102 protein-coding genes, 8 tRNA genes, 3 rRNA genes and 2 pseudogenes (2 of these 115 running past the window's edge) are annotated in these 115,343 nt (G+C 60.3%); 40 read left to right on the top strand and 75 right to left on the bottom strand.

The genetic code is table 11. The features are described 5' to 3' along the window. Both HWX44_RS04655 and HWX44_RS04650 read right to left on the bottom strand, forming a co-directional pair. On the bottom strand, positions 1-4,275 hold the beginning of the coding sequence (locus tag HWX44_RS04655) for a type I polyketide synthase (protein ID WP_175973396.1). The gene continues 4,686 nt to the left of window position 1, outside the view; the window shows 4,275 of its 8,961 coding nt (coding positions 1-4,275); it begins with the start codon at positions 4,273-4,275; its stop codon lies off the left edge, out of view. 5 nt (positions 4,276-4,280) lie between these two features. Continuing rightward, the gene (locus HWX44_RS04650) at positions 4,281-4,451 is read right to left on the bottom strand and encodes a hypothetical protein (protein WP_157844603.1); all 171 of its coding nucleotides are present in this window, start codon (positions 4,449-4,451) and stop codon (positions 4,281-4,283) included. A gap of 37 nt (positions 4,452-4,488) precedes the next feature. Here HWX44_RS04650 and HWX44_RS04645 point away from each other — a divergent pair, with 37 nt between their 5' ends. From HWX44_RS04645 to HWX44_RS04625, 5 genes are all read left to right on the top strand, one after another. Further along, positions 4,489-5,271, top strand: coding sequence for an HNH endonuclease family protein (locus tag HWX44_RS04645; protein ID WP_046647354.1), 783 nt, complete (start codon positions 4,489-4,491; stop codon positions 5,269-5,271). A 370-nt stretch (positions 5,272-5,641) separates the two neighbouring features. After that, the gene (locus HWX44_RS04640; protein ID WP_049155780.1) at positions 5,642-6,625 is read left to right on the top strand and encodes an ABC transporter permease; all 984 of its coding nucleotides are present in this window, start codon (positions 5,642-5,644) and stop codon (positions 6,623-6,625) included. Further along, on the top strand, positions 6,626-7,711 hold the full coding sequence (locus HWX44_RS04635; protein ID WP_046647355.1) for an ABC transporter permease: 1,086 nt from the start codon (positions 6,626-6,628) through the stop codon (positions 7,709-7,711). After that, positions 7,708-9,678 carry an ABC transporter ATP-binding protein gene (locus HWX44_RS04630; protein WP_175973395.1) on the top strand — a complete coding sequence of 657 codons (1,971 nt, stop codon included), beginning with the start codon at positions 7,708-7,710 and terminating at the stop codon, positions 9,676-9,678. The genes HWX44_RS04635 and HWX44_RS04630 overlap by 4 nt, the downstream gene beginning before the upstream one ends. Before the next feature lie 57 nt (positions 9,679-9,735). Further along, the gene (locus HWX44_RS04625) at positions 9,736-11,445 is read left to right on the top strand and encodes an ABC transporter family substrate-binding protein (RefSeq protein WP_049155772.1); all 1,710 of its coding nucleotides are present in this window, start codon (positions 9,736-9,738) and stop codon (positions 11,443-11,445) included. Between the two features lie 125 nt (positions 11,446-11,570). Here HWX44_RS04625 and HWX44_RS04620 read toward each other — a convergent pair whose 3' ends face one another. The 5 genes from HWX44_RS04620 to pflB form a co-directional block, all read right to left on the bottom strand. Next, a complete protein-coding gene (locus HWX44_RS04620) occupies positions 11,571-12,767 on the bottom strand; it encodes an SPFH domain-containing protein (RefSeq protein ID WP_049155768.1) in 1,197 nt (398 codons plus the stop codon). A 104-nt stretch (positions 12,768-12,871) separates the two neighbouring features. Next, positions 12,872-14,122, bottom strand: coding sequence for an alpha/beta fold hydrolase (locus HWX44_RS04615; protein ID WP_175973392.1), 1,251 nt, complete (start codon positions 14,120-14,122; stop codon positions 12,872-12,874). 4 nt (positions 14,123-14,126) lie between these two features. Further along, positions 14,127-14,996 (bottom strand): pyruvate formate-lyase-activating protein, encoded by an 870-nt coding sequence (gene pflA / locus HWX44_RS04610; RefSeq protein ID WP_175973391.1) that lies wholly within the window; start codon positions 14,994-14,996, stop codon positions 14,127-14,129. Continuing rightward, entirely contained in the window at positions 14,997-15,248 is a 252-nt protein-coding gene (grcA2, locus tag HWX44_RS04605; RefSeq protein WP_070509749.1) for an autonomous glycyl radical cofactor GrcA2, read from the bottom strand. A gap of 35 nt (positions 15,249-15,283) precedes the next feature. Continuing rightward, positions 15,284-17,395 carry a formate C-acetyltransferase gene (gene pflB / locus HWX44_RS04600; protein WP_175973593.1) on the bottom strand — a complete coding sequence of 704 codons (2,112 nt, stop codon included), beginning with the start codon at positions 17,393-17,395 and terminating at the stop codon, positions 15,284-15,286. A 310-nt stretch (positions 17,396-17,705) separates the two neighbouring features. Between pflB and HWX44_RS04595 the strand changes: the two genes are divergently transcribed. Further along, the gene (locus HWX44_RS04595; protein WP_444843281.1) at positions 17,706-19,673 is read left to right on the top strand and encodes a solute carrier family 23 protein; all 1,968 of its coding nucleotides are present in this window, start codon (positions 17,706-17,708) and stop codon (positions 19,671-19,673) included. Between the two features lie 79 nt (positions 19,674-19,752). On the opposite strand, the gene HWX44_RS04590 is transcribed toward HWX44_RS04595, so the two are convergent. Together HWX44_RS04590 and HWX44_RS04585 are read right to left on the bottom strand one after the other, a co-directional pair. Then, positions 19,753-20,358 (bottom strand): hypothetical protein, encoded by a 606-nt coding sequence (locus HWX44_RS04590; protein ID WP_175973387.1) that lies wholly within the window; start codon positions 20,356-20,358, stop codon positions 19,753-19,755. Between the two features lie 85 nt (positions 20,359-20,443). After that, positions 20,444-20,746 (bottom strand): hypothetical protein, encoded by a 303-nt coding sequence (locus HWX44_RS04585; RefSeq protein WP_230308861.1) that lies wholly within the window; start codon positions 20,744-20,746, stop codon positions 20,444-20,446. A 143-nt stretch (positions 20,747-20,889) separates the two neighbouring features. On the opposite strand from HWX44_RS04585, the gene HWX44_RS04580 reads away from it, so the two are divergent. Then, positions 20,890-21,660: a DeoR/GlpR family DNA-binding transcription regulator gene (locus tag HWX44_RS04580; protein ID WP_175973381.1), complete on the top strand. Its 771-nt coding sequence runs from the start codon at positions 20,890-20,892 to the stop codon at positions 21,658-21,660. Here HWX44_RS04580 and HWX44_RS04575 read toward each other — a convergent pair. Together HWX44_RS04575 and HWX44_RS04570 are read right to left on the bottom strand one after the other, a co-directional pair. Then, positions 21,657-22,013: a DUF3817 domain-containing protein gene (locus HWX44_RS04575; RefSeq protein WP_046647365.1), complete on the bottom strand. Its 357-nt coding sequence runs from the start codon at positions 22,011-22,013 to the stop codon at positions 21,657-21,659. The genes HWX44_RS04580 and HWX44_RS04575 overlap by 4 nt on opposite strands. After that, positions 22,010-22,408 (bottom strand): hypothetical protein, encoded by a 399-nt coding sequence (locus HWX44_RS04570; RefSeq protein WP_070509754.1) that lies wholly within the window; start codon positions 22,406-22,408, stop codon positions 22,010-22,012. The genes HWX44_RS04575 and HWX44_RS04570 overlap by 4 nt, the downstream gene beginning before the upstream one ends. A 143-nt stretch (positions 22,409-22,551) precedes the next feature. Here HWX44_RS04570 and HWX44_RS04565 point away from each other — a divergent pair. Then, positions 22,552-22,633, top strand: a tRNA-Leu gene (locus HWX44_RS04565). 336 nt (positions 22,634-22,969) lie between these two features. On the opposite strand, the gene rdgB is transcribed toward HWX44_RS04565, so the two are convergent. From rdgB to clpS, 8 genes and pseudogenes are all read right to left on the bottom strand, one after another. After that, positions 22,970-23,581: an RdgB/HAM1 family non-canonical purine NTP pyrophosphatase gene (gene rdgB, locus HWX44_RS04560; RefSeq protein ID WP_175973379.1), complete on the bottom strand. Its 612-nt coding sequence runs from the start codon at positions 23,579-23,581 to the stop codon at positions 22,970-22,972. After that, complete coding sequence (gene rph / locus HWX44_RS04555) at positions 23,575-24,303, bottom strand: ribonuclease PH (protein ID WP_175973377.1); 729 nt, start codon at positions 24,301-24,303, stop codon at positions 23,575-23,577. The genes rdgB and rph overlap by 7 nt, the downstream gene beginning before the upstream one ends. Positions 24,304-24,324: 21 nt before the next feature. Further along, entirely contained in the window at positions 24,325-25,092 is a 768-nt protein-coding gene (locus tag HWX44_RS04550) for an MBL fold metallo-hydrolase (RefSeq protein ID WP_175973376.1), read from the bottom strand. 67 nt (positions 25,093-25,159) lie between these two features. Then, positions 25,160-25,936: a glutamate racemase gene (gene murI, locus HWX44_RS04545; protein ID WP_175973374.1), complete on the bottom strand. Its 777-nt coding sequence runs from the start codon at positions 25,934-25,936 to the stop codon at positions 25,160-25,162. Beyond that, a pseudogene (locus HWX44_RS04540) lies at positions 25,936-26,570 on the bottom strand (rhomboid family intramembrane serine protease). Before HWX44_RS04540 ends, murI begins: the two are co-directional and overlap by 1 nt. Before the next feature lie 49 nt (positions 26,571-26,619). Then, the gene (locus tag HWX44_RS04535) at positions 26,620-27,549 is read right to left on the bottom strand and encodes a P1 family peptidase (protein ID WP_175973589.1); all 930 of its coding nucleotides are present in this window, start codon (positions 27,547-27,549) and stop codon (positions 26,620-26,622) included. Between the two features lie 22 nt (positions 27,550-27,571). Next, positions 27,572-28,108, bottom strand: a complete 537-nt coding sequence (locus HWX44_RS04530) for a DUF2017 domain-containing protein (protein WP_046647374.1) — start codon at positions 28,106-28,108, stop codon at positions 27,572-27,574. A 3-nt stretch (positions 28,109-28,111) separates the two neighbouring features. Further along, positions 28,112-28,447, bottom strand: coding sequence for an ATP-dependent Clp protease adapter ClpS (gene clpS / locus HWX44_RS04525; protein ID WP_049155733.1), 336 nt, complete (start codon positions 28,445-28,447; stop codon positions 28,112-28,114). A gap of 88 nt (positions 28,448-28,535) precedes the next feature. On the opposite strand from clpS, the gene HWX44_RS04520 reads away from it, so the two are divergent. Genes HWX44_RS04520 through HWX44_RS04510 form a run of 3 tightly spaced genes read left to right on the top strand, consistent with a single transcriptional unit; the run spans position 28,536 to position 32,506 of the window. Beyond that, positions 28,536-29,114, top strand: coding sequence for a hypothetical protein (locus HWX44_RS04520; protein ID WP_049155731.1), 579 nt, complete (start codon positions 28,536-28,538; stop codon positions 29,112-29,114). Positions 29,115-29,155: 41 nt separating this feature from the next. Further along, a complete protein-coding gene (locus HWX44_RS04515) occupies positions 29,156-30,508 on the top strand; it encodes a nicotinate phosphoribosyltransferase (protein ID WP_080975094.1) in 1,353 nt (450 codons plus the stop codon). 36 nt (positions 30,509-30,544) lie between these two features. Continuing rightward, on the top strand, positions 30,545-32,506 hold the full coding sequence (locus HWX44_RS04510) for an ATP-dependent DNA helicase (RefSeq protein ID WP_175973372.1): 1,962 nt from the start codon (positions 30,545-30,547) through the stop codon (positions 32,504-32,506). Here the strand turns inward: HWX44_RS04510 and HWX44_RS04505 are convergent. The 4 genes from HWX44_RS04505 to nrdF all read right to left on the bottom strand — a co-directional run bounded on the left by HWX44_RS04505 (position 32,503) and on the right by nrdF (position 37,550). After that, on the bottom strand, positions 32,503-33,228 hold the full coding sequence (locus HWX44_RS04505) for a peptidyl-tRNA hydrolase (protein ID WP_175973370.1): 726 nt from the start codon (positions 33,226-33,228) through the stop codon (positions 32,503-32,505). The two genes, HWX44_RS04510 and HWX44_RS04505, sit on opposite strands and share 4 nt — an antisense overlap. Then, complete coding sequence (serB, locus tag HWX44_RS04500) at positions 33,221-34,414, bottom strand: phosphoserine phosphatase SerB (RefSeq protein ID WP_175973368.1); 1,194 nt, start codon at positions 34,412-34,414, stop codon at positions 33,221-33,223. The genes HWX44_RS04505 and serB overlap by 8 nt, the downstream gene beginning before the upstream one ends. 103 nt (positions 34,415-34,517) lie before the next feature. Beyond that, positions 34,518-36,209, bottom strand: a complete 1,692-nt coding sequence (gene ctaD / locus HWX44_RS04495; protein WP_070509772.1) for an aa3-type cytochrome oxidase subunit I — start codon at positions 36,207-36,209, stop codon at positions 34,518-34,520. A 351-nt stretch (positions 36,210-36,560) separates the two neighbouring features. Beyond that, positions 36,561-37,550 (bottom strand): class 1b ribonucleoside-diphosphate reductase subunit beta, encoded by a 990-nt coding sequence (nrdF, locus tag HWX44_RS04490; protein WP_046647383.1) that lies wholly within the window; start codon positions 37,548-37,550, stop codon positions 36,561-36,563. A gap of 123 nt (positions 37,551-37,673) precedes the next feature. Here nrdF and HWX44_RS04485 point away from each other — a divergent pair, with 123 nt between their 5' ends. Beyond that, positions 37,674-38,363 carry a FadR/GntR family transcriptional regulator gene (locus HWX44_RS04485; RefSeq protein WP_070700736.1) on the top strand — a complete coding sequence of 230 codons (690 nt, stop codon included), beginning with the start codon at positions 37,674-37,676 and terminating at the stop codon, positions 38,361-38,363. Here the strand turns inward: HWX44_RS04485 and nrdE are convergent. The 5 genes from nrdE to HWX44_RS04460 form a co-directional block, all read right to left on the bottom strand. Next, positions 38,360-40,522 (bottom strand): class 1b ribonucleoside-diphosphate reductase subunit alpha, encoded by a 2,163-nt coding sequence (gene nrdE, locus HWX44_RS04480; protein WP_175973366.1) that lies wholly within the window; start codon positions 40,520-40,522, stop codon positions 38,360-38,362. The genes HWX44_RS04485 and nrdE overlap by 4 nt on opposite strands. Positions 40,523-40,585: 63 nt before the next feature. Next, on the bottom strand, positions 40,586-41,011 hold the full coding sequence (nrdI, locus tag HWX44_RS04475; RefSeq protein WP_175973364.1) for a class Ib ribonucleoside-diphosphate reductase assembly flavoprotein NrdI: 426 nt from the start codon (positions 41,009-41,011) through the stop codon (positions 40,586-40,588). A gap of 9 nt (positions 41,012-41,020) precedes the next feature. Next, positions 41,021-41,260, bottom strand: a complete 240-nt coding sequence (gene nrdH, locus HWX44_RS04470) for a glutaredoxin-like protein NrdH (protein WP_175973362.1) — start codon at positions 41,258-41,260, stop codon at positions 41,021-41,023. Positions 41,261-41,665: 405 nt separating this feature from the next. Further along, positions 41,666-41,788, bottom strand: coding sequence for a type B 50S ribosomal protein L36 (gene ykgO / locus HWX44_RS04465; protein ID WP_003847162.1), 123 nt, complete (start codon positions 41,786-41,788; stop codon positions 41,666-41,668). A 123-nt stretch (positions 41,789-41,911) separates the two neighbouring features. Beyond that, positions 41,912-43,240, bottom strand: coding sequence for a sugar porter family MFS transporter (locus HWX44_RS04460; protein ID WP_175973360.1), 1,329 nt, complete (start codon positions 43,238-43,240; stop codon positions 41,912-41,914). Positions 43,241-43,267: 27 nt separating this feature from the next. Here HWX44_RS04460 and nadE point away from each other — a divergent pair, with 27 nt between their 5' ends. Next, positions 43,268-44,092: an ammonia-dependent NAD(+) synthetase gene (gene nadE, locus HWX44_RS04455; RefSeq protein ID WP_175973358.1), complete on the top strand. Its 825-nt coding sequence runs from the start codon at positions 43,268-43,270 to the stop codon at positions 44,090-44,092. Between the two features lie 16 nt (positions 44,093-44,108). Here nadE and HWX44_RS04450 read toward each other — a convergent pair whose 3' ends face one another. The 6 genes from HWX44_RS04450 to HWX44_RS04425 form a co-directional block, all read right to left on the bottom strand. Next, positions 44,109-44,834: a fructosamine kinase family protein gene (locus tag HWX44_RS04450; RefSeq protein WP_175973587.1), complete on the bottom strand. Its 726-nt coding sequence runs from the start codon at positions 44,832-44,834 to the stop codon at positions 44,109-44,111. Between the two features lie 689 nt (positions 44,835-45,523). Beyond that, positions 45,524-45,889 (bottom strand): hypothetical protein, encoded by a 366-nt coding sequence (locus HWX44_RS13565; protein ID WP_246819876.1) that lies wholly within the window; start codon positions 45,887-45,889, stop codon positions 45,524-45,526. A gap of 48 nt (positions 45,890-45,937) precedes the next feature. Next, positions 45,938-46,741, bottom strand: a complete 804-nt coding sequence (locus HWX44_RS04440) for an ABC transporter ATP-binding protein (RefSeq protein WP_175973356.1) — start codon at positions 46,739-46,741, stop codon at positions 45,938-45,940. Next, complete coding sequence (locus HWX44_RS04435; RefSeq protein ID WP_046647392.1) at positions 46,738-47,817, bottom strand: FecCD family ABC transporter permease; 1,080 nt, start codon at positions 47,815-47,817, stop codon at positions 46,738-46,740. The genes HWX44_RS04440 and HWX44_RS04435 overlap by 4 nt, the downstream gene beginning before the upstream one ends. A gap of 5 nt (positions 47,818-47,822) precedes the next feature. Then, positions 47,823-48,833 carry a FecCD family ABC transporter permease gene (locus tag HWX44_RS04430; RefSeq protein WP_232751619.1) on the bottom strand — a complete coding sequence of 337 codons (1,011 nt, stop codon included), beginning with the start codon at positions 48,831-48,833 and terminating at the stop codon, positions 47,823-47,825. Between the two features lie 45 nt (positions 48,834-48,878). Continuing rightward, positions 48,879-49,844: an ABC transporter substrate-binding protein gene (locus tag HWX44_RS04425; RefSeq protein ID WP_049155214.1), complete on the bottom strand. Its 966-nt coding sequence runs from the start codon at positions 49,842-49,844 to the stop codon at positions 48,879-48,881. Between the two features lie 193 nt (positions 49,845-50,037). On the opposite strand from HWX44_RS04425, the gene HWX44_RS04420 reads away from it, so the two are divergent. Further along, positions 50,038-50,340, top strand: a complete 303-nt coding sequence (locus tag HWX44_RS04420) for a cupin (protein ID WP_254868105.1) — start codon at positions 50,038-50,040, stop codon at positions 50,338-50,340. Positions 50,341-50,422: 82 nt separating this feature from the next. Here HWX44_RS04420 and HWX44_RS04415 read toward each other — a convergent pair. From HWX44_RS04415 to pgm, 7 genes and pseudogenes are all read right to left on the bottom strand, one after another. After that, positions 50,423-51,218, bottom strand: a pseudogene (locus tag HWX44_RS04415) (methyltransferase domain-containing protein). 175 nt (positions 51,219-51,393) lie between these two features. Continuing rightward, positions 51,394-51,466: transfer RNA gene (locus tag HWX44_RS04410), tRNA-Ala, on the bottom strand. A 22-nt stretch (positions 51,467-51,488) separates the two neighbouring features. Next, positions 51,489-51,561, bottom strand: a tRNA-Ala gene (locus HWX44_RS04405). A gap of 85 nt (positions 51,562-51,646) precedes the next feature. After that, on the bottom strand, positions 51,647-52,399 hold the full coding sequence (locus HWX44_RS04400; protein ID WP_158395856.1) for a DsbA family protein: 753 nt from the start codon (positions 52,397-52,399) through the stop codon (positions 51,647-51,649). A 57-nt stretch (positions 52,400-52,456) separates the two neighbouring features. Continuing rightward, positions 52,457-52,924 carry a MauE/DoxX family redox-associated membrane protein gene (locus tag HWX44_RS04395; protein WP_070516121.1) on the bottom strand — a complete coding sequence of 156 codons (468 nt, stop codon included), beginning with the start codon at positions 52,922-52,924 and terminating at the stop codon, positions 52,457-52,459. 17 nt (positions 52,925-52,941) lie between these two features. Then, positions 52,942-53,403 (bottom strand): MauE/DoxX family redox-associated membrane protein, encoded by a 462-nt coding sequence (locus tag HWX44_RS04390; protein ID WP_070510600.1) that lies wholly within the window; start codon positions 53,401-53,403, stop codon positions 52,942-52,944. Between the two features lie 23 nt (positions 53,404-53,426). Next, positions 53,427-55,028: a phosphoglucomutase (alpha-D-glucose-1,6-bisphosphate-dependent) gene (gene pgm / locus HWX44_RS04385; RefSeq protein WP_175973354.1), complete on the bottom strand. Its 1,602-nt coding sequence runs from the start codon at positions 55,026-55,028 to the stop codon at positions 53,427-53,429. An 83-nt stretch (positions 55,029-55,111) separates the two neighbouring features. Between pgm and HWX44_RS04380 the strand changes: the two genes are divergently transcribed. Both HWX44_RS04380 and HWX44_RS04375 read left to right on the top strand, forming a co-directional pair. After that, positions 55,112-55,429, top strand: a complete 318-nt coding sequence (locus HWX44_RS04380; protein WP_070516125.1) for a fluoride efflux transporter family protein — start codon at positions 55,112-55,114, stop codon at positions 55,427-55,429. Next, entirely contained in the window at positions 55,426-55,785 is a 360-nt protein-coding gene (locus HWX44_RS04375) for a fluoride efflux transporter FluC (protein ID WP_175973352.1), read from the top strand. Before HWX44_RS04380 ends, HWX44_RS04375 begins: the two co-directional genes overlap by 4 nt. Before the next feature lie 37 nt (positions 55,786-55,822). Here HWX44_RS04375 and HWX44_RS04370 read toward each other — a convergent pair whose 3' ends face one another. Both HWX44_RS04370 and HWX44_RS04365 read right to left on the bottom strand, forming a co-directional pair. After that, positions 55,823-58,369, bottom strand: a complete 2,547-nt coding sequence (locus tag HWX44_RS04370) for an ABC transporter permease (RefSeq protein ID WP_175973351.1) — start codon at positions 58,367-58,369, stop codon at positions 55,823-55,825. Positions 58,370-58,372: 3 nt separating this feature from the next. Continuing rightward, positions 58,373-59,113 (bottom strand): ABC transporter ATP-binding protein, encoded by a 741-nt coding sequence (locus HWX44_RS04365; RefSeq protein WP_070510608.1) that lies wholly within the window; start codon positions 59,111-59,113, stop codon positions 58,373-58,375. Positions 59,114-59,206: 93 nt separating this feature from the next. Between HWX44_RS04365 and HWX44_RS04360 the strand changes: the two genes are divergently transcribed. From HWX44_RS04360 to HWX44_RS04345, 4 genes are all read left to right on the top strand, one after another. After that, positions 59,207-60,055: a phytoene/squalene synthase family protein gene (locus tag HWX44_RS04360; RefSeq protein ID WP_070547169.1), complete on the top strand. Its 849-nt coding sequence runs from the start codon at positions 59,207-59,209 to the stop codon at positions 60,053-60,055. Between the two features lie 2 nt (positions 60,056-60,057). Next, the gene (crtI, locus tag HWX44_RS04355; protein ID WP_046647406.1) at positions 60,058-61,572 is read left to right on the top strand and encodes a phytoene desaturase family protein; all 1,515 of its coding nucleotides are present in this window, start codon (positions 60,058-60,060) and stop codon (positions 61,570-61,572) included. Between the two features lie 169 nt (positions 61,573-61,741). Further along, the gene (mgtE, locus tag HWX44_RS04350) at positions 61,742-63,106 is read left to right on the top strand and encodes a magnesium transporter (RefSeq protein WP_175973349.1); all 1,365 of its coding nucleotides are present in this window, start codon (positions 61,742-61,744) and stop codon (positions 63,104-63,106) included. A 240-nt stretch (positions 63,107-63,346) separates the two neighbouring features. After that, positions 63,347-63,928: a hypothetical protein gene (locus HWX44_RS04345; RefSeq protein WP_175973347.1), complete on the top strand. Its 582-nt coding sequence runs from the start codon at positions 63,347-63,349 to the stop codon at positions 63,926-63,928. Between the two features lie 935 nt (positions 63,929-64,863). On the opposite strand, the gene HWX44_RS04340 is transcribed toward HWX44_RS04345, so the two are convergent. Next, positions 64,864-65,391, bottom strand: a complete 528-nt coding sequence (locus tag HWX44_RS04340; RefSeq protein WP_049157638.1) for a CPBP family intramembrane glutamic endopeptidase — start codon at positions 65,389-65,391, stop codon at positions 64,864-64,866. 181 nt (positions 65,392-65,572) lie between these two features. Here HWX44_RS04340 and HWX44_RS04335 point away from each other — a divergent pair, with 181 nt between their 5' ends. The 3 genes from HWX44_RS04335 to HWX44_RS04325 all read left to right on the top strand — a co-directional run bounded on the left by HWX44_RS04335 (position 65,573) and on the right by HWX44_RS04325 (position 67,545). Continuing rightward, a complete protein-coding gene (locus HWX44_RS04335; RefSeq protein WP_175973345.1) occupies positions 65,573-65,818 on the top strand; it encodes a hypothetical protein in 246 nt (81 codons plus the stop codon). Between the two features lie 293 nt (positions 65,819-66,111). Next, positions 66,112-66,648 (top strand): hypothetical protein, encoded by a 537-nt coding sequence (locus HWX44_RS04330; protein ID WP_141746464.1) that lies wholly within the window; start codon positions 66,112-66,114, stop codon positions 66,646-66,648. Between the two features lie 12 nt (positions 66,649-66,660). Next, positions 66,661-67,545 carry a hypothetical protein gene (locus tag HWX44_RS04325; protein WP_070529834.1) on the top strand — a complete coding sequence of 295 codons (885 nt, stop codon included), beginning with the start codon at positions 66,661-66,663 and terminating at the stop codon, positions 67,543-67,545. Between the two features lie 248 nt (positions 67,546-67,793). On the opposite strand, the gene HWX44_RS13185 is transcribed toward HWX44_RS04325, so the two are convergent. Next, positions 67,794-68,471: a TetR/AcrR family transcriptional regulator gene (locus HWX44_RS13185; protein WP_070462451.1), complete on the bottom strand. Its 678-nt coding sequence runs from the start codon at positions 68,469-68,471 to the stop codon at positions 67,794-67,796. A gap of 91 nt (positions 68,472-68,562) precedes the next feature. On the opposite strand from HWX44_RS13185, the gene HWX44_RS04315 reads away from it, so the two are divergent. Continuing rightward, entirely contained in the window at positions 68,563-69,792 is a 1,230-nt protein-coding gene (locus HWX44_RS04315) for an MFS transporter (protein ID WP_070495012.1), read from the top strand. Here HWX44_RS04315 and HWX44_RS04310 read toward each other — a convergent pair whose 3' ends face one another. Continuing rightward, entirely contained in the window at positions 69,793-69,933 is a 141-nt protein-coding gene (locus tag HWX44_RS04310) for a hypothetical protein (protein WP_232745367.1), read from the bottom strand. A 115-nt stretch (positions 69,934-70,048) separates the two neighbouring features. Then, a complete protein-coding gene (locus HWX44_RS04305) occupies positions 70,049-70,636 on the bottom strand; it encodes an ATP-binding protein (protein WP_083298964.1) in 588 nt (195 codons plus the stop codon). Between HWX44_RS04305 and HWX44_RS04300 the strand changes: the two genes are divergently transcribed. Then, positions 70,635-71,827, top strand: a protein-coding gene (locus HWX44_RS04300; protein WP_118779520.1) for an IS3 family transposase whose coding sequence is annotated in 2 segments (ribosomal slippage) — positions 70,635-70,923 and positions 70,923-71,827 — 1,194 coding nt in all. Because the reading frame shifts where the segments join, the coding sequence is not laid out codon by codon here. The genes HWX44_RS04305 and HWX44_RS04300 overlap by 2 nt on opposite strands. 227 nt (positions 71,828-72,054) lie before the next feature. On the opposite strand, the gene rrf is transcribed toward HWX44_RS04300, so the two are convergent. The 5 genes from rrf to ramA form a co-directional block, all read right to left on the bottom strand. After that, positions 72,055-72,172: ribosomal RNA gene (gene rrf, locus HWX44_RS04295) — 5S ribosomal RNA — on the bottom strand. Positions 72,173-72,296: 124 nt separating this feature from the next. Further along, a 23S ribosomal RNA gene (locus tag HWX44_RS04290) occupies positions 72,297-75,368 on the bottom strand. Positions 75,369-75,813: 445 nt separating this feature from the next. Beyond that, positions 75,814-77,330, bottom strand: a 16S ribosomal RNA gene (locus HWX44_RS04285). Together the 16S, 23S and 5S rRNA genes form the textbook arrangement of a ribosomal RNA operon. 565 nt (positions 77,331-77,895) lie before the next feature. Beyond that, positions 77,896-79,164, bottom strand: a complete 1,269-nt coding sequence (gene murA / locus HWX44_RS04280; protein ID WP_175973343.1) for a UDP-N-acetylglucosamine 1-carboxyvinyltransferase — start codon at positions 79,162-79,164, stop codon at positions 77,896-77,898. Between the two features lie 21 nt (positions 79,165-79,185). After that, a complete protein-coding gene (gene ramA / locus HWX44_RS04275; RefSeq protein ID WP_046649294.1) occupies positions 79,186-80,025 on the bottom strand; it encodes an acetate metabolism transcriptional regulator RamA in 840 nt (279 codons plus the stop codon). A gap of 253 nt (positions 80,026-80,278) precedes the next feature. Here ramA and cysK point away from each other — a divergent pair, with 253 nt between their 5' ends. Together cysK and epsC are read left to right on the top strand one after the other, a co-directional pair. Beyond that, positions 80,279-81,217 (top strand): cysteine synthase A, encoded by a 939-nt coding sequence (gene cysK / locus HWX44_RS04270; RefSeq protein ID WP_175973585.1) that lies wholly within the window; start codon positions 80,279-80,281, stop codon positions 81,215-81,217. 114 nt (positions 81,218-81,331) lie between these two features. Then, positions 81,332-81,895 (top strand): serine O-acetyltransferase EpsC, encoded by a 564-nt coding sequence (gene epsC, locus HWX44_RS04265; RefSeq protein ID WP_118779504.1) that lies wholly within the window; start codon positions 81,332-81,334, stop codon positions 81,893-81,895. Positions 81,896-81,913: 18 nt separating this feature from the next. Here the strand turns inward: epsC and HWX44_RS04260 are convergent, their stop codons facing one another. From HWX44_RS04260 to HWX44_RS04250, 3 genes are all read right to left on the bottom strand, one after another. Continuing rightward, complete coding sequence (locus HWX44_RS04260) at positions 81,914-82,216, bottom strand: GNAT family N-acetyltransferase (RefSeq protein WP_144013963.1); 303 nt, start codon at positions 82,214-82,216, stop codon at positions 81,914-81,916. Between the two features lie 87 nt (positions 82,217-82,303). Further along, a tRNA-Phe gene (locus HWX44_RS04255) sits at positions 82,304-82,376 on the bottom strand. Between the two features lie 20 nt (positions 82,377-82,396). Beyond that, a tRNA-Asp gene (locus HWX44_RS04250) sits at positions 82,397-82,470 on the bottom strand. Between the two features lie 331 nt (positions 82,471-82,801). Between HWX44_RS04250 and HWX44_RS04245 the strand changes: the two genes are divergently transcribed. Continuing rightward, entirely contained in the window at positions 82,802-84,013 is a 1,212-nt protein-coding gene (locus HWX44_RS04245) for an IS1249 family transposase (protein WP_065422035.1), read from the top strand. Between the two features lie 146 nt (positions 84,014-84,159). On the opposite strand, the gene HWX44_RS04240 is transcribed toward HWX44_RS04245, so the two are convergent. Continuing rightward, positions 84,160-84,236, bottom strand: a tRNA-Asp gene (locus tag HWX44_RS04240). Between the two features lie 34 nt (positions 84,237-84,270). Further along, positions 84,271-84,346 (bottom strand) — tRNA-Glu (locus HWX44_RS04235). A gap of 83 nt (positions 84,347-84,429) precedes the next feature. Between HWX44_RS04235 and HWX44_RS04230 the strand changes: the two genes are divergently transcribed. Continuing rightward, positions 84,430-84,762, top strand: a complete 333-nt coding sequence (locus tag HWX44_RS04230; RefSeq protein WP_175973341.1) for a metal-sensitive transcriptional regulator — start codon at positions 84,430-84,432, stop codon at positions 84,760-84,762. Between the two features lie 67 nt (positions 84,763-84,829). Here HWX44_RS04230 and HWX44_RS04225 read toward each other — a convergent pair. Together HWX44_RS04225 and HWX44_RS04220 are read right to left on the bottom strand one after the other, a co-directional pair. Next, positions 84,830-84,902: transfer RNA gene (locus HWX44_RS04225), tRNA-Lys, on the bottom strand. A 90-nt stretch (positions 84,903-84,992) separates the two neighbouring features. Beyond that, a complete protein-coding gene (locus HWX44_RS04220; protein ID WP_046649298.1) occupies positions 84,993-86,495 on the bottom strand; it encodes an acetyl-CoA hydrolase/transferase family protein in 1,503 nt (500 codons plus the stop codon). 176 nt (positions 86,496-86,671) lie between these two features. Between HWX44_RS04220 and dusB the strand changes: the two genes are divergently transcribed. Both dusB and phoU read left to right on the top strand, forming a co-directional pair. Next, entirely contained in the window at positions 86,672-87,817 is a 1,146-nt protein-coding gene (dusB, locus tag HWX44_RS04215; protein ID WP_070700861.1) for a tRNA dihydrouridine synthase DusB, read from the top strand. A 68-nt stretch (positions 87,818-87,885) separates the two neighbouring features. Beyond that, the gene (gene phoU, locus HWX44_RS04210) at positions 87,886-88,614 is read left to right on the top strand and encodes a phosphate signaling complex protein PhoU (protein ID WP_049157153.1); all 729 of its coding nucleotides are present in this window, start codon (positions 87,886-87,888) and stop codon (positions 88,612-88,614) included. A gap of 116 nt (positions 88,615-88,730) precedes the next feature. Here phoU and pstB read toward each other — a convergent pair whose 3' ends face one another. From pstB to mshD, 5 genes are all read right to left on the bottom strand, one after another. Next, positions 88,731-89,504 (bottom strand): phosphate ABC transporter ATP-binding protein PstB, encoded by a 774-nt coding sequence (pstB, locus tag HWX44_RS04205; protein ID WP_046649300.1) that lies wholly within the window; start codon positions 89,502-89,504, stop codon positions 88,731-88,733. 41 nt (positions 89,505-89,545) lie between these two features. After that, a complete protein-coding gene (gene pstA / locus HWX44_RS04200; protein ID WP_049157154.1) occupies positions 89,546-90,463 on the bottom strand; it encodes a phosphate ABC transporter permease PstA in 918 nt (305 codons plus the stop codon). Between the two features lie 13 nt (positions 90,464-90,476). Next, complete coding sequence (gene pstC, locus HWX44_RS04195) at positions 90,477-91,526, bottom strand: phosphate ABC transporter permease subunit PstC (RefSeq protein ID WP_158397730.1); 1,050 nt, start codon at positions 91,524-91,526, stop codon at positions 90,477-90,479. A gap of 141 nt (positions 91,527-91,667) precedes the next feature. Beyond that, positions 91,668-92,777, bottom strand: a complete 1,110-nt coding sequence (pstS, locus tag HWX44_RS04190; RefSeq protein ID WP_175973339.1) for a phosphate ABC transporter substrate-binding protein PstS — start codon at positions 92,775-92,777, stop codon at positions 91,668-91,670. Positions 92,778-92,950: 173 nt separating this feature from the next. Then, the gene (gene mshD, locus HWX44_RS04185) at positions 92,951-93,865 is read right to left on the bottom strand and encodes a mycothiol synthase (protein ID WP_175973336.1); all 915 of its coding nucleotides are present in this window, start codon (positions 93,863-93,865) and stop codon (positions 92,951-92,953) included. 33 nt (positions 93,866-93,898) lie between these two features. Between mshD and HWX44_RS04180 the strand changes: the two genes are divergently transcribed. Beyond that, positions 93,899-94,735, top strand: a complete 837-nt coding sequence (locus HWX44_RS04180) for an LmeA family phospholipid-binding protein (protein WP_175973334.1) — start codon at positions 93,899-93,901, stop codon at positions 94,733-94,735. Here the strand turns inward: HWX44_RS04180 and HWX44_RS04175 are convergent. Further along, positions 94,732-95,772, bottom strand: coding sequence for a diacylglycerol/lipid kinase family protein (locus HWX44_RS04175; protein WP_175973332.1), 1,041 nt, complete (start codon positions 95,770-95,772; stop codon positions 94,732-94,734). The genes HWX44_RS04180 and HWX44_RS04175 overlap by 4 nt on opposite strands. Before the next feature lie 63 nt (positions 95,773-95,835). Here HWX44_RS04175 and HWX44_RS04170 point away from each other — a divergent pair, with 63 nt between their 5' ends. Then, positions 95,836-96,510 carry an FABP family protein gene (locus HWX44_RS04170; protein WP_046649306.1) on the top strand — a complete coding sequence of 225 codons (675 nt, stop codon included), beginning with the start codon at positions 95,836-95,838 and terminating at the stop codon, positions 96,508-96,510. 30 nt (positions 96,511-96,540) lie between these two features. On the opposite strand, the gene HWX44_RS04165 is transcribed toward HWX44_RS04170, so the two are convergent. Beyond that, positions 96,541-97,428: an aminodeoxychorismate lyase gene (locus HWX44_RS04165; RefSeq protein ID WP_158381978.1), complete on the bottom strand. Its 888-nt coding sequence runs from the start codon at positions 97,426-97,428 to the stop codon at positions 96,541-96,543. Between the two features lie 30 nt (positions 97,429-97,458). Between HWX44_RS04165 and ygfZ the strand changes: the two genes are divergently transcribed. Together ygfZ and HWX44_RS04155 are read left to right on the top strand one after the other, a co-directional pair. Then, positions 97,459-98,520 (top strand): CAF17-like 4Fe-4S cluster assembly/insertion protein YgfZ, encoded by a 1,062-nt coding sequence (ygfZ, locus tag HWX44_RS04160; RefSeq protein WP_175973330.1) that lies wholly within the window; start codon positions 97,459-97,461, stop codon positions 98,518-98,520. Between the two features lie 188 nt (positions 98,521-98,708). Further along, positions 98,709-98,936, top strand: coding sequence for a DUF3073 domain-containing protein (locus HWX44_RS04155; protein ID WP_070511197.1), 228 nt, complete (start codon positions 98,709-98,711; stop codon positions 98,934-98,936). A gap of 110 nt (positions 98,937-99,046) precedes the next feature. Here HWX44_RS04155 and purM read toward each other — a convergent pair whose 3' ends face one another. The 3 genes from purM to HWX44_RS04140 are packed head-to-tail and all read right to left on the bottom strand — an operon-like array spanning position 99,047 to position 102,046. Next, positions 99,047-100,099, bottom strand: coding sequence for a phosphoribosylformylglycinamidine cyclo-ligase (gene purM / locus HWX44_RS04150; protein WP_046649308.1), 1,053 nt, complete (start codon positions 100,097-100,099; stop codon positions 99,047-99,049). A gap of 14 nt (positions 100,100-100,113) precedes the next feature. Further along, the gene (purF, locus tag HWX44_RS04145; RefSeq protein ID WP_175973328.1) at positions 100,114-101,607 is read right to left on the bottom strand and encodes an amidophosphoribosyltransferase; all 1,494 of its coding nucleotides are present in this window, start codon (positions 101,605-101,607) and stop codon (positions 100,114-100,116) included. Positions 101,608-101,641: 34 nt separating this feature from the next. Next, entirely contained in the window at positions 101,642-102,046 is a 405-nt protein-coding gene (locus HWX44_RS04140) for a sterol carrier family protein (RefSeq protein WP_046649310.1), read from the bottom strand. 33 nt (positions 102,047-102,079) lie between these two features. Here HWX44_RS04140 and HWX44_RS04135 point away from each other — a divergent pair, with 33 nt between their 5' ends. After that, complete coding sequence (locus HWX44_RS04135) at positions 102,080-103,114, top strand: acyl-CoA thioesterase (protein WP_158397736.1); 1,035 nt, start codon at positions 102,080-102,082, stop codon at positions 103,112-103,114. Between the two features lie 38 nt (positions 103,115-103,152). On the opposite strand, the gene HWX44_RS04130 is transcribed toward HWX44_RS04135, so the two are convergent. Further along, positions 103,153-104,112, bottom strand: a complete 960-nt coding sequence (locus tag HWX44_RS04130) for a MaoC/PaaZ C-terminal domain-containing protein (RefSeq protein WP_175973326.1) — start codon at positions 104,110-104,112, stop codon at positions 103,153-103,155. After that, on the bottom strand, positions 104,113-105,453 hold the full coding sequence (locus HWX44_RS04125) for a 3-oxoacyl-ACP reductase (RefSeq protein ID WP_175973324.1): 1,341 nt from the start codon (positions 105,451-105,453) through the stop codon (positions 104,113-104,115). A 185-nt stretch (positions 105,454-105,638) separates the two neighbouring features. Between HWX44_RS04125 and HWX44_RS04120 the strand changes: the two genes are divergently transcribed. The 3 genes from HWX44_RS04120 (at position 105,639) to HWX44_RS04110 (ending at position 109,783) form a co-directional block, all read left to right on the top strand. Beyond that, positions 105,639-106,937, top strand: a complete 1,299-nt coding sequence (locus tag HWX44_RS04120) for an acetyl-CoA C-acetyltransferase (protein ID WP_175973321.1) — start codon at positions 105,639-105,641, stop codon at positions 106,935-106,937. Positions 106,938-106,967: 30 nt separating this feature from the next. Next, positions 106,968-109,052 (top strand): acyl-CoA dehydrogenase family protein, encoded by a 2,085-nt coding sequence (locus HWX44_RS04115; protein WP_175973319.1) that lies wholly within the window; start codon positions 106,968-106,970, stop codon positions 109,050-109,052. A 95-nt stretch (positions 109,053-109,147) separates the two neighbouring features. Next, positions 109,148-109,783: a DUF6891 domain-containing protein gene (locus tag HWX44_RS04110; protein WP_049157184.1), complete on the top strand. Its 636-nt coding sequence runs from the start codon at positions 109,148-109,150 to the stop codon at positions 109,781-109,783. Between the two features lie 30 nt (positions 109,784-109,813). Here HWX44_RS04110 and trhA read toward each other — a convergent pair whose 3' ends face one another. Beyond that, on the bottom strand, positions 109,814-110,515 hold the full coding sequence (trhA, locus tag HWX44_RS04105) for a PAQR family membrane homeostasis protein TrhA (protein WP_175973317.1): 702 nt from the start codon (positions 110,513-110,515) through the stop codon (positions 109,814-109,816). A gap of 243 nt (positions 110,516-110,758) precedes the next feature. Between trhA and HWX44_RS04100 the strand changes: the two genes are divergently transcribed. Then, positions 110,759-111,796: an alpha/beta hydrolase gene (locus tag HWX44_RS04100; protein WP_175973315.1), complete on the top strand. Its 1,038-nt coding sequence runs from the start codon at positions 110,759-110,761 to the stop codon at positions 111,794-111,796. A 186-nt stretch (positions 111,797-111,982) separates the two neighbouring features. On the opposite strand, the gene HWX44_RS04095 is transcribed toward HWX44_RS04100, so the two are convergent. From HWX44_RS04095 to purQ, 3 genes are all read right to left on the bottom strand, one after another. Then, positions 111,983-112,669: a DUF3800 domain-containing protein gene (locus HWX44_RS04095; protein WP_070821324.1), complete on the bottom strand. Its 687-nt coding sequence runs from the start codon at positions 112,667-112,669 to the stop codon at positions 111,983-111,985. Between the two features lie 122 nt (positions 112,670-112,791). Then, entirely contained in the window at positions 112,792-115,089 is a 2,298-nt protein-coding gene (gene purL / locus HWX44_RS04090) for a phosphoribosylformylglycinamidine synthase subunit PurL (protein ID WP_175973313.1), read from the bottom strand. A gap of 28 nt (positions 115,090-115,117) precedes the next feature. Continuing rightward, positions 115,118-115,343: the 3' portion of a phosphoribosylformylglycinamidine synthase subunit PurQ gene (purQ, locus tag HWX44_RS04085; RefSeq protein WP_175973311.1), read on the bottom strand. 437 nt of this gene lie beyond the right edge of the window; the window shows 226 of its 663 coding nt (coding positions 438-663); its start codon lies beyond the right edge, outside the window; it ends in the stop codon at positions 115,118-115,120.

Genomic DNA, 115,343 nt, shown 5'->3' with positions numbered 1-115,343 from the left:
GTTGACCACCTCAAGGAACTCGCCGGTCTCTGCGGCCACACGGGCGACATGGGCGAAGGCCTCGCCCGCGCTCATCCCCATCTTGTGCGGGCGCAGCGCCGCCAAACCGTAGAGGGACTGACCCGCGGAATCGCGCTCGACCAGACGGTGCATGGTCAGCCCGCGAACATAAACGATGTCCAGGACCGCCTCCAAGGACAGGGCCTCGGCATAAGCGGCCAAGGCGTTGTACTCGCCCACCGAGTGGCCAGCGAAGAAGGCACAACTTTCAAGGACCTCGGATTCTTTAAGCGCTGCAATCTGTGCGCAGCCCAGCGTGGCCATGGCCACCTGCGTGAACTGCGTCAGATACAGCACGCCATCCGGGTGCGTGAAGGTCTCACCAGCCACCACCACGGTGTCGGGGTTGTGGCGGACGATCTCCAGGATGGAGAAGCCCAAGCTTTGCCGCGTGTGCTCATCCGCACGCTCCCACACGGCGCGCGCCGCTGCGGATTCTGCATAGTCCTTCATCCCCATCCCCGGGGATTGGATGCCCTGGCCGGGGAAGGCGTAAAAGGTGGTGGGGTTGCTCATCGTGGCCCGCGCGTCCAGCACGGGAACACCGTGGCTGGTGGCGGTCACGCTGCGGACCTCGCCGTAGCCGCTGCGCTTGTCGACACCCACCCGTTCCACCTCGAACTCCACCTCACTGCCGGGAAGCACGGGTGCAAGCCAGGTAACGGACCACTCGAGGACGCGAGCCCCGTCGAAAGCCACGGCTGCTTGCGCCAGCGCCGAGGTCCACATGCCGTGGACGATCGGGCCTTGACGATGCCCCGCCAGTGCCGCAGCGTTCGATGACAGGTGGATGGGGTTCCTATCCCCCGTTACAACGGCGAAGGGCCGCAGTGATTGCGGTGCCACCGCGGTGGTGCGGTGGCGGAAGGAACGCGGAGTCTCCCGGAAGGAGGACTTTACGCTGTCTTCTTGACCGCTTTCTTGTGCACCATTAGTTGTGGCGCGCGCGAGCTCGAGCGCAGCGCCACCGCGCCGCCCGGTAATCAGGAAGCGCTCGTGCATCTGCGCGAATGCATGTTCTTCGCCGTGCACGGCGACGTTGACAGCAACGCTCACCTCAATGAGGCGCCCCGAGGGCGTATCGCGAACGTCTTTCAGTTCTGCGGTGTAGCTCAGTGCCAAGGGCTCGGAGCCTGGGGCGGCGCTGCTGCGAAGCAGCTCCCAGGTGTCTGGCGTGAGGCTCAGCGAGTGCTCGAGGTGGACGAGGTCAAGGAAGCCTTCGACCAACGGCTCCCCAGACTCTGTGTGGGCACTGGCCAGGACAGCGAAGAGTGCCGGCCAGGCGCGGCCAACGAGGACATCGGGCGAGACAGCAGCGCTCATCTCTCCGCTCGTCACCGCCGCGTAGTGGGCGAGGTCGGTGGCGCTAAGGCTAGCGCTGACTGTTGCAGTCCCGGAAGCAACGCCTGGTAGGTCACCGCCGGCGGCTTGGCGCAGCAGCTCCCGCATGGCGGATTCGGCATCGTCGACAGTGACCAGTGGTGAGGCACCCGGAATGCGCGGCAGAGTGATGCGCACACGCAGCCCAGCTCCGGAGTGGAAAGGAACGGTCAACCACATGGCGTTGTCGCCGGCAGCTTCCAGCTCGGCCCCATCAAGGCCAAGGCGCAGGGGGTTGGGCTGCTCGCGCCCGGCCCAATTCAGCCCCGGGGCGCGGCGAATGAGCTCTTCAGTGCTGAAAGCGGGCTCGCCAGAGTCATCCTCGGTCTGGTCAAGAAGCGCAAGTGCCGCCTGTTCGAAGCGGCCAAGTATCTGCGCCACCGGCTCGGTAGCCTGCTCGATTCCCTCAACAGCCGCCGTGCCGGGGATGATGCAGACCTCATCGGCCTCGTAGTGCTCATCGTGCGCCTGCCACAGGGTGTCGCGGCGCCAGCGCCGGCGTACGTCAGAATCGATGACCGGCACAAAGTTTGCGGGTTTGCCCGGTCCATCCACAAGTTGAATGAACCACGCGGCGTCGGTCGGGTGCAGCGCGGCGTCACCGTAGATTTCGGTTAGCTGAGCAATTGTCTCAACTGGCTTTTCGCGGTCAACCTCAACGCACAGCGCAATCTCGCCGTGATCGGTCGGATGAAGGCGAGCTTCGGCGCGAGCCACCATGCGCGTGAATCGACTCAACCAGGATTCATCGACCCAGCCGTCCAGGTAGGACAGCTCGAGGTAGCGCTGCAGCCACTCGGAATAGGACATCTCATCGAGGTCCCCGAAGTAGGGCTTGCACGTGCGCCCGATGGCTTCAATGATCTCCGCGCGGCGGGCCTCCACGGCCGCGGCATCGCCGGCCACCTCATCCAAAAGCCGCCCGGCGCGGGCGAAAGAATTATCCAGCTCATGAATGTCCGCACCCAGGTCCGAGCGGCCCGACACAACATCCCTACTGTGCGCGGCAACGAGCGCCTGTTTTACCGGCTCGGATGCGGTGGATTCCTTCGCCGCCATGGCAGCGGTGCCCACCATGATGGCATCGACTGGCGCCGCGGGCAGACCGAAGCGCTGCGCCCACGTACCCATCAGGTACTCTGCACCACGCGCTGGGGTACCAATTCCCCCACCAACAGCGAGGAGAACATTGGAACGCTCGCGGATCCGCGCGTAAGTAGCAACGAGGACCTCATCGAGACCTTCTAAGGAGTGGTGGCCACCGGCCGCGCTACCTTCGAGCTGCATGATGACGGTGGTCTCAGTGAGAGCATCGGCGATACGGAGTACCTCCTCCACCTGCGCCGAAGTTCCCGGTTTGAAGGCAACCCACGGGATGTTCGCGGCGTGGAGCTTCTCCACCAGCTCCACGGCCTCCTCCACGGGCGGAATGCCAGCGGAAATCACCACTCCGTTGATGGGTGCTCCTGCTGCGCGTGCTCGCAGAATCGAGTTCGGCCCCTCGATCTGGCGACGCCACTGGGAAGCCGCGAGGTACAGCGCGTTGAACTGGGCATTCACCCCGGGCTGCAGCATCCGGCCCAGGGTATGCAGGTTCTCCTTCAGGATGTCATCGGTGTGCTGTCCCCCGCCGGCCAGCTCCGCCCAGTGCCCGGCATTGGCGGCTGCGGCTACGATGCCTGGGTCCACCGTGGTGGGGGTCATCCCGGGGAGCATAACCGGTGAGTAGCCGGTGGCCCGCGTAAAGGCAGTCGCCAGACGCCCGCTTTCAACGCGCGGTGTCCACTCGGACCACGCACGGGGCAGAGACGGTGCGCGGCCCGGTTCCACGAGCTGGGCCAGTCCCTCCGCTGCCCCTATGGCAAGCGTGCCCACGCCGCGCCCAGCAACGAGATCGCGTGTCAGCGGCTCCACCCCGCGGGTGGGCCCGACTTCAAGGATCCAGTGAGCCCCGGCTTCGAGCGCCGAGTCAACGCGCTCGGGCCAGTCCACGTAGTCCGTAAGCACGGCGCGCGCGAGCTGCACAGTGATTTCTGTCTCCAGGCCGATTCGCCCCGCCCAGCTTTCCACCTGCTCCACCGCAAACTGCATAGTGGGATGGTGGAACGCTGCTGAAACCTCAAGGTCGGTGACAGCGATGGCGGCTGACTCCCCTTCCCTCCCTTCCTTGAGGTCCGAGCTCTCCTGCAGCGTGGTCTTCACTCGGGCGAGCTCAGCCGGTGTTCCAACGATGACGAAGCGCCCACGGCCGTTGTCGAGCCCGATGTGTGCTCCGACTTCGCGCAGTTGCTGTCTCGTCGCGCCCGTCACCGCCGCCATGGGCGCGCCCTGCGGGGTGCGTATAAGCCCAGCGCTGCGCGCGGTAGTCGTCATGGCTGCACCGATGAGGTGTGCCAGCGCCAGGGCCTCCGCTGGTCTCATGCGCTTCTCCACCACCGCTGCGGCGAGTACGCCTTGGGAGTGACCAATGCTGGTGACGGCGTCGTCGAGTTCTACTCCGTGCGCGCGCAAGCATTCGAGTACGGCCAGCTGAGCGGTGAGAATGCCGGGGGTGGAGAGTGCGGCGTCGCCCAGCGCATGTGCCCTCCCTGACTCCTCGTCCGCCCACACCAGTGGCGCAAACCCGTGCGGAGTGGCAGCCAGGAGTTCCTCCTCCAGCGGGGCAAGGAGTCCCTCAGCTTCCGCGAGGTACTCCGTTATTTGTGGTCGGATGCCGGAAGCGAGGGCACTGCTCAGCGTCGGCAGCCAGGCATAGCCTTGCCCGGAGAAAGAGAGTGCGAAGGGCTCGGCGTCTAGGCGCGACGCCAAAGACTGGATGACGCGAAAATCAGACACCTGCGCTACTCCCCCAAAGTGCGCGCAACAAGCTGCACGGCCTCATCGAGGGAAGGATGCGATGTCGGCTTCGGCATACCGCAAAAGACCTGGCAGGCGTGATCCGGGATGACCTCCGCCGAGCGCGTAAGGCCGCGCTCGGCGAGGTAGTCGTCAAAGAACATATCGATACTCATACCGTGTGCCGATTCTACCCACTAGGATCAATTCGTCATGGCCTCTCGAACCCCGTTCTTCATCGCCGCGCTCCTCAACGCCGCGGTGGCTGTGCTCGTGGTGGTCGGCCTGCTCCTTCCCTCCCCGGCTGCTCCCCCAGCGGCGGGGCCGAGTGCTTCCACAACAACAGCGGCGCCCGCGCAAGAAGCCCCCACAGAAGAACACTCCGACGAAGCCACGCCCCCGCCAGACATTGCGCCAGACATCGCCGAAGCGCTCGCCGCCCTAGATTCTCTGGAGGTCAAGGGCCGCGCTCCCATGACCGGTTATGAGCGCGAGGAATTCGGCCAGGCCTGGTCCGATGATGTCACGGTGAAGTTTGGCCACAACGGCTGCGACACCCGCAACGATATCCTCCGCAGGGACCTGGATCCGGAAAGCCTAGTGCTCAAGGAAGGAACCCACGACTGCGTGGCGCTCGCCGGCACCTTGCATGATCCTTATTCGGGCCAGGACATTGAGTTTCAGCGCGGGGCGCAGACCTCGAGTGCGGTGCAGATCGATCACGTTGTGGCGCTGGCCGACGCCTGGCAGAAAGGCGCCCAGCAATGGTCACCCGAGAAGCGCCGCAACTTTGCCAATGATCCCCGCAACCTCCTCGCCGTCGATGGTCCTCTCAACCAGCAGAAAGGCGCCGGCGATGCCGCCACGTGGCTGCCGCCCAACAAAGGTTTTCGCTGTGAGTATGCGCGTCGCATCGTCGAGGTAAAAGCGGTCTATGAAATCTGGGTCACGGAGGCAGAAAAAGATGCGCTGAGCCGGCTCCTGCATGCTTGCTGAGCGTTCCTTACCCCTTATCTATTCAGCGCAATCCCCCTGCACACTACCCCCAAACTATGCGCATATTATTCACTGCCACCCAGGCAATCAGGCACGCTTTGTGAGCCCAAAGAAGCTTTCAGTCCCTGCACCGACACTCCCCTGCTTGCAAATTTCTATAGGCCAATTAATATGTAATTAATACAAAGTTTTCACACGCGGGGAGTACCCCCATGAAATAAAAACAATCATTATTCCTCTCCTGTCTCACATTTCTTTTAATATGTGACACAGCACCTAGCCTGAGGTCTAGGTCACATGAGTGCGGTTAACTCTTATCGGCCGCCATACTCACCGAATCTGCCGAGACAAACCCTGCGAAGGAATAGTGATGTTCAAGTACATCATCAAGAAGACCGCCAGCTGGCTGGTAGTCATCTTCCTCGCGACTAATATCGCGTATCTCCTGGCCGCAACCTTCCTTGATCCCCGATCAAATTATGTCGGCCGCAACCCACCGCTCGAGCCGGAAGAAATCGGCCGCATCCTCACTCCGCTCGGACTCAATCCTGAGACCCCGCTTATTGAGCGCTGGTGGGGCTGGCTCTCTAACATTCTCTTCCACTGGGACTGGGGTACCTCCCCTCTCGGCGACCCGGTCAGCGCACAAATCGCTCACCGCGCACTCGTCTCGGCGCAGCTGCTGCTCGTCGCCACAATCCTCTCCGTCATCATCGGCGTTGGCCTCGGTGTCTACACCGCTTCCCGCCAATACAAAGCGGCTGACCGCTTCTGGCAGGGCGTTTCCATCATCACGATGAACACCCACGTGGTCGTCGCCTCCATTCTGGTTGTTGCCGGTGGCCTGTGGATCAACCGCGTCACCGGCCACCGCGTGGTCTACGTGACGGGCGCGTCCAGCCTCGGTGTCGAGGGCTTCTTCCCCAAACTTCTGGATATGGCGCAGCACCTCATCCTGCCGTCCATTTCCCTCATCATCATCAGTTACGCCGGGTATCACATGATGCAGCGCACCTTGCTGCTGGATAACCTGAACGCCGATTATGTGCGCACCGCCCGCGCCAAGGGCCTGACCCGTGCGCAGGCTATTCGCAAGCACGCCCTGCGCACCTCCATCATCCCGGTTGCGACCTCCGTGGCCTTCTCCGTTCCCGGCATTTTCACCGGCGCCATCATGACGGAAACCATCTTCGCGTGGAAGGGAATGGGCCAGTACTTCATCGAAACCATCAGCCGCAACGACGTCAACGGCACCACCGCCGTCGCCGCCTTCGGTGCCGTCATGATTGCCTTCTCCGCAATCCTGGCTGACCTCGTCGTCGTAGCCCTCGATCCGCGAGTAAGGGTGAGCTAAATGTCTCCAGAAAAGAAATCCACGTCGCCGCGCTCAGAAGCACGCCACACCGAGCGCCACCGCCGCAACGATCTCGCCATCGACACCGCCGCGGACAACCTCGGGGTGCGCCCGCATACCGCCACTGCTGACTTTTCACCGCAGACCGAACCCAGCGCACAGTCCGCACTTGGTTCCGGCGTCGATGTCGATGACGCACAGCGCAAGCAGTTCTCCAGCAACGAGTTCCGCGGCACCTCAAAGCTCAAGCTGTACGTTCGCCGTTTCTTTCGCAACAAGTTCGCGGCCGTCGGCCTCGTCATCTTCGTGTTGCTCACCCTGCTGGCCATCTTTGGCAGCCTGCTGACCCCCTGGGGTTTCGATGAGCCGGACTTCTTCAACCTGTCCACCGGACCTTCCTCCGAGCACTGGTTCGGCACGACCGATTCCGGTAACGATCTCTTCGCACAAACCGTCCACGGCCTGGGCCGCTCGCTCATCATTGCGCTTATCGTGTCGATAGCATCCACGGTTTTGTCCGCTTTCATCGGCGCGGCCGCGGCCATTTACGGAGGCGCGGTGGAAAAGGTCATCCTGGCCGTCATCCACTTCCTGCTGGCTATTCCGACCTTCCTGCTCATCGCTCTGGTGGTCTCCGATTCCGGCGGTGACTGGAAGCTGCTCATCGTGGTGCTCATCGTCTTCGGCTGGATGTACCCGGCGCGTGTCATCTGGGCCATGGCGCTGAGTGTGCGCGAGAACGACTACGTCCGCGCCGCGGACTACATGGGTGTTTCGCGCCTGCGCACCATCTTCCGCCACGTAGTGCCCAACATCGGTTCGCTGCTCATCATCCAAGCGGCCCTGGGCGTGGTGTCCACCATCATGTCGGAGACCGCGCTGTCCTTCTTGGGCTTGGGCGTGAAGCTTCCCGACGTCTCCCTGGGCACCCTCCTGGCCGGCGGCGCCAACGCCGTCGAGGCTTCACCCTGGCTCTTCTACTTCCCTGCAGGCATCCTCACGCTGCTGACCGTCTCCATGGCGTTCATCGCCGACGGTCTGCGCGACGCCATTGACCCCAACTCGAACTCTGGAGGCCGAGCATGACCCCGCAGAATACTGCGCATAACGCCAACGCCGTCCCGGCCAGCCGCGCTACCGATCCCGCCGCGTCCGCCGACCCGGTTCTGTCCGTACGCAATCTGTCCGTCACCTTCCCCTCGGAGGCCGGCTCCGTCCACGCCGTACGTGGCGTTGACTTCGACCTTATGCCGGGCCGCACCCTGGCCATTGTGGGCGAGTCCGGCTCCGGTAAGTCCGTCACCTCAATGGCGGTTATGGGTCTGCTGCCGGATTACGCCAAGGTGGAAGGCTCCGTGGTCTATGCCGGCACCGAGCTCATCGGCAAGTCCGACAAGGAGATGTCGAAGATCCGCGGCAAGGACATCGCCATGATCTTCCAGGACCCGCTCTCCTCCCTGACCCCGGTGTTCTCCATCGGCGACCAGCTCATCGAAGCCATCCAGACCCACCGCGATGTCTCCACGAAGGAGGCGGAGAAGGAGGCCATTCGCCTGCTCGAACTCGTCGGCATTCCGGAGGCGGACAAGCGCGTGAAGTCCTTCCCGCACGAGTTCTCCGGTGGTATGCGTCAGCGCGTGGTCATCGCCATCGCCATGGCGAATAACCCGCGCGTCATCATCGCCGACGAGCCCACCACGGCCCTCGACGTCACCATCCAGGCTCAGATCCTGGAGGTCCTCAAGGTGGCGCAGCGCGAAACCGGCGCCGCGGTCATCATGATTACCCACGACATGGGTGTCGTGGCCGGCACAGCCGACGACGTCCTCGTCATGTACGCCGGTCGCCCGGTGGAGCTGGGCGATGTCGACACCATCTTCAACAACCCCAAGATGCCCTACACCGTGGGTCTTCTCGGGTCGACGCCGCGCGTCGACAAGGCCACCGATGAGCCGCTGACCCCCATAGCGGGTACCCCGCCGCGGCTGATTGAGGTCGCCGCCGAGTGCCCCTTCGCCGACCGTTGCCCAGTGGTGATGGACGAGTGCCGCACCATGGAGCCGGAGCTGCGTGAGCTTGGCGACGGCCCCGGCCACTACGCCTCCTGCCTACGCTCCGATGAAATTGAGGACGGCACGATTGGCGGCGAGCGCATGTACCCACTACCGAAGATTTCCGCCGATACCTTGGGCGATACGCCCTACGACCAGCGCCCCGTCACCTTGGAGGTCAAGAACCTGGTCAAGGACTTCCCGCTCATCAAGGGAGCGATTCTCAAGCGCCGCGTCGGCACCGTCCATGCGGTCAAGAACGTCAGCTTCGACGTACACCAGGGCGAGTGCTTCGCCATCGTGGGCGAGTCCGGCTCCGGCAAGACCACCACCCTGCTGGAAATCATGGACCTCAACCCACCAGAGGGCTCCACCATCGTGGTCAACGGCACCAACACCTCCGGCTTGAGTGCGTCGGCACGCCGCAAGCTGCGCAAGGACATCCAGATCGTCTTCCAGGACCCAATGAGCTCGCTCAACCCGCGCATGACCATCCGTGAGATCATCGCTGAGCCGCTGGAATCGCTGGGGTACGAGGGGGACGTCGGCCAGCGCGTGGCTGAGCTGATGAAACTCGTCGGCCTCGAATCCCACCAGGTGGACCGCTTCCCCGGACACTTCTCTGGCGGACAGCGCCAGCGCATCGGCCTGGCCCGTGCTCTGGCCACCAACCCCTCCATCGTGGTGCTCGACGAGCCCGTCTCCGCCCTCGACGTGTCCATCCAGGCTGGCATCATCAACCTGCTGCATGACCTGAAGAACCGCCTCGGTATTTCCCTGGTGTTCGTCGCCCACGACCTCTCCGTGGTGCGCCACCTTTCCGACAAGGTCGCCGTGATGTACAAGGGCGACTTCGTGGAATACGGCCCCACGGACGAGGTCTTCGACAACCCGCAACACGCCTATACCCGCGCGCTGCTCTCCGCCATCCCGGTGCCGGATCCAGCCGTGGAACGTGACCGGGTGCGCGAGATTTACCAGCCCGCCGAAACCCCGGCTTAGCAAGACTTATAACTAAATACTCCCCGTCTCCATGTTTCCTCTCGAAAGGACACAAAAATGAACATGAAGCTCCGCAGGACCGCCCTCGCAGTGGTCACCGCCTCTGCCCTCATTCTCACCGGCTGCGCCTCCGACGGCGGCTCCGGCAGCTCCGATGGCTCCAAGGACTCCAGCAACTCCGCAGCCGGCGAGAAGCTGGACGTCAAGCTGGACGGTTCCTACAACGCCAAGGACCGCTCCGAGCTCAAGCAGGGCGGCGAGCTGCGCCTGGCCATCACCGAGATCTCCCAGCAGCAGAACCCCTTCCAGGCCGACGGTACCCGCTACACCAGCGACGTCTGGAAGTTCTACAACCCGCAGATCGGTCTTTTCGACGGATCCGGCGAGTTCCACGTCAACAATGACTACATCACGGACGTCAAGGACGAGGAGAAGGACGGCAAGACCGTCGTCACCTACACCATCCACGAGAAGGCCCAGTACAACGACGGCACCCCGATTGACTGGAAGGCCTTCGAGAACACCTGGAAGTTCAACAACGGTGAGGACGAGGAGGCTAACGTCTCCTCCACCGATGGCTACGAGCTCATCGAGTCCGTCGAGCCAGGTGAGAACGACAAGCAGGCCGTCATCACCTTCAAGCAGGCATACCCCTGGTGGCAGGGTCTGTTCAACATCCTGCTCCCGCCGCAAATTGACTCCGCCAAGAAGTTCAACGAAGCCTACCTCGGTGAGGTCCACCCAGAGTGGGGCGCGGGCCCGTTCAAGGTTGAAAACGTTGACTTCCAGAGCGGCAGCGCTACCTTCGTCCCGAACGAGAAGTGGTGGGGCGATAAGCCTTTCCTGGACAAGGTGACCTACCGTCAGATGGAGGATCAGGCCTCCATCAACGCGTTCAAGGCCGGCGAGATTGACGCCACCGGCGTGGGCAACAAGGAGCGCCTGGCTGCAGTCAAGGACATGCAGGGCATTGAGATCCGCACCGCCATGGCCCCGTCCAACTCGCTCATCGTTCTCAACTCCAAGAACGAGATTCTTTCCGATGCCAAGGTCCGCGAGGCCATCATGACCGGTATCGACCGCTCCACGCTGTCCGGCATCCGCTTCAACGGCCTCAACGGCTACACCGAGGAGTTGCCGGGATCCTTCAACCTGTACCAGACCCAGGAGGGCTACGAGGACAACTTCGGGTCTGTGGTGAAGTTCGATGCCGAGAAGGCTAAGTCCCTGCTCGACGAGGCCGGCTGGAAGGAAGGCGGCGACGGCATCCGCGAGAAGGACGGCAAGAAGCTGTCCATGCGCTACACGCTGTTGGGTGATTCTTCCATCAGCAAGGCCCTGGCCACCGCCACCCAGAAGATGATGAAGGACATCGGCGTGGACCTGAAGGTGGAGGAGCGCCCGTCCGCGGACTTCTCCAAGATCACCTCCTCCTATGACTTTGATGTCTTCCCCATGGGCTTCTCCTCCGGCGATCCGTTCGGTGTGGCCTACTTCGGCCAGATTTACCGCTCCGGCTCCCAGCTCAACCGCTCCGGCACGGGTACCCCGGAGATGGACAAGAAGATCGACGAGCTCTCCCAGATCGCCGATCCAAACGAGCAGATCAAGGAAGCCAACAAGCTGGAGAAGGAAGCACTGGGTCAGTTCGGCATTATGCCGATTTACAACGGCCCGGCCATGGTGGCTACCAGCCCGGACATCGCGAACTTCGGCGCCAACTCCTTCGCCGTCATCGAGGTGGAGAACATCGGCTACACCAAGTAAGTAGCGCGCCAGGCACCGCGTCTCATTATTCGCAGTGCCTAGCCACTCCATACGCCGTGTAGGGGCAACGACAAGAGGGCCTTCCCAAACTGCGGGAAGGCCCTCTTCGTGTGTTTTAGCTGTCTTTAGTTGTCCTTGTTGAGCTGGTTGCGCAGCTGGTCAAAGTAGTCGCGCGCGCTCTGCGGCTGGTTGTTGCCCTGCGGCGGGGCCGGGAAGCCGGAGAACTGACCAAAGCCCTGGCCCTGCTGAGCGTTCTGCACCTGCTCCTGAGCCTGCTGCTGGGCGCGCTGTGCCTGCTCCATCAGCTCAGCATCGCGGCGGGCGCGCTCATCGCGCTCGCGGCGCTCCTGCTCCTCACGGCGGCGACGCTCAGCAGCGGCGTTCTCGCGGCTGTGCTTTGCTTCGCCGGCCGGCACCTTCGGCTTCGGTGCTTCATTAATAGCGTTAGTGGACAGCAACGTATCGCGCATACCGCCGAAGAGATCCTGCATGCCGCCCGGGTTAGACGGCATGTACAGCACATTGGTGTGGGCGCGGTCGGCTACGTCAACCATGGCGTCGAGGTACTGGGAAACCAGCATGAGGGTCTCGGGGTTCTCCTGCACGCCGGCAGCACGCAGCAGCTCATACTGCTGGGCAATACCTTCGACGATCTCCTTACGCTGGTCAGCCACACCGCGACCCTGCAGCTTCTTAGCCTCGGCCGCACCCTCGGCTTCCTTGACCACGCGGATCTTCTCGGCCTCCGCTTGGGCAACGGCTGCCTCGCGCTCACGCTGCGCCGCGTTAATGGAGTTCATGGACTCGCGCACGCGAGCATCCGGGCGAATATCGGTGACCAGAGTATTAACGAAGTTCCAGCCGTAGGCGGCCATGTTATCGCGCAGGGACATCGCTACGTTGCGGGCGATGGTGTCCTTGGAAGAGAAGGAATCATCCAGGTTCATGTTTGCTACGGAGGAACGGACGTTGTCCTGCACGTAGGCCACGATCTGCTGCTCGTGGTTGGACAGGGTGTAGAAGGCCTGGCGCTCGCTGCCCTGGACTACCTCATACTGCACGGCAACGGGGATCTGAACGAAGACGTTGTCCTTGGTCTTGGTTTCCACCATGACATCGAGCTGACGGATTTGCAGGCTGATCTTGGCGCGCACGCGGTCGACGTAGGGCAGCTTGAAGTGCAAGCCTGCGTGAGCAACGTTCACGAACTTACCCATGCGCTCAATGATGGCGGCTTCCTTCGTCCGGACGATGAAGAAACCGTCGAAGGCGGTGGCAATAATAAGTAGGAGAATCACGCCAATGACGATGAGACCGGCCATAGGCTTATCCTTTCTGCTCGATTTAGATTTTCCTAACCAGTGTGCCACACGGTGACCACCACCACATCTCGAGGGAGATCACTCCCCGAGGTCACTCGGAGCCATTAATGCTCGTCAGCTACCCGGAAGAGCTCGCCCAAAATCCCCGCGCCGTCCTCACTAATCCCATTGTGCTGGAAGCGGTTGGTCACCACTGGGCGCAAGTCGCGGTAGGTCTCCGCCGTGGCTAGGGAATCCTCGAAGGGCACGAAGATATCGTCGAGGTAGATGGCGGCGGAGGCGGTAACGGGGGCGTCGGCAAGCTTGGCGGCGTCATACGGAGAGCTTGCCCACTCGTGGGCGGCGAGCTCCTCGGCGGCCTGCTTGAAGGGGCGCAGCGCCGGGTCCTCATCGAACTGCCAAGGGAAAATGTGCTCACCGGTCAGATAGGTGCCGCCTTCGGCGAACTCGGGGAATTCCTCGCGTATGCGGTGCGCCGCCCAGCCGGTGACGGCTTGGCCGCCGACGCCACCGTAGATGGACTCATGAATCGCCGCGTACAGCGGGCCGGCCTGGAAGCTCACGCGGCTGCCGACGTCGTTGAGGAAGTCCGAACGCAAGCGCTTCTCACCGTTCACGGTGCGGAAAGGTTCCTCCAGCAGGTAGGCCAGAGAATCGAATCCGGTACCGCGGCCCAGTTCGATGCCGATGGTGCGGAAGCGGCGCGAAGACAGACGCTCCCCCGTCGGCAGCAGCTCCTCCGAGTTGTCCAGGTGGTGGATGAGCTCCTCGATGCGTGCTTGCGCCCACGGGAACTGGGCATAGAACCGCTCGTGGCGGACCTTGAGCTTGGCAAAGGTGGTGCGGTAGAGATCATCCGCGCCTTTGGTCAGGGTGGGCAGGCCGCCGGTAAGGAAGGCGCGCCCAATGGACTGCGGGAACATCGAAACATAGGCGGTGATGATGAAGCCGCCGAAGGATTGGCCGAAGAGATCCCAGGACTCCTCACCGAGGTGCTCGCGGAGGCGCTCGGCATCGCGCACGATATTCTCCTGCCGCAGCTGCGCCAGACGCGCAGCGCTGCGATCCTCAGCCGGGCTGAGCTCATCGATGCGGTGGCTGCGCCCGGTGCCGCGCTGGTCCATAAGTATCCAGCGGTAGCGCTCCAAGCCCTTTCCGATGAGCCCGGTGGCACCCGTCGGCCGCGGCGCCGGGAAACCCGGCCCGCCCTGGTTATAGAGCAGCGCCGGGTATTTCTCACCGCCGGGTGGGATGATCTCCCGGGCGTAGAGCTCGAACTCCCCTGCGGCGGGATTGACATAGTCCCAGGGGACGGTGATGATGTGTTCCTTGATGGTGTGGCCGAAGCGTTTCATGCTTCTAGTAGACCACGAAACCTTCCTTGCGGAACACCTCGCGGATTTCCTCCACGTCTTCTGGCTTCGGCGGCTTCGTATCCTCCAGGGTGTACGGGTAGCCCAGCTCGTGCCACTTGTCCGCGCCCATGTTGTGGAAGGGCAACACCTCGACGCGCTCGACGTTGCTCTTCCAGCGGGAGACAATTTTGGCTACGTTGGCGACGTTCTCGGGGCCGTCGGTAAGCCCCGGCACCACCACGAAGCGGATCCAGACCGGCTTGCCGATGGCGTTGAGGCGATCCCCAAAATCGATCGTCGGCTGCAGCTCGCGGCGGGTGACCTTCTTATAGGTCTCCTCGTCACCGGACTTGACGTCGAGCAGCACCAGGTCGATGTTGTCTAGATCCTCATCGCGCAGGCGCGCGCCGAGGTAACCCGAGGTATCGATCGTGGTGTGGATGCCTGCATCGTGGACTTCCTTGAGCAAGCGCCGTGCGAAGGCGATCTGGAAGAGCGGCTCACCGCCCGAGATGGTCAGGCCGCCCCCGGAGGCGTTGAAGATGGGCTTATAGCGTTTAATGCGCTTGACCACATCCTCGATGCGCTCCAAGGTGCCGACCTTCATCTCCATGGTGTCGGGATTGTGGCAATACTGGCAGCGCAACGGGCAACCCGACATGAACATGGTCATGCGGGTTCCAGGCCCATCCACGGCCGTCACCAGCTCCCAGGAGTGCACGAGCGCGACATCACCAGAGCGGCGGGCCTGCATCAACTCCGGGCGGGTGTAACCGTCGAGGTCGTTGTCCGTTCCTAAACCGGCGGCGGCGCCGCGCACCTTCTCCCCTTCTTCAGGAGAAAGACGCACGACGCCGGTAATGCCATCTGCCATTTAGGAGCCCTGGTGGAAGGTACGGGAGATGACGTCCAGCTGCTGCTCGCGGGTGAGCTTCACAAAGTTCACCGCGTAGCCGGAAACGCGGACCGTGAGGTTCGGGTACTTCTCCGGGTGCTCAACGGCGTCCTCCAGGGTGGACTTGTCCAGGACGTTGATGTTGGCGTGGTAGAGGCCCGAGTTCATGTTGTTGGCGGTGCGGTTGGCCTTCATGGAAGCGAGGCGCTCGTCGAAAGTTTTGGTTGCCATGATGTGTTCTCCTTGGGAAGTGGTGTGGACGTGGTCTATTCGGAATCCATGATGAAGCCGGCGTCGAGGACGCCCACCAGGTTGGTGATGCGCTCCTCCGGGGTGCGGCCCAATCCGGACGGGGTGATGGTGTTGGTCAGCGAGATGCCGTCGAGTGCATCCTTGTAGTCCAGCTTGCCTACCGACAGCATGGAGGCAACCATGCCGTGGCTATCCGCGCCGTTCTCCGGGTTTGCGCCCGGCGCGAACGGGGTACCTGCCTGGTGGCCGGACGGGAAGGAACCAGTTGCCTTGCCGTAGACAACGTTGGAGGTAATGGTCAGCACCGACTGGGTGGGGATGGCGTTGCGGTACATCGGGATGGCCTTAATCTTCTCCATCACGGTGTGAACGATGGTGGCGGCGATGTCATCGGCGCGGTCGTCATCGTTTCCGTAGAAGGGGAAGTCACCTTCCGTCTTGTAGTCCACGATCAGCCCGGAATCATCACGCACCGGGTAGACCTTGGCGTACTTGATGGCGGAAAGCGAGTCAGCCACGATGGACAGGCCGGCGATACCGCAGCCCATGGAGCGCACGATATCGGAATCGTGCAGCGCCATCTCGATCGACTCGTAAGCGTACTTGTCGTGGCAGTAGTGGATGATGTTGAGGGCCTCAACATAGGTGCCCACAACCCAATCCAGCATCTCCTCGTACTTCTGCCAGACCTCGTCGAAGTCGAGCGGTCCATCGCCCTGGATTGCTTCGTATCCGTCCACGACCTGCTTGCCGCTAACCTCGTCGCGGCCGCCGTTGATGGCGTAGAGCAGGGCCTTCGCAGCGTTGACGCGGGCACCGAAGAACTGCATTTGCTTGCCGACGGCCATCGGGGACACGCAGCACGCAATTGCGGCGTCGTCGCCCCACTGCTCACGAATCTGCTTATCGGACTCGTACTGGATGGAGGAGGTCTCAATCGAGATGTGGGCGCAGAATTCCTTGTAGCCCGCCGGCAGCTGCGGATCCCAGAAGATGGTGATGTTCGGCTCCGGCGACGGGCCCAGGTTGATCAGCGTCTGCAGCAGACGGAAAGAAGTCTTGGTCACCATGTGGCGGCCATCGTCGCCAAAGCCGGCATCGGACCAGGTTGCCCAGTACGGGTCACCGGAGAAGATCTGGTCATAGTCCTCGGTGCGCAGGAAGCGGACGATGCGCAGCTTGAGCACCAGCTGGTCGATGATCTCCTGGGCGTCTTCCTCGGTGATGATGCCCGCGTTCAGGTCGCGCTCGAAGTAGCAATCGAAGAATGCGGAGAGGCGGCCGATGGACATGGCGGCGCCGTCCTGGGACTTGATGGAGGCAAGGTATCCAAAGTAGGTCCACTGCACTGCCTCGTGGGCGGTCTTCGCGGGCTTCGAGATATCGAAGCCATAGGACTCAGCCATGACCTTGAGCTTCTTCAGAGCCTTGATCTGCTCGGCGTGCTCCTCGCGGTAGCGTGCCCAGTGCTCGGAGAAGCCGAGGTCCCCCACCGCATGCTTGGATGCTTCCTTCTCAGCAATGAGGAAGTCCACGCCGTAGAGGGCCACGCGGCGGTAGTCGCCGATGATGCGGCCGCGGCCATAGGCATCCGGCAGGCCGGTGATGATGTGGGAGGAACGCGCTGCGCGGATGCGCGGGGTGTAGATATCGAAGACTGCATCGTTGTGGGTCTTGCGGTAGCGCGTGAAGATCTTCTCGATCTCCGGGTCGGTTTCCTTACCGGCTTCCTTGATGGCCTGCTTGACCATGCGCCAACCACCATTGGGCATCATGGCGCGCTTGAGCGGCGTATCCGTCTGCAGGCCAACGATGACGTCATCGTCCTCGGAGATGTACCCAGCCGGGAAGGCGTCGATATCGCTTGGGGTGTGGGTGTCTACGTCGAAGATGCGCTTTTGGCGCTCGACGGACAGGTAATTCTTCTCCAAATGATCCCACACGCGCTGCGTCTTCTCGGTGGGCCCAGCGAGGAAGGAGGAGTCCCCGTCATAAGGGGTGTAGTTGCGCTGGATAAAATCACGAACGTCAATGTTTTCAGTCCACGGGCCGGGCTCAAAGCCCTTCCATGCCTCGAACTGCACAGACTGTTCCGTTGCGGTGGTCACTATTTTGACTCCCTTCATAGTTCGCACGACGCGTAACACTTAGTCGCAGAAGGGCTGTGGGTGACTTCGGCTCACGGGCAATTCGGTCAACGCGTATCGTCACCGAACCCCTCTCTGTAGCCAATAGTAGGGGTACGGACGCATAACCTCATATCGGCAAATGCGGGCCCCATGCCACCGAACGGGCTGGTTTTAGCACCACACTGGTCAGCTCTCTCATAGGTAACGACCGTACGGTTAGATGCGGGGGTAAATCACCCCCTGACGTGGCCTTTCCCACACCTTCCAGGCAAGTTCTTGGTGCCTGTCCGCGCCGCGCTCTATTGTTATGCGCAGTATCCTCGTCTCGCTTTTTAGCAAGGAGCCTCCCCGCGTGTCCGACACCGCCGCTACCGCTAGCCCTGCCACTCCCCCAACGCACCCCGTTGATGTTGTCCCGCCAGCGCCCAAGTTAGCTGCGCTCGGTCTGCAGCACGTCCTCGCTTTCTACGCTGGCGCGGTCATCGTCCCGCTGCTTATCGCGGGGTCGCTGGGGCTGGATGAGGCCACCACGATCCACCTCATCAACGCTGACTTGTTGACCTGTGGTCTGGCGACGTTGATCCAGGCGGTGGGCGTCGGCAAGCACATCGGCGTCCGGCTGCCCATCATCCAGGGCGTAACCACCACGGCGGTGAGCCCCATCATTGCCATCGGCATGAGCGCTGGTGACCAGCCACTGCCCACGATTTATGGCGCAATTATCGCTGCCGGTATCTTTACTTTCTTCGCCGCGCCGGTCTTTGGACGCGTGCTCAAGTACTTCCCGCCGATTGTTACCGGCACCGTGCTCTTGGTCATGGGTACGTCGCTGCTGGCGGTCTCAGCAAATGACTTTGTCAATTACGCTGACGGGGTCCCGGCCGCACGCGATCTGCTCTATGGTTTCGGCACGCTGGCCATCATCATTGTTGTGCAACGCTTCTTCCGCGGTTTCCTGGGCACGCTGTCGGTGTTGCTTGGTTTGGTCATTGGTACGGGCGTGGCCTTCGTGTTCGGCGATACTTCCTTTGACGGCGTGCGCGAGGCCGATGCCATAGGCATGACGACGCCTTTCTACTTCGGTATGCCGAAGTTCGACATCATGGCGATTCTCTCCCTCATCATCGTCATGATTATCACCATGGTGGAAACCACCGGCGATGTCTTCGCTACCGGTGAGATTGTGAAAAAGCGCATCAAGCGCGATGACGTTGTGCGCGCCATTCGCGCCGACGGTCTCTCCACCACCCTTGGTGGCGTGATGAACTCCTTCCCCTATACCTGCTTTGCGCAGAACGTCGGCCTCGTTCGTCTCACCGGTGTGAAGTCCCGCTGGGTCGCGGTGTCAGCAGCGGGCTTCATGATCATCCTGGGCCTGCTGCCCAAGGCCGCAGCGATCGTTGCGGCTATCCCCTCCCCAGTCCTCGGCGGCGCCTCCCTCGCTCTGTTCGCCAACGTTGCCTGGGCCGGCCTGCAGACCATCGCGAAGGAAGACATCACCGACGGCCGCAACGCCGCCATCGTTACCACCGCGTTGGGGCTGGCCATGCTCGTCACCTTCAAGCCGGACGTAGCGACCGCCTTCCCGGAGTGGGCGCAGATCTTCGTCTCCTCCGGAATGTCCATCGGCGCTATCACCGCAATCCTGCTCAACTTGCTCTTCTTCCACCTCGGCTCGCAGTCCGGCGATGATGTCAGCCGCCTCGACGGCGCCGGTGTCTCGCTCAAGGAGCTCAACGAGATGGACCGCGAGAGCTTCGTCAGCGCTCTGCGCCCGCTCTTCAACAACGAAACCTGGCCGCTCGAAGCCGCCTGGGAACTGCGCCCCTTCCAGGACGTCAGCCAGCTGCGCGAGGCTATCCAGGTCACGGTGCTCACCGCTCCGAGCGACCAGCGCCGTGCACTGATCCACGACTACCCCGCGATGGATGAGCTGCTGCTGGCCGATTCCGACACGGCCGCCACCATCTCCGCCGACCGCGGTTCCTTGGCCTTGGATGACCTCGATGACGTGCAAACGCAGCAGCTTATCGACGTCTCACAGGCCTACCGCGAGCGCTTCGACATGCCGTTCGTGGCATACCTGGACACCAACGACTCGGCCGACCGGGTTATCGATGCGGGCGTGCGCCGCTTGTCCAACTCGGATGAGCTGGAGCAGCGCGTGGTCTTGAGCGAAATCATCGAGATTGCCAATGACCGCTTCGATATCCTCCTTGCGGACGCTAACCCGGTACGGGCTTATTGGGACCGCAAGTTCACGGAGGTGGAATGAACATAGTTCATTCCACGTACGGGGGACACTCGACGTAGAAAAAGGATCATTCCACGCAAAAGGGCACTCGACGTGAGGTCTAGCTGAACTCCATGGTCACCTGGGCGTCAGGGTCTACTCCGTGAATGATGCCCTCATAGAAGTTGCGAGCTTGGTCCTGCAGGAGCTCGCGGTTGTCGTCGATGTCCTTGCGCTTCTTATCGGCGCTGAGGACATCCGACACTGTAGATGCGGCGTCGATCGGCTGGGTGGTCCAGCTGAGCACGCCGTTGTTTTCCACGGCGGTCTTAAACTCTTCATCGGAATGCCCAATGAAGATGAAGTCCGGGATGTGGACCGTGTAGGCATGCTCGCCGGTCTCAGTGACGCGAACGTCCTTGCCTTCGATACCGAGCTTGGCTTTATAGGAATACTGCACAAATTGTGTTCGGCTAGTCCACGGAACTTTCACGCCTAAGACCTGACCCACGGAAGATTTCTCCGCCAGCCCCTGGATACCCAGGCTGAGCAAGACCACCTGTTCTTCGCGCTGGACGGCCTTAACGACCTGCGTGTTGGTTGACTGCACCGGCGCGGTATAAACCTCGTGCGGCTGGCGCACGGCGTACACACCAAGCGCGGCGCAGGCCAACGACAGCAGCACCACAAGGGCGATGAGGGTCGTGCTGAGTTTGCGAGGAGACATAAAGCCCGTCCTTTGTGTGATTCAGAAAAAGATGCCTTCCAGACTAGCCCTTCAATCTGAACCCAGCCCCACACACACAATGCTTTTACCTTGCTCTGATGAGGGCCTGCTGATCCACGAAGGCGCCAAAGGCCATCAACAAGGTGTCAAGCTCCGTGCGCAAGTGGCGGTGCATAACCACCGCCCCAGAACGCCGAAGCCGCTCTTCGGCGACCCCGTTGACGTCGCCTAGCACCAGCACCACGTGGCCGGGGAGGACGCCATCGAATTCTGTGGCGTCGAGAACCACACCATCGCACGCGCGTGCTTCCTCTTCCGTACTGATCCACCGAACACGCACTCCGTGTGGTGCGTAGCGTGCCACATCCGCAGCCAAACGCTCGCTCATTAAAAGCCCAAGGGTTACTGTCCTACGCATTTCAATCACCTGTCCTGAAACCTTGTGACAAGGACTTTTACCTCGCCTAGCCACAGAATAAAGATCGAAACGTTCACTGCATATGGTCGTTTCAGTTCTATATAATCAGGGTCATGGACAAGGAAGAACGCCAGCGCAGAATCATCTGGGCGGTTGACTCGGGGAGCAAAACGGTCAGCCAATTACAAGAACTCACTGGGGCCTCCGCGATTACCATCCGCCGAGATCTCACTGAGCTGGAAGAAGCTGGAGCACTCACGCGCTTTCATGGCGGCGCTCGCCCCGCTGTGCGACGGGGTGCCCGCTATCCCCTAGAGGTACGCCGGAAAGAAGATCCCGCCGGCAAACGCGCTATTGCCGCAGAGGCGGCACGACTAGTCGAGCCCGGCTCCTGTGTTCTCATCGACTCGGGTACAACCCCCACAGCGGTCGCCCGCAACCTCGCCGGAATGGACATCACGGCCCTGGCGATGTCTCTGTACGCGGGCGCAGCATTAGCCAAGACGCCGGGCAGCGACGTCCTAATTCCAGGCGGAACCGTCAATAGCGACGATCTTGCGGTGTACGGGGCGGAAGCGGTTGACACAGTCATGTCCATGCGCTTCGACTTAGCAATCGTGGGTATCTGCGCGTGCACTCCGTCGGTGGGCCTTATGTCCCCGAACCTTACCGAGGCCACCATCAAACGGGCCTACTTTAAAGCGGCCCGACGTGCCATCGTTGTCACCACACCAGAGAAGTTCACCCGCATGTCGGCCCACCGAGTGGCCACCTTTGACCAGGTTGACACGGTCATCACAACAACTGACCTATCCCCGGACATAGCCCAGGACGTGGTCGATTTTGGCGCCAACCTCACGATGGTGCCGGTAGAAGACTCTTAAAGCTGGAACTGCTCAACAACTTCAGTGCGGCGCTTGTGCTCCATCCAGAAGGAAAGGAACGGAACAACACCGGCGAGCGCCGTGGTAAAGAGCTTGCCTACCGGCCACATTGCACGCGGACCGAGGACCAGGATGGATACGAGGTAGACCATGTAGGCCACGCCGTGCGCTTGGGCGATGAGCGTAGCCCACGATGGCATCTCCATGCCCACGCCGTATTGCAGGATCATGCGCGCGACGAGAATGAGAAGGAAAATACCGGTAATCGTGGCGGCAATGGAAAAGAACTTCAGCGGGCCACGGATACGCGCCTGACGGTCAGGATGGACAGCGTTGTTCACTGGGTTGCTCATAAATTCTCCTCTTCGGTGCCGCGACGGCGGCGCTGCTTGTTCATAGCGTTGAAGGTTTCCACATCAATCTGCGGACGGGGCGGTAGGAAATCTTCGTCGATTTTAGTCTCGGTGTGCTCCTTGGCCGCGCGCACGTCCTCTGCCTCATATTGGGCTGGCTCTTCTCCCCGCTGGAGGGCTTCGTTCTCGGCATCGATTCGCTCATTCTCGTAGCGCATGGCGGTGCGGTAAGCGTAAACAACAAATACCGCGAACAGCGGCCATTGGAAGGCGTATCCCAAGTTCTGGAAGGTCCCCGAACCGGAGCGGAACCGCGTCCATTGCCAGTAAGCAAGGAACAAAAAGAGCACGACGAAGAGCACGATGAGGACGATGTGCCACCATCGAACCTTCATCCGCTTTTTCGGTGCTGGGTTGGTGCTCACTCTGAACAGCCTACCCACCACGCCCAGAAAAGTGGATTTCCATCTATAGCCTGCCGCCCTGTAGGCTAGTGACCGTTGCGCAGAGCAAAGAGCGCTCCGCAGCAACGAAACCAGCGCCCGTGGCGGAATTGGCAGACGCGCTAGATTTAGGTTCTAGTGTCTTATGACGTGTGAGTTCAAGTCTCACCGGGCGCACATAGTCTGACCCCGCACGGTTTCCGTGTGGGGTCTTGTCGCCACAGCGCTCGGCGAGCCCACATGGTTCTCTTCAGGCGGTTCCCCCTCATCGGGTTCTTTTGGGGGCAAAGAAACCACCTAAAGCACTACAGAAGGTTCGTTTGGGGGCAGGCGAACCATATGAGTAGAACCATGTGCGGAGAGACCAAAGCCACAGGACCATCTGCGCGGCAGCTTCTGCGTTTCCCCAGGTGGTTTTCGCAGAATGTGCGCAGATGGTCCTCCTAGTTAGGTCCTTTACCCAACTATCCCAGCTGGTGGATGCTGGGACTCGTGGTGATGGCGGGCGGAGGCTTAGGCTTGGCCGGCAAGCGCCGCTAGGGGTTCGCGCAGTTGTGCAAGCGCGCGGCCGCGGTGCGAGACAGCGTTCTTCTCCTCCGGGGACATCTCCGCGGCGGAGCGGGATTCACCTTCGGGCTGGAAGAGGGGATCGTAACCAAAACCATTTTCTCCCTGTGGGGTGCTAAGCAAGGAGCCTGGCCAGCGGCCCTCCACCACGTGTTCCTGCCCATCCGGGGTCACCAGCGCGCAGACCGACACAAAGGCGGCCGCGCGGCGCTCGGCGGGCACGTGTGACATCTGCCCCAGCAGCAGGCGGTTATTGGCTTCATCGTCACCGTGGTCGCCCGACCACCGGGCAGAGAGCACGCCCGGCATACCGTTGAGTTCTTCCACCGCGAGGCCGGAATCATCCGCGATCGTTGCCAACCCGGTGTGCTGCACCCCAGCGCGCGCCTTAATCAACGCGTTGTCAGCAAAGGTGCGGCCATCCTCCACAGGCTCCGGGTAAGTCTCCACCGCGGAGAGGGGGAGCAGCTCGATGCCCTCAATGCCGGCATCAGCGAGAATCTTCTCCAGCTCCTTGAGCTTCTTGGCATTATTCGAAGCGACGAGGAGCTTTACCATCCGAGGGCCGCCTTTTGAGCGTCGATAAGCTGGGTGCAGCCGGCTTGGGCCACGTCCAACATGTCATTGAGCTCCGCGCGGCCGAACAGGCCGTGCTCACCGGTGCCCTGAATCTCGACGAAGTCCCCGCCCTCCTGCATCACCACGTTGAGATCAACCTCCGCGCGGGAGTCCTCCTCATAGGGCAGGTCGAGGCACACGTGACCATCGATGATGCCGACGGAGATAGCAGCGATCGGATCCAGCAGCGGCTCGCCCGGGACGACACCCTCCTCCTTGAGGTAGGCAATCGCATCAGCCAGCGCCACATACGCACCGGTAATCGACGCCGTGCGGGTACCGCCGTCGGCCTGCAGCACGTCGCAATCCAGCTGGATGGTATTCTCGCCCAGCTCGGACAGGTCCACGGCGGCGCGCAGGCTGCGGCCCACCAGGCGGGAGATCTCGTGGGTACGTCCCTTGACCTTGCCCTTCATCGACTCGCGCGGCATGCGGTCGTGGGTGGCCGCAGGCAACATGGCGTACTCGGCGGTCAACCAGCCCTCGCCGGAGTCCTTCTTGAAGCGCGGCACCCCGAATTCCACGGAAGCCGTGCACATGACTCGGGTATTGCCGAACTCCACCAGCACCGACCCAGCCGGGTTGGTGGTGAAATTGCGGGTAATGCGAACGCTACGGAGTTGGTCGAGCGCGCGACCATCAGCACGAGTGAAATCAGTCATGCCCCTACCCTACCGCGCGTGCTAAAAGTCGAGCTCCATCCCGGCGGCACCAACGACAATCTCACCGTCGAACTCACGGGCAGCGGCGGCATATGTTGCGGCGACATCGCCCCACGGCTGTAGGTGAACAAGCACGAGCTTCTTTACCCCTGCCTCACGCGCTAGGCGCCCAGCTTCTGCTCCCGACATGTGCATGTCTGGAGCCTTATCCTCCGAAGTCTCGCCCCATGCAGCCTCGCAGAGGAAAGCATCCACACCCTGTGCCGCCTCAACGAGCGCGGGCGTATAGGCCGAATCAGCTGAATAGCACAAGGTTGCACCCGATTTAGTGTGTTCGACCCGCAAGGCGTATGTCTCTACCGGGTGCACGGTGCGGAAGGGGGTGATATAGACATCGTCGACAAGCTGGCGTTCACGGTCCACCCAGGGACTAAACGCAAATGTATCGCTCATGTCATCCACCCCATCCGGAGCATCCGAGGACAGCCGTCCCAGGTGAGTCTCAGTGGCCGACGGGCCGAGGCAAAAATTGCGGGAAGCTGCCGGGGCCGTGGGGTGGAAGCGGCGCCACACCATCAAAGACGGAAAGTCCAGGCAGTGATCGGCATGGAGATGAGTTAACGCCACGTGTGCATCGCACGGATCCTGGAGTTCCTGCAGACGTGCAAGCGTACCCGGGCCCAAGTCCATGATGATGGACGGAGCAGAGGGGAAAGACAAGAGATAGCCAGAGGCCGGATTACCCACAGTGGGCACCGAGCCGGAACAGCCTAGGATGGTCAGCTTCATGCGTTCAATAGTTCCACGAAACAATGGGGGATGCGGGATTTGGGTCGATTGTACATCCTCACCCGCTCTAAATCTTGGGCCCTAGGAAGCGCGCGGCTAAACGCTCGAAGGTGGCGTGGTCGCCAGTGCACTCGAAACTACGTGTGGGTACCTGCCCTGCCGGGGCCAGCATGTCCGTGTTGGTGAGGATGCGCAACACATCCTTCGCAGTCTCCTCCGCCGAGGACACCAAGGTGACGTTATCCCCAATGGCGAGCTGGATGACGCCCGTCAGCAGCGGGTAGTGCGTGCAGCCAAGAACGAGCGTGTCGACGCCCGCCGACTGCAGCGGCGCGAGGTAGCCCTCGGCCACACCCAGGATCTGGCGCCCAGCGGTAATGCCGCGCTCGACAAAGTTCACGAAGTCCGGGCAGGCCACGGCCGTGCACTCAACATTCGGGTTGACGGCGAACAAATCCTGGTAGGCCCCGGAATTAATGGTTCCCTCAGTACCAATCACGCCAATCTTGCCGTTGCGGGTGGTGGCGATGGCGCGGCGCACGGCCGGGCGGATAACCTCCACGACCGGAATGGCATAGCGCTCGCGGGCATCGTGCAGGAAGGCGGCCGTGGCGGTGTTGCAGGCGATCACCAGCATCTTGCAGCCGCGCTCCACCAACTCGTCGGCGATGGCGGTGGAGAGCTCCCTCACCTCGGCGATGGGCCGCGGGCCGTAGGGGGTATGGGCGGTATCGCCGATGTAGATGATGGATTCGTCGGGAAGCTGCTCGATGATCGTGCGAGCGACGGTCAGGCCGCCCACGCCCGAATCAAAAATCCCGATCGGAGAGGTCGCGTCAGGCATTAACGCATCGCTCCCCGAGGCGCGGGCTTGACCTTCTTAATCGGGTCATCGGAGGTGATCACCATGCCCGCGACGATGCCACCGATGGCGCCGAAGAGGTGGCCCTGCCAGCTGACTCCCTCGTAGATCGGCAGCACGCCCCAAATGAGGCCGGAGTAGGCGAACCCTAGACCAACACCAATCAGGAACTGCCCCAGCGAGCGGTTAAAGATGCCGCGCACGATGAGATAGGCCAGCCAGCCATAGACCATGCCCGAAGCACCGATATGCGAGGTCCCCGGCCCGCCCAGCAGCCACGTGCCCACGCCGGCAATGAGCACCACGATGATGGTGACCTCCCACCATGCCTTGCGGCCTGACAAGCCGATCAGGAAACAAAAGATCGCACCAGGCAACGAGTTTCCGATGAGGTGCTCGAAGTTCGCGTGGAGCAGCGGCGCGGTGAAAATCCCCCAGATGCCGTTGAAGTCCAGCGGATGAATGCCGTACTGCCCCAGCTCGCTTCCAAAGAACAGGAAGTTAATGATGTGGATGATCCACTCGACGGCGAGAATCCACCGCGAGACGCGCTGTTTGAGCGGCCGGTGCGTGTTTTCGAATCGCCTGTATTAAGGAGGTTGTCTCCGCGCAGCAGGCGGGTTGAGGGTTAGGCAGCGAATGCGCTGGCCAAAGTCCACTCGTCGTCATAATGCCAACTCTAAAGCGCGCAGCGCGCCAAACAGCCTGGCTCGCAGCGGCGCAGTATACCTCCGGGCATCGGCAGCAGCTGCGCTTAACGACGCCAACTCCGCCGGGCCGATGCCCTTCTCCGCTGAGCGGACTCCCGAGGCGGCAGCAAACAGCGTATCCCCATCCAGCGGGGAATGCGCTGGGCGCACAGCGCGGGCGATGCCATCGTGGCCCGCGAGGGCCAGGCGCTTGGTCTGGGCCTTGCTTAAAGGAGCATCGGTCAACACCGCACCAATGGTGGTATTAAGCCGCGAGGATTCCGCGAATGACTCGGCCAAGCTGCGGGCCGCGGCAAACCGTTCAACGTCGACGGCTGGTGCACCTGGGGCGCCAAACAAACGCCCGGTCTCAGCATCGATCACCTGGCCCACCGGGTTGGCCACGACGACGGCGGCGACGGAGAAGGGGGAGACGTCGACAAGCGCGGTGCCCACCCCACCCCGCACCTTGCCGGCACAGGCTCCGGTGCCCGCACCCACGCTGCCACTCGTGGCGTCGTGTCCTGCCAACGCGGCGCGTAGAGCCGCCTCGCCGTCTGCCGCCGAGGGACGCTGCGGCCCGGCGAGCAGATCAAAGATGACCGCGCCCGGGACGATAGGAACGCGCGGGCCGGGGATCTCCTCCCCAAAGACGGGGAAACCAATCCCTGCTTCCTCCAGCCCGCGCATGACGCCATCCGCAGCGGCCAGCCCAAAGGCCGAGCCGCCCGCCAGAAGAAACGCATGAACGCGCTCGACCGTGTTGTGTGGCTCTAAAAGATCCGTCTCGCGCGTGCCTGGGCCGCCGCCCCGCACGTCGACGCCGGCCACGGCCCCCTGCTCGCCGCAGTAAATGACGGTGACGCCGGTATCCTCACGTGTGACGTGGCCGACGGAAAAGCCCATGTCGGGAAGTGTGCGCACGGTGCTAGTCCATGAGAACGTCGAGCAGCGAATCCTGGCAGAATGCCAGCCATTCCACGAGCGTATCGCGGTCCGCCCCAGGGGTATCCTCCGGCACGTCCCCGGCGGCGATATAGAGGCGCAGATCGTTAAGCCCCGCGAGGAAAGCATGCGCCTCTTCCTCACTAATGGCTACCTCTACCCCGCCAGTCGGCCCCAGCGCGGTGTTAATGACCTGTAGGTTCTCCAGCTTGGCGCGCGCAATGTCGTTCTCATGGAGCGAGCGCATGAGGGAATTGTCTCCATCGAATTCCTCATCCCCCGGCTTCTTGAAGTCCGGAAAGAGGCGGGCCAGCGACGGGTCTTCGGGGGCTTCGGTGTGGCCGGTGGGCATGTCGAGCATGTCCGCCAGCTCATCCTTCGGCGCCGACTGCGCGCGAGCGATGATGGCCTCGGACACCGTCGCGGTGAGGTCACCCAAGACTTCGCGCTCCATCGGCTCGAAAACAGCCGTGTACTTGGCGCCGCGCATGAAGGACTTTTTCTTCTTCCAAGCCTGCATAACCTACCCTGCCTGCTGCATTGTGGCCCAGAGGCCCGCGACCTGCAGCTTCTTCACGTCGGCTTCGACTTTGTCGCGTTCACCCGAGGACACGGCTGCCTTACCTTCGGTATGGACCTGCATCATCAGCTCGTTGGCTCGCTTCTTGTCATAGCCTAAAACGGTCTGGAACACGTAGGAGACGTAGCTCATCAGGTTGACTGGATCATCCCAGACAATGCACATCCACGGCAGGTTTTCGCTCGTGGCGACGTCGACGTCAATCGCCTCATCCAGCTCCGGGGTGGCCATGGGTGAACTCATCACCACGCCCGCGGACGTTTCGTTGTGCGCTTTCATGCCCTCTACACTAGCTAAAATTCTCCGCGTCGCGAGCAGTTATACTGTCAGCGACCCTTAACCTGATTATCGTTTCCAGGTGGCATCAATGAATTCTTTCTCCCTTCCCCCAGCCGTTGTTGACATTCTCACGGGACGCCAACCGGCGAAGGAGGATGTCGTCCTCCTCCTGCAACGAGTGCTGACCGTGCTCGTTCTCGGCGGCACGCTCGTGGCTGCCGTATTGAGCCTGACCAACCCGTCGAACGACGGCAGCTCGACGGATGCGGAACCCCCAATGTCGGAGGCGTGCGACTACGAGCTTCCCGACGTTTCCGTCCAACGTCAGCTCAACACCATCCAAGAGGAGCTGATAGGTGCGCTCAACACCTGGCGTAAGGAAGACGGCCAAGCCCCACTGGTGCCCTGGATCGACCGCCAAACCGCAGCCCGCGAAAAGGCAGAGTGCAACGCGGTGACCAAGACGCAGGAGCCATCGGAAGAAAATGTGCAGATGGTTCAGCACCACCTGCCCGTGGACAAGGCCAGCGCATATGAATTCGTCGAGGCCTTCCGGGCCTCCCCCGACCACGTGGCCGCCCTGCGGGATCGCCGGATGACCACCGCGGCCGTTGGCGTGGCTTATAACGACGGCGAGGTGTACGTCGTCATTCAGCTTGAGGAATAGAACAGCTGATTTTTTAGGACGCCCTGAGTAGCATCTTCGATGTGACTACTACCTCAGATAACGTCCGGGATGCCGGAAACGACCCTGCAGATCGTTCCACGGCCCTTCTTACCGATAAGTACGAGCTGACCATGCTGCAAGCGGCGCTGCGCGATGGCTCTGCGCACCGCCAGGTAGCCTGCGAAGTTTTTGCCCGCCGCCTTCCCAACGAACGGCGCTACGGCGTTGTTGCCGGCACCGAGCGCGTTCTCCGCGCTGTCCGGGACTTCCGTTTCACCGCCCAGCAACTGGCGGAGATGGACTTCCTGGATGCTCCAACACAGGAGTACCTGGCCAATTACCGTTTCTCCGGGCAGATCGATGGCTACCGGGAAGGCGAGCTGTACTTCCCCAACTCGCCACTGCTGACCGTGCGCGGCACCTTCGGTGAGTGTCTCATCCTGGAAACCGTGATCCTCTCCATCATGAATTCCGATTCCGCAGTGGCCTCCGCGGCCTCCCGTATGGTGGTTGCCGCGGACGGCCGTCCCATCATTGAGATGGGCTCGCGCCGCACGCACGAATACGCTGCGGTGACTGCTGCCCGCGCCGCCTATCTGGCAGGCTTCCAGGCCACCTCCAACTTGGAGGCCGGCTACCGCTATGACATTCCGGTCTCCGGCACCGCGGCGCACGCGTGGACGCTGGCACACGTCAACGAGGACGGCACCCCGAACGAGGAGGCCGCCTTCCGCGGGCAGATCGAAACTCTCGGCGTGGATACAACCCTGTTGGTGGATACCTATGACATCACCAAGGGCGTGGAAACCGCCGTCAAGGTGGCCGGACCCGAGCTGGGCGGCGTGCGGATCGATTCCGGCGATTTGGCCGCGGTCACCCGCCGTGTGCGCAAGCAGCTCGATGATTTGGGCAACCACAACACCAAGATCGTGGTCTCCTCCGACCTGGATGAGTTCGCCATCGCCGGTCTGCGCGGCGATCCCGTCGACGTCTATGGCGTGGGCACCTCGGTGGTCACCGGCTCGGGTGCCCCGACTGCTGGCATGGTCTACAAGGTCGTCGAGGTCGATGGCCATCCAGTGGCCAAGCGTTCCTCCTCGAAGAAGTCGCAGGGCGGGTCAAAGCGCGCCCTGCGCACCTACCGCTCCTCCGGGGTGGCCGTCGAGGAGCTCGTGCTCCCCTTCTCCTCCGAGAACCCAGAGACCGGGACGCTGCGCACCCGCGAGATGACGGTGCCGCTGATGCGCGACGGCGAGATCCTCGACAATCTGCCTACCCTCGAGGAATCCCGCGAGTACCTGGCCCAGGCCATCACCACCCTGCCGTGGGAGGGCCTCGCACTCACCCGCGATGAACCCGCGGTTCCCACGCGCTTTATCGGCTTCGACGCTTAGGAAGTACGCGGGAGAAGACCGACTACACTGGCACCAATGCAGGACACAACGGTTGACCTCCTTGACGCCGCAGTCTCCGCCCTCGGCGGCTCGCGGCGCCCCGGCCAGGTGCGCATGGCGACGGCCGTGACCACCGCGTTGGAGAAAGAGCGCCACCTCGCCGTGCAGGCAGGAACAGGCACAGGTAAGTCCTTGGCCTACCTTGTGCCTGCCTTCCGCCACGCACAGGAAACCGGTCACACCGTCATCGTCTCCACCGCCACGCTGGCGCTCCAACGCCAACTGGTGGAGCGGGACCTTCCACGTCTGGCCGAGGCCCTCGAGCCGCACCTAGAAAAGAAGCCGACCTTCGCCATCATGAAGGGCCGCTCCAACTACGTCTGCCTCAACAAAGTCTCCCGCGCCGCTGAGCTTGAGGACGAAGACGCCTTGCTCGACGAAGACGCTGTTTCCCACCTCGGCCGCCACGTCCAGCGCGTCTACGAGTGGGCGGACGACACCGAGACTGGTGACCGCGAGGAGTTGGAACCGGGCGTGCCAGACTTAGCGTGGCGGCAGGTATCCGTCACCTCGAACGAGTGCCTCGGTGCCACGCGCTGCCCGCACGGCGAAGACTGCTTCGCGGAGCTAGCACGACGCCGCGCGGCCGACGTCGATATCGTCGTCACCAACCACGCCCTGCTCGCCATCGACGCAGTAGCAGACATCAACATCCTGCCGGAACACGACGTCGTCATCATCGATGAGGCCCACGAGCTGGACGGCCGCATCACCTCGGTTTCTACCGCCGAAATCACCGGGCGCGCGCTGAAGATGGCGGCCAACCGCGCCAAGTCCCTCGGCGCCAACGGCAAGGACCAACGCCTCACTGAGCAGGCCAACGAACTGAGCCAACTCCTCGCGGATTTCGCACCGGGCCGCTGGACCGACTTGCCAGAGGAAGCCAAGCAGCAGCTCATGGGCCTCGCGGATACCCTGGCCGATTGCCGCGAAACCATCGCCCGCGCCCCCGAGGGTGAACAGGCCCAAGACCCGGAAAAATCTGCGGAGCGCCAAAACCTGGCCAACCACCTCGCTAGCCTCGTCGAAGCCATCGCCCGCATCCTCGATGTCTTCGCCACCGGTGACCCCGCCGCGCATGCCGACGTGGTGTGGCTGGAGCGCGATGAGCGCACGTTGAACGACACCCTTGCCGTGGCCCCTCTGTCCATCGCAGGCATGCTGCACGAAAAGCTCTTCGGCGAGCAGACCGTGGTGCTCACCTCCGCCACGCTGGCCCTAGGCGGGCGCTTCGACGCCATGGCCGCGCAGTGGGGCCTGCCGAAAGGCACGTGGGACAGCCTCGATGTGGGCTATCCCTTTGACCCCGCGCGCAGCGGCATCTTGTATACCGCGGCGCACCTGCCGCAGCCGGGCCGCGATGGGCTGAGCCCCCAGACCCTCCAAGAGATCCGCGAGCTCATCATGGCCGCCGGCGGGCGCACGCTCGGACTCTTCTCCTCGCGGCGGGCCGCGCAACAGGCAGCCGAAGAACTCAAGCCCACCATCCCCTTCGACATCTACCTCCAGGGCGAGGACTCCATCGGTGCGCTCGTGGACAAGTTCACGAAGAACGAAAACTCCTGTCTCTTCGGCACGCTCACACTCTGGCAGGGCGTCGACGTGCCGGGGCCCTCCTGTTCCCTGGTCCTCATCGATCGCATCCCCTTCCCTCGCCCGGATAACCCACTCATGCAAGCGCGGACCGAGGCCGCAAAGGCGGCAGGGCGCAACGGGTTCATGGAGGTTTCTGCGACTCACGCGGCGCTGCTCATGGCCCAAGGTGCGGGCCGCCTGCTGCGCTCCAGTGCGGACCGCGGAGTCGTCGCCGTGCTCGATAGCCGCCTAGAGACCAAGCGTTACGGCTCCTACCTGCGAGCCTCCATGCCGCAGATGTGGCCGACGAGCGACCCAGAGGTCGTGCGCGGGGCACTCAAGCGCCTAGTCGAAGCCCGCTAGGGGCGAGGCAGCGCGCAGACCGTGGCTGAGTCCGGGGCGACCTCGGTGAAACCTGCGTCATGCACCACCACCGCATCGGGGCGCGTGCACGCCGCGGCAAAATCCGCTGGGGCAATCTCGCGCACGGACAGCGCGAAATCCTGCGCCGCCCAGGTTTCCACTTGCTCAACGCTCATCGCCGCGGCCAGCAGCATCGAGCCGTGCCCCACCTGCGCGGCGGCCTTTCCGGCACTCATAGTGAGGGAGGCGTCGATATAGATCACGGGTGCGTCGGCAAGCGCGGGGCCCGGGTCATCCTGCGGGAGATCAGTATGGCCGATCTGCAGCTTGGCGACGAGCGGGTGCACATCCTGTACCGCCGAAGGAACGAACACCCGCGCGCGGTCAGCGACTGTCACCCCAGGCAGGGCCTGGACATCGCGCCACGCCTTGTTGCGCGCGCGGCGGGCCACCTTGCGGATGCGGTGGCCGTACCACTGCCCCAAGGCCTCGGCGAAGGCCCCATCCTGGCCGGCCCGATCGTCGAGGCAGAGCTTGACGACGCCCCTCGCCGCCGCTTCCAGCACCTCCGTGCGCGCCGGCGGGTCCTGCTTGGGCAGGTTGAGCGCTATCTGCATCGCCTGGATGGTCTCGGGCTTGTCGGGATCCTCGGGATCATCGCGCCAGTTGCGCTCACTGCACGCATCCACGAGGCGCCGATGGGCCTCGCGGAGGTTATTCACTAGCGACTTCCTCCATGGGGATGCCGAGAATCTGCAGGATTTCGTCCATGTAGGGGTGGTTAACAGAGGTATCTGCCACCTCGCGCAGGGCGGGCTTGGCGTTGAAGGCAATGCCCAGGCCGGCAGCGGAAATCATGTCGATATCGTTGGCACCATCGCCCACGGCAACGGTCTGCCGCATGCTCAGGCCCGAATCCGCAGCGAACTCTCGCAGGAACATCTCCTTGGCCTTGCGGTCCACCACGTCCCCGATGACCCGGCCGGTGAGCTTGCCGTCCTCGATTTCCAGGGTGTTGGCGCGCACGTAGTCAAGGTCGAGCTCCTTAGCTAGATCCTCGAGGACCTGGATGAATCCTCCCGACACCACCGCAACCCGGTAGCCCATGCGCTTGAGCGTGCGGATGGTGGTGCGCACGCCGGGCGTGAGGCGGATATCGGCGGCGGTTTCCTTGATGACGGATTCCGGCAGACCTGCCAAGGTGGCCACGCGCTCGCGGAGGGATTCTTCAAAGTCCAGCTCACCGCGCATTGCACGTTCCGTGACGGCGGCGACCTCCGCTTCCTTGCCCGCGTGGGCGGCCAGCATCTCGATGACCTCGCCTGTAATGAGGGTGGAGTCGCAGTCAAAGCAGATGAGGCGCTTCGAGCGGCGCTGCAATCCGGAGCGCTCGATGGCGATGTCCACACCCTGCTCGGTAGCCAGGCGTGCCAACATGGCGCGAACAGGGTCAGAGGAGCCATCGATCGTGATGTAGAGCTCCAGGCCGTTGAGCGGGTACGTGGACAGGCCGCGGATGCGGTCGATGTTGACATCGAGGTTGGCCAGCTCCTTGGCGATGGCCGACATGTGGCTCGCGTTGACCTGACGGCCCAGCACCACGACGACGTGTGTCGAGCGCGGGCGTGAGGTGGCTTCCTCCTCCCGAGGTTCCACGGAGATGGACTGCGCATAGATGCTCAACGTGTTGCGCAGCCCCTGCTCCATGGCCTCCAGACGCGAGGCGTTAACGCGGATGTACGCGGAAAGGGAGATACGCCCGGAGAAGATGGCCTGTTCGGCGTCGACAAGCTCTACATTGTGGGAGCTGAGAACGCGGAAGAAGGCGGCAGACACGCCTGGTTTGTCGGGACCTGAGGCGGTGACAACGGCGAAAACTTGTTCACTTTGTTTATCCACGGGGCTCATTATCGCACACCGCGATCCTGGAATCTCCACCAACGGCAAACGCCGCCACCCCATCGCTGTGATGGGGTGGCGGCGTTTTCAGGAGTACTCAGCTAGTGAGTGCTTAGTGCCCGACGTGTGCTTCCTCGCGCATGCGCTTAACCATGTGCGGGTAGTGCAGCTCGAAGGCCGGGCGCTCAGAACGGATGCGCGGCAGGGACACGAAGTTGTGGCGCGGCGGCGGGCAGGAGGTAGCCCACTCGAGGGAGTTGCCGTAGCCCCACGGATCGTCCACAGTGACGATCTCGCCGTAGCGCCAGGACTTGAACACGTTCCATACCAGCGGAATAACCGAGGCGCCGAGAACGAAGGAGAAGATGGTGGAAATCTGGTTGAAGACCGTGAAGCCATCAGACTCCAGGTAGTCGGCGTAACGACGCGGCATACCCATGTTGCCCACCCAGTGCTGAACCAGGAAGGTGCCGTGGAAGCCGATGAAGGTCAGCCAGAAGTGGATCTTGCCCAGACGCTCATCCAACATGCGGCCGGTCATCTTCGGGAACCAGAAGTACAGACCACCGAAGGCGGAGAAGACCACGGTACCGAACAGGGTGTAGTGGAAGTGAGCGATAAGGAAGTAGGACTCTGCGAGGTGGAAGTCCAGCGCCGGGGAGGCCAGCATAATACCGGTCATACCACCGAAGAGGAAGGTGGTCAGGAAGCCCATGGCGAAGATCATCGGGGTATCCCAGGTGATGTGGCCCTTCCACATGGTGCCGACCCAGTTGAAGAACTTCACGCCGGTCGGAACCGCAATCAGGAAGGTCATAAAGGAGAAGAACGGCAGCAGGATGGCGCCAGTCACGAACATGTGGTGTGCCCACACAGCCATGGACAGAGCACCAATGGCCAGCAGAGCGAAGACGAGGCCGATGTAGCCGAAGACCGGCTTACGGGAGAAGACCGGGACAATCTCAGAGATAATGCCGAAGAACGGCAGTGCGAGGACGTAGACCTCTGGGTGGCCGAAGAACCAGAAGAGGTGCTGCCACAGGATGGCGCCGCCGTTGGCAGAGTCATAGATGTGGCCGCCCAGCTTGCGGTCATACAGAACACCCAGAGCCGCAGCAGTCAGCAGCGGGAAGATCATCAGCACGATGATGGAAGCGGTAAAGATAGCCCAAGTGAAAACCGGCAGACGGAACATGGTCATGCCCGGCGCACGCAGGGTGAGAATCGTGGTGATCATGTTGATGGCGGAAGCAATGGTACCAACACCGGTAGCACCCACACCAACGATCCACATGTCCGCGCCGATGCCCGGGGTGTGGACGGAATCAGCCAGCGGCATGTACATGGTCCAGCCGAAGTCAGCAGCGCCGCCCGGGGTCAAGAAGCCCGCGAGCATAACAATGCCGCCGGTCAGGGTAATCCAGAAGCCGAAGGCGTTCAGACGCGGGAAGGCCACGTCCGGTGCGCCAATCTGCAGGGGCATAACGTAGTTACCGAATGCCCACACCACTGGTGTAGCAAACAGCAGCAGCATGACAGTGCCGTGCATGGTGAACAGCTGGTTGAACTGCTCGTTGGACAGGAACTGCAGTCCTGGGGTGAAAAGCTCAGCGCGAAGCAGCAGAGCCATGAATCCACCGAGGAAGAAGAAGCTGAAGGACATGATCATGTACATGATGCCCAGCTGCTTGTGGTCGGTGGTGGTTAGCATCATCCAAGCCTTGGAACCGGTCTTTGCGTTACCAGTCGGCTCTGGACGTGTAGGCGCGACGTAATCGTCGAGCCGTGGCGCCACAGCGGTCATAAAATCCTCCTGAAGAACAAGTGCTTAACCACATCGGCATCACGCGTTTTCTCGCGCCACACGCTCAGTGGCCAAACACCTAGGTTTACTCGCATTATATTAGGCCACCTCAGGGCCGAATTTCCAGCGCTCGGTTATTTTCCGCCAACTTTGCTAACCCCGTTTGGAGCAGATAACGCCATGTACGTGGCCAACTGCCCACACCACGCCCTAGCATACGGTGATCTAGAACACAGTAACGCGGGGGTGTCGTCCCCCAAAACCCGAAAACGCACCCCCTGAAAGAATCAACCTTTCGGATGATCCCTGCCAGAAGGTGCGGTACGGCGACAGGTAAATGCGAGGAACTAGCTAGAAGTCCCAGTCATCATCGGTCGTTTCCTCCGCCTTACCAATGACATAGGAGGAGCCGGAGCCGGAGAAGAAGTCGTGGTTCTCGTCCGCGTTCGGGGACAGCGAGGACAGGATGGCCGGAGACACGCGGGTCTCATCAGCCGGGAACAGCCCCTCGAAGCCGAGGTTATTCAGTGCCTTGTTGGCGTTGTAGCGCAGGAAGCGCTTCACATCCTCGGTCCAGCCCAGCTCGTCATACAGATCCTCTGTGTAGTCGATCTCGTTCTCATAGAGGTCGTAGAGCAGGTCGAAGGCGTAGCCCTTCATCTCTTCCTGCTCCGGCCCCGACAGCTTCTTGTACCCCTGCTGGAACTTGTAGCCGATGTAATAGCCGTGGACGGCCTCATCACGGATGATCAGGCGAATGATATCAGCGGTGTTCGTCAGCTTCGCGCGCGAAGAGAAGTGCATTGGCAGGAAGAAACCAGAGTAGAAGAGGAAGGACTCCAACAGCGTGGAGGCGACCTTCTTCTTCAGCGGATTGTCACCCTGGTAGTAGGACATAACAATCTTGGCCTTGCGCTGCAGGTTCTCATTTTCCTCAGACCAACGGAAAGCATCGTTGATCATCGGGGTCGACGCCAGTGTCATGAAGATATTGGAGTAGGACTTCGCGTGCACCGACTCCATGAAGGCGATGTTGGTGTAGACGGCCTCTTCGTGGGGCGTGACGGCGTCGGGAAGCAGCGATACCGCACCCACGGTGCCCTGGATAGTGTCAAGCAACGTCAGGCCAGCGAAGACGCGCATGGTGGTCTCCTGCTCCTTCTCCGTGAGCGTCTTCCAGCTCTGGATGTCGTTGGACACCGGGACCTTCTCTGGGAGCCAGAAGTTGCCGGTTAGACGATCCCACACCTCAAGATCCTTCTCATCTGGAATGGTGTTCCAGTTGATTGCCTTCACCGGAGCCTCGTGGCTGGCGATGTAATCGTCGTACTCGTGAGACACGCACGTCACCTCGTCTTACTAGTTTTTATAAGTCTGGTGCCATCGTACCCGGTAAAACTAGGGGCCAAAATTCCTGCATGTTTTATACTTAAGCCATACTCCCACGACCCCGATTTCGATGGAATGACTGAACCCTCCGCTCCCCTACTCAGCACTGTTTTGGACGCGCTGGGCACTGACATCGTCAGTGGCGCCCTCCCCGCCGGTGAACGTTTTACGCTCAACGACCTCTGCGAGCGCTTCGGTATTTCCCGAACCGTGGCGCGCGAAGCCATGCGCGCACTGGAGCAACTAGGAATGGTCTCTTCCTCGCGCCGCGTCGGCATTACAGTGCTCCCCATCAGCGAATGGGCGGTCTACGATCCCGCTATCATTTCGTGGCGCCTGGGCTCAGAGAAAGCGCGCGATAGCCAGCGCACCTCCCTTAATGATCTGCGCCTCGCCATCGAGCCTGTCGCCGCGGGCTTAGCCGCACAGCATGCCTCCCCTGAAGATAAGGAAGAGATTCTGGAGCTGGCCCAGCGTCTCCAGGTCACACCCACGCGGCGCGTCGGCGAGCACCTCGCCACAGATCTACGATTCCACGCCATGGTCCTCCACGCCTCAGGCAATGAGATGTTCTCAGCGCTGAGCCCCTATCTGCTGTCCATGGTGCGCGGGCGTTCACTCTATGGTTCCCGCAAGCGAAACCCGACGGCCGGTACCGCCCAGCTCCACCTCGATTTGGCGGAAGCCATCGTCCGAGGCGACTCACCTGGGGCAGAAAAAATCGCACGCGCCATCTTGCTTGAGGCGCGTGCGAATAAGGATTAGAGCATGCAGGAAACGCAGCCCTCAACCTCGGTTCCCTCCAGAGCCATCTGGCGCAGGCGGATGTAGTAGAGGGTCTTAATACCCTTGCGCCACGCGTAAATCTGGGCGCGGTTGATATCGCGGGTAGTGGCGGTGTCCTTGAAGAACAGCGTCAGCGACAGACCTTGATCAACGTACTTCGTAGCCTCGGCGTAGGTGTCGATGATCTTCTCGTAGCCGATCTCGTAGGAGTCCTTGAAGTACTCCAGGTTGTCGTTGTCCATGTGCGGCGCCGGATAGTAGACGCGGCCGATCTTGCCTTCCTTACGAATCTCGATCTTGGACGCGATCGGGTGGATCGAGGAGGTCGAGTTATTGATATAGGAAATCGAGCCCGTCGGCGGCACCGCCTGCAGGTTGCGGTTGTAAATGCCATGCTTGGCGACGTCCGCCTTCAGCTCCGCCCACTCCTCTACCGACGGGGTGTGGATCGACGACTTAGCGAAGAGCTCCTTGACCTTCTCCGTGCAGGGAGCAAAGTCGGCCGGGTCGTAGCGGTCGAAGAATTCGCCGCTCGCGTATTCAGACTCCGGGAACTCCGTGAAGTACTCGCCTCGTTCACGCGCCAGCTTGTTAGATGCGCGCAGCGCAGCGTACATGATCGCCGCAAAGTAGGAATTGGTGAAATCGAGGCCCTCTTCCGATCCGTACTCGATGTGCTCGCGACCGAGGTAGCCGTGAAGGTTCATCTGCCCAAGGCCAATGGCGTGGGAATCATCGTTGCCCTTGCGCACGGAGGGCACGGAGTTGATGGAAGTCTTGTCTGCCACAGCGGTCAATCCGCGGATGGCCGTTTCCACCGTGAGGGCGAAGTCCGGAGAATCCATGGTCGCGGCGATGTTGAGGGATCCAAGGTTGCAGGAAATGTCGCTGCCCAAGGTCTTGTAGGTGAGGTCCTCGTTGAGCTCCGACGGGGAGTTCACCTGCAGAATCTCCGAGCAGAGGTTCGACATGTTGATGCGCCCAGTCTTGACCGGGTTGGCACGGTTCACGGTGTCCTCGAACATGATGTACGGGTATCCGGACTCGAACTGTAGCTCCGCGACGGTCTGGAAGAAGTGGCGAGCGTTGATCTTCTTCTTGCGAATACGCGGATCCTCGACCATCTCTTCGTAGTGCTCAGTGACGGAAATATCGCCGAAGGCCTTACCGTAGACGCGCTCAACATCGTACGGGCTGAACAGGTACATGTCGTCGTTGTTCTTTGCCAACTCGAATGTAATATCCGGGATCACGATGCCGAGCGAGAGAGTCTTGATACGGATCTTCTCATCCGCGTTCTCACGCTTGGTGTCGAGGAAGTTCATGATGTCTGGGTGATGCGCGTTGAGGTAGACCGCACCAGCTCCCTGGCGAGCGCCCAGCTGGTTGGCGTAGGAGAAGGAATCCTCGAGCAGCTTCATTACGGGGATGACGCCGGAAGACTGGTTCTCGATGTGCTTGATGGGTGCACCAGACTCGCGGATATTGGACAGCAGCAGAGCGACGCCGCCACCGCGCTTGGACAGCTGCAGAGCAGAGTTAATGGAGCGGCCGATCGACTCCATGTTGTCCTCGATGCGCAACAGGAAACACGACACCAGCTCGCCGCGCTGTGCCTTGCCGGCGTTGAGGAACGTCGGGGTGGCCGGCTGGAAGCGGCCGGTCATGATCTCATCGACGAGGCGCTCCGCCAGCTTCGTGTCGCCGTCAGCCAGGAACAAGGCAGTCATGGATACACGGTCCTCAAAGCGCTCAAGGTAGCGGCGGCCGTCGAAAGTCTTCAGCGTGTAGGAGGTGTAGTACTTGTAGGCACCCAGGAAGGTCTTAAAGCGGAACTTAAAGGCGTAGGCGCGCTTAAACAGGGACTTGATGAACTCAAAGTCATACTGCTCGATCAGTTCCGGCTCGTAGTACTTGTTTTCTACCAGGTAGCGCATCTTTTCTTCCAAGTCATGGAAGTAGACGGTGTTCTGGTTGACGTGCTGGAGGAAGAACTGGTTCGCGGCCTCGCGGTCCTTGTCGAACTGAATCTTGCCGTTTTCGTCATACAGGTTCAGCAGGGCGTTGAGCGCATGGTAGTCCAGCTGCTCTTCCGGCTTCACAGGTTCAGCGACGGTCTTACCCAGTTGCGTGGTCACGACTTTCACGGGCCTTTCTTTGCTATGGCGAAATGGAGAGATGGGTTGGTAGGAATTAAGGCCTTAGGCGGCTAAACCTAAAGCGGCCGCGTTGGCCAAGAGGCCTTCACGGCAAATTGTGACATCTTCCTCGGTTCCGAGAAGTTCGAAGCGGTACACATAAGGAACCTTACACTTGGCGGCGATGACGTCGCCGGCCTTGCCAAAGTCACTGCCGAAGTTGCTGTTACCTCCGGCCACGACGGCACGAATGAAACTGCGGTTGTGTTCGTCATTCAGGAAACGAATGACTTGCTTGGGGACAGGCCGCGTGTTCCGCCCGCTCATCGATGCCCCTCCCCCATACGTCGGACAAATCAAGACGTAGGGCTCATTCACGGTGAGGGGCTCATCACTGAGGCGCAGCGGGATGCGGACGCTGGGAAGGCCGAGCTTCTCGACGAAGCGGTGGGTGCTTTCCGTAGCGGAAGAGAAATACACGACCAACATGGTTTTGCCCTAGGCGCTCGCCGCCATCGCAGAGAGTTCCTTGATGCGGTCAGGACGGAAGCCAGACCAGTGCTCACCGTGCGCCTCAACGACCGGTGCTTGGACGTAACCCAGAGCCATCACGTAGTCGCGGGCATCATCATCCAGGGAGATATCCACCGTCTCGTATTTGAGGCCAGCACGGTCGAGGGCCTTCTTGGTGGCGTTGCACTGGACACAAGCTGGCTTGGTGTAGAGGGTGATGCTCATGTGACGTTCCTTTAGCTTCCTTCGGCACTACACGCGGAGTGACTGTTGAATTCGATACGAGCAGAGCGTTCAGCGGCTCTGCATGCGAGCTCTGAGCGGTGATGTAGGGCCGCCGCCCGAGCAACATCAACGACACTATACTTTGTGCCCGCACCCCGCAACTAACACAAGATGTAGTAGTTACATGGCTGGTATTCCCAGGATGTAACCCGACCCATGTTGACCACCGCCGCGGCCGCGCAGATATTCCTGCACGTTACAAACGTTCACTCAGTTTGTGACAAAGTCCACAAAAGGGAGCAGGCCACTCTGCGACGCCTCCCCCGACCCCAGCCGACGAAGGGAGGCATAAAAAAATCCGCCGCCCCCACAACGCGGGGACGGCGGACCAAGGACACTTGTTTCTTAGCCCTGGCGAGCCTTGAAGCGCGGATCCTTCTTGTTGATCACGAAGACCTTACCGTGGCGGCGAATAACCTGGGCGCCCGGCTTCTTCTTCAGCGACCGAAGCGACTTGCGAACCTTCATCGGGCGCTCCTTTCGTTATGCGCAATCTTGATGCGATTGATTAGTTCAAAGCACAGCCGGGTAGACACCCAGCAATGACACGAGGAAAAATATTACCCCACGCGCGCGTCATAACCAAAACACTCAGCGTTCGGAGTAGCGGGAACGAAGTTGTTGGGCAACATCCTCGAGGCTCTCCCCCGCCGTTTCCGGAACGAGTGCGCGGGTATACCCCACCGCGACAAGTCCTAACACTGCGAAGATTCCAAAGGCCAGCGAGCCACCGAGCCACTCGACCACCGGCAAGAAGAACTGCGCCACCGCCCAGTTACTCACCCACAACGCCAGCCCGGCGATTCCCATGCCCAAGCCGCGAACTTCGGGCGGCACAATTTCTGACATGAGCAGCCACGTGGCCGGGGAGACCGCCGCCTGCTGGAAGGCAATGAACGCCGCCATACACGTCAGCGCCAGCATGGCCAGCGGCGTGGAATCATAGGCGAAGTGATAAGCCACAGCGAGGACCACGAGCGAAACGACGTTGCCGCTTAATCCTGCTAGCAACAACCGGCGGCGCCCCAGTCGGTCGATCACGCGCATGCCCACTAGGCAGGCCGCGACGGACACCACACCAATCACCATCGACGTATACACCGAGTTGGTGGTGGAGATACCCACCTGGTTCATCATCGTGGGTGCGAAGTACACGATGGCGTTAACACCCGTAATCTGCTGGGTCAGGCCCATGAGCATGGCAAGCGCGATAGCCCAGCGCATCCAGCGGTGGCGTCGCAAAGCCCGCCATTCACCCGTGTTCGGCCGCGCGCTATGTTCCAACTCCGCTCCCCTCGCGCCAACCCGAGCGCTGACTGCAGCAGCTTCGCGCGTTCGACCTCGTGACGCGAGCCAGGCCGGGGTATCGGGCAGGAAGACCATGCCGAGCGCCAGCGCCGCGCCCGGGACCGCCGCCAGCCCGAGCATCCAATGCCAGCTACCGCTTGCAGCCAACAGCGAGTTCACCCCGTACGCAAGCAGCTGCCCGACGACGATCATGAGTGTGTTGAGGGAGACCATCCGGCCCCGCACAGCCGCCGGGGTGATTTCGGAGATGTACATCGGGGAGACGATGGACACCGCGCCCACTGCCACGCCGAGGAATGTGCGGGCGGTAGCAAGTTCCGCAGCTGAGTTTGCAAGCGCACACCACACGGAACCAGCCACGAAGATGAGTCCGCCGACAATGAGGGTTCGACGCCGCCCGATTACGCTCGCCACACGCCCAGCTGCCAGCGCACCGACTGCCGCGCCAACCAACAGCATCGAGGTCACGAGCCCTTCCTCATGAGCAGACATACCGAATTCCGGCCCCACAAAGAGGAGGGCGCCAGACATCACTCCGGTGTCGTATCCAAAGAGCAGTCCTCCCAGGGCGGCTACGCCTGCGACCATCATGACGTAAGTATCTTTGTTCACGGGTTCCTATTGTCGCAGGCGGCTACCATGGTCGTCATGTCACATGAATCCACAGACCTCCAGCACGACATCATCAAGGCCCTCGGCGTAAAACCCCGTATCGATCCAGCAGAAGAGGTTGAGCGCCGCGTCGCTTTCTTGGTGGACTACCTACGCACCACCGGTGCTAAGGGCTTTGTCCTGGGCATCTCCGGCGGCCAGGACTCCACCCTGGCCGGACGCTTGGCGCAGTTGGCGGTGGACCGCGTCGACGGCGCGCATTTCTGGGCCGTACGCCTTCCCCACGGAGTGCAGGCCGACGAGGATGACGCACAGACCGCTCTGGACTTCATCGAGCCTGACTACTCCCTCACCGTCAACATTGCCGAGGCCACCGCAGCTCTCGACGGCGCCGTTGCTAGCGCCCTGCAACAGGACTCTCTGGGTGACTTCAATCGCGGCAACCTCAAGGCACGTTTGCGCATGGCCGCGCAGTACGCGCTGGCCGGCGAGGTCGGTGCGTTGGTCATCGGCACCGACCACGCTGCCGAAAACGTCACAGCTTTCTTTACCAAGTGGGGCGATGGCGCTGCCGACATCCTGCCTCTCGCCGGGATCAACAAGCGCCAGGGCGCTCAACTCCTGAAACATCTCGGCGCACCGGATTCCACGTGGAAGAAGGTACCAACTGCCGACTTGGAGGATAACCGCCCATTGCTCTCTGATGAAGAAGCGCTCGGCGTCACCTACACCCACATCGATGACTACCTCGAGGGCAAGAACGTGCCTGACGACGCCTGCGAGCGCATCGAAACCCTCTGGCGCCGCGGCGCCCATAAGCGCGCCATGCCGCTAGGCCCCACTAGTGCCTAACGCCTCACAAGGAAGACTATCCGCCCAACGCTTCGAGCGTGGCACGTGCGGCCCGCTCGAGCGGTACATAATACGCGGGACCATGCGTCATCGAATGAACCGCCAGCGGGTGTAGTTGATGCACCGGCACCCACTGGTGATACTCCTCCCCCACCCCATAACCACGCAGTATCTCGCCATAGTACGGCGTGCCAAATAGCTCCAGCATGGCCAAATCCGTCCACGGGTGTCCGCCGTGTGCGGCTGGGTCGATCATCACGGCCGACGAGGCAGTAAACAATACGTTTCCTGCCCACAGGTCGCCATGAATTCGCGCCGGTTTCACGTCCCACTCAACGGCTTTTATAGCCTCGCATGCTTGTCGAACTATCCCCTGTAGCTCTTGAGGCAGTCCTCCTATAAAAGGCGACACCCGCTGCTCGGCGTAGAACTCGCCCCAGGATTCGCATGGTTCGCAGCGTTGTTCCACGCGTCCAATGAAGTTCGCGCCCTCCCAGCCCGCCGGCGGCGCGCCGAAAGCGGGCGCTCCTGCTTCATGGACCGTACGGAGCGCAGCACCAAAAGCGCGGGCAGCGAGGGCACTCGGTCGCGACTGCTCAACCCGCCGAGTGCTAATAGATGTGGGAGTGACTTCGGCGACGTCCACGACGACGTCGCCATGCGCCTGCGCCAGCCATCTCAACCCAGCAGCCTCGGCACCAGCTTGATCAGGACGGGACACGGTCTTGGTGAAAACATCCATGTTCCCAGCATAGGAAAAGGCCGGCTCCATAACAGAGACGGCCACTGGTGGACCTAACGGGATTCCATCGGTTTCTAAATATTACCCCTTGCCTAGCTGGCATTATACCTAATTAACCTGCAGTTATATTAGGTAATTTCTAACATCATTACGTCATTATATGACACAAAACGGCGCTAGAGTTCCCCGAAGCTTCCCCAATATGCAGAACGAAAACGAAAAGAAAAAGGCCCGAAGTATAAGCCCCATCGTTCGTGGGAGCGAATTGAGCAACGCGGAAAAAATAGGTGGCGTGCCAGTTTCAAACACCAAGGCATTTTGCACAGAGCACCGATCACCTTTAAAGAAAAGAAGGACGCCGAAAGTTGGTTAAACACCAATAAGGCAGACATCGATAAGGCAGAGGCATCGGGGATTAAATGGATCTCCCCCGCTGAAAAAGAGAAGCTAGAGCTGACAAACAGCACAACCGTGGAACAGCTAATAGACCTTTGGCTAAACGAGAGCGACAGCATTACAAAAGAGAGCACTAGGCAATTCCATCGCCGCCGGATGACAGCCTTCTCCTTGAAATCAACGGAATACCTTCTAGGCATAGTTCAATCCTTCCTTAGCTGAGGAACTAAACCCAGGACGCTTCACACACTCGATTAAGCTGCCCTTGATCAAATAGGCGTTTCACCAGGTCTTCAAGCGTGGACTTCCGCTTGGATTGAATCGTCAATGAACTCGCGGATGCCGTGCACCTTTCCCCTTCCACTTGTATCCGACGAGTCCATGCACTGGAGGACGCTGGAATTATTCGGGGTTACGTTGCCCTGTTTGTTCCCACAAAGGTCGGCAAAGGATTTACCGCCTATGCCAGAGTTTGGCTCACCAGCCAGGACCTTGAGACTGTTGAGCGATTCATTCAAGAGAGTCAGCCACTTCCAGAAGCCGTGGAATGCCACCTCATGGCTGGTGAATGCGATGTCATGCTGTGAATAGTGGCGGCCGATCTCACCGCTTATCGTCAATTTCAGATCGACCATCTCACCCGCATCGATTGCGTCCACAACGCGAAAACTGAGGTGCACATGGAACAGGTAAAATTAACGTCAGAATTATCTGTTTGAACTTGATACTTGGTGGCTCCACGTTGGGATCATCAACGGTGCTCCAGACTCTGGGTCAGCGATGATCTTAGAATCCACACCAAATACGGTGCGCACGAGCTCTTCAGTAATAACGGTTGCAGGATCGCCGGTGGCTACAACTTCGCCGTCTTTCATGGCGATGATGTGATCGGCGTAGCGCGCTGCCTGGTTCAAGTCATGCAATACGGCGACCAGTGTGTAGTCCCGTTTCCGGTTGAGCATGCGGCAAAGTTCCAGCAGCTCAATCTGGTAGCTGACGTCTAAGAATGTGGTAGGTTCATCGAGAAGCAAGATTGGCGTCTGCTGCGCCAACGCCACCGCCATCCAGACGCGTTGGCGTTGACCGCCCGAGAGTTCATCGACAAGCCTGCCTGAAAGCTCCCTAATTCCGGTTGCCTCCATGGCCTCTTTCACCGCCTGCTCATCCTCGGGCGACCAAGGCTTGAACAAACTCTGGTGCGGGTAGCGTCCTCGTGAGACCAGATCGATGACGCGAATGCCGTCCGGGGCAACCGGGCCTTGCGGCAGAAGACCCACTTCACGCGCTACTTCTTTGGTGGGCTTTTTGTGCAAAGACTGCCCGTCTAAAAGAATCTTCCCCTCTTGCGGCGCAATCAAACGGGTCAAGCTCTTGAGCAAAGTGGACTTGCCGCAGGCATTGGGGCCAACGATGACCGTGAACTGGCTATCTGGAATCTGAAGATCCACGCCTGGGCAGATAACTTTGTCGCCGTATCCAAGCTGGGCGTTTTCTACTAGAAGTCGTGTCATTTGCGTCGGCCTTCTCTCATGAGCAACCACAGGAAGTACACGCCACCGATGGATACGGTGACAATACCTACTGGGAGCGGGGATTCAGGGTCAATTCTTTGGGCAACCGTATCGGCGAGTATTAACAGGAAAGACCCCACGGCTGCGGTGGGGGCCAGCGCCAGGCCATCAACGTGTACCAGGCGACGGGCAATCTGGGGCGAGGCCAGCGCGATGAAGGAAATCGGCCCGGCGGTGGCAGTTGCCAGCGCCGTTAATCCGATGCCGGCAACAACTGCCAATAGTTGCACCCTGCGGACGTTTTGCCCCAGCGCAACCGCGAAAGGAATACCAATCTGCATCAAACGCATCGGGCGCGCCAGCAGTGCTGCCATCAGGATGAACACGGCAGAACCACAAAATGCCAGCAGCAGCGAATTCCAGGAGGTGCCGGAGAGATTTCCCGCGCCCCACAAACTCGCCATGATGGCATCTTCCACCGTGGCAGTGAGCAAAATCCACACGTTGACCGAGGCCAGCATGGCGCTGACAGCAATGCCAACGATGATAAGACGCACGCCACCAGCGAATCCGCGCTTGGAGGCAAGGAAGAACACCACCATCGCGGTAGCGATACCTCCAGTGAGAGCCCCCAACAACGTAGCGGTGGTGCCACCGCCGAGAATCAACATGACGATGAGCGCGCCAGTGTAGGAACCGGTCTGAAAACCAATCACATCCGGTGAGCCCAATGGATTCGCGGTGAGGTTTTGAAAGATAGCTCCACTCATGGCCAGTGTTGCGCCCAGCAGGATTGCCAGAAGCGTGCGCGGTGCGCGCCATTCCACCACAATCATGTTGGTGTAGGAATCACCGTTGCCGGTCAACGCCTGGAACGCTTCACCAACGGTGATGGATGCAGAACCATCAACCAAGGAGTACACCGCAATCAGCGCAGTCGCCAATAAGAGTCCACCTGTGACGACAGCTGTGCGCACCCCGATAAGCATCACCGGGCGTTCTTTGGGACCGATGCGGAAAATCTTTCGCCCGAATTCAAGCTCTTGCTTCGTATCCGGATTCGTTGTGTGAACCATCGCGCTTAAACCTCCGGAATGCGGTACTTACGCACCATGTAAATCAACAGCGGTGCGCCAACGAATGCAGTTACTACTCCCACGGGCACTTCCCCAGCAGTAATCACGCGACCTATAACATCACTCACGCCCAAAACCGCTGGGGCCAAGACGATTGAATAGGCCATAATCCACCCTTGATGTGGGCCCACGATCATGCGGGATAGATGTGGTGCCAACAGCCCAATAAATCCGATGGGCCCCGCCGCCGCAGTAGCGCCACCGGCTAGCAGTGCAATTGCTACCAATACCACCAGCCTGGTTCTTTGCGGGTGCGCGCCCATAGCAACCGATGCCGCTTCACCCAGTGAAAGCACATCCAATGCGCGAGTGCTGGCCAGCGCAATAAGCAAGCCTACCAAGATAAATGGGGTGATGGACAAGGTAGCATCGAGAGGCTGCGATGCTGTGGTGCCCGCTGACCAGCCACGCATGCGTTCCAAAACTTCTGAATTGGTCAGCAACACCGCGGATGCAAAACCGCCCAGCACCGCCCCCAATGCCACACCGGACAAGGTCATGCGCACCGGACTGCCACGCAATGGACCACTGTTGCCAATGGCGAAGACCACCGCCGAGGTCACAATCGCACCAGCAAAAGACCACCACATGTACTGGGAGATATCTGTAACCCCAAAAAATGCCAGGCCAACAACCACCATGAGAGAAGCACCCGCATTAACGCCCAAAATCCCCGGGTCCGTCATTGGGTTTCTGGTCACAGCCTGCATCAAACCACCCGCGACCCCCAACGCACTACCGGCAACCAACACCAAGAAAGTACGTGGAACGCGAGACTGCCAGACCACCTGCGATACCGGATCCGCCGGATCCGGGTTAATCAGATAATGAAAAATATCCGACGGTGGAATGCTGCGTGAGCCCACCATCATGCTCAACACCAGCGCACCGGCACATAAGACCGCAATGATAATGAAACCAATGAGCCGGTTGGCCTGAGCAACTGGCCTTTCCACAGCCTTCGGGGCTGTGGAGGTGGTGGAACTTGCTGGCATAAAAGACTAGCTCACCTTGTCGTAGGTCTCTACCTTGTCTGCAAGATCCTGCAGCCAATCGGCATAGTTACGGCTGGTCAACGCACCCTTGGAAGACCACGTGGATACCTGGTCTGCCTGGACAGCTGGAAGGTTGTCCCACAGCTCCGCAGTAAATGGCGCCTCTGGGTCATAGTTTTCTACCAAGATGACATCAGCAGGGTAGGTCGAAGCATCTTCCCACGCCACTCGACCCCACGGGTTTCCTTCCGCTGGTGTGTCTGGGCCTGCGATGTTTGCGCCAAGTTCTTCCAGCATGTCCGCCTGCGGGAAGCCCACGCCGGTATAGAGCATTTCCTTGGTTGGGCTGGTCAGCAGGAAGTTGTAATCCTTGCCGTCTACTGCTGCGGTGAACGCTTCCTTGGCCGCTGCGAAGTCTCCATCTGCCGCCACGATGTTGTCAGCTTCTACGTCTGCGCCGAAGAACTCTGCAATCTCGCGGGTATCCGCAATCCTTTGATCAATAGAGCCTTCCGATGGCAGCGGCACGAAAGGCGCAACGCGCTGCAACTGAGCGTTGACGTCTTCATCGAACCAAGACCAACCCTTCGCGTTACCGTTGCCGATGATGGCATCCGGGCGCAGTTCAGCCAGCTTTTCCAGATCGATCTCAGCATCTTGGCCGATGGTCTCAATACCTTCGATGTCAGCATCACCCATCAACGCTGGGTTGTCACACTCAAAACCAAACAACGCATCCGGCTCAATGCCGTACTCGTGCAGAGAGCTATAGGCGTAGCAGTCCATAACGATGGTTTCTGGCTGGTTTTCGAAGTCGATGTTTAGCCCCTCAATACTGGGGTGGGACAGAGTCAGCTGCTCACCGTCGCCAGCCGCTGCATCTTCCCCCGAGGCTTCTTCCCCCGAGGTGGAGCACGCCGCAAGAACGAGGGCTGCAGCAGCACTTAAAGCCATCAATGCCGTCTTTTTCACTTGTTATTTCCTTTGCTGGGAATAGGGATCAATTAACCATGGCAAATATACACCACTTGAGTAGGGTTGCCTAACTTTCAATAGGTAGGACTATTCATTTTAAGGATTGATATACCAAAGGTATAGACTCGACACTAGACGGTCAACCTTTTACACCTGGCATCGCTTAGCGCAGTTCAATCCCCTCTAACATTTGGAAGAGATTTCGAAAATGGCAGAGACACCAAGCGTCAGCGTTAATTTAAAAGCGCTGGCTGAAGAACTGCTAAATAAGGCGGCTGGGACAGAAAGCGGGCGTGCAACCCACGTGTTCCGCGCAGTGCCTGGTGGTTCCCTTTTACAGGTCTTGCTTGTCCTGAACGACGGCAAGGAATTGTCTAAGCACGAGAACCCTGGCGAGGCACTCTTGCACGTATTGAGCGGAAAAGTTCGGCTTACCGCAGACGACGATTCACTAGAGTTGAGCGCCGATGAGCATGCTGTGGTGCCTCAGTAGCGTCATGGACTGCTCTCCTTGGAAGACTCAGCAATCCTGCTGACCGTAGTGCGCAATCGCGCCTAGATAGCGTTCCAGCTTCCTAACGCTCTGGCTTCGTTGCCACGATTGCCACGGCGTTGAGGTGCTCGCTGTGCGTGTTGAAGGTTTTTCGCATCTGCAGCACCCGCTTGCGGGCATCGGAGTTATTCCGAAGGTTCTTCACAAAGCACAGCGTGCCTAAGAATCCTTCATCGGAAAGAATTCGACGCGGCTGCAGCAAAGCCATCGGCGCGGTCTCAACCTTGGCGGCTTTAAAAAGCCATTAGCCTCAAACACTGCCGTCCATTCGCCCAAGGTCAGCGGACACGCGTTCACCCTAATTGCGCGCGCAAGGCTTTGGCGGATTTCATCCTTCACCCCATCTGCTAGTTCTTCAGGAACTAGCCCCAGTTCGTGAATGGCGTACCGCCCACCCGGACGTAGGATGCGCGCAGCCTCTGCAACGATTGCATTCTTAGCCTTCTCACCCTGCATGGTGAGCATCGCTTCCCAATCACAAGGTCAGCCGACTCATCGGCCAGTCCAGTTTCAGCGGCGTCGGCCTCAATTAGCTTTGCACGCAGGCCAAAGACGCGGCGCACTGCAGCCACAGCATCCGGATCACTATCCGCACCTGTATAACTCGAAGGCGTGAGCTCAAGAATCCTACCCGGCGTGCGCCCAAGACTAGGCGCTGGTTCAACTACATCAACGTTCGGAATTCCGGATAGTTCGAGCAATTCATCTGTTAGTCTGCGCCCGCCGAGGCAAAGGACTCACTTTCCCAATTTGGCCAAAAGCCAGTGGCCTTGCATGGATTCATCCGCACGTGATGTGCCGATCATTTGTTCACTCATGAGGACCTGATTGCCCTCCCCAATGAATCAGTCCGGTTTTACCAGTTCGTCGACCACGTCCCCGGCACTCAACCTTGGATTTCACCTGGCTTTAAACACAGTCATAACCAGACGTCAACAAAGAATTCCCCAGACAAAAATAAAACCCTCTGACCAGTGGAAAGAGGGTATAAAGTGGAGCTAACGGGATTCGAACCCGTGACCCCCACACTGCCAGTGTGGTGCGCTACCAACTGCGCCATAGCCCCAAGGCGGTATTGAATTATGAAGTGGAGCTAACGGGATTCGAACCCGTGACCCCCACACTGCCAGTGTGGTGCGCTACCAACTGCGCCATAGCCCCTCATACGAGGTGCAACCTTCACGATTGCAACTCGTATCAATATATCCGCTCCCCATTCACTCACCAAATCGCGAGTTGGGACGCCTTATTTAGTGACGATGTCGACCCATTCCATGATGGACGTGTTCTGGTCTTCCGGAATATCCTTGCCATCCTGGATGATTCGCGGCGAGGAAACCTGGCCGGTTTCGCTCTCCAGCTTTTCGTAGTTCGAGGTCACCAGCGGGTTTCCTTCACCAACCGGGGCTTCCTCAATGGCCTTCACCGTGGCATCATCTGCGCCCAGTTCCTTGGCAGCAGCAGCGAAGTCTTCCATCTCCCACTTGTTGTACACCTTGGACTGATTCTCCATGAGGTACTTACGCAGGTTCCAGTAGAGCTTGGCGTCACCGGTCTTTGCTACCTGCTCCATCGCAGCAGCGGCCTTGGAGGAGTGGCCCGTGTTGGACTTGATGCTCTCCAAGCCGTTCGGGCTGCCGTCGAGGAAGTTGAGGGTGCGCACGTGCACGACGAGCTCGCCCGCATCAATCGCATCCTTCATCTGCTCGTCGGTTTCCTTCGCCAGGTCACCACAGTGCGGGCAGGAGTAGTCCTCGTACAGGTCTACTTCGGTTGCGTCCTTTGCTGCATCCGCGGACTTGAGGGTTACCGCATTGTCCGCGTAGGAAATCTCCATGGAGACGTCCTCTGCGGCGTAGTCTCCCAGCGCATCGGTCTGTGCACCTCGCCCTTGGTAGACGATGTATCCGATGACCACGGCAATAATAACCAGCAGAACAGCGAGGCCCCAGACGAATCCACTATTGCCTTTGGAGTTGGGGTCTTTGACTGTACTCATTAAACAACCTTGCCTTTATGACTTAAGTTCGAACAGATGAAAGCCTACACACCAGTGTTAAGGGTGCAATGCAAACTTGGTGAAAGGACGCTTGATCGTCCACACCATTAAGACAGAATAGAAGACATCTCGCAGAAGTGTCATCATGTAATTCATCACTTGCGCGTCTTCATCAGGGCTCACGGAGAAGCAACCGCAATCAATTCCAAGTCCCCGCGCCCACGCCTGCGCGATGCCGATCATGAACAGCACCAGAACTATTTGCCCAACCCACGCCGATGGTCGCAAAAACAGCCCCAGCAATAGCAGCAGGCCGCCACAGATCTCCAGCGGTCCAATCAGGTAGGACAAGTAGTGCGACCACTCAGGGGTAAAGATTTCATATGCCTTGATGCTTTGCGACACCGCGAGCTGATCCGTTAGCTTCGACGCCCCCGCCTTGATCCATACATAAGCCATATAGAATCGCGCGAATGCACTAATGATGTCGAGCACGAGAGGTGCGCTGATTTTGGTTTTGGTCACGGAGTTAGCCTAACAATCTACGGGTGCAGGGCATAGCGGCGGTAGGGGCGGCGGATGGTCCAGACGGTGAGGGCGAGGAAGAAAGCGTCGCGAAGCAGCGTCAGTGCGTAGTTCATGCCCTGACTTACGTCGGCGGGGTCGTAGCCAAAACACCCGCAATCGATGACGAGCCCCCGCGCCCACGCCTGCGCGATGCCCACCATGAACAGGACCAAGACCACTGCAGCGACTGCCGACGCCTCCCTCAAGAACAGCCCCAACAACAGCAGCACCCCACCCATGAGTTCCAGGGGCCCGATGAGGTAGGCCAAGTATCCGGACCACTCCGGGGTAAAGATGCCATAGGCCTCAATGGCCTGGGTCATCTCCATCCGGGCATCCAGTTTCTGTATGCCGGCGATAATCCACACGGCGGCCATTCCCCAGCGCGCGAGCGCGCTGATGAGGTCAGGCACCGATATGGATTGTGGAGATGTCATAAACCACTAGCCTAGCCGCAGAACTAACCTCCGAGAACCTGTGACACCAGCGCCTGTGCTTCTTCCTGCACCTGCTTGAGGTGCTCTTCGCCACGGAAGCTCTCGGCGTAAATCTTGTACTTATCCTCCGTGCCGGACGGGCGCGCGGCAACCCACGCGTTCTCCGTCGTCACCTTGAGGCCGCCGATCGCCGCGCCGTTGCCCGGCGCCTCGGTGAGCTTGGCGACGATCTCCTCGCCCGCCAGCTCCGTAGCCGTCACCTGCTCCGGGGAGAGCTTCTTCAGGATGGCCTCGTTCACGGTAGTGCATCGGTCGCGCATACCGGCGCCCGTCTCCGCCAGTTCCGCGTAGCGCTGCGACGGGGTCTTACCCGTCACCGCCAGGATCTCCGCGGCCAACAAGTCCAAGATGATGCCGTCCTTGTCGGTGGACCACACCGTACCGTCGAAGCGCAGGAAGGAAGCACCGGCGGATTCTTCGCCGCCGAAGCCGAGGGAGCCGTCGACAAGCCCCGGCACAAACCACTTAAAGCCCACCGGCACCTCCACGAGCTCACGCCCCAGGCTGGCCACGACGCGGTCGATCATGGAAGAAGACACCAAGGTCTTGCCCACGCCGGCGTTACCCCACTGGGGGCGGTGGCTAAACAGGTACTCGATGGCCACCGCGAGGTAGTGGTTCGGGTTCATCAGGCCCGCGTCCGGCGTAACAATGCCGTGGCGGTCCGCGTCGGCGTCGTTGCCCGTGGCCAGGTCGTGCTTGGAACGGTTATCCACCAGTGACGCCATGGCATCCGGGGAGGAGCAGTCCATGCGGATCTTGCCGTCGGTATCCAACGTCATGAAGCGGAAGGTGCCGTCGACGTCGGGGTTCACCACGGTCATGTTCAGCTCGTAGTGCTCAGCAATTGCCGCCCAGTAGTCCACCGAGGCGCCGCCCATCGGGTCCGCTCCGATGCGCACGCCGGCGTCCTTGATGGCCGCCATGTCCACGACGTTGGCCAAATCGGACACATAGGAGTCGAGGTAATTGTGCTTGACGCAGCGCGCATCGAGCACGCCGTCAACCGGTACGCGCTTCACACCGTCGAGCCCGGCGCGCAGGTAGTCGTTAGCCTTTGCCGCAATCCAGTCGGTGGCATCGGTGTCCGTTGGACCGCCCGTTGGCGGGTTGTACTTGAATCCACCATCGCGCGGCGGGTTGTGGGAGGGGGTAATCACGATGCCGTCGGCGCCCGGGTTGGTCAGGATGGCGTGGGAGACGGCCGGGGTCGGGGTGTAGCGGCCGCGGTCATCCACCCGAACCTCCAGTTCATTGGCTAGGAGGACCTCGAGGGCGGAGACCATGGCGGGTTCGGACAGGGCGTGAGTATCACGGCCGATGAAGATGGCGCCCGTGGTGCCCTGCTCGGCGCGGTAGTCCACGATGGCCTGGGTGATGGCCAGGATGTGGGCCTCGTTGAAGGCGGTGTCCAAGGCGGAGCCGCGGTGCCCAGAGGTGCCGAAGGAAACCTGCTGGTCAGGGTTATCGGCGTCGGGGGTGCGGGTGTAATACGCGGTGACCAACTCCGCGATATCGATGAGATCCGAAGGCTGGGCTAGTTGGCCAGCGCGCTCGTGTGCCATGGTGGTTTCCTCCTTGGGGATGTGGATGTACCTTAAGCTTGCCTGCTTCACGACGTTTTCGCATCCCAACTAGGATGGTGCCTATGCCACAGATCCTTCTTGTGGGCTGCGGGACCGCGCTCGGGGCGCTGGCCCGCTTCGGCCTTTCTTCGCTTCTCGGGGGCGGCGCGCTGCCGCTGTTGCTCATCAACGTTGTTGGCAGCGCTGTGATGGGCTATGCCAAGCCGCCCGCATTCTGGGGCACGGGTTTCTTGGGTGGGTTCACCAGCTTTGCCGCGTTTGCGTATCTCACTTCAGGTTTCGGGCCGGCGCAGGCGGGGGCATATGTCCTGGCAACGGTCCTGGGCTGCACCGTGGCGTACCTGGTCGGTGACCGTCTCCAGGCTCGGAGGCGCGCATGATGCTCTCCATCTTGGCCGTGCTCGTCGGCGGTTTTGTGGGCGGTTGCGGGCGCTACCTGTTAACCCGCATCCTGCCCTCCCCCACGTGTACCTTCGCCGCCAACCTCATCGGCTCTGCGGTGGCCGGCGTGACCTATGGCTACGCCACGCACGCGCACACCCCCGAGTTCTTCCTCCCCTTGCTCGCGGCCGGCGTGGCGGGCGGGCTATCAACATGGTCCACGTTGGCCAAAGAGCTCGGCGACATGATTAAGGCCCAGCGCTGGTGGCGCTTGGCACGTTATCTCTTCTGGACCATCGGCCTCGGTATCGTCCTGGCGTGGCGCGGGGCGTGGGTCGGCTCGCTTTTGGCCTAGCCTGCTCACCGCACTCCACGCCCAAGCGCGCGGAGTGTTAGTCAGCGATGGCGTCCAACGGCGGAGTCTTCGCCGCGCGGTGGGCCGGCCACAGGGCGGCTAGCACACCGACGATGCCGGAGCCGACGAGCATGACGACGAGCATCATCCACGGCACCGTCGTGGAGTCGAGGCCCTCGTCCGCAAGCACGGAGATGAAGGACCACCCCATCCCCAGCCCCATGAGGATGCCCATGAGCGCACCGAAGAGAGCAATTTGTACCGATTCCACGGTGATCATCGTGCGAATCTGGCGGCGCTGGGTGCCCACCGCGCGCAGCATACCGATCTCTTGGCGTCGTTCAATCACGCCCAAGGTGAGGGTATTGACGATGCCCAGGATCGCGATGACCACAGCCAACGCCAGCAGCGCGTAAAGGATGGTGAGCATCTGGTCAATCATGCCGGCGGCTTCGCCTGCGTATTCCTCGCCGGTGCGCACCTGCACCACGACGAGGTCCTTGACGGCCTCCTCCAGGTTGGCGCGCAGCTTTTCCTTGTCATAGCCTTCCTCCGCGTTCACGGAGACCACCATGACGTTGAGGCTAGTCGGGTCGACGACCTCCGTTGCCGCGGAGGCGGAGACAGCTAAGCGCGGGAGCATCTGGAAGGGCTCATACGTGCCGAGGAGCTTCACCTGCGTGGTACGAGACGGATCCGGGCCCGCCAGCTCATAACTCTGGCCGACCTCCCAGCCCTGCTCTGCAGCTAGATCGGCTTCGGCGATGAAGCCCGGCTCCTCGCCCGTCTTCAGCGATCCTTCCACCAGGGTGAGGTTAAGGACGTCATCGGCGTTGCCGTCAACCACCTGGCTGATCGCCATCTCCGGGCTGTAGTTCATGGAGGCCTGACCATCGACCTGCAACGGCGCGGTACTCATCGCCACGACCTGCCCGGCGCCCTCGGTATCGCGGGCGCGCTGCGCCGTCTCATTCGGCGTTGGGAAGTTGCCCGATGTCGGACCCGACAGCAGAAAGTCCGCGCGGGCGTCCTGCTCCACGGCATCCGCGACCGAGGTTTTCATCGTCGCGCCAAGCATTCCGATCGAGGTCACCAGCGCCACGCCCAGCATGAGGGCGAAGGCGGTGGCGGCCGTACGGCGCGGGTTCCGCGCCGAGTTCGTCGACGCCAACTTGCCCACCGCACCAAACGGTGCACCAATCACGCGGCCAATCGCCGGAACGATGGGCAGGGAGATGGCCGGTCCAGCCAGGAAGAAGCCGAGGATGAGGTTGAGCGCGCCAAGACCCACGAGGGAGGCACGGATGCCCGTGGAGGCGTCGATAAGCACGCCGAGGACCGCGAAGATAATGCCCGCGACAAGCAACAGTCCACCCAGCACGCTGCGCACGAGGAGCGAAGAACCGGCAGCAGACTCGGTGGTGCGCATGGCTTCCACCGGCTTTACCGCACCCGCGCGGCGCGCCGGCGCCCACGCGGACACGATGGTGACCACCGCGCCCAAGAGCAGCGGCACGACTACTGCGCTGACGCTCAGGCCCAGACCGCCGCCCATGGGCATGTCCTTAGCTTCAAAGACTGCCTTGATGATCGCGACGAGACCCATACCTGCCACCACACCCACGGCAGAGCCGACGAGCCCCACGATGAAGGCCTCCGTCACCACCGAACGCGTGATCTGGCCACGGGAAGCACCGAGCGCACGCAGGAGCGCGAACTCCTTGGTGCGCTGGGCCACGATCATGGAGAAGGTATTCGCGATAATGAACGTGCCCACCAGCAACGCGATGAGGCCAAAGGCGATGAGGAAGTAGTTGACGAATTTCAGAGCAGAGGAAATCTGATCCGACAGCTCATCGGCCAGCTTCTGGCCGGATTCCGCCTCGACCTCGAAGGTGTTGTTGAGGTGCTCCACGAGTGCATCGGCATCGACGCCGTCGGCCGCAGCGACCTTCAGCTGGGAAGAGTCTCCATAGCGCTCAACGAAGGCCTCGTGCTCCATGAGCAACGTCAGACTGGGGCCCTGGTCCACCACAGGCTTGACGACGCCCACGACCTTCACCTCATCGCGCTGGTCCGGGTGCACGACGAGGAGGGTATCGCCGACGTGAATGCCGAACTTCTCGGCTGCGGAATCGTTGATGAGGACTTCGCCGGTCCCGTGGGGCTCGGAGCCGTCGACAAGCGTGGCGGGCCCACCGACGGGTTGATCCTCCGGGTAGTAGGGCTGCACGCTGGACGTGCCCCCGCCGGTCTGGAACGCCTCGGCGTCTTCGTTGGCCACCACGACCGTCTGGCTGCTTTGCATGTTTACCGCGCGAACGTCGGGGTCGGCGGCGATGTCATCGCGCATCTTCTGATCCAGCTTCGGGCCGTTTTCCTTCTGGCTCACGGCCGCATCCACGCCGGTAAATGCTGTCGAGACAGCGGAGTCGAACGTATTCGACAGCGAGTTGGTGAACATGAAGGAGCCCGAGATGAACGCGGTACCCAGCACCACCGCCAGCAGGGTCAGGGCAAGGCGCAGCTTATGCGCGAGAATATTGCGCACGGAGACCGTGCGCATGGTGTTCTTTGTGGCCATGCTCTAGCCCTCGATTTCTGCCATCACGGCGTGGATGGACTCCATGGTCGGATTCATGAGCTCATTAACCAGGCGGCCATCGGCGAGGAAGACCACGCGGTCAGCGTACGAAGCGGCCTTGGCGTCGTGCGTAACGATAACCACGGTCTGCCCATCCTTGTCCACGGCGGTACGCAAAATGTCGAGCACCTCGGCGGAGGAGTTCGAATCCAGGTTGCCGGTGGGCTCATCACCGAAGATGATCTCAGGACGGGAAACCAGGGCGCGCGCACACGCCACGCGCTGCTGCTGGCCGCCGGAGAGCTCGGCCGGGCGGTGGTTCAAGCGGTGGGACAGGCCAAGGCGCGTGGTGACCTCATCAAACCACGCCTTATCGACCTTGTTGCCAGCGATATCGGAAGGCAGCGTGATGTTCTCTGCCGCGGTCAACGTGGGCACCAGGTTGAAGGACTGGAAGATGAAACCCAGGCGGTCGCGGCGCAGGGCGGTAATGTCTTTATCGCTGAGCTGCGACATATCGGTGTCACCGATGAAAGCCGAGCCGGACGTCGCCGAATCGAGGCCCGCCATAGTGTGCATGAGGGTGGATTTGCCGGAGCCCGACGGGCCCATGATGGCGGTAAAGGTATTGCGCGCGAACTCAACGTCGACGTGGTCCAACGCGGTGACTGCGGTATCTCCCTGACCGTATTGTTTGAACAGGTCAACGGCGCGTGCCGCGGCAGTCGTCGTTGGGGTGGTCATGGACGTGTTCTCCTTATAGATGGGGAAAGTAACGTCACTACCCTATCTTGCCCTGGGTAAGTTATGTGACGCGTGTGGTCTAAAATATGCTCCATGCGCGCATCCCTTTCCGCTCTAGAGCATTACGACCGTTGTGCCGAAGCAGCCGCGGCTCAGGTCATGCGCCACTACTCCACCAGTTTTTCCCTGGCCACGCGGCTTCTCTCACCCAGGGTGCGCGTGGATATCCGTAACTTATACGCCATGGTGCGCACGGCCGATGAGATCGTCGACGCGGGGCTTGCTCCCCAGGACGCCGCCGTGCTTCTCGACGCCTACGAGGCCACCGTCCGCGCCGCCCCCTCCCAGCGTTTTCACGCCGACCCCGTGGTGCACGCGTATGCGCTCTCCGCGCGGCGCTGCGGGTTCCAGGACGAGCACATCGCAGAGTTCTTTGCTTCCATGCGCTGCGATCTGACCCAGAGCACGCACACACACGACTCCTTCGAGAACTACGTGTCCGGCTCCGCGGAAGTCATTGGGCTCTTGTGTTTGGATGCTTTCTACGCCGGTCAGGCGCGACCGGCCGGCATCGAGGAAGGCGCGCGGCGCTTGGGCGCGGCGTTTCAGAAGATCAACTTCTTGCGCGATCTGCGCGAGGACTCCGCAGACCTCGGCCGCTCGTATTTTCCAGCGCTGCCCGATCCCACTGGCTTGGACGAGGAGAGGAAGGCTGCCATCATCGCTGATATTCGCGAGGACCTGTCTGTAGCGCAGGGTGCCATCGAGTTGCTGCCGCGCGGCTCCCGCATGGGCGTGGCGGCGGCTACCGCCCTCTTTACTGAGCTCACCGACCAGCTCGAGGCAACCCCCGCCGTCGAGATCCTCACGACAAGGGTGTCGGTATCACCAGCGCGTAAGGCCTTCCTCGTGAGCCGGGCAGCTGCATCGGCGGTGAAATAAACATGGGCAAGCGGGTTGTCGTCATCGGCGCTGGCATCGCGGGGCTTGCCACCGCGGCGTTGATGCTGCGGGAGGGCTGGGACGTGGTCGTCGTCGAGAAGCAGCGTAGCGTCGGCGGGCGGGCGGGAGTCCTAGAAGTCGACGGCTTCCGTTTCGATACGGGGCCTTCGTGGTATCTCATGCCGGAGGCTTTTGATGAGTTTTTCCGGGCCTGTGGGACGAGCACCGAGCGTGAGCTGGACCTCGTCCCCCTCTCGCCTGCGTATCGCGTGTACAACGAGGACGGCGCGTTCCTGGATGTGGAGAGCGGCGTGGAGGAGGTCGCGCACCTATTCGAGTCTATTGAGCCGGGCGCGGGTGAGCGCGTACGGGCGTATTTGGCGCGCTCCTCCGACGTCTACGCGGTGGCGCTGAGCAGCTTTTTGTACACCACGTTTTCGCACCCTACTGAGCTGCTGACACGGGAGGTGCTCACGCGGCTGGGCACGCTCGCAATGCTGCTGACGCGTTCGCTGGACAAGCTGGTAGCGGCGCAGTTTCAGGACTATCGCCTGCGTCAGGTCCTGACCTATCCGGCAGTGTTTTTGTCGACCGAGCCTCAGGCCGCGCCGGCCCTGTATTCCTTGATGAGCCACACCGACCTGGTCGAAGGTGTGCGCTACCCGCAGGGTGGCTTCGCCGCGGTAGTCGCGGCGATTGCGCGCCAAGCAGAGGGTGCAACCTTCCTCATGGGTACCTCGGTGACGGCAATTGAGTGCACGGACGGGCGCACAACTGGCGTGCGGCTGGATGACGGCCGCTTCATTTCTGCAGAGGCCGTGGTGTCGGCGGCGGACCTGCGCCACACCGAAACCGCGTTACTGCCTGAGTCAGCGCGGACCTACCCGGAAAGCTACTTCGCACGGCGCGATCCGGGTTTGGGTACGGTTCTGGTGTTCCTCGGCGTCCGCGGCGAGCTGCCGCAGCTTGAGCACCACACTCTGTTGTTTAGCAAGGACTGGGAGCCCGATTTCCGCGCCGTCTACCACGGCCCGGAGGCCTCGCGTCCGCTCGGTGCTTCGGAGTCTATCTACGTATCCAAGACATCCGCGACGGATCCTGGCGTGGCGCCAGAGGGCTGCGAGAACCTCTTTGTGCTCGTCCCTGTGCCGGCGGAAGAAGCGTTTGGCCACGGAAGTGCCTACAACGACACAGAATCTGCCCGCGTCGCCGCGATTGCTGACGCCGCTATCCACCAGCTAGGCACATGGCTTGGCATTCCGGACTTTGCCGAGCGCATCGTCGTGCGCCGAACGGTGGGGCCCTCTGATTTTGCGCAGCGCTATAACGCGTGGGCAGGTGGAGCGGTGGGGCCTGCACATACGCTGCAGCAGTCCGCGTTCTTCCGTGGGCGCAACGTCTCGCGAAAACTGAAGAACCTGTTCTACGCGGGCGGAACGACCGTGCCGGGCGTGGGAGTGCCAATGTGCCTTATTTCTGCGCACAACGTCCTCACGCGGATGCGTGAACAGCGCTAAACGTTGGGCCCGAGTGCACTCTCAATTCGCGCTGAATTCCCCCAGTGCTGACCCCCGTGACAGAACTTGGTTCTCAGTCCCCACTCCACGGCATGGAATTCACGAAAAGGCCGTGCAGCGCTGCATAGCGTAGTCTGAGGAGGTTGACGTCGAGTGGAAAGGCGAAGCGATGGCAGAAACTACTGAGCAGGCCAGCGAGACCGTAGAGGCATGGCTGAAGCAAGACGACGCTATCGATCCTAAAAAGGCCCCTCGCCTCCAGGAACTCTTAGCCCGCGTTCCCCGTCAAGAGCTCATCGCGATTGTGGAGCGCCAGAACGCGCTCCGCGCAGCGCTAGCCCTCCGCCTGCTGCCGCGGGAAAAGTCCATCGCGGTCTTTGATGCGCTCGATGCAAAGCACCAGGCGGACATCATTGATGAGCTGGGCAACGCCGATGTCTACGAGTTTTTCGACGAGTTGGACCCCGAAGACCGAGTGGCGCTCTTGGATGAGCTGCCCGCGGAGATTGCGGATCGCCTCCTCCGTTCACTGACCCAGACTCAGCGCGACGTGACCGGAGTGATCCTTGGATACACGAAGGGCTCCGTCGGGCGTCGTATGTCGCCAGAGGTGCCCGACATTCACCCGGAAATGAGCATGGAAGATGCCCTGTACACGCTCCGGGATACGGCCGATGAACTGGAGACCATCTATACCGTTCCGGTGACGCGCAAGGACCGGCGTCTGGTCGGCGTCGTCAGCCTGCGCGAACTCTTCACGGCTGAGCGCGGTGTACTCATTGAGGACATCATGAACGAGCCGGTATATGCATACGCGACTGCCGACGCCGAGGAGACCGTGCGGTGGTTCTTGCCCCTCGATATGCTAGCTCTGCCAATTGTGGATGATTCACACCGCCTCGTCGGTCTTCTTACGTGGGACGATGCCACGGACATCATGGAAGAAGCGGACAGCGAGGACTCTGCTCGTTCCGGTGGTACGGAAGCGCTCCAGCAGCCTTACTTGTCGACGCCGTTGCTCAAGCTCGTTCGCTCCCGCATTCTCTGGCTGCTCGTGCTCGCTGTGTCAGCTCTGCTGACCGTGCGGGTTCTCGATTCCTTCGAGGACACCTTAGCCAAGGCGGTTGTACTGTCGCTGTTCATCCCTCTCCTCACCGGCACGGGCGGTAATACTGGAAACCAGGCAGCGACTACTGTGACCCGCGCGCTCGCGCTTGGCGACGTCCGAACGCGCGACCTCCTTTCTGTAATGTGGCGCGAGCTGCGCGTCGGAATGCTGCTCGGCGCCGTACTGGGACTGGCTGGTCTCGTCTTGGCGACGGTGATCTACGGCCTCGATATCGGTATCGTGATCGGCTCCACCCTGTTTCTTATCTGCTCAATGTCAGCGACAGTTGGCGGCCTCATGCCGATTGTGGCAAAGACGGTTGGCGCGGATCCCGCTGTCTTTTCTAACCCGTTCATTTCCACGTTTTGTGACGCGACGGGCTTGATTATCTACTTCTTCATCGCAAAGTCCGTGTTGGGCATCTAGCCCGATAGAAACTGCCGCGCTCCGTCGCGCAGCCCGCCGATATTCTTGTGCCCGCACTAGAGCCGCACTATCTTCGGCGCGCGGCTGAAAAGCTGTGCATACACCTGCATGACGCTTGCGCCACTTGCTGTCAGATGCGAGTTTTTGGTACCGGTGTTCTGGGGACTCGGTACTGCCGTGTTCCGGGTAGTTGGTACCGGGCCGAGGGGTGCGTCGGCCCGGACGGGCTACAGTTTCAGGGTGGAATCACAGCTAGTCGCCTACATCGATGAGTCCTCCGCCCTTAGACCCCCAGACCGGCAGGAGTACATGGTGTGTGCAACCATCATCGACACTCAAGACTTGGAAAAAATACGCGAGCAGCTGCGTCCACTACGACTTCCTGGCCAGGTCAAACTTCACTGGACCGACGAACGTAATAGCCGACGCCGAAAAATCGTGGACACCCTTTCTGAGATCGACTCCATGCAAGCGATCATCACCCACCAGAGTGAAGTGAGCAAGAAGACGGAGAGGCACCGCAGGAAATGCTTGGAGCAGATGTACTTCGAGCTCTCCGAGATGCACGTCCACAACGTCACTTTGGAAAGCCGGCAAGAAGCACAAAACAGGCGAGACGTCGCCCATATAGTTGCCCTGCAGGGCCAGGGACAAAGTGCTGGCATCCGACTGCGACACGTACGCGGTGGCGATGATCCCCTGCTCTGGATTCCAGATGCCGTTCTGGGAGCACTGAACTCCGTCCATCTAGGGGAAGAGCAGTACTGGGAGAAGCTGCACGAGAAAGTGGTCCTCAACCGTCCCACCCCGGATTCCCTCTAGAGGCAGGCGAAGACCCTGAGTCCAGTCGTCCGGCTGGGGTCCCAGGGTCTTCTTCCGATCCTGTCGTAACAGGTGGCAATAACTCTAGGGTAGCACCATTTGGCATCATTTGGCAATAAGGGATTTGGCACCGATAGGCCCCGTCCGTTTCCTTAGCTGGATCGGCGGCCTCATCCTGGTTTCCTGACCAAATCCACATCGACCAAGCCGAACGCAGCGGGCTAAATATCACTCTGCTCAATACCCCTAGACGTTGACACCGACATGCCCCGCCGAGATACAGCAGGTCATAGGACAAAGACCTCTTACTCCGGCCATCACTGAATCGATCATCAAACCACCCCGGCGGGAGCTGACGGAAAATCTCTGAAATCAAACCCTCATCAGAGATGACTTTCTTTGCACGGGATACTTCCCGTCGTGAACACCCCAATGCGTGTGTGATCTGCGCCTAGCTAGCACCATCAAGGCACATCGCAATGATCTGCTTGAAGTTGGCCACAAGGACCAGCTCCTTCCAAGTAGAAGTTGACGCAACACCAGCGGATTGTGGTGTCGCCAACATCAACTATGAAAGAAAACCCCTTGCAGTACCGGATACACGGAACACCGGTACCAACTACGCGGACTCGCGCTACCAACTACCCCAAATCGACAACTTGCTACACGGTTACCCCTCTCCTCTACCGGGCTGAACACCATCGATTTCTGCATCCAACTGTCCACCACAAAAAGTGTCGCTGCGACCTCTATTGCCGCCTTCACGAACAAACCCGAACCATAGGAGCACAAGGTGCGCTTTGCTTTCTGCAAGCGTCCTGAAGTCATCAGCGAAGCAGTTCCCGCCTGACGTACGAAGAAAATGCCTGCGGCACGCGGCTTTGTGCTCAGTGTCAACCAATAGTCGCGTTGAGCAGCCACACGCAATCCTTCACCTAACCCGCCAACAATCCGATACCTATGTTGAGGGCGGCATGTAAGACTGAGCACTCAATGACGCTACCGGAGCGAAATCTCACCGCCCCAAGTATCCACCCACCGAGGAATTGAACCGGAAGTACGGGCCACAGATGAGCATCAAAGCTCAACAACACCACATGGGGCAAAAGGAAAAGGGCCGCCTGAAAAGTGTTTCCGGCCCACAATCCCCAACGCCGAAGAAGTAAACCCCCGAGAAATCCTCGGAAGAAAAACTCTTCGCCTGCAGCCCTTAGAATCGCGGCAACGCTTACCCCTTGAACAAGAACGACGCCCGGCATGCCGAGACTATCCGTAGATACAAGACGGATACCAAGATAACCTATTCCAAGCAGCACAGGGAACAAGATGACACTTAAAGCTGCTGCCTGCAGGTTTCCCCAGCGCCAACCCACATTTGCCCGAGCTCGAGACACCCCGATTGACCCGCGTCGGACAAGGATATAGAGCACTGAAGGGGCAAGGAAGAAAAGAAATTCAACCATGTTCCTAGTCCTTTAACGTGAACCGGCGAAGCAACGCGACCCTAAAATACTCGCGCTTCTCATTCTACGATTCTGTGTGAGAACAGGACTGAGCAACATTGGTGGGGTAAGTAATGCCGCCCTGACAAATTGATGCGCACGGACGATTTGACACCTACGGATGAATTGTTAGGAGTAATTGGTGTTGATTAAGCATGTTGCAACCCGTGCTTACAGCATGGTTTGTTCGACGTATCCTGGCAAAGATTGGGACGTAGAGGTATGTGTACACCCAGACGGAACCGTTGCAGTGTTTCCAGGGGAGAACGCAGATGATGGGGATAGCGCCGCGCTGGTGAAGCCCGACGGCACGGTGGAGCTACTAGGAAGTTCCCCTGTTGATTTAACAGCTTTTGTTGAAGCTGGGGACTGGGTAACCACTCAATAAAACTGACCGCCAACCAATATGTCTCATACTCACCTCCGTTACCACCAAGGCGTGGAACACACCCAACACCCCACGGAGGAGACAAACCACATGTCGGATGAAAACACCACCCCCGCAGACCTCGCACAGCAGGCCGCTGACAAGGCGCAGCAGGCCCAGCACGACACCGAGCAGGGAACTACACCCAAGCCGGTGAACACCTAGGCGAGGCGCAGGCCAACGAGGCGGACGAAGCCGTAGACCTTGACGCGCTACGTAAGCAGCTCGCCCGATACGAAGCGGAAAACCGCAAGTTGAAGAACGAGAACGGCGACCGCCGAGTGAAGGCGAAGCAGGCGGAAGAACAGGCAGCGACGTTGAAGAAACTCGCGCAGGTACTCGGTTTTGAACCGTCCGACAAAGACACGGAGGAACAAATCAAGCAGGCCAAGGCCGCTGCGCAGGAACGAGAAGCCGAGCGTGACAAGCTCCAGGCCGAACTCGACCGAATGCGCGAGGACAACACCCTACGCAAGCTGGCGAAGGAAAACGGGGCAGACCCCGACATGCTTGTGCCGTATCTCCGTGGTGTAGGTGATCTCCCGAAGTGGGGCAGCGACGAGTGGGACAGTAAGGCTGGCGAACTCGTCACCAACACGCTCAACTCATTCCCACAGTTCAAGGCGGGTGGGGTAGCACCCCGCACCAGCGGAACCCCAGCCCCACGAACAACAACGATGGCCGAATCCTCACCGCCGATGACCTCGACCGCCTGTACGCACAGGGCAAGTTTGAGGAAATCAACAAGGCAGTGGAGGAAGGCCGTATCAGCCGCTAAAAGTTTCCACTAGGAGGAACGCACTATGGCAACTCCACAGTCCCACAAGAACTGGGATCCGGTAATCGGCCCGATTGTCGCGTCTGCGCTCATGCAGCCGCTCCGTCAGACCTGGGCATTCGCGCAGGAGGGTGTGACGAACTGCGACTTTGAGGGCGAAATCCGCGGTAAGGGTGACGAGGTTGTTGTCACCAACCTTAGCCGTCCCACCATCCGTAAGTACGACGAGTCCGAAGACATGATTGTTGAAGATGTCGAGTTCGGAGAGCGTAAGTTCAAGACCGACCAGGGCGACTACTTCAACTTCAAGATTCCGCTGGTATCTTCCGTCCAGTCTGCTCTAGACGTGAAGCCGGAGGCAGTCAGCGAGGCAGAGGAAGGCATGTCCGAGCAGGTCGATACCTACATCGGCAAGCTCATGAAGGACGGAGTGAAGAACTCCAACAAGGTGGGCACCCTCCCGCTCGACATTGAGAAGAAGGACGCGTACAAGACGCTGGTGGTGCTGCGTAAGAAACTCAACGCCACTTCGGTTCCGAAGACTGACCGTTTCGTGATGGTTGGCCCGGAGATGGAATCGGCGTTGCTGTACGACGAGCGCCTGGACAAGGCAGTGAACAACAGCAATCTCTTGAACGGTGAGATTGGTCGCCTGCTCGGGTTCCGCATCATTTCCGCGCCGACGGTGCCGACGGTGGCGGGCCGTGAGGTGGTCATTGCGGGCCACCCGATGGCTACCCCGTTCGGCTACCAGATCACGGAGGTGGCGGAATCGTCCATGCTGCCGTTCCGTTTCACCCGTGCGATTACGGGCCTCCAGGTGTACGGCGGTTCCGTGTTCCGCCCGGAGGTGCTGGCGACGGCTGAACAGGATGTGGTGGAGCCGACCACGGCGGGTGCTACCGAGTAGACGCTAGCCCGTAGCAGGCAGCGAAGGGGGTCAGGGTGTGTGCCTTGACCCCCTTTACCCATACCTGGATGAAGGGCACACCATGAATAATCCGTATCAGGAAGAACTACTTAACCGTCTCCGTGACCATGATAACGCGAGGGGTGAACGTGAACTGACCCGGCTTATCAACTGGGCTACATCCGCTGTGTTGAAGTACACAGCTGTGCGGGCGCTCACTAAGACGATGATTGAGAAGTGGGTCAGAGTTAAGGCAGCAGGGTGTGTTCGATGCCGTCTAGGATCACATCGATGACGAGGTCGTAGTATTCCTCGGACATCGCTTCTTCTTCATCAGGGTGTGAGAGAGGCTCCAGGTAAGAGTTGACAATACTGGTCAGTCCAACAGATTGAGCCATCATAGGCTCAAGCCTGACAAGCATTTCGTGCAGGTTGTGGCGAGGCTGGATTTGATTGGATGCGCGCAGGTTTCTCGCTCCGATCGTGTGGATGATCGAGTTCGCGATAATTGTGTAGGCCACAGGCGAATTGTCACCAAACCCAGCTTCTTGTAGTTTGGCCCAGGCTCCATCGATCATCGGCAAAAACTGTTCGGTGAACTTGCCCCGCGCGAACCTGTCGGTAATCCCCGGATATGCTAACAATGCGGGGCGTAGATTGTGAGCCATAGCTCGAAACCAGGCTTTCCATTCAAGGTCCGGGTCGGGAACTTCAATCCCGACACATACCCGGTCTACAACAGCATCACAAATGGCTTCCTTGTTTGGAAAATAATGATAAATCACTGAGGGAACCACGCCCAGTTCACGGGCAATGTCCCGTACTGACCATCCCTCAACGCCACTGATCGCGCTTAACTGTACAGCTTGTTTGACAATCAGCTCGCGTGATAGCCCAGCCCTTCGCCCCGTTAGCACAGTGTTCATAAGGTGACCCTAACTTATTCCTTGACCCTTACTAGAACACCATTCTACAATATCCCTAAGTGAAACAGTGTTCTAGTAATGGAGTGTAGTGATGCCCGACCCTCGTAGTAATAAGCCGACACAGAGCTCTATTGATCCAGGAGCGCAAGCGAACCTGGTAGTGGGAATCGTTTTTCTCGCCTTTATGGGGCAAATGATTCTCAATCCGATCATCGCGCCACTGTCACGACAGATGGGATTGCGGGAATGGCATATTGGCGCCACTATCTCTTTGGCAGCGATTGTACTAGCGAGCTTGAGTGCTTATTGGGGGCGAGCTTCCCAACGTGTCGGCGCTAAACGTGTACTCGCTGCTGGGCTTGTGATCGCGATCATCGCTTTGAGCGCCTTCGGTATTGTCTCCTACCTGGGGATGAACCAGGTAGTTGGCGGTGTCGGACTAGTTTTTGGTGTTGTGATCACTCGTGGTTTGCTCTATGGTGGAGGGATTTCAGCGATCGCCCCGACCGCGCAAGCCCACCTGGTCACGCATGCTGCCAGCGAGAACGGGCGGGTAAAAGCACTGGGCATGATTGGAGCGGCTCAAGGGATGGCCTCCATTGTTGGAGGTGTTACTGGAGGTGTGTTAGCCGCTGCTGGTGGCCTGCTCTTGCCCTTGGTGGTCATGCCCGTTGTGATGGTGATTGGTCTGGTTGTTCTCTTGGTGAGTTTCGCACCTCAAAGCCGAGGGCAACTTTTTGCAAAGCCTCAACGGATTCGCTTCACTGATCCGCGTGTAGCTCCCTGGCTAGCAACTGGTCTGGTGATGTTTCTTGTGTTTTCTTCTGTTGCTACGATTTTTGGATTCACTGTCCAAGACCGCTTCGCCCTGTCGGCAACTGCGACCGCAGGTATTTCCGCGATTTACCTGACCATCATGGGCGTGACCATGATCATTGCCCAAGCGGTGATTGCTCCAAAGACAGGGTGGGGAGCAGCGAAGCTTTTACGTACTGGTCTGGCCATTACACTAGTTGCAACTGTGCTCATTTGGCCTACCTCCTCGCACGCTTTACTGGTTGTCGGGTGTATCGTGCTGGGGGTAGGTATGGGACTGGCGATGCCCGGGTACAACACTGGCCCAACCTTGAAGATGAGTGCAGATGAGCAAGGCGCAGTGGCTGGCATCATCAACGCTAATAATGGGTTGGCGTACGCGATTGCCCCGCTGGCTTCGACCGCCCTTTACGGGTGGAACCCGCTGGCACCCTTCGCCGTCTGTATCGCCTTGATTGCAGTGGTCGTCATCTACGCCCACACTGCACCCGCACTACGCCAATAACTATGAGCGTGCCTGAAGTAGCCGTTCCATCACGTTATCCGCAGGAGTCGGCCCCGAGTAGTCCACCAGCGAGTTGGCTTTGACGACATCGAAAATCTCGTACCAGAGCGTATTCGCCTGCTTGCTAAACGACTGAGACATGGCCACGAATGGGGACGCGATAGCTGTTAGGACCACGGATTTAGTAACGCTGTGGTGAGTATTCAGTAACGCCCGGGTGAGTATCGGGTAACACCCGGGCGTTGACTATGAGCCGCTACTGCGTATTGGCTTCGAGGCGCATGTTTGGTCCTTCGAGTGTGATGATCTCAGCGCCAACGACAAGCCGATTCAGGATCGACTCGGCGATGACAGCATCCGGGATGGACTTGTACCACTCATCGGGTGTGAACTGGGAGGTGACAATGGTTGATCTCCGGTGTTCGCGCTCAGCAAGAATGTTGAGCAGCTGGTGTGCTGTGGCAGCATCAATCGGCGTTGTTAAGAAGTCATCAAGCACGAGTACGTCTGCCAGGTGTAAGTCTTGAAGAAACTCCATGCGTGCTGTGTCATCATGGCGTAGCACCATCAGCTGATTGGCCAGGGTGTCTGTGCGGAAGAAACGGGCAGAATAGTCGTTTCTGCACGCAGCGGTAAGGAGTGCTTGGGCCAGGTATGTTTTGCCGACGGATGATTTGCCGAGGATGACAATGCTTTGTGCTTTTTGACACCATTGGCAGTGAGCGAGTCTGGTGATTTGCTCTTTGTTGAGGTTGCGGCCGGGTGTGTAGGGGACCTGCCCCCTGTTTGGTAGACACCTCCGATTCCGACCGTGTTGGGTCGGGGAAAGGTAATCTACCTCCATGCCTAGGAAGGTTTATTCGGATCAGTTCAAGCGCGACGCAGTCGCGATGTACGAGAACGATCCACATCTCTCGCTCAAGGCCGCAGCCGAAGATTTAGGGATCTACCGCACCACGCTTCGCACGTGGGTCGATACGTACGGCACCGGTGCAAAGACCCAGAGGCCACCGGTTGCACGTGCTGATCATGCCAAGCAACTCACGGATGCAGAAAAGATACGCCAACTGCAGCAAGAAAACGCCAGGCTGAAAGAAGAACGCGATATCTTGCGCAAGGCGGCCAAATATTTCATGGAAGAGACACACTGGTGATCCGCTTCCAGTTTGTCGAGGACCACCGCACCGAGTACTCGGTCAAGCGGATGTGCACCGTCCTTGGGCTCAATCGCAGCTCTTACTACAAATGGAAAGCCAGCAGCGCCCAACGGCACCGCCGGCTAATTGACGATGCCATGCTAGGGGCGAAGATCAAGGCGGTCTTTAACGAGAAAGACCAGCTCTACGGTGCCAAACGCATCGCGGCAGAGCTGACCTATAACGACGCCTACAACGACAATGGGCCGGTCAACCATAAGCGCATCGCCCGGATCATGAAGAAGCTTCGCCTGCGTGGCTACACCAAAAAACGCAAGGTCACCACCACCAGGCGTGGGCCTGGCCGCGTGGTGTTTGCCGACCTGGTCAAGCGAGATTTCACGGCTCCGGCTGCAAATAGGGTGCTAGTTGGCGATATCACCTATCTGCCGATCGCGGACGGGTCGAATATGTATCTCGCTTCAGTAATTGACTGCTATTCACGGATGCTCGTCGGCTTTGCCATCGCCGACCACATGCGCACCGAACTCGTCGAGGAAGCGCTCGAGCACGCGCACCACACCCGCGGGAGTCTTGCCGGGGCGATCTTTCATTCGGACCACGGAAGTGTCTATGCCTCATCGCAGTTTCAGGCCACCTGCCGCAGGCTCAACGTCACCCAATCCATGGGCGCAGTTGGCACCAGTGCCGACAACTCGCTGGCAGAGTCGTTTAACGCCACCCTGAAACGAGAGGTCCTCAAAGACAAGAAAGTCTTTGCCAACCAGCTCGTCTGCCGACGAGACGTCTTCGCATGGTGCGTGCGCTACAACACCAGCCGAAGACACTCCTGGTGCAAGTACCTCACCCCCACAGAGTACGAAGCCCACGCAGCGTAACAATGCGCTAAAGTAAGCCCCACAATTTCACCACCCCATGGTGTCTACTTTCCGGGGGCCGGGCCCTAGCTCCAGGTATCGATATACGCAACGTCTCGGGTGGTTCGTGCGCAATCAGAAATGGACCCTTAAATTGCAACACACAATGGTTGTAAAACGAATTGAAGGACCAAGACTGAATAAGTCTTGGTCCTTCGACCTTGTATTTAGTTGTTTGTTTTGTTTGGTGTCGGCGGTTTCTTACTCTCCCACAACCTCCCGGTTGCAGTACCATCAGCGTTAGCAGGCTTAGCTTCCGGGTTCGGAATGGGACCGGGCGTTTCCCTGCTGCTATAGGCCACCGACAAACACACAGGGCAACGGCTGGTTGACGTGTGTTGTGTCAGATACTGTGTAGTGGACGCAAGCGACAGTGATTAATTGTTTGTCATGTCTTGTTGTTTACACACTCTCGATATTTCGAGGGTGTGTGTGTTTGTTTTGGTCTATTAGTACCAGTAGCCTCCACACTTTACAGTGCTTCCAGGTCTGGCCTATCAACCCCATCGTCTTTGGGGGACCTCAAGTGAAACCTCATCTTAAAACAGGCTTCCCGCTTAGATGCTTTCAGCGGTTATCCCTTCCGTACGTAGCCAACCAGCGATGCTCCTGGCGGAACAACTGGCACACTAGAGGTACGTCCGTCCCGGTCCTCTCGTACTAGGGACAGCCTTCTTCAAGTTTCAACGCGCGCGGCGGATAGAGACCGAACTGTCTCACGACGTTCTGAACCCAGCTCGCGTGCCGCTTTAATGGGCGAACAGCCCAACCCTTGGGACCTACTCCAGCCCCAGGATGCGACGAGCCGACATCGAGGTGCCAAACCATCCCGTCGATATGGACTCTTGGGGAAGATCAGCCTGTTATCCCCGGGGTACCTTTTATCCGTTGAGCGACACCACATCCACAAGTAGGTGCCGGATCACTAGTCCCGACTTTCGTCCCTGTTCGACATGTCTGTCTCACAGTCAAGCTCCCTTGTGCACTTACACTCACCACCTGATTGCCAACCAGGCTGAGGGAACCTTTGGGCGCCTCCGTTACATTTTGGGAGGCAACCGCCCCAGTTAAACTACCCACCAGGCACTGTCCCCAACCCAGATCATGGGCCAAGGTTAGACATCCAATCCGATCAGAGTGGTATTTCAACAACGACTCCACAACCACTAGCGTGGCCGCTTCATAGTCTCCCACCTATCCTACACAAACCGAACCGAACACCAATACCAAGCTATAGTGAAGGTCCCGGGGTCTTTTCGTCCTGCCGCGCGTAACGAGCATCTTTACTCGTAGTGCAATTTCACCGGGCCTGTGGTTGAGACAGCAGAGAAGTCGTTACGCCATTCGTGCAGGTCGGAACTTACCCGACAAGGAATTTCGCTACCTTAGGATGGTTATAGTTACCACCGCCGTTTACTGGGGCTTAAATTCTCAGCTTCGCCACCAAAGGTGACTAACCGGTCCTCTTAACCTTCCAGCACCGGGCAGGCGTCAGTCCATATACATCAACTTAACGTCTTCGCATGGACCTGTGTTTTTGATAAACAGTCGCTTCCCTCTATTCTCTGCGACCCCACAACCCACCACACTCGCAAGGAGTGTTTAAGTCGTGTGGTTCCCCTTCTCCCGAAGTTACGGGGGCATTTTGCCGAGTTCCTTAACCACAGTTCACCCGAACGCCTTAGTATTTTCAACCTGACCACCTGTGTCGGTTTAGGGTACGGGCCATACATCCACATCGCTAGAGGCTTTTCTCGACAGTACTAGATCACCAACTTCACCCCAACAAGGGCTACGCATCACGCCTCAGGCTTACACGGTGTGCGGATTTGCCTACACACCACCTCACACGCTTACACCAACAATCCACTAAGCGGCATGGCTACTACACTGTGTCACCCCATCACTTGAACCACACATCAGGCCCCACGACATCAACAAACCACACACTCAAAGAGTGCACAATTCGTATCCGCGGTGGTTAGTATCAGTGCTTTATCATGGGCGCGGATATACGGGTACCAGAATATCAACTGGTTGTCCATCGACTACGCCTGTCGGCCTCGCCTTAGGTCCCGACTCACCCTGGGAAGACGAACTTGACCCAGGAACCCTTAGTCATCCGGCGGGAAGGATTCTCACCTTCCAATTCGTTACTCATGCCTGCATTCTCACTCGCACACACTCCACGCCTCCTTACGGTAACGCTTCAACACATGCACGACGCTCCCCTACCCAAACAAAAAGTTTGCCGCGGCTTCGGCGGTGTGCTTGAGCCCCACTACATTGTCGGCGCAGGACCACTCGACCAGTGAGCTATTACGCACTCTTTCAAGGATGGCTGCTTCTAAGCCAACCTCCTGGCTGTCTTCGCGATCCCACATCCTTTTCCACTTAGCACACCCTTAGGGGCCTTAACCGGCGATCTGGGCTGTTTCCCTCTCGACTATGAAGCTTATCCCCCACAGTCTCACTGCCGCACAACACAATTGATGGCATTCGGAGTTTGGCTGACATTGCTAAGATTGTAGTCCCGCTCAACCAACCAGTAGCTCTACCTCCACCAAGCTAATGCGACGCTGCACCTAAATGCATTTCGGGGAGAACCAGCTATCACGGAGTTTGATTGGCCTTTCACCCCTACCCACAACTCATCCCCGCAGTTTTCAACCTACGTGGGTTCGCGCCTCCACAGCATCTTACTACTGCTTCACACTGGCCATGGGTAGATCACCCCGCTTCGGGTCCAGGACATGCCACTAAAACACCCCATTAGGATTCGGTTTCCCTACGGCTACCCCACACGGGTTAACCTCGCGACATGCCGCTGACTCGCAGGCTCATTCTTCAAAAGGCACGCCATCACACAATAAAAAGTGCTCTGACGGATTGTAAGCACATGGTTTCAGGAACTATTTCACTCCCCTCCCGGGGTACTTTTCACCATTCCCTCACGGTACTAATACACTATCGGTCACACTGAGTATTTAGGCTTACCGGGTGGTCCCGGCAGATTCACAGCAGATTCCACGAGCCCGCTGCTACTCGGGCAACCCAACAACTTGCACATTGAAGCCTTCAACTACGGGACTATCACCCTCTACGGTAGGCGTTTCCACACCACTTCACCTAACAACAACACACAAGCACGATGATGGTAGTCACCGCACGCTGGGGCCCACAACACCGCACACACAACCCCTACCAAGTATCACATGCACACGGTTTAGCCTCATCCACGTTCGTTCGCCACTACTAGCAGAATCATTATTTATTTTCTTCTCCTACGGGTACTGAGATGTTTCACTTCCCCGCGTAAACCCCCACAACAGCTATGAATTCACTGAAGGGTAACACCCCATAACAGGTGCCAGGTTTCCCCATTCGGACATCCTCGGATCAACGCTTTATTGACAACTCCCCGAGGCTTAACGCAGCCTTACACGTCCTTCATCGGCTCAGCATGCCAAGGCATCCACCATGCGCCCTAAATAACGAACACACAACCAACACAACAACCACCACCACAAACATGGCAGCAGCAAAATCATGCTGGTGTGAACACACAAAACACAAAAAGAACAAAGAAATCACACAAACCACACACATTGCCACCACACAAAAAGTGACAGTAACAAGCACATGGTTTAATGCTCGCGTCCACTATACAGTTCTCACACAACACCCCACACAACTTAAACAACCAAGAAGTCATCCAACCTGACTGCTGAAACTCGTGCGGGTTACAACCAGGGAACAATGCCCCAGACACCCAACAATGCACCAAGTACTCTTCAACGCGTTAGCTAATCCATCATCCCAGTTAAGATGTATCTCCACCCGATTATTATGCGGTGGCAGTAAAACGTTTGTTCACTCAACCACCAGCCACACAACAAAAGTGCGGCTAAAAGACACCAACTGGTGCCAAAAAATATGCTCCTTAGAAAGGAGGTGATCCACCCGCACCTTCCGGTACGGGTACCTTGTTACGACTTCGTCCCAATCGCCGATCCCACCTTCGACAGCTCCCTAACAAGTTTAGGCCACTGGCTTCGGGTGTTACCAACTTTCATGACGTGACGGGCGGTGTGTACAAGGCCCGGGAACGTATTCACCGCAGCGTTGCTGATCTGCGATTACTAGCGACTCCGACTTCATGGGGTCGAGTTGCAGACCCCAATCCGAACTAAGGCCGGCTTTCAGCGATTCGCTCCACCTCACAGTGTCGCTGCGCGTTGTACCGACCATTGTAGCATGTGTGAAGCCCTGGACATAAGGGGCATGATGATTTGACGTCATCCCCACCTTCCTCCGAGTTAACCCCGGCAGTCTCTCATGAGTCCCCAACCAAATGCTGGCAACATAAGACAAGGGTTGCGCTCGTTGCGGGACTTAACCCAACATCTCACGACACGAGCTGACGACAACCATGCACCACCTGTACACCAGCCACAAGGGACACTACATCTCTGCAGCAATCTAGTGTATGTCAAGCCCAGGTAAGGTTCTTCGCGTTGCATCGAATTAATCCACATGCTCCGCCGCTTGTGCGGGCCCCCGTCAATTCCTTTGAGTTTTAGCCTTGCGGCCGTACTCCCCAGGCGGGGCGCTTAATGCGTTAGCTACGGCACAGAAGACGTGGAAGCCCCCTACACCTAGCGCCCACCGTTTACGGCATGGACTACCAGGGTATCTAATCCTGTTTGCTACCCATGCTTTCGCTCCTCAGCGTCAGTAACTGCCCAGAGACCTGCCTTCGCCATCGGTGTTCCTCCTGATATCTGCGCATTTCACCGCTACACCAGGAATTCCAGTCTCCCCTACAGCACTCAAGTTATGCCCGTATCGCCTGCACGCCCGAAGTTAAGCCCCGGAATTTCACAGACGACGCGACAAACCACCTACGAGCTCTTTACGCCCAGTAATTCCGGACAACGCTCGCACCCTACGTATTACCGCGGCTGCTGGCACGTAGTTAGCCGGTGCTTCTTATACAGGTACCGTCACAAAAAGCTTCGTCCCTGTCGAAAGGAGTTTACAACCCGAAGGCCGTCATCCCCCACGCGGCGTCGCTGCATCAGGCTTCCGCCCATTGTGCAATATTCCCCACTGCTGCCTCCCGTAGGAGTCTGGGCCGTATCTCAGTCCCAATGTGGCCGTACACCCTCTCAGGCCGGCTACCCGTCGACGCCTTGGTAGGCCATTACCCCACCAACAAGCTGATAGGCCGCGAGCTCATCTTGCACCGAAAAACTTTCCAACCACCACACTAAAAGCGGCTCATATCCGGTATTAGACCCAGTTTCCCAAGCTTATCCCAGAGTGCAAGGCAGATCACCCACGTGTTACTCACCCGTTCGCCACTCGAGTACCAGTGCAAGCACTGGCCTTTCCGTTCGACTTGCATGTGTTAAGCACGCCGCCAGCGTTCGTCCTGAGCCAGGATCAAACTCTCCACAAAAAAGGCCGTGAAAAGCCCAAACCTAACAAACAGACAAACCAAACCGTGCACAGCACGGACTGGCTATCCAAAAATTACATAAAGAAAAAATCCAACCAACCCCCAACCCGACGGGGCAAAAAAGGGAGCTGGCCTAGTTAGAAGATTTAAATCAATATGCCCAAACAACTTAATATTATTTACAATGACGCCGCTTAAAGGAAAAGCGCCATCCGGCATACACCAACCGCGATACGCATACGGCGTATCGCAGCCAAAATGATAAAAATCAACCAACACAAAAAGTACATTGGCACACTATTGAGTTCTCAAACATCATCCGCACACCACAACAAAAATTAACCAAACGTTAACCCTCTTGCGGCGGCCCGAACAACCCTACCCAACAAGCTCAACCAAAGTCAAACCCGCCGAACAACCATTGCCCGAACATCTACCACCAGTTAACCAAACGGCTACCTCGCGGCGACCCCGATAAATATACGCACACCCCCAACAAACAACAAATCCCCAGGTAGTACACCGTTTCGTTGTACTACCTGGGGACGTCGCCAAGCACTGCTGCCTAGTAGAGCTCTTCCTCCTGAGTGCGCTCGATGGTCGCCCCCAGCGCTTGCAGGTTCTCTACAAAATTGGGATAGCCGCGATCGATGTGGAAGACATCGTGGACGGTAGTCGTCTCATCGGCACAGAGTGCAGAGAGCACCAACCCGGCGCCCGCGCGAATGTCGGAGCTCCAGACATGCGTTGAAGACAACCGCTCTTGGCCGCGAATGACAACATGGTGGCCATCCACCTGAGCGTCAGCGCCGAGGCGCAACATCTCATCGACGAATCGGAAACGGGACTCGAACACGTTCTCCGTAATGATGGAAGTACCTTCCGCAACCGCGGACAATCCAATAGCGATGGGCTGGAGATCCGTTGGAAAGCCCGGGTAAGGCAGCGTTTGGTAGTCCACGGCGGTGGGGCGCCCATCCATACGCACGCGGAAGCCGTTGACATAGTCCTCAATATCGGCACCGGCCGACTTGAGCTTTTCCAAAGGCAGGTGCAGGTGCTTGGGAGCGATGCCGCCCACCGTAATATCTCCGCGGGTCATGACTGCGGCATAGGCCCACGTCCCAGCCACGATTCGGTCACCGATGACCTCGTGTTCTGTCGGCTGGAGCTTGTCCACACCGCGAATCGTGATGGTGGACGTTCCTTCACCAGTGATGTCAGCACCCATCTCCTTAAGCATCAGGCACAGGTCGACGATTTCCGGTTCACGGGCGGCGTTGTGGAGTTGAGTTTCGCCGTCGGCAAGCACGGCAGCGGTAAGAATATTTTCTGTCGCGCCAACAGAGGGGAAGTCGAGCTTGATGTTTGCACCGCGGAGGTGATCAACCTCCGCTACCACGGCACCGTGCTCGATACGCGTGCTCGCCCCCATTTTTTCGAGTCCGGACTGGTGCATGTCCAAGGGGCGGGAGCCAATGGCATCGCCACCCGGCAAAGCCACCTTGGCATGACCGCACCGCGCCGTCAGCGGACCTAGCACGCACACGGACGCGCGGAACTGCCGCACGGCGTCGAAGTCCGCGTTGGAGTGCAGCTCGGCCGGAGTGGTGATGCGCACTGTGTGGCCATCGATCTCCACTGAGCAGCCAAGGCCCTCGAGGACCTTGCGCATCAGGGGAACGTCAAGAATTTCAGGACAGTTGGTCAGCGTGGTCGTGCCCTCCGCCAACAGTGCCGCAGCCATCAGCTTCAGCACACTGTTTTTGGCACCGTCCACCTTGACGGTGCCCTGCAGGCGCGCCCCACCGGAGACAATAAATTGGTCTTTCACGCCCACCCAACTTACCTACAATCAGGGCAGCGCGCCGATACGACGGGCTGCATTGACCGCTTCATAGCGGGTGTGGGCACCCAGTTTGCGCATGACAGAACGCAGATAAGACTTCACCGTTTCGGCTCCGATGCCCATTTCCTCTGCCGCCTCAACGTTGGTGTGCCCCAACGCCACGCAAGACAAAACATCGAGCTCGCGCGCAGACAACTTGGTGGTCTGCTTCACGCGCACCGGGGAGACCATCTGGTCGCAGAGGGCTTCCAATTCCTTGCGGAGGTCCTCATCGTTGACGCGGTTAGCCAGCATTCGCAGCTTGGAGTGCGTCGAGCGCACCTGCTCCCATTCGGCGCCGTTCATCACGTGCCCGCGAGCGGCGCCACCCTTGCCCCCATCGGCGCGGCGCAGTGCGGAATTAACCGCTAAATCCTGCTCGAGGCAGCGGGCGGTCATGGTGACCTCCTCGATGACCTTGTCACCCAAGCGGACCGGCGAATGAACACCAACATAAAGAACGCCGCGGATCTCACGCTGCACAGTCACCGGCACCGCCACGATGGAGTGCAGTCCCTCATCCTGGATGTAGCGGTCGTTCTCGTGGCTAATCGTCGTGGCGCGGGTGTAATCGGATACGCCTACAGCGCGGCGAGTGCTGACAACGCGCCCGCCGACGCCCACATTCGCGTCAATCACCAAGTTCTGCAAGGCCGGGGTGCGCAGACCTACCCAGTGGGTAATCTGCAAACGATTATCCGGCAGCAAGGTTCCGTACATCGTAACGGGAATTCCCGTTGCGGTCTTCAGCGACGATAGCGCTGCGCGTACGGCTTCGTCATCATCCTTGAGTCGGTGCGGCTCCATGAGGCTCTCTCTTACTCGGGGGTAACCAGCAGGTGCACCCACATTCCCCGCCTGAAACGGGGGTAGGTGGACACTATTTGCGAAGTATAACCGTCCGACGGGGGTAATTCTAAATCGCACCGCGCCCTACTCCGTCACCCCAAATCCCACATATCATGCCCGAATGCTCTGTTCAGAATTTATATACCACTTTGTCTAGTGGCGGGGTGTAAGGTGTCTGCTGTACATCGGAAGTTATTTACAAGGAGTCCACATCGTGGCTGTATACGACAACATTCTAGAAACCATCGGCGGAACCCCGCTGGTCCGCCTCAACCGTTTGACCGAGGGTCTCGGCGCCGAGGTGCTCGTGAAGGTTGAGTCCTTCAACCCCGCAAATTCCGTCAAGGACCGCATCGCCAAGGCGATTGTCGACACCGCCGTAGAAGCCGGCGAGCTGAAGCCGGGCGGCACCATCGTTGAAGCCACCTCCGGCAACACCGGTATTGGCTTGGCGCTTGTCGGCGCAGCCCAGGGTTACAAGGTCATCCTGACCATGCCGGAGACCATGTCTAACGAGCGCAAGGTGCTGCTGCGCGCTTATGGCGCTGAGATCGTGTTGACCCCGGGCGCTGCCGGAATGAAGGGTGCCGTAGAGAAGGCCAACGAAATTATTGCCGAAACCCCCAACGCGATCCTGGCTTCCCAGTTCGCTAATGAAGCAAACCCGAAGATCCACGAGGCAACCACCGGCCCCGAGATCTGGGAGGACGCCGAGGGCAAGGTTGATGCTTTCGTAGCCGGCGTCGGCACCGGCGGCACCGTCACCGGCGTTGGTCGCTACCTGCGCTCCCAGAACCCGGATACCTACTTGGTAGCTGTAGAGCCCTCCGACTCCCCCGTCCTGTCCGAGGGCAAGGCAGGCCCGCACAAGATCCAGGGCATCGGCGCTAACTTCGTCCCGGAGGTTCTGGACCGCGAGATCCTCAACGAGGTTCTCACCGCCACCACCGAGGAATCTGTCTCCACTGCCCGCAAGCTGGCCACCGAGGAGGGCCTGCTCGTCGGCATTTCCTCCGGCGCCAACGTCTCCGCTGCTCTCAAGCTGGCTGCACGCGAGGAGTTCAAGGGCAAGACCATCGTGGTCGTCGCCCCGGACTTTGGTGAGCGTTATGTCTCCACCATCCTCTTCGAGGACATCCGCGAGGCTTAGAGTTCCCAGCGTGGCTTTCCACGGGGCGTCGCAAAGCGCACTGCGGTGAGCACCCCGAATAAAAGCGCCCTCTGTGCTAGGGGGCGCTTTTTCTTTCTAGATAGGATGGTTTGCATGCACATCTTGAAGATGATTCGTGAAGACCTCGCCAACGCGCGCGAGCATGATCCGGCCGCGCGCGGCGACGTTGAGAACGCCGTGGTCTATTCCGGCCTCCACGCCATTTGGGCGCACCGCATTGCCCACCGCATGTGGAAGCGTGGCTGGCGCGGGCCGGCACGCATCTTGGCCCAGGTGAACCGTTTCTTCACCGGAATTGAGATCCACCCCGGCGCCACAATTGGTCGGCGCTTCTTCATTGACCACGGAATGGGAATCGTCATTGGTGAGACCGCCGAAATCGGTGATGGCGTTATGCTCTACCACGGTGTCACGCTCGGCGGCCAGGTTCTCACGCAGACAAAGCGCCACCCAACGATCGGGGACAACGTGACCATCGGCGCCGGCGCAAAGGTACTAGGCCCCATCACCATCGGTGAGGGCTCCGCGGTAGGCGCTAACGCCGTGGTGACGAAGGATGTACCCCCTCATCACACCGCCACGGGTATTCCCGCTAAGAACCGTCCCCGCAAGAAGGATGAGCGCATCAAACTGGTGGACCCAGACTTCTACATCTAAGGGCGGCCGACTCCGTATTTAGAGGTTGCCCTCACGGTTAGTCAGACGCTGGTATTCAGGGTTCTTCTCAATAAACCGCGCCACGGCGCTGCACGTTGGGATGACTTGGCGGCCTGCCGTCGAGTCATCATCCAACGCCGCCTTAATCAGAGGTTTGGACAGGCCTTGGCCTTGAAAAGACTCAAAAATTTCCGTGTGCGTAAATTCGCGCGTGGTGGCGGAGTCACTGTATTCAGCGAAGCCTGCTTCCTCGCCATCGACGGTGATGACGAAGCGGGATCGATCGGTTTGGTGCGCAACTGAAGTAGTCATGGTGCCCATTAAACCAAAAAGCAGCAGACCACTAGAGCAACTCCGGGGAACAAGGAAACAAAAGAGCCCCCTCCACTACTGGAGGGGGCTTTCTTGTGGCCAGAGCCAGGATCGAACTGGCGACCCCACACTTTTCAGGCGTGTGCTCTACCGACTGAGCTATCTGGCCAGAAGCCACAAGGACTTCGGCGACCCTGACGGGACTTGAACCCGCGACCTCCGCCGTGACAGGGCGGCGCGCTAACCAACTGCGCCACAGGGCCATTTTCAATTATCTCTTGTGCGCTGGGCACGAATAAGTACTCTACACAAAGCTTGAGAAACACACCAAATCAGCATGTCATCTACGGTTTTTAGGAGTAAAGAAGTACCGTCCACGCGACTGCCGCACAGCACCTAGACCTATCGGCCCCCACCCCGCGGCTTAAGGGACATTTCGTGTGGATAAACCGATACGGATTCCCGGGGCAGCCTGGGATAATACGGTGATCTTGATTTTGAATCGGTTCCAACGGCCCGATCTGTGAAATCAACACTGGATAGTCCTAGGTCTGTGATAGGAGGACTGCTGCTGGTGCGGTAAGGCCAATTCCTATGGCTAATAGGAATCGGCCGTCGTGTGACATGTGCGGCCACGGACTGGTTAAGAACGGCAAAACCGCGGCAGGAACCCAGCGCTGGTTGTGTCCTAAATGCAACGTTTCATCGATTAATACCCGCGCACACACCAGCGAGATTCGGCACTTCAAAATCTTTATTGACTGGATTCTTTCCGGCGAATCCGCAGACCATTTAGCCAAACGCCTTGGGGTAACAAGGCGGACTTTGACCCGGTGGTTCAAGCTGCTGTGGTTTATCACCGTGCCCACGTCTACTGACCCCTATCGTGTTTATGACCAGGTCTTTATCGACGGCACCTACTTCCACAAGAAATGCCTGCTGGTAGCCTGCACCGAAACACACGTCATCGCCTGGCACTGGTGCCTGCGTGAAAGCTCATACGAGTACCTGAAACTGCTCGACAAAATCGCGCAACCACTCATCGTCACCACCGACGGGGCAGGCGGAGCACTCAAGGCACTGCGTATTAAATGGCCCGATGTGACCATCCAGCGTTGCTTAGTTCACGTCCAACGCAACACTTTTGCTGATATCAGCCGCAACCCGATTCACCCAGCGCATAAAGCAATCCGGAAACTGGGCTACATGCTTGTCCAAGTACGCAATCCCGACGATGCTGCGCGGTTTACAGCTGCAGTCCACCACACCCGCATTACCTTTGCTGATTGGCTTAAAGAGCGAACCTACCGCAGTGCTATACCAGCAGGCCAAGTACCGAAATGGGTCAGCCCCAACCAGAAATGGTGGTACACCCACCGCAACGCCCGCAGGGCTCTAAAACGGCTAGAAAAGCTCATCCACGCCGGACAATTATTTACCTTCCTTGACCCGCCTGAAGGTGTCACACAGGATTTAAAAGCCACCACGAACCTGCTGGAAGGTGGCATCAACAAACAGCTCAAAGACCTAGCAGGAAACCATCGTGGCATGTTCGATGAGCATCAGCGCATCACCATGGACTGGTGGCTCTACACCCACACCGAAGACCCGGTAGCGCCACTGGAGTTAGCCAAGCAACAAGACTTCGGACGCCAAGGAGAAAAAGCAGCACGCGCAGCCTGGGCAAAAGAAGAACTCAAACGACGCGGCCACCCAGACGGGCGACCTGCCACATTCGACACCGGCATCGACAACGAATGGAACCCCAGCTTAGGCATAAGAAAAGGCTGGGCCGGACGCTCCTAAATCCACACGAAATGTCCCTTAATGCGACACGCCGCAAATCCACACGAAATGTCCCTTAAGCCCACCCCGCCTTGAGTGGGCTACGCCAAGCAAAACGATTCAAGCCCCGAAGCGCGTTTCTACAAACACCGCTCCGAGGCTTGGTATGGCGACCCTGACGGGACTTGAACCCGCGACCTCCGCCGTGACAGGGCGGCGCGCTAACCAACTGCGCCACAGGGCCATACATATTGACTTATGTACCAACACGTTAGTGTTGGTACCCCCAACGGGATTCGAACCCGTGCCGCCGCCGTGAAAGGGCGGTGTCCTAGGCCGCTAGACGATGGGGGCCCGTTGCCTTGAGGCAACCTTGTAAAAATATACTGGAGACATCCCTACTTAACCAAATCGCCCCGGCAGAAAGGCGGAAAACCATGGCTGACCAGCGCGATACTTGCTCCTGCCACGAGCCCGGCGTTCACGGCTACAACTCCGATAGCGAGCAGAAGGCAAAATACTTAGCGCGTCTCAAGCGCATCGAGGGCCAAACCAGAGGCATCCACCGCATGATTGCGGAAGACCAATATTGCATCGACATCATCACGCAAATCTCCGCGGTCACCTCAGCGCTCGAGAACGTCTCCCTAGCGCTGCTAGAAGACCACATAGAGCACTGCGTGGCAGGAGCCACCGCCGAGGACGGGCAAGTAGCCACAGAGAAGCTAGAGGAGGCCATGCGGGCCATCCGGAAGCTCGTGAAGAGCTAGAGGAGCAAGGCCTGCTGAGTGGGCCACCCTACAACGCAAAAGAGCCGCCCGAAGGCGGCTCTTTCTGTGGGCCCTGCGGGGCTCGAACCCGCGACCTGCGGATTAAAAGTCCGTAGCTCTACCAACTGAGCTAAAGGCCCAACGCCCATCCATCTTAGTAGGTGACACTAAGGAAAAGGAAATGGCCCTCACCTCCAGCGGTAAGGGCCACGACCGAGCGGCATGAGCGATTAACCGCGCATGTCACCCTTCTCCATGAAGTTCACCTGGAAGTCAAAGGCGGTCTTCAGATCGTGCGGGGTGTGCTGGAACTTATTAGCCTTGGCACGCTCGTAGTATTCCTCAAGCAGCGGGCGGTAGTCTGGGTGCGCCACGGCGATAACCTTCTCCACGCGCTCCTTCGGAGCGAGACCACGCAGGTCCGCCACACCGTACTCGGTGATGATGACCATGGTGTCGTGCTCGGTGTGGTCGGTGTGGGACACAAACGGCACGATGGCGGAGATTGCGCCATCCTTGGCCACCGACGGGGAGACGAAGGTGGAGATGTAAGCGTTACGGGTGAAGTCACCGGAGCCGCCGGTACCGTTCATGATGCGGGAACCGGAAACGTTGGTGGAGTTGATGTTGCCGTAAATGTCGCCCTCAATCATGCCGTTGGAGGAAATCAGGCCAACGCGGCGAATAACCTCCGGGTGGTTGGACACCTGCTGCGGGCGCAGGATGATGTGCTTGGCGTAGCGCTCAGCCTCAGCGTTCATCTTGTCCGCGTACTCCGGGGACAGAGCGAAGGAGGTAGCAGAGGCGACGGTCATCTTGCCGGCGTCGATCAGATCGAGCATGCCGTCCTGGATAACCTCGGTGTACGCCTGAATGTTTTCAAACTTGGAGTCCAGCAGGCCGGCCATCACAGCGTTCGGGACGTTGCCCACACCGGACTGCATGATGAACTTGTCATACTCAAGGCGGCCGGCAGCGACCTCGCCCTCGAGGAACTCGATGAAGTTCGCAGCAATCTTCTCGGAGACCTCATCCGGAGCCTTGAACGGTGCGTTGCGGTCCGGAGCGTCGGTCTTGACCACTGCCACGACCTTTTCTTCCGGGATCTCAATGTAGGTGGTTCCAACGCGGTCGGCCGGCTTGGTGATCGGAATGGGCTGACGGTTCGGCAGCTTCTCAATCCGGTAGATATCGTGCATGCCCTCAAGGTTGAGGGACTGCCACTCGTTCACCTCGATGATGATCTTGTCGGCGGCCTCAATGTACTCGAGGTTGTTGCCTACGGCCGAGGACGGAACGATGTTTCCGTTCTCGTCGATACGCACGGCCTCAATAATGGCTACCTGGAAGTCACCGTAGAAGCCCTCCTCTACCTGCTGACCGGAATGCGAAAGGTGGATGTCCTGGTACAGCGCGGAGCCGTCGTTGAAGCGGCCACGCAGAACTGGGTCGGAGTTGTACGGGGAGCGGAAGCGGATGGCGTTAGCCTCCGCGAGCACGCCGTCGCAGTCCGGGGCAGTCGAAGCGCCGGAGAAGACGTCAATCTTGAACTCTTCACCCGCCTCGTGCGCTGCCTTTGCCTTTTCTGCGATGGCGGTAGGCAGGGCCTTGGGGTAGCCAGCACCAGTAAAGCCGGAGATTCCCACACGGTCACCGTGATTGACGAACTTAGCTGCCTCGTCAGCGCTCATAACGAGCTTCTCAAACGGCGCGTATGCAATTCTCTCAGACATGAGTCCTCCTTTTATGTGCAGAAAAGACCTAGGTTACGGTCCTTTCCTATTAGTTACATGCACCACACTAGCGAATCGGTGGCGAATTTACCGCACTCTGCCCCAAACCGTGTGCACCCCTCACTTTTTTCATCAGAATTTGCCACCCTAGGCTTGTTCCGCGCACAATTGGCGGCGTGACTCTTGCTATCGGAAACATCCAGCTCAACTCCCCCGTTGTCCTCGCCCCTATGGCGGGCGTGACCAACGTGGCCTTTCGCGTGCTGTGCCGCGAGCAAGAGATAGCGAAGACCGGAACCGTCTCCGGCCTCTACGTGTGTGAAATGGTCACCGCACGCGCCCTCGTTGAGCGCAACCCAAAGACATTGCACATGACCACGTTTGACCCCCAAGAACAGCCGCGCTCACTGCAGCTGTACACCGTCGATCCGGAGTACACGTACAAGGCGGCCAAAATGATCGTGGACGAGAACCTCGCAGACCACATCGACATGAACTTCGGCTGTCCGGTTCCCAAGGTCACGCGCCGCGGCGGTGGTTCTGCCCTGCCCTATAAGCGCCGTTTGTTTGGCAACATTGTCGCTGCGGCCGTCAAAGCCACGGAGGGCACGGACATTCCAGTCACCGTCAAGATGCGCGTCGGCATCGATGACGAGCACAAAACGCACCTCGACGCCGGCCGGATCGCCGTTGCTGAGGGTGCCGCGGCCGTCGCTCTCCACGGTCGCACGGCGGCCCAACGCTACTCCGGCCACGCCGACTGGGGAGAGATTGCCCGCCTCAAGGAACACCTAGCGGATACTGGCATTCCCGTCTTGGGTAACGGCGATATCTTCAAGGCAACCGATGCGCACGACATGATGGAGCAAACGGGATGCGACGGCGTCGTCGTAGGCCGCGGCTGTTTGGGCCGCCCCTGGCTCTTCGCGGAGCTCTCCGCCCACCTGCGGGGTGAGCCGGTGCCGCCGGAGCCCACTTTGGGGGAAGTCACGCAGATTATGATTCGCCACGCCGAACTGCTGACACAGCACGAAGGCGAGCGCCAGGCCAGCCGCGATATTCGCAAGCATATTGGGTGGTACCTCCGAGGCTTTCCGGTGGGCGGCCAGGTACGCGCGGGGCTTTCTCGCGTCAATTCCTTGGAGGATCTGCGCGAGCTATTGGCGCCGTGGGCGGACTCGCCCGCGCTTGCCGACGACGCCGATGGCGCCCGCGGCCGCCAGGGTTCACCCGCCAAGGTGGTCCTGCCCGAAGGGTGGCTCGATGATCCGGAAGATGCCACGGTTCCGGAAGGCGCGGAGATCATGCACTCCGGAGGCTAGGAGCAGAACCTGCCTTGATCGTGTTGCCCGACAGGCACTAGACCAATAGTTGGGCTAAAGTACGTGGCATGCGCGCAGCTTACCGTGAACAGTTGGATAACTTTGCCCATGATCTGATCATCATGAGCACGACCGTCCATAGGTTGATGACTCTTGCCTCCCAGGCATTAATCGAGGCTTCCCTGCAACCAGCTGAGGAGGCCGTGTCGCTGCGCGATGAACTGGATGAGGTCCGCACGCGCTGTGAAGACCGTGCGGTGTCCCTTCTGGCCTTGGAGAACCCTATGGCCAAGGACCTACGCCAAGTGATCTCCTCCATCTATATTGTGGAAGATTTCTACCGCATGGGCCGCCTATCCCAGCACATTGCAACGAGCGCGCGTCGCCGCCACCCAGAGCCGGTTGTACCGGCAGAAATCATGGGCTATTTCGAGGAGTACACCCGCCTCGTCCTCGACATGTCTGCAGGGCTCAAAGACATCCTCATCACCCGCGATCCGGAGCTCGCGCTGCGCCTGACCGAAGATGACGATGCCGTGGATGACATCAACCATCACCTGCTGCGCATGCTGACCCAGCGGGAGTGGAAGGGAACGGTGCGCCAAGCCGTGGAGACTTCGCAGCTGTCACGCTACTACGAGCGATTCGCAGATCATTGTGCCGCCGCTGCCGGGCGCATCATCTACCTGGCCACGGGCTTGGACCCGGATCGCTATATGCGCAAGCGCGACCAGGAGCAGCGCGACGCCGAGATGGAAGCCCGCATGGCGGAGCTCGAGCGCCAATTCCGCAACTAGGCAGGCGTGTGGGCGTGGGTGATCCACCCGGCTCGATCCAAAGCACAAGAAAGCCGGCGCCTCTCCTAGACCTTAAACAGGTGAGAGAGGGCGCCGGCTTTGGGCACTAGTGGCATTTAGCCGAAGCGGCCAGAGATGTAATCCTCGGTGTCCTTCTTGGACGGGTTTTCGAAGATCTTGGTGGTGTCATCGAACTCGACGAGGTGGCCCGGCTTGCCGGTGGCCTCTAGAGAGAAGAAACCAGTCTTATCGGACACGCGGGCTGCCTGCTGCATGTTGTGGGTCACGATAACGATGGTGAAGTTTTCCTTCAGCTCGTGGATGAGGTCCTCAACAGCCAGGGTGGAAATCGGGTCCAGCGCCGAGCACGGCTCATCCATGAGGAGAACCTCCGGCTCCACGGCAATCGCACGGGCGATGCACAGGCGCTGCTGCTGACCACCAGACAGGCCGCCGCCCGGCTTATCCAGGCGGTCCTTCACCTCGTCCCAGAGGTTAGCGCCGCGCAGGGACTTCTCGGCGACTTCCTTGAGCTTCTTCTTGTTCTTCTCACCGGACAGCTTCAGGCCGGCGACAACGTTGTCCTCGATGGACATGGTCGGGAACGGGTTGGCCTTCTGGAATACCATGCCGATGGTGTTGCGGACAGACACCGGGTCAACCTTGGAGCCGTAGATGTTCTGTCCATCCAAGAGGATCTCACCCTTGACGTAGGCACCGGGGATGACCTCGTGCATACGGTTCAGGGTGCGCAGAACGGTGGACTTACCGCAGCCGGAGGGGCCGATGAAGGCGGTGACGGCCTTCGCCGGAATTTGCATGTTGACATTCTGTACGGCGTGGAAGTCACCGTAGTAGATGTTCACGTCGTTGAGCTCAAGCTTGGACATGAGTAGTGCTCCTATTGGGGGTAGGTGGAAAGTGAATACGGTTACTTCTTGACGGAGAATTTCGCCGAAACGACGCGCGCGCCGATATTGAGAATCGCGATGAGGACAACCAACGTGAGGGCGGCGCCCCACAGCTTGTCCAAGACAGCCGGATCAGCACCGGACTTGTACATATCCAGCATCATCAGCGGCAGCGAGGACTGCGCGCCCTTGAGCGCATCCCAGTTGATGGAGGACGTAGAGCCCACCAACACCAGCACCGGCGCGGACTCACCCATGATGCGGGCCACGGCGAGCATGATGCCGGTGACGATGCCGGAAAGAGCGGTCGGCAGAACAATGCGGGCGATGGTCTTCCACTTCGGTACACCTAGGGCATAGGAAGCCTCACGCAGGTCCATGGGGACCACACGGAGCATCTCCTCCGTATTGCGGACCACAATCGGAATCATCAGGAGTACCAAGGACAGTGCCACAGCCATACCGGAGCGCTTGAAGCCGAACAGCGTAATCCACATGGCGAAGATGAACAGTGCGGCCACGATGGAGGGCACACCGGACAGAATGTCCACCATGAAGGTGGTGAGGCGGCTCAGGGGGCCACCGCGGGAGTACTCCACAAGGTAAATCGCGGTAAAGATACCAATCGGAACCGAAATAACGGTCGCGATGATGGTCTGAACGAACGTACCGATGATGGCGTGCAGTGCACCACCGCCGGCTTCAGTATCCAGGATGCCGCGCTGGGATTCGGTCCACCACTCGGGGCTCAGGACAGCCCCGGAACCGCGAACAATGAGCTCGAAGAGGACCCACAGCAGCGGAATCATGGCGATGATCATCGTCGCCCACACGAGAGCGGTGGCGATGTTGTTGGTGGTCTTACGGCTCGAGGAAATATCCAGGAAGGTCGGGCCGGAAGAAGCCGGGACAGAGTTAGAGGTTGTAGTCGTAGTCATCTCTGTTCCCTCCTTACTTGCTCTTCACGATGGAACGGGCAATTGCGTTGACCACGAAGGTCAGAAGGAACAGCATGAGGCCTGCAGCGATGTAGGCGCCGGCACGCATCTCATTACCGAACTCCGCGGCCGCCAAGGCGATGGCGGTGGCGAAGGTGGTACCGCCATCGAACAGCGAGAAGCGGAAGTCGACCAACGGGGAGACAACCATGTAAAGCGCCATGGTCTCACCCAGCGCGCGGCCCAGGCCCAGCATCGAGCCGGCAATATAGCCGGACATACCGAAGGGAAGGACCGTCATACGAATGACTTCCCAGCGGGTGGCGCCGAGCGCCAAGGCAGACTCGATCTGGCCCGGAGGGGTCTGCACGAAGACCTCGCGGGCGGTAGCGGCGATGATCGGCAGGATCATTACTGCCAGAACGATGCCACCGGTGAGGACGTTGCGGCCCGTCGCAAAGTGCGGGGAGTTGTCGTAGACCTTGAACAGGAAGAAGCCACCTGCCCAGGAGTGCAGCCACGTGTAGAAGCCGGACAATGCGGGGCCGAGAACCTGCCAGCCCCACAGGCCGTACACGATGGACGGCACGGCAGCGAGCATGTCGACGAGGAAGCCCAGCGGCTTCACCAGCTTGGCCGGTGCGTAGTTGGACAAGAAGATAGCAATACCGAGTGCCACCGGCATCGCGATGATGAGAGCCACGATGGAAATCAGCACGGTGTGGCCGAACATGGTGGGAATACCGAACTTCATTGCGTCGGTATCGGTGGTTTCCCAACGCTCGCCGTAGGTGAAGAAACCTACGATGCCGCCCTCATTGACGGCAAGGGAGGGAACCGCTTGCCACACAAGGAAGACTGCGATGGCAGCGATCATCACCGTGATCAGCGTGGCGGACGCAGTGGACAGGAATTCAAAGACACGATCGCCCGGGCGCTTGACGCCCGTCTTAACGGCTGGGGTAGGGGCAGCGCCTGCGTCGGATGCATGCACGCTAGGACGAATCGCCGAAACGGCATCCTCCCTCGCGGATGACGCTGTGGTGAGATTATTGTCTGCCATGAGACTAGGGAATCCTTTTCAACGGGATCAATGAAAATGCGGGACACGCTACCGCCCCCAAAGCGCTCGTTAACGGCGGATTGGGGGCGGAAGTGTGTATTTAAACGGCAACTACGGCACTAAGGCCCGCAGTTAACGCGCTTACTGGATAGCGTCGACAGCTGCCTTCAGGCGCTCGAGGTGGTCACCAGCAACCGGGATGAAGCCTGCGTTCTCCAGCTCATCGGTCTGGTTGTCCAGAACGGTGTTGAAGAATGCCTTCACCAGAGCGGAGGTCTCCTCATCGTAGCCAGCGGAGCAGACGATGTTGTAGGTGGTCAGGATGAGCGGGTAGGCGCCCTCGTCGTTGGAAGCAAAGAGCTTGTCGGAGTCAACGACCATGTCGTGCTCGGAGCCGGTGTCCTTGAAAGCAAGGTGGTCCAGAGCAACACCGACGGACTCAGCGTTGAGCTCAACCGGGCCGTTGCCGAAGTCAATCTTGGCAATCTTGACGCCATCGGCTTCCTTCTGGTGAGCGTAGCCAGCCTCAACGTAGGTGATAGCACCCTCAATGGAAGCGACCTGGTCAGCCACACCGGAGGAACCGTTAGCGCCCTCACCAACAGCATCCGGGAACTGCTTGCCCTCGCTGTCCCAGTTGCCAGTAGCGGCGGTCAGGAACTTCTGGAAGTTGTCGGAGGTACCGGACTCATCAGAGCGGAAGATAACGGTGATGTTCTTGTCCGGCAGGTCGGTGCCCTCGTTCTCAGCCTTGATGGCGTCATCATTCCACTTGGTGATCTCGCCCTTGAAAATCTTAGCCAGGGTGTCGGTGGAGAGGTTGACCTCGGTGTCACCCAGGTTGTAGGCGATAGCAACCGGGCCGATGGTGGTCGGCAGGTGCCATGCATCGTTGCCGTCGCAACGCTCCTTAGCAGCCTCAACCTCACCCTTGTCCTCCTTCAGGGCGGAGTCGGAACCAGCGAAGTCAACGGTGCCACCGTTGAAGGCCTTCACACCAGCGCCGGAACCGGAGGAGGTGTAGGAGAAGTTAGCATCCGGGTACTCGTTCAGGAAGGCCTTCTCGAAGACAGACATTGCGGACTTCTGGGAGGAAGCGCCCTCACCAGAGAGGTCACCGGAGACCTCTACGGAGTCGGAGCCGCCATCGGCGGAATCAGACTCGTTGGACTCGGAGCAGGCAACGAGAGCGGTGGAGGTGGCGGCGACGATGCCGAAGATAGCGGCAGTGCGCTTGAAGTTGCGAATCACGGGGAACCTTTCCGGTACGGATACAAGAGAATGATTTTTCGAGGAAATCGCCCCAAACCCTCTCCAAAGGCAAGCGCGATTAACTCACGGGAAGTAAAGCTATATGCGGAGGGTTAACCCCACAGGGATCAAGAGGTGAACAATCGGTTAACTTGTACCAAAAGGCGGTGAGACTAGTCACTTTTCGCCCAGACGCAGTGCTCCTCCGCAGTACCAAAGCCGAGCTTCTCATAGGCCTTTACTGCCGGCTCATTGTCCGCCTCGACGTACAAGATGACCTTGTCCGCACCTTTAGTCACCATGCGCTGTAAGCCAGCGGTGAGCAACGGGCCACCGAGCCCGCGCCCGCGATAGTCCTCGCTCAGCCCCACAACATAGACCTCACCGAAGGCTGGTATGTCCTCCTCATGCCATTTCAGCCAGTGAAAGCCGGCCATTGTTGGGGTACTGTGTGCACCACCGTGCGAATCCCACAGGAAGAGCACGTCGGCCGGGTCGAACCATTCGGCTTCCATCCCACGGTGTAGGCGCTCTAGGTCCCACCCACCTTGCTCTGGGTGCCAGGAAAAAGCCTCGTTGTTGGCTCGTAACCACTCCGCCTCGACGTGCTCGCGCCCGAAACGCTCGACCGACTCCGTGTACGTGCAGATCTCTAAGCCTTTAACCTTTGCGGACGCTTCCTCCGACGCGCGTAGGTCCCGGCCCTCAATAGCCATCACGAGCAAGCGCCTGACGACGTCCATCCCATTGCGCTTCGCCAACGCTTGCGCTGCTGGGAGGTTGCCGTGTGCCCAGATCTGGGGGGAGGTCGGGAGGGCGTCGACAAGCGCCTGCCCCACCCCGCGCCTGCGGTGTTCGACGTCGACGACGAGCTCTACCGTCTGCCCTTCGACGGCAGCCACGCCTGCTATCTCACCGTCTTCGATTGCAAGCAGGTGGCGGTGCCCAAGGCGACCATCTCGCAGGCCGACCATAAACTGCTCGGAGAACGGCGCATAACCATCGTGCGTTTCGGCGCGTGTGGCCAGCTCCTCCACGCGCTGTGCCAAATCCGGATTCTGCGGCAGGGTAAGGGTCTCAATATTCATGTTTCCCAGCTTACGTGCGGTAGTAATAGAAGGGTGACCGTCATCTATCTCAGCCGCACCGTCGTCCGACTCGCCGCCGTCGCGGGAGTGGTCCTGACCGCATGGTTGGCGGATTCCGCGGTGGCGATGCATGCCGAGCACACCGTGGCGCAGAAGGCGAAAGCCAGTTCCCAGCTGGAAAACAGCCCCAATGTGTACATCGGCGGTGTTCCTTTTACCCTCGGCGCTCTGACCAAAGAGGTTCCTTACCTCGAGGTCAACTCCTCCGACGTGGAGGTGCCCAAGCTCGGGATGGTCAACGCCTCCACGACGCTGCGCGATATCACCATTCGTCCCGAACAGCTCTTCAGCGGGGACCTAGAAGGTGCACCGGTCTCCACTTACACGCGCAGCATTAGCATCGACGGAGTAGCCCTCGGCCGCCTGCTGCGCATTACGGACCTATCCATCGCCAACCCAGATGACATGTCCCCCACCGGCGGCCCGTCTGCCGAAGCGGAGCTCACCGGCACGCTGCCGGGAGACACCACCAAGTCCACGGCGACGGTAACGTTGCGCCTCGTTGGGCCGGAATTTCGCATGAGCGTCTACGGGACCGATGATGAGCGCCTCAAGAAAGCATTCGGGTTGGTCTTGGATACCCGTCAACTACCGTTGCCTGCCCAGGCCACCTCCGTGAAGCTGCACGGCGGTTCCATTACGTTCGAGGTGCAGCGCCGCAACATCACTTTGAAGACGGCGCAGCTCTCCCCGCTCGAAAGCCGTGCGACGGCGGAAAAGGCCGTCGAGGATGCAGCGCAAAAGGCACAGGACACCGCCAACGAAGTAGGCAGCGCACCGACGACGCCGCCGAGTTGGCGCCAAAACTAGTTGATGCGAACGAGGTCGCGCAGGATCCTGCGGACGTTGCGGTGTATGGGCGGGGCCGGATCGGTAGGAGCGAAGACTTCCAACGCGTCCGCCTCCGATTCCAGATGCACCTCCGTGAAGGTTCCCTCCGACTCTCCGTCTGCCTGGAAGCGGTGCGGCTTCGGGCACACCAAATCCACCTCGACGGCATCCTCAAAGTGCAGCGTTCGGGCATCCGTGACCTTATTCAGCCAGTGGCGGTGATCCACGCCCAAGAGGTGGAGCACGCCCACAAGACCATCAATGCCACCGAGGTCTGACACCCCGAAGAGGCCAAGGCCTTGGTCGAAAGAGTTGCGCGGATTCGTCACCACCGGCAGCGGTCCGAGGAAGGTCCACGGGTTGGTATTCGAGGTGAACATGACGGGCACGTCATCAGCCGAGAAGGTGTCTCCCGAGCCGGAGCGCGCACGCACGCTAATGCGCGGTGGGCGAATGCGGGCGCGCTGATAGGCCTGAAAGGCCACGGCCAAATAGCGCAACGGGGTAGCTGCAAAGCCCATTTCCCGAGCACGGTCCACGCGAGCGAGCACGTCGGCATCCAATCCGAAACCAGCATTAACCGCGAACCATCGGTCATTCCACACTCCCAAGGACACGGTGCGGCGCGTATTGCGTTCCAGCATCCGAGCCAGCACGTGTGCTGCCTCGACTGGAGTATTGGGGAAGCCGAGGGCGCGGACGAAGACGTTGGCGGAGCCCGTGGGAATCACCGCGAGAGCCGGAATGTCCTGGGGGCTGGGACGTTCCGCGGAATCTGCGGGGCCCAACAGCCCGTTCACAATTTCGTTCACCGTGCCATCTCCCCCGAAAACCAAGATGACATCGAAGTCTTCCCTGGTCATGCCCCGCACTATATCCTCCGCGTGCCCCGGATAATGCGTAAAGCGAGCAAGCAGCTGCAGCCCCTCCACGTCCCGAATGACGGGCAGAACCTCACGGAAAAGGGCCGAATTCTGGCTCGTGGAGTTCGGGTTTGAGATCAGCAATGCGCGCATGACCCCCTAGACTACTGGAGCCTAGTGGTTTCCGCGGCGCCCCCACGACTACGCTGGGGCAGCATGAGCGAACAGACGAATAATGAGAATCACCCGGAAAACACCCAGCCGGAGAACGGCAAGATTGATGGCAACGCAGCCGTCAACCAAGCCGCGGAAGCATGGAAGGATGCTGCCTCCCGCAACATCCCCACCGTTGATGTAGCAGAGAATCCTTTGCCCGATGAGACGGCAAACCTGCGTCAGGGTCCGTCGCTGCACGATGGACTCTTGGGGCTTCTCCCCCTCGTCGGCGTGTGGCAGGGCGAAGGCCAGGCCCACAGCGCCGACGGCGAGCAGTACGCCTTTGGCCAGCAGCTCATCATCGCCCACGACGGTGAGAACTACCTGACCTACACCTCCCGCACCTGGAAGATCGATTCCGAGGGCAACCCGGCGGGCCCGGACGTGCGCGAATCCGGATTCTGGCGCATCTCTCTCAAGGACGAGATTGAGATGACCTACACCTCCTCCAATGGTGTCAACGAGATCTTCTACGGCTCCCTGTTCAACGAGCGCGCTTGGCAGCTGGAGTCCGCCTCCACCATGGTGACGGAGACAGGCCCCGCCAACCTCGGCCCCGGCAAGCGCATGTACGGCCTGATGCCGAACAACAACTTGGGCTGGGTCGATGAGCGGCTTGTCGACGGCGAGATGCGCCCCTTCATGTCCGCCGAGCTCACCCGCGTAGCAGGCTAGCTAGCAGGCGAGCTAGCCGCATAAGGGAATCTAGCGGGCCAGGGCGGCGTCGATCAGCGCGCGTATTTCTTCTGCGTTCGCCGGCGCCTTGAGCTTCGTGTCATCGAGGCGCGTCACCCGCACCGCTGTGCGCACCGAGGAGACCAGCCACACCGAGTCAGCCTCCTCGAGGTAGCTCAGGTTGAGCTCCTTCGCCTTGCAGCGATATCCCTGTTCTGAGGCGTATTCAAACAGCGCGGCCTGCGTGGTTCCGGGGAGTATCCCCTTACCCGCGGGGGTGCGCAGCTTGGTTCCCTTAACCGCCACCACGGTTGAGGTAGCCCCCTCCAAGACCTGCCCCGTGTCGGGGTCGGTAAAGATCACATCATCAAATCCGCGCTCGCGGGCCAGCCGCAGCGTGGCCATGGTTGCCGCATAGTTCAACGTCTTGGCCGGCAGCTCCTCCGCCACCTGCCACAATCGCGGCGTACTCATGACCTTGACGCCCTTCGCGCGCTGCGCCACCACATCCTCCGGGATTTCCTGAACCGCAACCCAGGCCGTGGGCACCCCGGTGGAGGCCCGGCCGCGGGTATAGGTCCACGTGCACTTGGCTTCGAGCGGCGAGCCACCCGTGTCCCCCGCGCCGGCGGGACCATAAAAGTCGGCGATAGCCAACGCGGTGGCTTCCTCCCACTTGTGCATCGGCGGCTCCGGCAAATTCAGAGCCTGGGCGGAGTGTCGGAAGCGCTCCGCGTGGCGGGGAAGGTTCGCCGCCTTGCCATCACGCACTAGAAGGGATTCAAAAATCCCGTCTCCGCGCGTGACCGCGGCATCATCCCAGTAGACCAACGGTAGGTTCGGCATGTGGCGCCGCACCGATCCCCCAAACGGCTCCACGACGTAGATGACCGGCTCTTTTCTGCGCTGAAGGCTCATAGCCCCGATTATGCCCTACCATCGGAGGGCGTGAGTTACTCTTCGCCACTTCTTTCCCGGCCCGGAGCCGCTGAGTTCCAGGGCACCACGCTCGTCGATGTCTCCGGGGTCCCCTGGCACTACGGCAACCCCCTCGTCGAACAGCGCGCGGTGGAAACAGGTTCAGCCGTCATCGACCGCTCCCATCGCCGCGTCATCGCGGTTTCTGGGCCCGATGCCCAGGCCTTCCTGCATAACCTCCTGAGCCAAAAGCTCGATGACGTGGACGCCGGCTTTTCCGCAGGTGCCCTTGACCTCAATATTCAGGGCCACGTCCTGCACCACATGGATCTATCTTTCGACGGGGAAACCTTCTACCTCGATGTGCCGGCGGCGCAGTTCGAGTCTTTGCGGGATTTCCTCACCGCCATGGTGTTCTGGTCCCAGGTCACCGTAGAGGAAGTAGACGTGGCGGTCATCAGCGTCCTCGGTCAAGCGCTGGACAAACCTTCCACAGCTCTGGTGGAAAGGCCCGTGCACTGGCCGGGCTGCCCGCGCCAGGATTTCCTCGTGCCGCGGGACAAACTAGACGCAGCGGTGCAAGAGTTGGAGGCCCAGGGCGGAAGCTTAGCGGGGCTCATGGCTTTTACCGCCGAGCGCGTGCGGGCACGCGAGCCCGAACTAGCTGCAGATCTCGATGCAAAGACTATTGCCCACGAGGTTCCGCATTGGATCCGGCGCAGCGAGGAGCAGCCCGCGTTCGTTCACTTGGACAAGGGCTGCTACCGCGGGCAGGAGACCGTCGCGCGCGTAGAAAACCTTGGGCGCTCTCCCCGTTTATTGGTGCTGCTCTACCTCGACGGCTCCGCCCCGGAGCAACCGAAGAGCGGAGCGGATATCACGTCGGGCGGGCGTCGCGTGGGCAGGCTCGGCACCGTGGTGGAGGACTGTGAGTATGGCCCCATCGCACTTGGTCTAGTAAAGCGCAGCGCCCTCGACCATGGAGAGCTGGCCATTGGTCCGGTAGCAGCATCGATCGAGCCGGATTCCATCCCTGTCGATGAGGGCCCGAAGGCCGGCCGTGCCGCTGTGGATCGCCTGCGCGGAAAATAGTGGCGTATTACACAATGGACTGTTTGCCGCAGGGTGGAGCACTTTTCAGCACACCGCTAGGGGGTAGTTCGGAATTTTTTCGTCACACAGGCTATGGTGTCTTACAGGAACATACACATATCTGACTAAGACGATGGGGCGGCCAAGAATCCCTGGACCGCCCTACACACCTCAAGGGGGTCATGCACATGGGACGCGGACGCGCCAAGGCAAAGCAGACCAAAGTTGCACGCCAGCTGAAGTACAATTCGCCCGAGATGGATCTGGATTCGCTCCAGCGTGAACTCGCCTCACAGAACTCCAAGCGCTCCAGCGATGAGGACGAGGATCAATACTCGGAGTACGCGGATTACGAGGACTATGCGGATCGCTGGGACTCGGACGAGTGGGATGAGGATGATTCCGAGGAGCGCTAAGCGCGCGAATCACTTCCCCATTCTGTACATGCACAGCACGTAAGCGAAGGGCCGGAGATGCCTCCCCTCTTAGTGAGGGGCGCCTCCGGCCCTGTTCCTTTCTTCAGAACCTAGAACCCAGGGTGCTCACCGGTCATGAGGACGCGCGGCTCGCCTTCTTCGGCGACGCGGACGGTGCCCAGCTCCCATGCCTCAACGTGGCGGGCGGTCATCATGGCCAACGCACGCTCACGGTCCTCCGGCGCAACGACGGCGATCATGCCAACGCCCATGTTGAACGTCTTCTCCATTTCCTCGAGGGCAACCTTGCCCACGGAGGAGATGGTCTTGAAGATCTGGCCCGGAGTCCACGTCGAGCGATTAACCTCAGCGGTCAGGCCCTCCGGGATCACGCGCTCGAGGTTGCCCGCGAGGCCACCGCCGGTGACGTGGCAGAAGGTCGACACCGCGCACTCAGATACCAGCGCCAGGCAGTCCTTGGCGTAGATGCGGGTAGGCTCCAAAAGCTCCTCACCGAGGGTGCGGCCCAGGTCTTCCATGTAGCCGTCCAGCGGCAGGCCGGCCTGCTCCAGCAGCACGTAGCGTGCCAAGGAGTAGCCATTGGAGTGCAGGCCAGAGGACTTCATAGCGATAAGGACGTCGCCGTCACGTACCTTGTCGGGGCCGAGGAGCTCATCGGCCTCCACCACACCGACCGCGGTGGCGGAAACATCGTACTCATCCTTGCCCATAACGCCTGGGTGCTCAGCGGTCTCGCCACCCAGCAGCGCTGCACCTGCCTGCACGCAGCCCTCAGCAATGCCCTTGACAATGTCCGCGACCTTTTCCGGAACAACCTCGCCCACGGCGATGTAGTCCTGAAGGAAGAGCGGCTCGGCGCCGCATACGACGAGGTCATCAACACACATGGCAACCAGGTCGATGCCGATAGTGTCGTGCTTATCCATGGCTTGAGCCACGGCCAGCTTGGTACCCACGCCGTCTGACCCGGCCGCGAGGACCGGCTCCTTGTACTCGCCCAACTTAAACAGGCCGGCGAAACCGCCCAGCCCGCCCATGACCTCCGGGCGGGAGGCACGCTTGGCGTGCGGGGTGATTAGCTCAACTGCGCGGTCGCCTTCCTCAATGTTGACGCCGGCGGCAGCATACGTGTTCTCGCTCATGAGTGACTTAGTCCTTAATCGTTAGTTGTCGTCGAGCCCTGCAGGGTACGCACGGCCTCAGCATTGGGGTTTCCGGCGGGCAGTCCAAGCGGGTACTCGCCATCGAAGCAGGCACAGCACAATTCGCTGCGGGGCTGCTCGGTGGCCGCCACCATCTCATCGGTGGAGACGAAGCCCAGCGAATCTGCACCGATTGCCGTGCAGATGGTCTGCGCCACTTCCTCCGGGTCATCGGAGGGGTTGGCATTAGCAATCAGTTCACCCGGGGAGGCGAAGTCGATGCCGTAGAAGCACGGCCACTTTACCGGCGGGGAGGCGATGCGCACGTGGACCTCGGCAGCGCCGGCTTCCCGCAACATCCGGATCAGGGCGCGCTGCGTGTTGCCGCGGACGATCGAATCATCCACCACCACGATGGACTTGCCGTCAATGACCTCGCGCAACGGGTTGAGCTTGAGGCGGATGCCCATCTGGCGTTGAGACTGCGTGGGCTGGATAAAGGTGCGGCCCACGTAGGAATTCTTGACCAAGCCATGCGCGAAGGTCAGCCCAGATTCGCGGGCATAACCCACCGCGGCCGGGTTGCCGGACTCGGGAACGGGGATCACCATGTCCGCGTCGGGCGCTGGGTACTGGCGCGCTAGACGACGCCCAATTTCCACACGCGTCGCATTGACGGAGCGGCCTTTGATGTTCGTATCCGGCCGCGCCAGGTAGACGTATTCGAAGACGCAGCCGTGGCGCTTGGTCTCCGCGAAGCGCTCGGAGCGAATACCGGTCTCATCAATAGCGACGAGTTCGCCCGGTTCGATTTCCCGGATGAACTGCGCGCCCACGATATCGAGGGCGCAGGTCTCGCTCGCCACCACCCAGCCGGTGCTAAGGCGGCCGAGGGCGAGCGGACGCACGCCGTGCGGATCGCGGGCGGCATACAGCGTGTGACCGTCGGTAAAGGTCAGGCAGTATGCCCCCTTGACCCTGGGCAACAGCTGCAGTGCCGAGTCGAAGACTGAATTATTCTCGTTGACACCATCCGCCAACAAGATGGACAGGCACATGGAGTCAGAGACGGATTCTTCGTGCGGCTTGATGAGCCCGCGTTCCACGGCCTCGGCGCGCAGCTCCACGTAGTTCACCAAGTTGCCATTGTGGCCGAGTGCAATGTCGACGCCGCTGGGCGACGTCCCAAACATCGGCTGCACATTCGACCATTCCTTGCCGCCCGCGGTGGAATACCGCGTGTGGCCAACAGCCACGTTTCCGTGCAGAGAGGTCAGGATGGATTCATCGAAGACATTGGACACTAGGCCCATGTCTTTGAAGACCACGATGCGGTCATCATCCCCCACCGCGATGCCCGCGGCCTCCTGGCCACGGTGCTGGAGGGCAAAGAGGCCAAAGTAGGTTAGCTTGGAAACCTCTTCGCCTGGTGCCCAGACACCGAAAACTCCGCATTCTTCGCGGGGCTCCGGATCCAGGCTGGGATCCGTCGACAGGGGCTTAGTCATGCTCTGGACGTGTTCAGCTACCACGGCGCTAATCCTAGCCGTTCCGGCCAGTGAAAACTAACGGAATCACGGGCAAGTAGGCAGCAATCTCGTGGGCACGGGAGCCGGAGGCTTCCACACGGCCGTCGCCAAGCGCCTGCTCCCACCCCATGGCACCCGTAGCCAGCTGCAGCCACGTCAGGGGATCCATCTCCACCACGTTCGGAGGGGTGCCCCGGGTATGGCGAGGCCCGGCGATACACTGCACTGCCACGAATGGGGGGACCCGCAGCTCCACGGAGTGGCCCGGCGCGTCTGCCTCCACCAGGCGGGCCGTGGTGCGTGTAGCGGCCGCAAGCGCAGCGCGACCTGGTTTTTCCACCCCTTGAGGATCGTGGATCCACTCCGCCACTGCTTCGACGGCGGCGCGGGCCGTGGCGGCATCAACGGCCTTCTTCATCTGGTCACCACGCTCCCTGATACTTTGTTATCCATGTCACCAACCATGCCATCAAGCTCGTCGGAAGAAAAGATGTCCGTTCCCCACGAGAAGTCCCCTTCCCTCACCCTGCGGTTTATGGCCGCCCCCACCGATCTCACCATCGCCGGCGCCCAGGGCATCGGCGGCGGCCGCGTCCTGGAATGGATCGATAAGGCCGCCTATGCGTGCGCGGTTCAATGGTCCGGTACCTACTGCGTGACTGCCTACGTGGGCCATATTCACTTCACGCGCCCCATCCCCTCAGGCCACCTCGTGGAGGTGCGGTCGCGCATCGCGATGACGGGGCGCTCCTCCATGCACATCGTCAACGAGGTGCTTTCCGCCGACCCGCGCGATGGCATTTTTACTCGCGCGTGCGACTGCCTCGTCATCTTCGTGGCCAAGGACACGGAAACCGGTAAGTCGGTCGCCGTGCCGCCGCTGGTTCCGGACACCGTGGAGCACCAACGCGTGTGGGAAGCCGCGGAATCCCGCATCGAGCTGCGCCAAGCCATCGAAGCGGAGATGGAAAAGCAGACTTATGATGGCCCTTCCGATGCCCCTCGAATGGTCACCCGCTTCTTGGCAAAGCCGACCGACGTCAACTGGGGCGGCAATGTCCACGGCGGTACGGCCATGGAATGGATTGATGAGGCCGGCGCTGCCTGCACCATGGAGTGGTCAGGCGAGCACACGGTGGCGGTCTATGCCGGTGGTATTCGCTTCTACCGGCCTATCCATATTGGAGACCTCATCGAGGTGGATGCCCGTATGATGCGCACGGATACCCGCTCGATGCAGATGTCGATCCACGTCCGCTCGGGTAACCCGCGCGGTGGCCGCGAGAAACTAGAAACCGCCATCCACGCCACTGTGGCCTACATGGGCATGGACGCTGACTGGCAGCCGCTCGCCGCCCGCCAGTTTGTCCCCCGCACCGAAGAAGACAAGCGCCTGTGGGAGCACGCCGGCATCCTTCGTGGCTTGCGCGGCAAGTACTCCCCGAAGCCGCTGGTGGTGGCGCCACAGCATCAGCACGTGGATTAGCCGCTGGATTAGCCTATGGCTAATCCAGCACCACGCAGCTAGTTCAGAGGCTCAACCCGGCACGCCACGTGGAGGGTGCTCGGATCCTTGGCTTTGCGCAACGTGACGTCGCGCGCTCCGACCTCAGTGTTTGTGGCGACGCTCGCTCCGGCCCCAGTGTTTGTGGCGACACTCGGAGCCACAAACACGCCCGTCGTTGCCGGAAGAATAACCGGCTTATAGAAGTCCGCGCTGATGCGAACAGCTCCTGGAAGGGTGCCGTCGAGCACCGACAACATCCGGGCGTGCGTATACATGCCGTGCGCGATGGGCGCGGGGAAACCGAAGAGCTTGGCGCCCACGGTGGAGACGTGGATGGGGTTCTTATCGCCGGATGCCGCGGCATAAACGCGGGTGCTCTCGGGGCTAAAGCGCAGCGTTGCCGTGGGGGTTCCTACCTCATCACCCGGAAACTCGAGGAAGCGCTCGGCTTCCGGGCGCGTTCGCACCTGCCGCGGGGTGTCCTTGGTGAATTTCGCGCCCTGGCCTAGGAAAACCGAAGTCTGGCGCCAGATCTCCTCACCACCCACGCTGTACGTGGTCACCATATCGATAACCAGCCCCTTGCGGTGCGGGCGGAGGTTTTCCGCGTGCACGGAGATGTCGCAACTTTCGTCGACGCGTAGCGGGCGGGTCTGCTCGATGCGGTTCGACAAGTGCACCACGCCGACTGCGGGAAAAGGAAAGTCCTGTGCCGCCATCACCTTGATTGCGAGTGGGAAGGCCAGCGCATACAGGTAGGTGGCGGGCAGCTCATTGCCCAGACGCAGGCCCGTGGCTTGGCAGTAGCGGGCCAGGTGCGCGGTATTTACGCGCACCCCCTCGACACGGTAGGCGGTCTGCGGGTCGTCGACCTTGCGCTTGCCGGCCCCCAGCCCGGGGATGGGCACCGCGCCCACCATGAGTGAGCGGTAAAGGGCGGGAAGGTCAGGAATCTCGTTGAGTGTGGTGACGTTCATTTATGCTCCCATGAGGTTTTGGCCGCACACGCGGACGGTGTTGCCGCTCACCGCGGCGGAGGCCGAAGCGGCAAAGAAGGCGACGGTCTCCGCGACGTCGACAGGCAAACCACCTTGCTGCAGTGAGTTCAGGCGGCGGCCGATTTCGCGCGGCCCAGTGGGCATCGCCGCAGTCATGGCGGTTTCGATGAATCCGGGGGCAACAGCGTTGATGGTGGAGCCATTCTCCGCCAAGACGGAGCGCAAGGAATCAACGAGCCCGATGATGCCTGCCTTCGTCGTGGCGTAGTTGGTCTGGCCGCGGTTGCCGGAAATACCGGCCATGGAGGACACACCAACCACGGCCGCCCCCGGCGCGAGGGCTCCGGATTCGAGGAGGTTTTCGGTAATGCGTACCGGTGCCAGCAGGTTAACAGCAAGGACAGCGTCCCACTGCCCCTCGTTCATGTTGGCCAGCAGCTTGTCGCGGGTGATTCCAGCGTTGTGGACGATGACGTCGAGGGCCCGTCCGTGGCGTTCCTGCGCGTGCTGGGCAATCTTGTCCGCGGCGTGAGGGTCAGTGACGTCGAGAGGCAGCGCGGTGCCTTTGACCTTGTTCGCGGTCTTCGCCAGGTGTTCGCTAGCTTGCGGGACGTCGATGCAGATGACGCTGGCACCGTCGCGGGCCAGCACCTCGGCGATGGTAGCGCCAATGCCGCGAGCAGCACCGGTGACCACCGCGAGGCGCCCGTCGAGCGGCTTCTCCCACTTCGCTGACTCACCGCCGCGTGCGGGGGAACCCTCACTCACCGCGCCCACGCGGACCACCTGGCCATCCACGAAGGCCGACTTCCCGGAGAGGAAGAAGCGGAGGGTGGACTCCACCTCCGCGGTGGCCGCAGGATCTACCCACACCAGGTTCACGGTGCCGCCCTTGCGCATCTCCTTGGCCAAGGAGCGCGTAAAGCCTTCGAGTGCGCGCGCGGTAATCCGGCCGTCGATAGTATCTGCAGCCTCTGGGGTGGTGCCGACAACCACGAGGCGTGCGCACGGCAGGAGGTTTCGCATCTGTGGGTTGAAGAAGTCATACAGCTCGCGCAACTGCTCGGGGGTCTCTAGGCCGGTGGCATCGAAGACGAGGGCGGCGCGCGGGGCCTCCGCAGTGGCGTTGATGATCTGGTAATCCACGGCTAGCTGGGAGCGCAGAAAGTCGGCGATGCGTCCCTGGCCGCCAATGACGATGGGGCCATCGAGCGCCGGTTCGCCTACTTTATGGCGGCGCAGGGGGTGGCCCTGGGGTACACCCGCTTTGGCGGCAAGCGGAGAGTTGATGAGCTTCTCGGCAATGGTGACGTGCGGCATAAGGTGACGCATTCCTTTCTGGGATCTTCACAACCTTGCGAGCATTATTTTGCTAGTTGCAAGGCCCGTTAATTGAGTGATAGAACTAACAATATCACCTTAGTTGTGATGCGAAACGCGCGGTGGGATTGCTACCCCCTCCCACTGGGGCGATTCGCACCAGACCACTCGCGAAGGAGTTTTTGATGACCAACCCCCCGCACCGCGTAGCCATCCTCGGTGGCAACCGCATTCCCTTTGCTCGCTCCAATAAGCAGTACGCTCACGCGTCCAACCAAGACATGCTCACCAGTGCGCTCGACGGCCTCGTGGCGCGCTACGGGCTGCACGACGAACGCCTCGGCCTCGTCGCCGCGGGTGCCGTGCTCAAGCACTCCCGCGATTTCAACCTCACCCGCGAAGTCGTCCTAGGCTCCGCCCTGGACTCCACGACCCCCGCCATCGATGTACAACAGGCCTGCTGCACTTCTCTTGCGGCAGCTATCCACGTCGGCGATGCCATTGCCCAGGGCCGAATCTCCGCCGGCATCGCGGGCGGAACGGACACCACCTCGGATGCCCCGCTGGCCGTCAATGACACGCTGCGCCACACGCTGCTCAACCTCACCCGCGCCAAGACCGCTGCGCAGCGCGCCCAGCTCATCGGCTCTATCCGTCCCTCGCAGCTGGCCCCGGAACAGCCACAGAACGGTGAGCCGCGCACCGGACTCTCCATGGGTGATCACGCCGCCATCACCGCCCGCGAATTGAACATCAGCCGCGAAGCCCAGGACGAACTGGCGCTCGCCTCCCACCAGAACCTCCACAAGGCTTGGGAGGAGGGCTTCTTCGATGACCTCACCACGGGCTTCCTCGGCGTCAACCGCGATACCAACCTGCGCCCGGATTCCTCCCTGGAGGCCCTAGCCAAGCTCAAGCCGGTCTTCGGCAAGCGGGATGCCGAACAGCACGGCACGCAGGCCACCATGACCGCGGGCAATTCCACACCGCTGACCGACGGCGCCTCCGTCGCCTTGCTGAGCTCCGAGGAGTGGGCAGCCGAGCACAATATCGAGCCCCGCGCCTTCCTCGTTGATTCCGAGACCGCGGCGGTCGATTTTGTCCACGGCCCCGATGGCCTTCTCATGGCCCCGACCTACGCGGTCCCGCGCCTGCTGGAGCGCAACAACCTGACCCTCCAGGATTTCGATTTCTACGAAGTCCACGAGGCCTTCGCATCCCAGGTACTCGCCACCCTGTCTGCATGGGAGGACGAGCCCTCCTGCCGCGAGCGCCTCGGCCTGCAGTCTGCGCTGGGCCCCATCGACCGCGCCAAGCTCAACGTCAAGGGCTCCTCCCTTGCCGCTGGGCACCCCTTCGCCGCTACCGGCACCCGCATCCTCGCCACTACCGCCAAGATTCTCGAAGAAAACGGTGGTGGGCGCGCCCTCGTCTCTATCTGTGCGGCCGGCGGACAGGGTGTTGCAGCCATCGTCGAGCGTTAAGAAACTTCCCTCCCCAGAAAGGACCCCACCATGGCACTCACCAAGTCCTCCTCGGACACGAAATCCGTCTCCCCGGAGCTCAGCAACCAGGCCACGACCGACGCCCCCAAGGCCGAGGCCCGCAGCCCACACCGCCTGCCCACCACCCCGAAGCCCTCAGTGGCCACAGAACTGGCTGCGCTTCTCGACGGCCCCCACGCCGCCTTCCGCCAGGAGCTGCGCACCTTCCTCAACGACCCTTCGCTCTTCCCGAAGCCGGACCTGCCGATGGCGGAGCAGCGCCAGCACACCTTCGACAACCTCTCCAAGGTCCGCGACTTCGGCGGTTTCAACCACGGCCTGCGCCGCGCCAACGGCGGTTCCGGTAAGCCGAACCTGTCCACCGTCACCCGGGAAGGCCTGGCCTGGGTTGATGGTTCACTAGCCATCAAGTCCGGCGTGCAGTGGGGCCTGTGGGGCGGCGCCCTGGATCAGCTCGGCACTGAACGCCACCTCGAGTGGGTCAAGAAAGCCGCCAGCCTGGAGCTGCCAGGCTGCTTCGCCATGACCGAGCGCGGCCACGGCTCCGACGTGCAGTCCCTGGAAACCACCGCCACCTTCGACCCGGAGACCAACGAGTTCGTCATCAACACCCCCTCCGACTCCGCGGTGAAGAACTACATCGGCAACGCCGCCAAGGATGGCCGCGCCGCAGTCGTCTTCACCCAGCTCATCACCCCTGACAGCGATGGCCGCTCCCACGGCGTGCACGCCATCATCGTCCCCATCCGCGATGAAGAAGGCAACGAGCTGCCGGGCGTGACCTTGGGCGATCATGGCCACAAGGGTGGTTTGGTGGGCGTCGATAATGGCACCCTGCGCTTCGATAACGTCCGCGTGCCGCGCGAGAACCTGCTCAACCGCTTCGCCGATGTGGACGAGAAGGGCAAGTACTCCTCCCCCATCGAGTCCAAGAATGCCCGCTTCTTCACCATGCTGGGCACTCTCATCCGCGGCCGCATCGGCGTCTCCGGTGCGGCGGGCGCGGCCACCGAGGCCTCCCTGGACATCGCCATCCGCTACGCCAACCGCCGCCGCCAGTTTGAGGGCGCGACCGGCGCTGAGAAGCGCCTCATCGAGCACCGCCAGCACCGCCGCCGTCTGCTCATTCCGTTGGCCCGCACTTATGCGCTGCACCTGCTCTACAACCAGATTCTGGAGCGCTACCAGGAGCAAAACGATCAGCACGAGGCTGGCACCTGGTCAGTGACGGAGCCGACCGAGGAGCAGAAGTTCGCCTCCCGCGAGATGGAATCCCTGGCCGCGGCCATCAAAACTGCGCAGACCCAGCACGCCACCCGCACCATCCAGGAATGCCGCGAGGCTTGCGGCGGCGCTGGCTACATGTCGGAGAACCGCCTGACTACCTACCGCGCTGACTCCGATGTCTTCGCCACCTTCGAGGGCGATAACACCGTGCTCATCCAGATGGTGGGCAAGAACCTGCTCACCGCCTACGGCCGCGCGATGAATGACATGAGCCCGTGGGACACCGTGAAATACGCGGCCTCCACCGCCACCGATGTGGTTCGTCGCCGCTACGGGTTCACCACCCGTCTGCAAGGCCTGGTGGACCGCGTGAACCCCTCCGAAGCTTCGCTTTTCGACGCCACCTACCAGGCCAAGCTGATCGACGACCGTGCCCAGTCCATCCTCTTCTCCCTCGTGCGCCGCATCCAGCCGGCCCGCAAGGCCGATAAGGTGCAGGCCGCCGCCATCGTGGATCAGTGCCAGGATCACCTCATCGCCGCCGGCTGGGCCCGCGTGGATACCTTGTTGGTCCAGGCCATGATTGAGGCAGAGGAGCGTCTTGAGGAAGGTTCGCTGGCACGCCAGGTCTTTGAGCAGCTGCGCCACCTCTTCGTCTTCGACACCTTGGTCCAGCACGCGGGCTGGTACCAGGAACACAACCTGATCCCGGCAGGCCGGATCAAGGCCGCCCGCGCCGCCATCAACGACCTCGTGGATTCGCTGGCACCGTGGTCCGTCGTGCTCGTCGATGCCTTCGGCGTTCCGCCTGAGGTACACAACATCCCGATGCTGACCGAGGCCGGAGTGGATCCGCTCCACGTCTAGTCACTCCACGCATAGTGAGGGCACTTTCGCCATCTGGCGGGGTGCCCTCCCTAGTTTTCTGAAAGTAGCGATAGGGGCTGGTTACTCTCTGAGCTATGACCACACAGCATCCGATGTTCTCCAGTTCCTTCCCACCCGCCGATGATCTCCTTGAGCCAAGTCCGCTTCGCAATGACATCGCATTGCGCCTCTGCCACGGCGAATCTCGCCAGGACATCCACAACGACTACATTGAAGTCCTCGATGACCCCTCCGAATGGGAGGCCAGCTACGAGGAACCTTATCCAGAGGATTTTGACACCATCATCGACGAAGTCGCCGCAGAATACGGCCGGCTGGTCACAGAAAAGTCGGAGGATGTTAAGCGCCTCGAAGCCCTGCGCGAGGAGCTTGCTCAGCGCGATATCTCCTTCACGTTCAACGAGGCCTGGGATCTCTCAGACGGCGTCTGGGTAGGCTCCAAGCTCGCTGAGAAAGAAGGCCGCAGCGGCTATGCCTACTGCCACCGACAGGACATCAGCCGAGTTATTTACGACGGCGAGCTGTACTTCGGTTTCTCCGCGATGGAGGAAAACGAAGAAGCAACCATCAAGGTCGGCGAGCAACTCGTCGAGGCCCTACGCGCCGTGGGCTTTGATCCCGAGTGGAATGGCTCGACGACAGCACGCGTTCTGTGCCAAGACGTCGCTCTCGAATTCCCCCTCGCCGAAGATCTCACCGATGCCGAGTAAATAGCCCCACAACGCTAGCCCTGTATAGGGCTAGCCCGCCACAACCATCCAGATGGCTACCATGTGCACCACCGCCGCGGCGATCGTCGCGGTGTGGAAGTGTTCGTGGTAGCCATACCAGCGCGCGTTGCGCCCCGGCCACTTGAAGCCGTACATCAACGCACCCAGCGAGTACACCACCCCACCTGCGAACAGCAGCCACACTACAGCCGGCCCCGCGGACTGCCACAGGTTTGGCAGCAGCGGCAGAATGAGCCAGCCCAGGACGAGGTAGACCACCACATCCAACCACCGCGGATGATTGATCCACCCCAAATTCAAGACCACGCCCATGATGGCGCCCACCCACGCCGCAGTTAGCATCCATAGCGCCTGCGTCGGCTCCAGCACGATGGCGCACAGCGGCGTGTACGTCGCCGCGATAAACACAGAAATCGTCGCGTGGTCAGCACGCCGCCACCATTGCACCGCGCGCATCGATACCCACGGCCAGCGGTGGTACAGGGCCGAGACCGTAAAGAGCCCCACCACTCCCACGCCATAGACCGTCACCGCGAGACCCTGCCACCACGGCAACGTCATCCACCCAAAGGTAATGAGGACGGTCGATGCGATGAGGGAAGCAATCGCGGCAAAGAAATGGCCCCAGCCGCGCGTCAGCGGACGCGGACCACGGTCCGCCATCCAATAGGTGCGCTGGATGAGCTGCTCCATCGTGCTGTGTTCGCGCATAGAGCTGTCTTCAACTGGAAACTCTTGCGGGGAGGATATGTGAGCACTGGGTGCGTTCATAGTGAGGGCCCTTGCCTTGTCTGAAATGCGGGTCATGCGAATAACGCATTCACCCTCAAAACTTACGTACCCGTAACTATACGGCGGGGCGCTGCAGCGGACAAGGGCTAAGCGAAAGTTACCGCAAGGTTTTCTGCCGCTATGTGCAGTTCGAAGGCGCCGACAAAGTAAACTTCACTATTTGTGTTTTCCTATGTCTCAGTTCCTCGCCGCACCACGGCGTGGCTCGCAGCCGCCATGGTGGCGCTGGGGGCGGCGCCGGCAGGCGTCGGCTCCGCCTCCGCTCAGTCCAGCACGATCGGCGAGGTTTCCTCGCGCGTGACCAACCCGCAGCCCTGGCTGGGCGACGAGCCTTTCATCACCTCACAGCGCCACATGGGCGGCAACCACTGGGTGGTGGACGTGTGGTCCCCGGCCAACCGTGCGGTGATTTCCAATAACGTCCTGCTCCCCGAGAGTGATAAGCCGCGCCCCTCCTTCTACCTGCTGCCCGGCGTGGAGGGCGGCCAAGCGGGCATGAACTGGATGACGCACACCGATATTCGCCAATGGGCCGTGGGCAAGAACGTCAACGTGGTGATGCCACTCGGCGGTGCCTATTCTCTCTACACCGATTGGAATACCGAGGATCCCATCTTGGGCGTCAACAAGTGGAACACCTACATGACCACTGAGTTGCCCCCGCTGATCGACGCAGAATTCCACGGCACCGGCCGCGATGCCATTGGTGGCGTTTCCTCCACCGGCGGTGCTGCACTCGACATCGCCGGCCACGCCCCACAGCGCTACAAGGCCGCGGCCTCCTACTCCGGTTGTCCGGTGCGCCCCGGCGCGATTGGCTTCCCCAGTTCCACCGCGATGATCGCCTATGGCGGCGGATCCTCCTTCAATGCGTGGGGCCTGCCGGGCTCCCCACAGTGGTTCGACCACGATCCCAACGCTAATCCCGGCCGCCTTCGCGACGTCGAGGTCTTCGTTGGCTCGGCCTCCGGCACCCCGGGCCCCATCGATGGCACGAACAAGCCCAGCCAGTGGCTCGGGCCCCGCGCGATAGAGATGGTGGCCAACCACTGCTCGGAGGAATTCACCCGCAACGCCCGCAACGCCGGGGTGCGCGTGAACCGTTACTTCAGCCCCCAAGGCTCGCACACCTTCGGCCTCTTCTCCCACCAAATGAAGCTGAGTTGGGACCAGACCATCGCCCGCACCATCGGCGCGTAGGTAGTTGGTTCCTAGGAGATTACCGCCTCACTGCGGGATCGGCCCCTCGCTCCCGTCTCCGGCATTTCCAAATTACCCCCCTTGCCTCCCCACGCGATGAAGGTCTAAACTCAAGGCGAAAGGTTCCGCCCCACCGAAAGAGCCCCTGAAGGCTTTCCGGCTTACGCCGGTAGGTGGGGCGGTCGCTTATTTTCGGACCGGACCACTCCAATAATAGGTCTTTCCCGCCGAAAACATATTGAATTGATCCCAATTGTGCCGCCGCGAAAGTGCTTGAACGTACTGTCCCTTGCCTCGTTCCATTTTCTGAAACCATGACCAAGAAAAGTAGTCAGCAATCTGACCGTTCAAATCCTGTTTTACTGGATGAAAGAGCACACGAAACTTTAGCTGTAAACCTTTCAACAGAGGCTTTATCCTCTTTTCAAACGCCGATCTTTCCTTGCCAGTAAGAACAGAGTCGAAAATTAAGATTACTTCACCTACCTCTGAGTCTCCCCACACCGCATTAATCCACTTCCCCATTGCACCAGCAAAAAGCCCTAAAAGCTGCGGTGGAGACTGGTAAGTCGGATGCGTCATTCGCTTATCCACCCAAATCGTGTGGACACGGCACCGATCGAGCTCATTAATTCGGTCTATTACCCGCTTTCGCGTTCCTTTCGAATTCTCTGTTGCATGAAACTCAAGGTCTTCGCTCCCCGCTGCCATAAGTTCATACTTCAGCGCTTGCAGTCTCATCGCAGTACCTGCTGGATCGAAAGTGCAAAATGCTGTGATTAGGAAGTGCGTGGAGGCTTTTGCACCAAACTGCATATCCCCCGACTCATCGAGAAAAACATACAAAGTTCTTTCTCTCTTCACGTCTTCCATCTCTATTCCCCAGCCCCGTACGCAGCTATTGCTAATAGTCTACAACGCTGATTGGAGCAATTAGACAGCGCGGGCAGGGCCTCGCCTTGGCGAGAACCCTGCCCGATTGCAGTGCGTGTGGTTTACTCCACCGCGGAGTTTGCCCCGACCGCGTGGCCGAAGAGGTCCGGCAGGGTTGCAGCCCAGGCCTCACGCAGCTCAGAAACGGCGATGGACTCGCCGCCCAGCTCCAGCTCACCGTTGTCGGTGGTCTGGCCGACGACGACGGCCGGCACGCCGCACTCCTCGGCGCGCTGCAGCAGCATGTCGACTCGGTCAGCAGTCGTTGCCACGAGCACTCGGGAGGCGGACTCGGAGAAGGCTGCCACGAAGGCGTCTTCGTGAACCTTGGACAGATCCAGGCTCAGGCCTACGCCGCTGCGCTTGGCCATCTCGAATGCGGTGACGGCGAGGCCACCTTCGGAGATGTCGTGGGCGGCGGTCAGGCCTTCATTGCCCACGAAGAAGTCCGCGAGACGCTGCTCGTTGGCCAGGTCCACCTGTGGCGGCAGGCCATTGAGCCCGTCCTTCGATGCATGGCCCTGCTCGTGGGCGCTTACCTGCTGCCAGATGGAACCACCGAACTCATCCTTGGTCTCCCCCAGCAGCACGAGGACCTCTGGCTCCTCTACGCGTCCAAGCTCGTTGCCGATGGACGTGTGGACGTCATCGATGACACCCAGGACGCCTACGACGGGCGTCGGCAAGATCGGCTCCTCACCGGTCTGGTTGTAGAAGGAGACGTTGCCGCCGGAGACAGGGATGCCGAGTTCCACGGCGCCGTCGGCAAGCCCATGCACGGACTCGCGGAACTGCCACATCACGTCCGGGTTTTCCGGGGAACCGTAGTTGAGGCAGTTGGTGATGGCGACCGGGCGTGCACCGGTGACGGCGACGTTGCGGTACGCCTCCGCCAACGCCAGGCGGGTGCCCATGTTCGGATCCAGCTTGGTGTAGCGCCCGGATGCATCGGCCGATACCGCGATACCGCGGCCGGTCTCCTCGTCGATACGCAGCACACCAGCGTTCGCGTGGTGGGACTGCACAGTGTTGCCGCGCACGTAGCGGTCATACTGCTCGGTGATGAAATCACGCGAGCACAGGGCCGGGGAGGCCACGAGCTTCTTCAGCGCCACGGTGAGGTCCTGCTTCTCGACGCCCTTGAACTCCTGCAGCGCATCCTGCCACTCCGGGCGGGCATAGGGGCGGTCGTAGACCGGGGCCTCGTCCGCGATGGTGCCGGCCGGGGCATCCACGACGATCTCACCCTGGTGGCGAATGATGAGGTGCTTGCCGGTGGTGACCTCACCGATCTCGGCGCAGGTGACATCCCAATGCGCGCAGATCTCCTTGAACTTCTCCACGTTCTCCGGGGTCACCACGGCGCACATGCGCTCCTGGGACTCGGAAGCAAGGATCTCTGCGGCGGTCATATCCTTTGCGCGCAGCGGGACGTTGTCCAGGTTGATCTCCATGCCGCCATCGCCGGCGGCGGCCAGCTCGGAGGTGGCGCACGCCAGGCCCGCGCCGCCGAGGTCCTGGATGCCGACGACGATGCCGGACTTGTACAGCTCCAGGCAGCACTCGATGAGGACCTTCTCCGCGAACGGGTCACCCACCTGGACAGCCGGCAGCTTGCGCTCCGCGCCGTCCTCGAAGGTGTCGGAAGCCAGCACGGACACTCCACCAATGCCATCGAGGCCCGTGCGCGAACCGAAGAGCATGACCTTGTTTCCGGTACCGGAGGCGAACGCCAGCTTGAGGTCTTCGACCTTCAGCGTGCCCACGCACAGGGCGTTGACCAGCGGGTTGCCGGCATAAGATTCATCAAAAACCGTTTCGCCGCCAATGTTGGGCAGGCCCAAGCAGTTGCCGTAGTGCGAAATACCATCGACCACACCGGGCAAAACGCGCTTGGTGTCGGGCGCATCCGCCGGGCCGAAGCGCAGCTGGTCCATAACGGCAATCGGGCGAGCGCCCATCGCCATGATGTCGCGGACTATTCCGCCCACGCCGGTGGCAGCACCTTGGTGCGGCTCCACGTAGGACGGGTGATTGTGGGACTCCACGCGGAAGGTCACCGCGTTGCCGTCCCCGATATCCACCACACCGGCGTTTTCACCGATGCCGGCGAGAATCTTGGAGCCCATCTCCTCAGTCATGGTCTCGCCGAAGTAGCGCAGGTGAGTCTTGGAGGACTTATAAGAACAGTGCTCCGACCACATCACCGAGTACATGGTCAGCTCGGCGTCAGTCGGGCGGCGGCCCAAGATCTCGCGGATGCGCGCGTATTCGTCATCCTTCAGGCCCAACTCGCGGTAGGGCTGCTCCAGGTCCGCGTCCTGCGTGGCCTGCTCGACGGTGTCGTTGTGTACGGTCATTGTTTCTCCTTATAACCGTCGGCGCGGGTTAAGCGACGACCTTGAGGGCGGACACAAACAAACCCAGACCGTCGGTGGACGGGCCGGTGAGTAGATCGATGGCGTGCTCCGGGTGCGGCATGAGCCCCACCACGTTGCCGGCCTCGTTGGTGATACCGGCGATGTCGTTGATGGAGCCATTGAAGTTATCCGTGTAGCGGAAGACCACGCGGCCTTCGCCTTCGAGGCGCTCCACGGTCTCCGCATCCGCCTGG

Origin of the sequence: Corynebacterium sp. Marseille-Q2823 (assembly GCF_903645345.1) — a bacterium.
Classification (GTDB): Bacteria; Actinomycetota; Actinomycetes; order Mycobacteriales; family Mycobacteriaceae; genus Corynebacterium; species Corynebacterium hiratae.
Note: the sequence above shows the minus strand (reverse complement) of the source record. Positions and strands in the feature narration are given on the sequence as shown.

Excerpts from the sequence above, each read along its gene's own strand:
- purM (WP_046649308.1), bottom strand. The coding sequence starts at position 100,099 with ATGAGCGAGAACACGTATGCTGCCGCCGGCGTCAACATTGAGGAAGGC.
- HWX44_RS04115 (WP_175973319.1), top strand. The coding sequence starts at position 106,968 with ATGGCACTCACCAAGTCCTCCTCGGACACGAAATCCGTCTCCCCGGAG.
- pgm (WP_175973354.1), bottom strand. The coding sequence starts at position 55,028 with ATGGCACACGAGCGCGCTGGCCAACTAGCCCAGCCTTCGGATCTCATC.
- HWX44_RS04365 (WP_070510608.1), bottom strand. The coding sequence starts at position 59,113 with ATGACCACCCCAACGACGACTGCCGCGGCACGCGCCGTTGACCTGTTC.
- HWX44_RS04535 (WP_175973589.1), bottom strand. The coding sequence starts at position 27,549 with ATGGGCTTTTCCGTCGGCCACGTCACACGTGAGGATACCGGCGTCACC.
- mshD (WP_175973336.1), bottom strand. The coding sequence starts at position 93,865 with ATGAATATTGAGACCCTTACCCTGCCGCAGAATCCGGATTTGGCACAG.
- HWX44_RS04440 (WP_175973356.1), bottom strand. The coding sequence starts at position 46,741 with ATGACACGACTTCTAGTAGAAAACGCCCAGCTTGGATACGGCGACAAA.
- HWX44_RS04520 (WP_049155731.1), top strand. The coding sequence starts at position 28,536 with ATGAATTCTTTCTCCCTTCCCCCAGCCGTTGTTGACATTCTCACGGGA.
- HWX44_RS04230 (WP_175973341.1), top strand. The coding sequence starts at position 84,430 with ATGGCTGACCAGCGCGATACTTGCTCCTGCCACGAGCCCGGCGTTCAC.
- ctaD (WP_070509772.1), bottom strand. The coding sequence starts at position 36,209 with ATGACCGCTGTGGCGCCACGGCTCGACGATTACGTCGCGCCTACACGT.
- HWX44_RS04125 (WP_175973324.1), bottom strand. The coding sequence starts at position 105,453 with ATGCCGCACGTCACCATTGCCGAGAAGCTCATCAACTCTCCGCTTGCC.
- ramA (WP_046649294.1), bottom strand. The coding sequence starts at position 80,025 with ATGGAGCCGCACCGACTCAAGGATGATGACGAAGCCGTACGCGCAGCG.
- pflB (WP_175973593.1), bottom strand. The coding sequence starts at position 17,395 with ATGAAGGGAGTCAAAATAGTGACCACCGCAACGGAACAGTCTGTGCAG.
- purF (WP_175973328.1), bottom strand. The coding sequence starts at position 101,607 with ATGACTAAGCCCCTGTCGACGGATCCCAGCCTGGATCCGGAGCCCCGC.
- HWX44_RS04435 (WP_046647392.1), bottom strand. The coding sequence starts at position 47,817 with ATGGTTCACACAACGAATCCGGATACGAAGCAAGAGCTTGAATTCGGG.
- HWX44_RS04585 (WP_230308861.1), bottom strand. The coding sequence starts at position 20,746 with ATGAGCGAGCGTTTGGCTGCGGATGTGGCACGCTACGCACCACACGGA.
- HWX44_RS04360 (WP_070547169.1), top strand. The coding sequence starts at position 59,207 with ATGCGCGCATCCCTTTCCGCTCTAGAGCATTACGACCGTTGTGCCGAA.
- trhA (WP_175973317.1), bottom strand. The coding sequence starts at position 110,515 with ATGCGCGAACACAGCACGATGGAGCAGCTCATCCAGCGCACCTATTGG.
- HWX44_RS04570 (WP_070509754.1), bottom strand. The coding sequence starts at position 22,408 with ATGAAGGTTCGATGGTGGCACATCGTCCTCATCGTGCTCTTCGTCGTG.
- clpS (WP_049155733.1), bottom strand. The coding sequence starts at position 28,447 with ATGAAAGCGCACAACGAAACGTCCGCGGGCGTGGTGATGAGTTCACCC.
- HWX44_RS04340 (WP_049157638.1), bottom strand. The coding sequence starts at position 65,391 with ATGGTTGAATTTCTTTTCTTCCTTGCCCCTTCAGTGCTCTATATCCTT.
- crtI (WP_046647406.1), top strand. The coding sequence starts at position 60,058 with ATGGGCAAGCGGGTTGTCGTCATCGGCGCTGGCATCGCGGGGCTTGCC.
- HWX44_RS04590 (WP_175973387.1), bottom strand. The coding sequence starts at position 20,358 with ATGTCTCCTCGCAAACTCAGCACGACCCTCATCGCCCTTGTGGTGCTG.
- HWX44_RS04625 (WP_049155772.1), top strand. The coding sequence starts at position 9,736 with ATGAACATGAAGCTCCGCAGGACCGCCCTCGCAGTGGTCACCGCCTCT.
- serB (WP_175973368.1), bottom strand. The coding sequence starts at position 34,414 with ATGAGCCCCGTGGATAAACAAAGTGAACAAGTTTTCGCCGTTGTCACC.
- nrdI (WP_175973364.1), bottom strand. The coding sequence starts at position 41,011 with ATGTTGGTCGTGTATTTCTCTTCCGCTACGGAAAGCACCCACCGCTTC.
- HWX44_RS04450 (WP_175973587.1), bottom strand. The coding sequence starts at position 44,834 with ATGGATGTTTTCACCAAGACCGTGTCCCGTCCTGATCAAGCTGGTGCC.
- HWX44_RS04305 (WP_083298964.1), bottom strand. The coding sequence starts at position 70,636 with ATGGAGGTAGATTACCTTTCCCCGACCCAACACGGTCGGAATCGGAGG.
- HWX44_RS04110 (WP_049157184.1), top strand. The coding sequence starts at position 109,148 with ATGACCACACAGCATCCGATGTTCTCCAGTTCCTTCCCACCCGCCGAT.
- phoU (WP_049157153.1), top strand. The coding sequence starts at position 87,886 with ATGCGCGCAGCTTACCGTGAACAGTTGGATAACTTTGCCCATGATCTG.
- purL (WP_175973313.1), bottom strand. The coding sequence starts at position 115,089 with ATGACCGTACACAACGACACCGTCGAGCAGGCCACGCAGGACGCGGAC.
- HWX44_RS04650 (WP_157844603.1), bottom strand. The coding sequence starts at position 4,451 with ATGAGTATCGATATGTTCTTTGACGACTACCTCGCCGAGCGCGGCCTT.
- grcA2 (WP_070509749.1), bottom strand. The coding sequence starts at position 15,248 with ATGGCAACCAAAACTTTCGACGAGCGCCTCGCTTCCATGAAGGCCAAC.
- HWX44_RS04170 (WP_046649306.1), top strand. The coding sequence starts at position 95,836 with ATGAGCGAACAGACGAATAATGAGAATCACCCGGAAAACACCCAGCCG.
- HWX44_RS04175 (WP_175973332.1), bottom strand. The coding sequence starts at position 95,772 with ATGCGCGCATTGCTGATCTCAAACCCGAACTCCACGAGCCAGAATTCG.
- pstA (WP_049157154.1), bottom strand. The coding sequence starts at position 90,463 with ATGACTACGACTACAACCTCTAACTCTGTCCCGGCTTCTTCCGGCCCG.
- pstC (WP_158397730.1), bottom strand. The coding sequence starts at position 91,526 with ATGGCAGACAATAATCTCACCACAGCGTCATCCGCGAGGGAGGATGCC.
- HWX44_RS04245 (WP_065422035.1), top strand. The coding sequence starts at position 82,802 with ATGGCTAATAGGAATCGGCCGTCGTGTGACATGTGCGGCCACGGACTG.
- HWX44_RS04325 (WP_070529834.1), top strand. The coding sequence starts at position 66,661 with ATGGCAACTCCACAGTCCCACAAGAACTGGGATCCGGTAATCGGCCCG.
- HWX44_RS04390 (WP_070510600.1), bottom strand. The coding sequence starts at position 53,403 with ATGACATCTCCACAATCCATATCGGTGCCTGACCTCATCAGCGCGCTC.
- HWX44_RS04580 (WP_175973381.1), top strand. The coding sequence starts at position 20,890 with ATGGACAAGGAAGAACGCCAGCGCAGAATCATCTGGGCGGTTGACTCG.
- HWX44_RS04615 (WP_175973392.1), bottom strand. The coding sequence starts at position 14,122 with ATGAAACGCTTCGGCCACACCATCAAGGAACACATCATCACCGTCCCC.
- HWX44_RS04120 (WP_175973321.1), top strand. The coding sequence starts at position 105,639 with ATGACCAACCCCCCGCACCGCGTAGCCATCCTCGGTGGCAACCGCATT.
- HWX44_RS04370 (WP_175973351.1), bottom strand. The coding sequence starts at position 58,369 with ATGGCCACAAAGAACACCATGCGCACGGTCTCCGTGCGCAATATTCTC.
- HWX44_RS04135 (WP_158397736.1), top strand. The coding sequence starts at position 102,080 with ATGTCACCAACCATGCCATCAAGCTCGTCGGAAGAAAAGATGTCCGTT.
- HWX44_RS04380 (WP_070516125.1), top strand. The coding sequence starts at position 55,112 with ATGCCACAGATCCTTCTTGTGGGCTGCGGGACCGCGCTCGGGGCGCTG.
- HWX44_RS04635 (WP_046647355.1), top strand. The coding sequence starts at position 6,626 with ATGTCTCCAGAAAAGAAATCCACGTCGCCGCGCTCAGAAGCACGCCAC.
- HWX44_RS04260 (WP_144013963.1), bottom strand. The coding sequence starts at position 82,216 with ATGGGCACCATGACTACTTCAGTTGCGCACCAAACCGATCGATCCCGC.
- epsC (WP_118779504.1), top strand. The coding sequence starts at position 81,332 with ATGCACATCTTGAAGATGATTCGTGAAGACCTCGCCAACGCGCGCGAG.
- HWX44_RS04510 (WP_175973372.1), top strand. The coding sequence starts at position 30,545 with ATGCAGGACACAACGGTTGACCTCCTTGACGCCGCAGTCTCCGCCCTC.
- HWX44_RS04550 (WP_175973376.1), bottom strand. The coding sequence starts at position 25,092 with ATGAAGCTGACCATCCTAGGCTGTTCCGGCTCGGTGCCCACTGTGGGT.
- HWX44_RS04575 (WP_046647365.1), bottom strand. The coding sequence starts at position 22,013 with ATGAGCAACCCAGTGAACAACGCTGTCCATCCTGACCGTCAGGCGCGT.
- pstB (WP_046649300.1), bottom strand. The coding sequence starts at position 89,504 with ATGTCCAAGCTTGAGCTCAACGACGTGAACATCTACTACGGTGACTTC.
- HWX44_RS04140 (WP_046649310.1), bottom strand. The coding sequence starts at position 102,046 with ATGAAGAAGGCCGTTGATGCCGCCACGGCCCGCGCCGCCGTCGAAGCA.
- HWX44_RS04315 (WP_070495012.1), top strand. The coding sequence starts at position 68,563 with ATGCCCGACCCTCGTAGTAATAAGCCGACACAGAGCTCTATTGATCCA.
- HWX44_RS04530 (WP_046647374.1), bottom strand. The coding sequence starts at position 28,108 with ATGCAGGCTTGGAAGAAGAAAAAGTCCTTCATGCGCGGCGCCAAGTAC.
- HWX44_RS04095 (WP_070821324.1), bottom strand. The coding sequence starts at position 112,669 with ATGGAAGACGTGAAGAGAGAAAGAACTTTGTATGTTTTTCTCGATGAG.
- nrdH (WP_175973362.1), bottom strand. The coding sequence starts at position 41,260 with ATGAGCATCACCCTCTACACCAAGCCAGCTTGTGTCCAGTGCAACGCC.
- nadE (WP_175973358.1), top strand. The coding sequence starts at position 43,268 with ATGGTCGTCATGTCACATGAATCCACAGACCTCCAGCACGACATCATC.
- HWX44_RS04645 (WP_046647354.1), top strand. The coding sequence starts at position 4,489 with ATGGCCTCTCGAACCCCGTTCTTCATCGCCGCGCTCCTCAACGCCGCG.
- HWX44_RS04375 (WP_175973352.1), top strand. The coding sequence starts at position 55,426 with ATGATGCTCTCCATCTTGGCCGTGCTCGTCGGCGGTTTTGTGGGCGGT.
- murI (WP_175973374.1), bottom strand. The coding sequence starts at position 25,936 with ATGCCTGACGCGACCTCTCCGATCGGGATTTTTGATTCGGGCGTGGGC.
- rdgB (WP_175973379.1), bottom strand. The coding sequence starts at position 23,581 with ATGGTAAAGCTCCTCGTCGCTTCGAATAATGCCAAGAAGCTCAAGGAG.
- HWX44_RS04640 (WP_049155780.1), top strand. The coding sequence starts at position 5,642 with ATGTTCAAGTACATCATCAAGAAGACCGCCAGCTGGCTGGTAGTCATC.
- HWX44_RS04220 (WP_046649298.1), bottom strand. The coding sequence starts at position 86,495 with ATGTCTGAGAGAATTGCATACGCGCCGTTTGAGAAGCTCGTTATGAGC.
- HWX44_RS04620 (WP_049155768.1), bottom strand. The coding sequence starts at position 12,767 with ATGGCCGGTCTCATCGTCATTGGCGTGATTCTCCTACTTATTATTGCC.
- HWX44_RS04595 (WP_444843281.1), top strand. The coding sequence starts at position 17,706 with ATGCGCAGTATCCTCGTCTCGCTTTTTAGCAAGGAGCCTCCCCGCGTG.
- mgtE (WP_175973349.1), top strand. The coding sequence starts at position 61,742 with ATGGCAGAAACTACTGAGCAGGCCAGCGAGACCGTAGAGGCATGGCTG.
- HWX44_RS04155 (WP_070511197.1), top strand. The coding sequence starts at position 98,709 with ATGGGACGCGGACGCGCCAAGGCAAAGCAGACCAAAGTTGCACGCCAG.
- ykgO (WP_003847162.1), bottom strand. The coding sequence starts at position 41,788 with ATGAAGGTTCGCAAGTCGCTTCGGTCGCTGAAGAAGAAGCCGGGCGCC.
- HWX44_RS04400 (WP_158395856.1), bottom strand. The coding sequence starts at position 52,399 with ATGAGTACAGTCAAAGACCCCAACTCCAAAGGCAATAGTGGATTCGTC.
- HWX44_RS04310 (WP_232745367.1), bottom strand. The coding sequence starts at position 69,933 with ATGTCTCAGTCGTTTAGCAAGCAGGCGAATACGCTCTGGTACGAGATT.
- HWX44_RS04165 (WP_158381978.1), bottom strand. The coding sequence starts at position 97,428 with ATGAGCCTTCAGCGCAGAAAAGAGCCGGTCATCTACGTCGTGGAGCCG.
- pflA (WP_175973391.1), bottom strand. The coding sequence starts at position 14,996 with ATGGCAGATGGCATTACCGGCGTCGTGCGTCTTTCTCCTGAAGAAGGG.
- HWX44_RS04130 (WP_175973326.1), bottom strand. The coding sequence starts at position 104,112 with ATGAACGTCACCACACTCAACGAGATTCCTGACCTTCCCGCCCTTTAC.
- HWX44_RS04485 (WP_070700736.1), top strand. The coding sequence starts at position 37,674 with ATGACTGAACCCTCCGCTCCCCTACTCAGCACTGTTTTGGACGCGCTG.
- rph (WP_175973377.1), bottom strand. The coding sequence starts at position 24,303 with ATGACTGATTTCACTCGTGCTGATGGTCGCGCGCTCGACCAACTCCGT.
- HWX44_RS13185 (WP_070462451.1), bottom strand. The coding sequence starts at position 68,471 with ATGAACACTGTGCTAACGGGGCGAAGGGCTGGGCTATCACGCGAGCTG.
- HWX44_RS04630 (WP_175973395.1), top strand. The coding sequence starts at position 7,708 with ATGACCCCGCAGAATACTGCGCATAACGCCAACGCCGTCCCGGCCAGC.